The sequence below is a fragment of the Mariniphaga sediminis genome (assembly GCF_003573545.1).
In the GTDB taxonomy this organism is placed as follows: domain Bacteria; phylum Bacteroidota; class Bacteroidia; order Bacteroidales; family Prolixibacteraceae; genus Mariniphaga; species Mariniphaga sediminis.
Window position 1 is genome coordinate 57672 of record NZ_QWET01000012.1, and the last position, 103383, is coordinate 161054.

Annotated in this window: 81 protein-coding genes and 1 tRNA gene (1 of these 82 cut by a window edge); 45 read left to right on the top strand and 37 right to left on the bottom strand. The window is 43.8% G+C overall.

Annotated features, from left to right (window positions below; translation table 11 throughout):
• The 3 genes from D1164_RS15470 to D1164_RS15480 form a co-directional block, all read right to left on the bottom strand.
• Positions 1 to 1446: the 5' portion of a multiheme c-type cytochrome gene (locus tag D1164_RS15470; RefSeq protein WP_172594317.1), read on the bottom strand. Its footprint begins 753 nt before the window's first position; the window shows 1446 of its 2199 coding nt (coding positions 1-1446); the start codon lies at positions 1444 to 1446; the stop codon falls past the left edge of the window.
• Positions 1447 to 1538: 92 nt separating this feature from the next.
• Entirely contained in the window at positions 1539 to 2243 is a 705-nt protein-coding gene (locus D1164_RS15475) for an aspartate/glutamate racemase family protein (protein ID WP_119348379.1), read from the bottom strand.
• 179 nt (positions 2244 to 2422) lie between these two features.
• A complete protein-coding gene (locus D1164_RS15480) occupies positions 2423 to 3712 on the bottom strand; it encodes an MFS transporter (protein WP_119348693.1) in 1290 nt (429 codons plus the stop codon).
• Positions 3713 to 3863: 151 nt separating this feature from the next.
• Here D1164_RS15480 and D1164_RS15485 point away from each other — a divergent pair, with 151 nt between their 5' ends.
• Entirely contained in the window at positions 3864 to 4730 is an 867-nt protein-coding gene (locus tag D1164_RS15485; RefSeq protein WP_119348380.1) for an alpha/beta hydrolase, read from the top strand.
• Positions 4731 to 4801: 71 nt separating this feature from the next.
• Here D1164_RS15485 and D1164_RS15490 read toward each other — a convergent pair whose 3' ends face one another.
• Positions 4802 to 5332 (bottom strand): nitroreductase family protein, encoded by a 531-nt coding sequence (locus D1164_RS15490; protein ID WP_119348381.1) that lies wholly within the window; start codon positions 5330 to 5332, stop codon positions 4802 to 4804.
• Between the two features lie 142 nt (positions 5333 to 5474).
• On the opposite strand from D1164_RS15490, the gene D1164_RS15495 reads away from it, so the two are divergent.
• Positions 5475 to 5945 (top strand): hypothetical protein, encoded by a 471-nt coding sequence (locus D1164_RS15495; RefSeq protein WP_119348382.1) that lies wholly within the window; start codon positions 5475 to 5477, stop codon positions 5943 to 5945.
• Positions 5946 to 6149: 204 nt separating this feature from the next.
• Here the strand turns inward: D1164_RS15495 and D1164_RS15500 are convergent, their stop codons facing one another.
• On the bottom strand, positions 6150 to 6608 hold the full coding sequence (locus D1164_RS15500; RefSeq protein ID WP_119348383.1) for a DoxX family protein: 459 nt from the start codon (positions 6606 to 6608) through the stop codon (positions 6150 to 6152).
• Positions 6609 to 6620: 12 nt separating this feature from the next.
• Positions 6621 to 7397: a sulfite exporter TauE/SafE family protein gene (locus D1164_RS15505; protein WP_241558244.1), complete on the bottom strand. Its 777-nt coding sequence runs from the start codon at positions 7395 to 7397 to the stop codon at positions 6621 to 6623.
• A gap of 269 nt (positions 7398 to 7666) precedes the next feature.
• On the opposite strand from D1164_RS15505, the gene D1164_RS15510 reads away from it, so the two are divergent.
• The 10 genes from D1164_RS15510 to D1164_RS15555 all read left to right on the top strand — a co-directional run bounded on the left by D1164_RS15510 (position 7667) and on the right by D1164_RS15555 (position 23082).
• Entirely contained in the window at positions 7667 to 8314 is a 648-nt protein-coding gene (locus D1164_RS15510) for a carbohydrate-binding family 9-like protein (RefSeq protein WP_119348384.1), read from the top strand.
• A gap of 233 nt (positions 8315 to 8547) precedes the next feature.
• Positions 8548 to 8871: a DUF5320 domain-containing protein gene (locus tag D1164_RS15515; protein WP_147371995.1), complete on the top strand. Its 324-nt coding sequence runs from the start codon at positions 8548 to 8550 to the stop codon at positions 8869 to 8871.
• Positions 8872 to 9014: 143 nt separating this feature from the next.
• Positions 9015 to 9224: an SIR2 family NAD-dependent protein deacylase gene (locus tag D1164_RS15520; protein WP_119348695.1), complete on the top strand. Its 210-nt coding sequence runs from the start codon at positions 9015 to 9017 to the stop codon at positions 9222 to 9224.
• A gap of 122 nt (positions 9225 to 9346) precedes the next feature.
• Positions 9347 to 9934 carry an RNA polymerase sigma-70 factor gene (locus tag D1164_RS15525; RefSeq protein ID WP_119348386.1) on the top strand — a complete coding sequence of 196 codons (588 nt, stop codon included), beginning with the start codon at positions 9347 to 9349 and terminating at the stop codon, positions 9932 to 9934.
• Between the two features lie 65 nt (positions 9935 to 9999).
• Positions 10000 to 11121: a FecR family protein gene (locus D1164_RS15530; RefSeq protein ID WP_119348387.1), complete on the top strand. Its 1122-nt coding sequence runs from the start codon at positions 10000 to 10002 to the stop codon at positions 11119 to 11121.
• A gap of 177 nt (positions 11122 to 11298) precedes the next feature.
• Positions 11299 to 14544 (top strand): TonB-dependent receptor, encoded by a 3246-nt coding sequence (locus D1164_RS15535; RefSeq protein ID WP_172594318.1) that lies wholly within the window; start codon positions 11299 to 11301, stop codon positions 14542 to 14544.
• A gap of 12 nt (positions 14545 to 14556) precedes the next feature.
• The gene (locus tag D1164_RS15540) at positions 14557 to 16254 is read left to right on the top strand and encodes a RagB/SusD family nutrient uptake outer membrane protein (protein WP_119348389.1); all 1698 of its coding nucleotides are present in this window, start codon (positions 14557 to 14559) and stop codon (positions 16252 to 16254) included.
• A 272-nt stretch (positions 16255 to 16526) separates the two neighbouring features.
• Positions 16527 to 18233 carry an FAD-dependent oxidoreductase gene (locus tag D1164_RS15545; RefSeq protein WP_119348390.1) on the top strand — a complete coding sequence of 569 codons (1707 nt, stop codon included), beginning with the start codon at positions 16527 to 16529 and terminating at the stop codon, positions 18231 to 18233.
• A 38-nt stretch (positions 18234 to 18271) separates the two neighbouring features.
• Positions 18272 to 19966, top strand: coding sequence for an FAD-dependent oxidoreductase (locus D1164_RS15550; RefSeq protein WP_119348391.1), 1695 nt, complete (start codon positions 18272 to 18274; stop codon positions 19964 to 19966).
• 53 nt (positions 19967 to 20019) lie between these two features.
• Positions 20020 to 23082 carry an FAD-dependent oxidoreductase gene (locus D1164_RS15555; RefSeq protein WP_119348392.1) on the top strand — a complete coding sequence of 1021 codons (3063 nt, stop codon included), beginning with the start codon at positions 20020 to 20022 and terminating at the stop codon, positions 23080 to 23082.
• Positions 23083 to 23393: 311 nt separating this feature from the next.
• Here the strand turns inward: D1164_RS15555 and D1164_RS15560 are convergent, their stop codons facing one another.
• The 3 genes from D1164_RS15560 to D1164_RS15570 all read right to left on the bottom strand — a co-directional run bounded on the left by D1164_RS15560 (position 23394) and on the right by D1164_RS15570 (position 24861).
• Complete coding sequence (locus D1164_RS15560) at positions 23394 to 23807, bottom strand: threonyl-tRNA synthetase editing domain-containing protein (protein ID WP_119348393.1); 414 nt, start codon at positions 23805 to 23807, stop codon at positions 23394 to 23396.
• Positions 23808 to 24278 carry a heme-binding domain-containing protein gene (locus D1164_RS15565; RefSeq protein WP_119348394.1) on the bottom strand — a complete coding sequence of 157 codons (471 nt, stop codon included), beginning with the start codon at positions 24276 to 24278 and terminating at the stop codon, positions 23808 to 23810. It lies immediately after the preceding gene.
• A 193-nt stretch (positions 24279 to 24471) separates the two neighbouring features.
• Positions 24472 to 24861, bottom strand: a complete 390-nt coding sequence (locus D1164_RS15570; protein WP_119348395.1) for a heme-binding domain-containing protein — start codon at positions 24859 to 24861, stop codon at positions 24472 to 24474.
• A gap of 302 nt (positions 24862 to 25163) precedes the next feature.
• On the opposite strand from D1164_RS15570, the gene D1164_RS15575 reads away from it, so the two are divergent.
• From D1164_RS15575 to D1164_RS15605, 7 genes are all read left to right on the top strand, one after another.
• On the top strand, positions 25164 to 27218 hold the full coding sequence (locus D1164_RS15575; protein ID WP_172594319.1) for a T9SS type A sorting domain-containing protein: 2055 nt from the start codon (positions 25164 to 25166) through the stop codon (positions 27216 to 27218).
• A 10-nt stretch (positions 27219 to 27228) separates the two neighbouring features.
• A complete protein-coding gene (locus D1164_RS15580; protein ID WP_119348397.1) occupies positions 27229 to 28353 on the top strand; it encodes an ABC transporter substrate-binding protein in 1125 nt (374 codons plus the stop codon).
• A complete protein-coding gene (locus D1164_RS15585; protein WP_119348398.1) occupies positions 28350 to 29402 on the top strand; it encodes an iron ABC transporter permease in 1053 nt (350 codons plus the stop codon). The genes D1164_RS15580 and D1164_RS15585 overlap by 4 nt, the downstream gene beginning before the upstream one ends.
• The gene (locus D1164_RS15590; RefSeq protein ID WP_119348399.1) at positions 29402 to 30397 is read left to right on the top strand and encodes an ABC transporter ATP-binding protein; all 996 of its coding nucleotides are present in this window, start codon (positions 29402 to 29404) and stop codon (positions 30395 to 30397) included. The genes D1164_RS15585 and D1164_RS15590 overlap by 1 nt, the downstream gene beginning before the upstream one ends.
• A 170-nt stretch (positions 30398 to 30567) precedes the next feature.
• Positions 30568 to 32232 (top strand): nucleoside kinase, encoded by a 1665-nt coding sequence (locus D1164_RS15595; RefSeq protein ID WP_119348400.1) that lies wholly within the window; start codon positions 30568 to 30570, stop codon positions 32230 to 32232.
• A 56-nt stretch (positions 32233 to 32288) separates the two neighbouring features.
• Positions 32289 to 32870 carry a superoxide dismutase gene (locus D1164_RS15600; protein ID WP_119348401.1) on the top strand — a complete coding sequence of 194 codons (582 nt, stop codon included), beginning with the start codon at positions 32289 to 32291 and terminating at the stop codon, positions 32868 to 32870.
• A 47-nt stretch (positions 32871 to 32917) separates the two neighbouring features.
• Entirely contained in the window at positions 32918 to 33091 is a 174-nt protein-coding gene (locus D1164_RS15605; RefSeq protein ID WP_119348402.1) for a helix-turn-helix domain-containing protein, read from the top strand.
• An 86-nt stretch (positions 33092 to 33177) separates the two neighbouring features.
• On the opposite strand, the gene xylE is transcribed toward D1164_RS15605, so the two are convergent.
• From xylE to D1164_RS15635, 5 genes are all read right to left on the bottom strand, one after another.
• Positions 33178 to 34557 (bottom strand): D-xylose transporter XylE, encoded by a 1380-nt coding sequence (gene xylE / locus D1164_RS15610; RefSeq protein WP_119348403.1) that lies wholly within the window; start codon positions 34555 to 34557, stop codon positions 33178 to 33180.
• Positions 34558 to 34561: 4 nt separating this feature from the next.
• Positions 34562 to 35887 (bottom strand): xylose isomerase, encoded by a 1326-nt coding sequence (gene xylA, locus D1164_RS15615; protein ID WP_119348404.1) that lies wholly within the window; start codon positions 35885 to 35887, stop codon positions 34562 to 34564.
• 79 nt (positions 35888 to 35966) lie between these two features.
• A complete protein-coding gene (locus tag D1164_RS15620) occupies positions 35967 to 37448 on the bottom strand; it encodes a xylulokinase (RefSeq protein WP_119348405.1) in 1482 nt (493 codons plus the stop codon).
• Positions 37449 to 37689: 241 nt separating this feature from the next.
• Positions 37690 to 38130, bottom strand: a complete 441-nt coding sequence (locus tag D1164_RS15630; RefSeq protein WP_119348696.1) for a carboxymuconolactone decarboxylase family protein — start codon at positions 38128 to 38130, stop codon at positions 37690 to 37692.
• Positions 38131 to 38191: 61 nt separating this feature from the next.
• Entirely contained in the window at positions 38192 to 38776 is a 585-nt protein-coding gene (locus D1164_RS15635; RefSeq protein WP_119348407.1) for a Crp/Fnr family transcriptional regulator, read from the bottom strand.
• 439 nt (positions 38777 to 39215) lie between these two features.
• On the opposite strand from D1164_RS15635, the gene D1164_RS15640 reads away from it, so the two are divergent.
• Both D1164_RS15640 and D1164_RS15645 read left to right on the top strand, forming a co-directional pair.
• Positions 39216 to 39377 (top strand): transposase, encoded by a 162-nt coding sequence (locus tag D1164_RS15640; protein ID WP_206611029.1) that lies wholly within the window; start codon positions 39216 to 39218, stop codon positions 39375 to 39377.
• Positions 39378 to 39403: 26 nt separating this feature from the next.
• Positions 39404 to 39565: a transposase gene (locus D1164_RS15645; protein WP_119348408.1), complete on the top strand. Its 162-nt coding sequence runs from the start codon at positions 39404 to 39406 to the stop codon at positions 39563 to 39565.
• Between the two features lie 98 nt (positions 39566 to 39663).
• On the opposite strand, the gene D1164_RS15650 is transcribed toward D1164_RS15645, so the two are convergent.
• The 3 genes from D1164_RS15650 to D1164_RS15660 all read right to left on the bottom strand — a co-directional run bounded on the left by D1164_RS15650 (position 39664) and on the right by D1164_RS15660 (position 41742).
• A tRNA-Asp gene (locus D1164_RS15650) sits at positions 39664 to 39737 on the bottom strand.
• Positions 39738 to 39894: 157 nt separating this feature from the next.
• Positions 39895 to 40815, bottom strand: coding sequence for a metallophosphoesterase (locus D1164_RS15655; RefSeq protein WP_119348409.1), 921 nt, complete (start codon positions 40813 to 40815; stop codon positions 39895 to 39897).
• 246 nt (positions 40816 to 41061) lie between these two features.
• The gene (locus tag D1164_RS15660; RefSeq protein WP_119348697.1) at positions 41062 to 41742 is read right to left on the bottom strand and encodes an NUDIX hydrolase; all 681 of its coding nucleotides are present in this window, start codon (positions 41740 to 41742) and stop codon (positions 41062 to 41064) included.
• A 187-nt stretch (positions 41743 to 41929) separates the two neighbouring features.
• Between D1164_RS15660 and D1164_RS15665 the strand changes: the two genes are divergently transcribed.
• A complete protein-coding gene (locus tag D1164_RS15665; protein WP_119348410.1) occupies positions 41930 to 42928 on the top strand; it encodes a sugar phosphate isomerase/epimerase family protein in 999 nt (332 codons plus the stop codon).
• 90 nt (positions 42929 to 43018) lie between these two features.
• On the opposite strand, the gene D1164_RS15670 is transcribed toward D1164_RS15665, so the two are convergent.
• Both D1164_RS15670 and D1164_RS15675 read right to left on the bottom strand, forming a co-directional pair.
• Positions 43019 to 43906 carry a transglutaminase-like domain-containing protein gene (locus tag D1164_RS15670; protein ID WP_119348411.1) on the bottom strand — a complete coding sequence of 296 codons (888 nt, stop codon included), beginning with the start codon at positions 43904 to 43906 and terminating at the stop codon, positions 43019 to 43021.
• A gap of 6 nt (positions 43907 to 43912) precedes the next feature.
• Entirely contained in the window at positions 43913 to 44782 is an 870-nt protein-coding gene (locus D1164_RS15675; protein ID WP_119348412.1) for a nucleoside phosphorylase, read from the bottom strand.
• 213 nt (positions 44783 to 44995) lie between these two features.
• Between D1164_RS15675 and D1164_RS15680 the strand changes: the two genes are divergently transcribed.
• A complete protein-coding gene (locus D1164_RS15680; protein WP_119348413.1) occupies positions 44996 to 46822 on the top strand; it encodes a hypothetical protein in 1827 nt (608 codons plus the stop codon).
• A 599-nt stretch (positions 46823 to 47421) separates the two neighbouring features.
• Here the strand turns inward: D1164_RS15680 and D1164_RS15690 are convergent.
• The 10 genes from D1164_RS15690 to D1164_RS15745 form a co-directional block, all read right to left on the bottom strand.
• Positions 47422 to 48036, bottom strand: coding sequence for a YhcH/YjgK/YiaL family protein (locus tag D1164_RS15690; RefSeq protein ID WP_119348415.1), 615 nt, complete (start codon positions 48034 to 48036; stop codon positions 47422 to 47424).
• A 509-nt stretch (positions 48037 to 48545) separates the two neighbouring features.
• On the bottom strand, positions 48546 to 50162 hold the full coding sequence (locus D1164_RS15705; RefSeq protein ID WP_147371997.1) for a hypothetical protein: 1617 nt from the start codon (positions 50160 to 50162) through the stop codon (positions 48546 to 48548).
• A 238-nt stretch (positions 50163 to 50400) separates the two neighbouring features.
• Entirely contained in the window at positions 50401 to 51279 is an 879-nt protein-coding gene (locus D1164_RS15710) for a glycosyltransferase family 2 protein (protein ID WP_119348419.1), read from the bottom strand.
• On the bottom strand, positions 51276 to 51887 hold the full coding sequence (locus D1164_RS15715; RefSeq protein ID WP_119348420.1) for a hypothetical protein: 612 nt from the start codon (positions 51885 to 51887) through the stop codon (positions 51276 to 51278). The genes D1164_RS15710 and D1164_RS15715 overlap by 4 nt, the downstream gene beginning before the upstream one ends.
• Before the next feature lie 143 nt (positions 51888 to 52030).
• Positions 52031 to 54844 carry a M16 family metallopeptidase gene (locus tag D1164_RS15720; RefSeq protein WP_119348421.1) on the bottom strand — a complete coding sequence of 938 codons (2814 nt, stop codon included), beginning with the start codon at positions 54842 to 54844 and terminating at the stop codon, positions 52031 to 52033.
• Positions 54845 to 55023: 179 nt separating this feature from the next.
• On the bottom strand, positions 55024 to 55857 hold the full coding sequence (locus D1164_RS15725; protein WP_172594320.1) for an HAD family hydrolase: 834 nt from the start codon (positions 55855 to 55857) through the stop codon (positions 55024 to 55026).
• Between the two features lie 185 nt (positions 55858 to 56042).
• Positions 56043 to 57461 (bottom strand): Gfo/Idh/MocA family protein, encoded by a 1419-nt coding sequence (locus tag D1164_RS15730; protein ID WP_119348423.1) that lies wholly within the window; start codon positions 57459 to 57461, stop codon positions 56043 to 56045.
• Between the two features lie 11 nt (positions 57462 to 57472).
• Entirely contained in the window at positions 57473 to 58639 is a 1167-nt protein-coding gene (locus tag D1164_RS15735; RefSeq protein ID WP_119348424.1) for a uroporphyrinogen decarboxylase family protein, read from the bottom strand.
• 6 nt (positions 58640 to 58645) lie between these two features.
• Positions 58646 to 59920: an MFS transporter gene (locus tag D1164_RS15740; RefSeq protein ID WP_119348425.1), complete on the bottom strand. Its 1275-nt coding sequence runs from the start codon at positions 59918 to 59920 to the stop codon at positions 58646 to 58648.
• Positions 59921 to 59922: 2 nt separating this feature from the next.
• Positions 59923 to 60912, bottom strand: a complete 990-nt coding sequence (locus tag D1164_RS15745; RefSeq protein WP_119348426.1) for a GntR family transcriptional regulator — start codon at positions 60910 to 60912, stop codon at positions 59923 to 59925.
• 256 nt (positions 60913 to 61168) lie between these two features.
• On the opposite strand from D1164_RS15745, the gene D1164_RS15750 reads away from it, so the two are divergent.
• On the top strand, positions 61169 to 61864 hold the full coding sequence (locus D1164_RS15750) for a hypothetical protein (RefSeq protein WP_119348427.1): 696 nt from the start codon (positions 61169 to 61171) through the stop codon (positions 61862 to 61864).
• A gap of 33 nt (positions 61865 to 61897) precedes the next feature.
• Here the strand turns inward: D1164_RS15750 and D1164_RS15755 are convergent, their stop codons facing one another.
• On the bottom strand, positions 61898 to 66943 hold the full coding sequence (locus tag D1164_RS15755; protein ID WP_119348428.1) for a hypothetical protein: 5046 nt from the start codon (positions 66941 to 66943) through the stop codon (positions 61898 to 61900).
• Between the two features lie 310 nt (positions 66944 to 67253).
• On the opposite strand from D1164_RS15755, the gene nhaC reads away from it, so the two are divergent.
• Entirely contained in the window at positions 67254 to 68720 is a 1467-nt protein-coding gene (gene nhaC / locus D1164_RS15760) for a Na+/H+ antiporter NhaC (RefSeq protein ID WP_119348429.1), read from the top strand.
• Positions 68721 to 68792: 72 nt separating this feature from the next.
• Here the strand turns inward: nhaC and D1164_RS15765 are convergent, their stop codons facing one another.
• The 3 genes from D1164_RS15765 to D1164_RS15775 all read right to left on the bottom strand — a co-directional run bounded on the left by D1164_RS15765 (position 68793) and on the right by D1164_RS15775 (position 73540).
• Positions 68793 to 69674, bottom strand: coding sequence for a tetratricopeptide repeat protein (locus tag D1164_RS15765; protein WP_119348430.1), 882 nt, complete (start codon positions 69672 to 69674; stop codon positions 68793 to 68795).
• A 263-nt stretch (positions 69675 to 69937) separates the two neighbouring features.
• On the bottom strand, positions 69938 to 71248 hold the full coding sequence (locus tag D1164_RS15770) for an HlyD family secretion protein (protein ID WP_119348431.1): 1311 nt from the start codon (positions 71246 to 71248) through the stop codon (positions 69938 to 69940).
• A gap of 93 nt (positions 71249 to 71341) precedes the next feature.
• Positions 71342 to 73540, bottom strand: coding sequence for a peptidase domain-containing ABC transporter (locus tag D1164_RS15775; protein ID WP_119348432.1), 2199 nt, complete (start codon positions 73538 to 73540; stop codon positions 71342 to 71344).
• 301 nt (positions 73541 to 73841) lie between these two features.
• Here D1164_RS15775 and D1164_RS15780 point away from each other — a divergent pair, with 301 nt between their 5' ends.
• The 9 genes from D1164_RS15780 (at position 73842) to gnd (ending at position 83862) form a co-directional block, all read left to right on the top strand.
• Positions 73842 to 74879 (top strand): substrate-binding domain-containing protein, encoded by a 1038-nt coding sequence (locus tag D1164_RS15780; RefSeq protein WP_262707158.1) that lies wholly within the window; start codon positions 73842 to 73844, stop codon positions 74877 to 74879.
• A complete protein-coding gene (locus tag D1164_RS15785; RefSeq protein WP_241558245.1) occupies positions 74876 to 75733 on the top strand; it encodes an SDR family oxidoreductase in 858 nt (285 codons plus the stop codon). The genes D1164_RS15780 and D1164_RS15785 overlap by 4 nt, the downstream gene beginning before the upstream one ends.
• A gap of 57 nt (positions 75734 to 75790) precedes the next feature.
• Entirely contained in the window at positions 75791 to 77191 is a 1401-nt protein-coding gene (locus D1164_RS15790; RefSeq protein WP_119348435.1) for a Gfo/Idh/MocA family protein, read from the top strand.
• Between the two features lie 90 nt (positions 77192 to 77281).
• The gene (locus D1164_RS15795; RefSeq protein WP_119348436.1) at positions 77282 to 78364 is read left to right on the top strand and encodes a PfkB family carbohydrate kinase; all 1083 of its coding nucleotides are present in this window, start codon (positions 77282 to 77284) and stop codon (positions 78362 to 78364) included.
• Positions 78365 to 78501: 137 nt separating this feature from the next.
• The gene (locus D1164_RS15800) at positions 78502 to 79788 is read left to right on the top strand and encodes a lactate racemase domain-containing protein (protein ID WP_119348437.1); all 1287 of its coding nucleotides are present in this window, start codon (positions 78502 to 78504) and stop codon (positions 79786 to 79788) included.
• Between the two features lie 75 nt (positions 79789 to 79863).
• Positions 79864 to 80877: a Gfo/Idh/MocA family protein gene (locus tag D1164_RS15805; RefSeq protein ID WP_119348438.1), complete on the top strand. Its 1014-nt coding sequence runs from the start codon at positions 79864 to 79866 to the stop codon at positions 80875 to 80877.
• 5 nt (positions 80878 to 80882) lie between these two features.
• Positions 80883 to 82013 carry a 4-phosphoerythronate dehydrogenase PdxB gene (gene pdxB / locus D1164_RS15810; protein WP_119348439.1) on the top strand — a complete coding sequence of 377 codons (1131 nt, stop codon included), beginning with the start codon at positions 80883 to 80885 and terminating at the stop codon, positions 82011 to 82013.
• A 42-nt stretch (positions 82014 to 82055) separates the two neighbouring features.
• Entirely contained in the window at positions 82056 to 82199 is a 144-nt protein-coding gene (locus tag D1164_RS24245) for a GIY-YIG nuclease family protein (RefSeq protein WP_206610903.1), read from the top strand.
• 208 nt (positions 82200 to 82407) lie between these two features.
• A complete protein-coding gene (gnd, locus tag D1164_RS15820; RefSeq protein WP_119348698.1) occupies positions 82408 to 83862 on the top strand; it encodes a decarboxylating NADP(+)-dependent phosphogluconate dehydrogenase in 1455 nt (484 codons plus the stop codon).
• A gap of 155 nt (positions 83863 to 84017) precedes the next feature.
• Here the strand turns inward: gnd and D1164_RS15825 are convergent, their stop codons facing one another.
• The gene (locus tag D1164_RS15825) at positions 84018 to 84263 is read right to left on the bottom strand and encodes a hypothetical protein (protein ID WP_119348440.1); all 246 of its coding nucleotides are present in this window, start codon (positions 84261 to 84263) and stop codon (positions 84018 to 84020) included.
• 100 nt (positions 84264 to 84363) lie between these two features.
• Positions 84364 to 84567: an ISAon1 family transposase N-terminal region protein gene (locus tag D1164_RS15830; protein ID WP_119348441.1), complete on the bottom strand. Its 204-nt coding sequence runs from the start codon at positions 84565 to 84567 to the stop codon at positions 84364 to 84366.
• A 227-nt stretch (positions 84568 to 84794) separates the two neighbouring features.
• Here D1164_RS15830 and D1164_RS15835 point away from each other — a divergent pair, with 227 nt between their 5' ends.
• From D1164_RS15835 to D1164_RS15855, 5 genes are all read left to right on the top strand, one after another.
• The gene (locus tag D1164_RS15835; RefSeq protein ID WP_119348442.1) at positions 84795 to 85115 is read left to right on the top strand and encodes a NifB/NifX family molybdenum-iron cluster-binding protein; all 321 of its coding nucleotides are present in this window, start codon (positions 84795 to 84797) and stop codon (positions 85113 to 85115) included.
• Positions 85116 to 85366: 251 nt separating this feature from the next.
• The gene (locus D1164_RS15840) at positions 85367 to 85708 is read left to right on the top strand and encodes a NifB/NifX family molybdenum-iron cluster-binding protein (protein WP_119348443.1); all 342 of its coding nucleotides are present in this window, start codon (positions 85367 to 85369) and stop codon (positions 85706 to 85708) included.
• Positions 85709 to 86017: 309 nt separating this feature from the next.
• Positions 86018 to 86911, top strand: coding sequence for a nucleotide-binding protein (locus D1164_RS15845; RefSeq protein ID WP_241558246.1), 894 nt, complete (start codon positions 86018 to 86020; stop codon positions 86909 to 86911).
• Between the two features lie 189 nt (positions 86912 to 87100).
• Positions 87101 to 88009: a P-loop NTPase gene (locus D1164_RS15850; protein WP_119348445.1), complete on the top strand. Its 909-nt coding sequence runs from the start codon at positions 87101 to 87103 to the stop codon at positions 88007 to 88009.
• Between the two features lie 8 nt (positions 88010 to 88017).
• Positions 88018 to 88800 (top strand): MBL fold metallo-hydrolase, encoded by a 783-nt coding sequence (locus D1164_RS15855; protein WP_119348446.1) that lies wholly within the window; start codon positions 88018 to 88020, stop codon positions 88798 to 88800.
• A gap of 49 nt (positions 88801 to 88849) precedes the next feature.
• Here the strand turns inward: D1164_RS15855 and D1164_RS15860 are convergent, their stop codons facing one another.
• Together D1164_RS15860 and carB are read right to left on the bottom strand one after the other, a co-directional pair.
• Positions 88850 to 89641, bottom strand: coding sequence for an amidohydrolase (locus tag D1164_RS15860; RefSeq protein WP_119348447.1), 792 nt, complete (start codon positions 89639 to 89641; stop codon positions 88850 to 88852).
• 106 nt (positions 89642 to 89747) lie between these two features.
• Entirely contained in the window at positions 89748 to 92945 is a 3198-nt protein-coding gene (carB, locus tag D1164_RS15865; protein ID WP_119348448.1) for a carbamoyl-phosphate synthase large subunit, read from the bottom strand.
• Positions 92946 to 93227: 282 nt separating this feature from the next.
• On the opposite strand from carB, the gene D1164_RS15875 reads away from it, so the two are divergent.
• From D1164_RS15875 to D1164_RS15900, 6 genes are all read left to right on the top strand, one after another.
• The gene (locus tag D1164_RS15875; RefSeq protein ID WP_119348450.1) at positions 93228 to 94292 is read left to right on the top strand and encodes a FecR family protein; all 1065 of its coding nucleotides are present in this window, start codon (positions 93228 to 93230) and stop codon (positions 94290 to 94292) included.
• Between the two features lie 233 nt (positions 94293 to 94525).
• The gene (locus D1164_RS15880; protein WP_172594321.1) at positions 94526 to 97846 is read left to right on the top strand and encodes a TonB-dependent receptor; all 3321 of its coding nucleotides are present in this window, start codon (positions 94526 to 94528) and stop codon (positions 97844 to 97846) included.
• 24 nt (positions 97847 to 97870) lie between these two features.
• A complete protein-coding gene (locus tag D1164_RS15885; protein ID WP_119348452.1) occupies positions 97871 to 99613 on the top strand; it encodes a RagB/SusD family nutrient uptake outer membrane protein in 1743 nt (580 codons plus the stop codon).
• Positions 99614 to 99811: 198 nt separating this feature from the next.
• Positions 99812 to 101110, top strand: a complete 1299-nt coding sequence (locus tag D1164_RS15890; protein ID WP_206610904.1) for a hypothetical protein — start codon at positions 99812 to 99814, stop codon at positions 101108 to 101110.
• Between the two features lie 95 nt (positions 101111 to 101205).
• Entirely contained in the window at positions 101206 to 102585 is a 1380-nt protein-coding gene (locus D1164_RS15895) for a hypothetical protein (RefSeq protein ID WP_206610905.1), read from the top strand.
• An 80-nt stretch (positions 102586 to 102665) separates the two neighbouring features.
• Positions 102666 to 103383: DegT/DnrJ/EryC1/StrS family aminotransferase (locus D1164_RS15900; RefSeq protein ID WP_119350885.1), on the top strand; the 718-nt coding region annotated here is incomplete at its 3' end.

The window sequence follows — 103383 nt, forward strand, 5'->3', positions numbered from 1 at the left end:
TATTGCCGTGCGCCGAACTAAAAAAGACGGATGGTTGAGGGAGTTCAGCAGCACTTGTTGTGCCTGTGGTCCTCCGTAATTCTCCAGATAATACACTGCCGTGGCCTTGGCAATGTCCGGAACTGTATCAATGCTCACAAGGTGTGCAATTTCCTCCGGGGAGGATTCATGGTTGGCAGCCCGCAGCAGCACTTCCGAAAAATGAAATTCCCGCTCTTTACCATACCATTCATTTACCCAATCCGATGCCCATTGTGCCGACTGATCATCATGACACGTATTGCAGGCATTGGGCATGTCATATTTTACGCTCAAATCGGGGCGGGGAACACGAAAACTATGATCGGGCCGGTAATCGTTTACCATATAATGACGCCCCGGCATATGGCAACTTTCACACTGGGCGCCTTCACTCCCCGGTTCATGAAAATGATGGGACCGGTTATCATACACCCGGAAGTCGTGGCACTGGTAGCAAAGCTGGTTTCCGGGAAGTTTTCGTTCATATGTATGCGGATCATGACAATCGGTACACCGCACGCCTTCCCGGTGCATTTTACTTTGCACGAAGGAGCCCCAAACATATACCTCATCCAGTATCTGCCCATCGGCAAAATATAAGCCGGGCCGCAAAATATCAGGACTGTATTGATCCGTCCAATGCTCGTCGTGATGAAAACGGTTGGTCAGCTGCGACCTCCTCGAATGGCAACGGGCGCAAAACTGCATTTGCTCCTGCTGTTGTGAGTTTCGGCCTAAATAGACCGTTCCGAAAACCTCGCTGGAATCGGGATACAATTTGGAAAGTCTAACATGTTCACTGCCAGGGCCATGACACGATTCGCACGACACATTTATTTCATCCCAGGTAGTTTGATAACTTCCGGTTGCATCCGTATAATTTTTTTGCAGGTTGGTAGAATGACAATCGGCACACATGTTATTCCAGTTTTGTGCCCCGCCGGTCCAATGCAACCACTCGCTGTGGTGAATCTCCAGTTCCGGATATAAATCGAACCACTTATTATCGCGGCTGTCCCAGGCAACATGCGTACACTGGTACCGCCCATCCGGAAATTCAATGATATATTGCTGCAAGGGATAATGTCCGAAAGTATATTTCACCTCGAAGGTATCGGGCACTCCTTCCCGGTTTTCCATTACCATATAAAAAGTGCTGTCCTTTTTAAACATCCTGTTGGTGAAACCTTTGCTTTCGAACCGTACATTATTAAAGTCTCCCAGCACGGTTTCCTCGCCTGCAACCTGCATTGCCTTATAATGATCGGATTTTTTCCAGGCCTCATATTCCAGTTCATGGCATTCTTTACAAGCAGCGCTACCCACAAAACGGGACTCCCGCGTTTCCGCGACAGTGGCCGTTTCTTCCTTGCCTTTTCTGACTATTCCTGCGAGCAACCAAACAATAATGCCTAAAAATGACATAATAGACAGGACAGCGAATTTATTTCTGAAAATATTATTCATGAGCCTGTTACTTCCTTTGCGAATCCTTATTCCGTTCGTTGTAAAAGCAATCAGCTCGACATCGATTTTTTTACCATCTCGTCAACATGGATCCGGGTTGTATTGAGGAATGGAATTCCCAGGTATTTTTCTTCTGTAAACATAATGGGAAATTCGGTACAGCCCTGAATTAGCGAATCGATACCATGTTTGTCAATCATTTTCTGAACAATCCCTAGCAATTCAGTTTGGGTGCTCTCCTTAAAAATTCCTATTTCAAGTTCGGTAAAAAGCAATTCGTTAATCCGGTTAATATCATCTGAATCCGGCGAAATAACCTCAATATTGTCGCGGCCAAAAACATCGGAAAAGAAAGAGGCATTCATGGTAAACTTGGTACCAAACAATCCGCAGCGTTTTAGTCCGGTTTGCTTTGCCCTTGTTTTGCAGGCCTCTACAATACTGATAAGCGGAATAGTCACCTTTTCTCTGATTTCGTCAAAAAATAAATGGGGAGTATTGGCGCTAATGACCGCAAAATCAGCTCCTGCCAATTCCAACTTTGAAATACATTCGACAATATAACCCGCCGCTCCTGTGTAATCTTTTTTTTCCAGCCGACCGATAAAGGTGGCCATATTAACACTGTACACAATAATTTCCGGGTAGTTCAGACTTCCGTTCCCGTTTAACGTATTGATCTGACTAATAATCTCCTTATAATAATCGACGGTGGCTTCCGGCCCCAATCCTCCAATAATACCTATTGATTTCATTTAAAAACGATTTTATACCCCTACAAACAATATCCCTAAACATCCTGTTATGTCACCTTGTTTAGTATTTAGCAGAATCTTCGAAAGCAAATGTAGAAATTAAATCCCAAACACCATTAAGACCTTTTTATCCATTTAAAAAACTCATTCTGTTTAATTTGATTTATAAACAAGTAGACTCAGCGAATTTTTTCTACCAGCCTGCTATTTCTGGCCCTCAGCAAAAAAGCCAGGATGAGCACATTTATTAAGGCCAGGATAACAAAAACCAGAAAGCCCCGGGCATAACCAACTGCGCCAAATGCTCCTGCAATGGTTCCCATAACAGGAGGCAGGGCAAATCCGCCAAAAGCCCCCAGTCCGCCAATCCAGCCGGCAGCGCCGCCCACTGCATTCGGCACATAAACCGGTACCAGTTTAAATATTGCAGCGTTGGCAAATCCCATACCGGCAGCCAGCAATAGCACAGCAAAGACACTGCCCGGGACAGAATGTGAAATGGAAAGTGCTGCCGTGGAAATCAGAATGGCAGTTATTGCGAGCAGGGCCACCTTCTCTCCCCCAAACCTGTCGGCTACAGACCCGCCGGGAACACGCAACACCGAAGCGAGAATGGAAAAAACTGCTGTATATAATCCTGCCTTTACCGAATTGAAACCCTGGAATTCGGCCCAATAGGTCGGGAACCATGCCGTCAAAGCAATAAACCCGCCAAAAGTGGTAAAATACAAAGCCACAAGCGCCCAGGTATTTTTAACTTTTGCAGAAAGGAGAAGGCTGTCTTTTATACTGCCTGCAGGAAAAATCTCCTGCCCTTTTTCCCGGGCCTTTTCTATCGCTTTAGCCTCCGGAACCCCGGCTTTTCGATATTGAAAATAATAAGCATTTACACCGACAATCCCGTAAAGGATAGTCCCCACAAGCAAGAAGAGAAACCATGCAAAGTAAGCGGAAATAAATCCGTAGTATGTCAAAAATACGGGCAATACCAAAGAAAAAATTCCTGGGGCAAGGTTTCCGAGACCGCCAAAGATACCCAGCGCCATACCCTGCTTATTTCGGGGAAACCAGTAAGAAGTTTGCCCGATACCTACTGAAAAGGTGGCAATTCCGCAGCCACTTAAAAAGCCAAAAGTCAATACAAGGCCGTACATGCCTTTCATGCCATCGGGATAAGAAGTAAATAACAGCAGGGTAACGCCGCCCAGCCCTATAACACTGAGCAGCATAAGAATCAGAAATGATTTTTTCCCTCCGTTGGTATCTACCGAAGCGCCAAAAGGAATACGCAACAGAGAGCCCGAAAGTGCCGGAATTGCAATTAGCAGGCCTACCAATGCGGGTGTTAAATCCATCGCTTCCTTAAACTTGACAGCTGTTGGTCCGTATAAAGCAACCGCTGCAAATCCGAAAAAAAATCCAACTGTACTGCCAGTCAGGCCTCTTCTGCTGTTTCCCCTGATATTCATGGTGTAAGTTTCAATATTGGTTTCTTCCAAATCTAAATAAAGTAAAAACCAAATTTTGTAACAGATGCAACATTCCGGATAATTTGGAAAAATCGTCCATCGGTATAATTAATTTGAATAGTTTTGCTGTAAATCAAAATTATATGACAAAATGAAGAAGATAGTTTTACTTTTGGCCGCTTCTTTTGTGGCCGTTTCACTTTTTGCACAAACCGGAAAAGTTCTTGAATCCCTGGTATTTGAAAGCCAAAAGGTGAGTTATCCTGTAGAATACTCTGTTTACCTTCCACCCGACTACGATATTTCACAAAGGAGCTACCCTGTGCTCTATCTGTTACACGGGTATTCCGACGATGAAACAGGCTGGATTCAGTTTGGCGAAGCAAATTCCATTGCCGATCGGGGAATTGAAAACGGCGATTTTCCTCCCTGCATTATTGTAATGCCTGATGGGAAAGTTTCGTGGTACGTGAACAGCCACAACGGCGATGATCCGTGGGAAGACATGTTTACCGAAGAATTTATACCACATATTGAAAAAGAATACCGCATTCGCAGCAAAAAGGAATTCAGGGCCATTGCCGGACTTTCCATGGGAGGAAACGGCGCTCTCTTGCTTTCCATGCGACACCCTGACCTGTTTTCGTCATGCGTTGCTCTCAGCGCCGGCACATTTACCGATGAAGAAATACTAACCGGTAGTGCATACGAGCGTTATTTCGGAAATATTTTTGGTCCGAAACCGACTGACGGCAAAGTGACCGATTACTGGAAATCTTACAGTCCGCTGCACCTGCTGGAAACCGTGGATGCAGACAAACTAAAATCCATCCGGTTTTACATTGACTGTGGCGACGATGATTTTCTTTACAAAGGCAATTCGGCTCTTCATGTAAAAATGCGCAACCTGGGTATTCCTCATGAATACCGTGTACGCGACGGTGCTCACCGATGGGAATACTGGCGCACAGGGCTATACGACGGACTAAAATTTATCTCAGAAAAATTTCACCGGTAAAACCTGCCGGCAATTCTAAATTGAATGTGTAGAATTTTCCCAGCCTTTGGGACAACCTACATGGAAAAGCGCTACGAATAATGCTGCTTAAATTCTTCCCAATGAACGATTTCTTCCAACTGTTTACGTTTCTTGGGAGGAATTTTTTCTTCTTCCGGATAACCTAACGGTATCATAGCTACCGGCACAATATAACCCGGAAGTTTCAATGCCTCCGCACTGCGCTGCGTATCAAAATTGCACACCCAGCAGGTCCCCAATCCCAGTTCGGCTGCCTGAAGGGTCAGGTGGTCAATGGCAATGGCAACGTCAATTTCTGCTGAATCTTTCCCGTCAATACTCCTTTTCCACGATTGCGAATGATCGGCACAGGCCAAGATAACAACCGGCGCTGTTTTAAACCAGTCGCGTTGATAAGCATTATGTAATTTGACCAAATTCTCCGTTTTTTTTATCACAATAAAATGCCATGGTTGAAAATTTACAGCCGATGGCGCCAGTCTGGCTGCCTCCAGTATTTGCAGTATTTTTTTATCATCTACAGGCGTGTCTTTATAACTCCTGACGGAATAACGGCGGTTTATAAGCTCAGCAAACTTCATAATTTCTTCATTACAGATCAAAACCGGAAAAATATGCTTTTTTTAATAAAATCAAGATTTTTTTGTAACGATTTTCCAATCCGGTCGTCTCATTCTATGTTCAGAATAACAAAAACTATTTTTTTAATTAAAATTGGAAACCATGAAAAAATTAAATGTATTGAGTTTGTTCGTCCTTTGTTGCCTCTTTCTCCCGGCTCTTGCCAATGCCATTGATTTTAGCACTAAAATTATAAACTATGAGATAGAGGCCGTTGAAAATGTAACGCCTGATAAATCAGTTGAAAAAGTTTGGAACCTGACCTATGAGGGCTCTGACAAACCGGTTACTGTAGTAAAGCGTAGTACTGCCAAAGGAGTTGTTTACATAGCCACTACATCTTTTTTTGAAGTATGCTACGGCTGTTCACAAAAAGGATTTGGCGTCAGGCCCATAAAGAAAACATGGAGCACTGTTCCCACCGAAATTAACGACGCCGTCCTGAATGCTGACGAAGTAAAAAGACAGGAAGTTATTACTCCCCAAAAAATAGATGACGAAAAAGCATTGGGATTAATTGCCAATTACCTGCCCAATTTACTCAACGGCAACTATAAACACCTGTTAAACTAAAAATCCAGGTTATAATCTGAAAGTAACAGGGTAACCAGAAAAACGGGCCATAGCCAAAATCCTGCCTGAACAAGGGCAAAATTCATAGCAGGAAATGACGTAAAAAAACGGGGAAGTTAGCAGGCATAAAAGTAACCAGACTGAGTATCAGACACGAGTAAAGAACATAAAATACTTAGAAAAGAAAGATTCTTCCAGAGCATTTTATGTACCGGAAAAGGGAAAATGAAAAAATTTGTAATCTGCTGAAAACTTCCCCGGCCCGTTTACCAGCAGAAAAATAAGCAACATGGCCATGGCAAAATCCGTACGGGCAGCATGGGCCATAAACCAGAATCCTTCATTCAGCAGAATGGGGATTTTTGTTGTAATCAGGGCTGTTGCCATAATTGTTAACAACGGAATAGTTGCGAGCCTTGTCAGCAGTCCGGTTAGTATGAATACTCCGCAAACAACCTCGAAGCTTGCAACAAAATATGCCCAGAATTCCGGGTTTTCGAAACCGATATTTTCAAAGCGGCCTACTCCTACCATTTCAGGATAAAGAAACTTCTGAATGCCTTCGGAGAGGAAAACCAGCCCCACTATAATACGCGGAATCATCGATCGGTTGTCATTGTCCGAACTCCAAAGCCACGCTCCAATCTTTTTTATTGAATTCATAATACCCTCATTTTAAATGAGTCCTGCACCCAAACCAATGGAAATAAAAGTAAGCATTACAGCCACTAAAACCTGAACGAACCGGAAAGTTACTTTTTTGAGCAGCCTGCTCCCGGCAAAAGCGCCGGCAATGGCAGCAAGAGTTGCAGAAACAAGCAATGTCAAATTCTCAGACAAGCCGGAAGTCGTAAATCGCGAAGCATAAACCGACAACCTTGTAATGTCAACCAACGACGCAATAATTACCCCGGTGGCAATAAATGCTTCTTTGGAAAGCCCGCTTTTTATAAGAAAAGCACTCCGCAAAGCCCCCTGAACACCTGCCAGCCCCCCGAAAAAACCACTCAACAAACCGCCAAAAATCAACCTGTTACCTCCCATCTGGATCTTTTGCATCGCCGGCAAAATTTCAGACACGGAAAAGAACAACAAAAGAACGGCAATGATTAGCTTCACCGGTGTTATCTGAAACATTCTACCCCAAAGCTCATATTCATAAACAGAAGGTAAACCGGTTATTTTTAGTAACAGCCATGCTCCAATAAAAGATGCCATAACAGCCGGAATACCAAACCTGATTAGAACCGGCCTGCTGGCCATTTTCCCTACCAGGCCCATTTTGAAAATATTATTGGCAAAATGTACGACGCCGGTTAAGGCAATGGCAATCTCCACCGGAAAAAACAGGGCGAATACAGGCATTAAAATGGTTCCCAATCCAAACCCGGAAAAAAAGGTAAGTATGGCAGTAAAAAAGGCGGTAAAACATATGACTGTAATTTCCAGCATTTTTTCTCTTTTCTGTCCGCATGTAAAACATACGGGTTCAATAAATATACGAATAAAAATAAAAGACAAAATGATATTAAAATCAATTCGATTAATAAATTTTGCCTGGAAAGCCCGCCCTTCTTCTATAAATATTGTCAGCAAAAACAGGAAAAATTGCAGTGATGTCTCTCAATGGTTTTACTGCATTTATCCTGTTAGAGTGACGTTAAAGATGCAGGAGGTTCTTAAAAATTACTTACATTTACCGTTTACAAAACTTAATAAATATGAATCAGCTTTTCGTAAAAGAAATTAAAACTCAGAAGTCGGTTAGTTTCTCTGAAGCAGAACATTTACTGGAGAAGCATTGTGTTTCCAATCCTATTCAGATTTTAAACTGGAAAGATTTTAGTTATATGCCGAAAGTCAATTTTCGGATAGGGCACACAGGAGATGAAATCTGGCTAAAATACTATGTAAAAGAAAAACACATCAGGGCCAGGGAAACCCGCACTAACGGTGATGTTTACAAAGACAGTTGTGTGGAATTTTTCATTTCGCCCGGAGAGAAAAATTATTACAATTTCGAGTTTAGCTGTATTGGCACCATCCACCTTGGCTATGGCCCGGGAAGAGGCAACCGGAAATTTGTCGATCCAAAAATTATTGAAAAGATTGATATTAAATCGTCGCTGGGAAGCGCTCCGTTCAATGACAAATCAGGAAACTTTGAATGGGAAATGATGATTCGGATTCCGATTGAATCTTTTGCTTACAGCAACCTGAAAACCTTTAAAGGATTGAATGCAGAAGCCAATTTTTACAAATGCGGAGAAGAAACAGCTGTGATGCATTATGTTACGTGGAACCCCATCAAAACTGAAAATCCGGATTACCATCGCCCCGAGTTCTTTGGGAAGGTGCAATTCGAATAAAATACCCAATGGATTCACCCGCTGAGCCATAATCAACGGGTGAATTTTTTGTTTATCCAACGCACTCGCTGAAATTAACTTCCGTAACCGGTTCTTTTGACAAAAAAAAACGATACCGGAGATGGGAAACTTACGCCTTTTCCAAAAACATTTTCAAATTCAAGCAAAAAGCCTTTTGTTTCAAACATAAGTTCATTATATTTGTAGTGTATTAATTAAAAATGGAGGTTATTATGCCAGGATTAAACAGAACAGGACCAATGGGTGCAGGCCGGATGACAGGGAAGCAGCTTGGCAGATGCACCGGAAGTACCCATGACATTTCAGAGAGTAAATCCAGAAATTTCAGGCGTGGATTCCACAGTGGGTCCGGACGTGTTGGCAGACGAGGTTTTAGATTCAGATGGAGAAATCCTTATTGGAACTATCCCAAAAATCTTTGTCAGAACAGCTCAGACGAAACATTGCTCCAAAATGAAGTGTGGGTATTAAAAGACCAACTAATGAGAATTGAAAAGGAATTGAAAAAAATCCGCAAAGCCAAGAATGAAGATTGAACAAGTGGGTTTTGCTTCCTGAAATTATGGAAACTCATCACTTTTCAGGCCTCTCAATATTGAGAAGCCGAAAAGTTTTTTTAGTTAAAATTTGACATTTATTGCAGACAAATAGTCTAAAAAAACAAACAAAAACATTTAAAATGACACCGGGAAAAGGAATGGGAACTGGCGGCCACAGGGGCAGGAATAAGGGGGGAGCCTATGGCCCCGGCGGTTATTGTCTTTGCGTGAAATGCGGGCACAAAATCCCCCATAAACAGGGAATAAAATGTACCGAAATTAAATGCCCGGAATGTGGCCACACCATGGTGCGTGAGGAGCTTGTAAAAAACAAAAAACAGAAGAAGTAACCCACCCATCTAAAACTGAGACAAATAGCTACTATTCGAAAAAAAAATATCGAAATCATCATTGGATTTATTGGCGACTTACCCTAACTTCGTCATTCATTGTAGCAGGCTTAACTATACTTATGAATGTACTGGAGAAAACATTGGTCGACTCATTAAAGAAGGGAAACCACAAATCCTTTGAACTGGTATTTAAAACCTACTATCCCCGATTGTGTACTTACGCATTCGACTACACCAAACAACTGGAGACAGCCGAGGACATTGTAAAAGATTTTTTCCTCGATTTTTGGCAAAACCGGGAAAAAATTTCCATAAAAACTTCCATGTCGGGTTACCTTTTCAGGTCGGTACACAACGCCTGCATCAACTACCTGGAAAGGGAAAAAAGAAAAAACAAGACACTTTTGGTGGAGGATATAACGGTAGTCGAACTGAAAATCAGGCAGCCACTTTCTCCCGATTATCCCGTTGGAAATATTTTGGCCAAAGAACTGGAAGAACAGATAAACCTTCAAATCGAAAAACTTCCACCACAATGCAGGGAAATTTTTATACTGAGCCGTTTTGAAGGACTGTCGCACAAAAAAATTTCTGAAAAACTGAATATTTCTGAGAATACAGTTAAGGTTCAAATATTCAGAGCATTAAAAAACATCAAAGAAGCCCTTCCACACCTATTCATTCTTCTTTTCTCATTCTTCAAATAAAAAAAACACTCCCCCTTGTAATACCTCCAGGTAAAAATTGTGTCATCATAATTAGAAAACAAAAAATGAAAGAGAACTTAAACATAACAGAAAACGAGAAAAAAGCCCTCATCGATTATTTCTCAGGAAAACTCACATCGGAAGAATCCGGGCTACTGAACAACTGGCTTGAAAAGAGTGAAGGCAACAAGTTGCTGTTCGACCAGATGACAGATATATGGCAAGCCAGCCATTTTACCCGGATAAATGACAAAATAAATATGGAAGATGCCTGGAAGGAAATTCAGGATCAACTAAGTAAAGAAAACAAAAAACCTATTCAGAGCTGGGTTAGGTTACTCAAAGTAGCCGCCGTTTTGATACTGGTTTTCATTCTGGGAGGAATTGGTCATGCTTTGCTTCACAGCAAACCCAATATTGCAGATCCCTTTCTTGTTGAATATGTAGCCCCTCTTGGTTCACGCTCGTTTGTAAAAATGCCCGACGGTAGTAAAATCTGGCTCAATGCCGGAACAACGCTGTCATACAATAGCCATTTCGGCATTGAAAACCGTGCAATAAACCTTTCGGGCGAAGCTTTTTTCGAAGTAGAAAAAAACCCGGCGCTTCCGTTTACAGTTCAAACCAGTGAATTAAATATTACAGCGCTCGGCACAAAGTTCGATGTAAAAGCTTACAGCGAAGAAAAAACCATTGAAACCACGTTAATTGAAGGCTCTGTCAGATTGGAAGGAAATAATTTCAAACTAACAGAAGATGTGATACTCACGAGGAACGAAAAAGCCATTTTTACAAAACATAGTAAATCCGTTGATTTTATTGATACTAATCAATCCTTAAAAGAAAATGAAACGGTGCCGAAACAAGAATCCGGATTAAAAATTATCACCTCCATCGAACCGGATCCTATTATCTCCTGGAAAGATGAAAGGTGGATAATAAACAACGAAAAATTAGGTTCACTTTCCCAAAAACTGGAACGCCGGTATGCTGTGAACTTTATTTTCGACAACGAATTACTGAAAGAATATTCATTTGGAGGAACACTTGAAGACGAAACACTACAACAGGTGTTGGATGCTATTTGCTCAAGTTCCCCAATCAAATACGTCATTGAAGGAAAAACAGTTTACATAATGTCTGATAATCAAAAAATGGGAAAATTTAAACATTTGCTTATGAAATAAAATCCGTATTTAAAAAGGGAGATCAGTATGACCTCCCAAATCTTGTGTAAAGATAATGTTGCTTCATATTGGCACTATGAGGCAACACATTTTAAACCTTAACGATTCAAAAATATGAAAAATTTTTTTAAGGAACTGTCTCTTCCTTGTAAACGAGGCATTAAAAAGGTTTTACTTATGACGAAACTAACATTCTTTCTAAGCGTATTTCTGGTCTTGCAAATGTCCGCAAGCGTGTATTCGCAAACGCGCTTGTCCATCAAATCCAAAAACAAAACAGTAAAAGAGGTATTTTGGGACATTGAGAAACAGAGTGAGTTTCGTTTCTTTTACAACGAAGATTTTGTGGATATGAAACGCAAAGTCGACTTTAACATTGAAAACGAAACGATTACTGAAATCATGGCTCAACTTTTCGATTTTTCGAAAACCACCTATAAAATTGCAGAAAATAACCTCATTGTGATTATTCCGGCCGAAGGGCAACAGCCCCAAACGGTAAGAGGCAAAGTCACCACAGCCCAGGGAGAGCCAATTCCGGGTGTAACTGTTATGCTCAAAGGAACCAATTCCGGAACGGTTACAGATGTCAATGGAAGTTATTCCATTACAATTCAGCAACCAAACGATGTCCTCGCATTTTCTTTCGTAGGTCTTTTAACCCAGGAGCTTGAGATTGGAGAACAATCGACGATTAATGTAACGATGAAAGAAGATATAGTGGGAGTGGATGAAGTAGTTATAGTCGGCTACGGGAGTCAAAGAAAAGTAAATCTCACCGGAGCCATTGCGACAGTTGACGGGGAAGCTCTTGCCCGGCGCCAGGTAGCTCAGTCCTCCATGGTATTACAGGGTGTTGCTCCCGGTGTGGTAGTCACTCAGCGCAGTGGTCAGCCCGGACGCGATGGCGGAGCGATCAGCATCAGGGGAAAAACAACACTGGGCAACAGCAATCCTCTCATCCTTGTTGACGGGATAGAAATGGGAATTAACAACATCGATCCTACTTTAATTGAATCCGTCTCTATATTAAAAGATGCAGCATCTTCATCCATCTATGGTTCAAGGGCTGCCAATGGTGTTATCCTGGTAACAACAAAAAGGGGGCAGCAAGACAAACTGTCTGTTTCGTACAACGGATATGTGGGAACACAACAACCTACCTTCCTTCCGAATATGGTAGGAGCCATTGACCACATGCTGCTTACTAATGAAGCCTATGTAAACGTAGGTAAATCCCCTCTTTATTCAGAGGAATATATTGAGGAATACCGGCAGGGAATGGCAACCAATCCGGATAGGTATCCTGACACAGACTGGTACGACCAGGTCTTAACCGGTAATGGGTTAATGCAGAGTCACTTTTTAACGATGAACGGGGGAACTGAGAAAGTAAGGGTTTTGGCCTCACTCGGATACCTGGATCAAAACGGTATCATGTCAAATACCAATTTCGACCGATATACGTTACGCATCAATACCGACCTTAATTTAACCAAAAGCTTTTCAGCACAGGTTGATGCCCACATTAAACAATCTCATTTAGTTGAACCTTCAAGAGGAACAAACTCTGCAATCCACTGGTCGGGGCGCATACCCGCAAACCAGGGGGGTGTTCTTTCCAATGGGCAATGGGGCGAAGGTTGGAATGGAGATAACCCGATTGCTTTTACAAAAGACGGCGGGCTATATACCCAGGAGGCTCCTTCGTTTTCCCTGAACCTTGTTTTGAAATACCAACCCGTTGACTGGCTTTTTATGGATTTGGCCTACTCTCCAAACTACTGGCAATCCAATGTATCCGATTTTGTTAAAGCCATTCAAACCTACAGATGGGATGGCTCGGAAAGTTATAAAGCCCCCCAGAAAAGTACGCTCAACACAAGCCATAGCCGTAGTCTGCACAATAACCTGAGAAGTACGATGACATTCAGCAAAGAATTTAAGGATCACGCGGTGAAATTACTTTTGGGTTATCAGCAGGAAGATTACCGAAACGATGCGCTAAGAGGCTACCGGGAGGTTTTTCCATTCCCTGATTATCCGGTACTGAATTCCGGTGGTGAAGAAAACCAGAAAGCTTACGGTTCGGCCAGCGAATGGGCGTTGCAGTCATTCTTTGGGAGGGTAAATTACGATTTCAAAGGACGATACCTGTTTGAAGCCAATTTCCGGCAAGATGGTTCATCGCGCTTTGTCACCGGCCGGAAATGGGGATTTTTCCCCTCATTCTCAGCAGGCTGGAGATTATCAGAAGAAAATTTCTTTGAATCACTTAGTCCTATTATAAATAATCTAAAAATCCGAGCTTCATGGGGACAATTAGGAAACCAGGATATTGGACTTTACCCGTTTTCTTCCGATGTTAATCTTGGATTGAAATATGTTTTCGACAAGCAGGTAAACAGCGGTGCAGGGATTACCAGTTTGGCCAACACCGAAATTTCGTGGGAAACGACCACAGCTTCCAATCTCGGCGTGGATCTTACTTTATTCGATCGCTTAAATATTGTGGCCGAATACTATTATAAAGTAACTGATGATATTCTTCTGGATCTTGATATTCCCAGGATTATTGGAATGGATGCCCCGGAACAAAACGCGGGAAAAGTTGAAAACAGAGGGTGGGACCTTGGTTTGAACTACAGCAATTGGGACAACGAATTTAAATATGAAATTGGCATCAACATTTCGGATGTAAAAAATAAGGTATTAGACTTAAAAGGCGTGAACAAAACCGGACTAACAGTTAATCACGAAGGATATCCCATGCTTTCCATATATGGTTTGGAGGCTGATGGATTTATTGAAGAGGAAGACTTTAATGAAGATGGGACATATAAATATGCCAGACAATATGGTACCATTGCACCCGGCGACATTAAATATATCGACCAGAATAATGACTCAATTATTAATGCCAGTGATTATAAAATAATTGGTGCAACAATACCCCGCTATACGTTTGGTCTCACGTTTAACGGCCAATACAAGAATTTCGATATTGGTATTTTTCTTCAGGGAGTAGGAAAGGCTGATGGAATAATCCGCGATCAGGGTATTATGCCATTTCTTATGGGAGGTACTATCCAGGAACAACACAAAGACCGTTGGACCCCTGACAATAAGGATGCAACATTCCCTCGTTTTGCATTTAATGAAACCAATAATGAACAAACATCAAGTTTCTGGATGCGCAATGCGGCTTATATGCGGCTAAAAAACCTGCAGGTTGGCTATTCCTTGCCGGCAAGTGTAACCAACCGGATAAAAGCCGAAAAGCTTCGTATTTACCTGAGTGGACAAAACCTGCTTACCCTGGAAAACTTCTGGGATGGATACGATGTTGAGGCTCCTGTGGGTAATGGAGGTTACTATCCACAAGTAAAAACTTTCAGTATTGGTGTTGATGTCAAATTTTAATTGTAAAAAAATATGAAATCAAAAATAAAATATTCCATTTTAACCATTTTACTAACATTTGCGTTGGTATCATGCGAAGATTATCTGGAAAAATATCCGCTAAATAATCCATCTGACGCCACATTTTTATCTAACGAAACAGAGCTGAAGATGGCAGTGGCCGGTTGCTACAACATATTATGGTCGCGAGTACAATCAATGCCATTTGTTCCTGTTTTCGATCAAGTATCTGATATTGGCTGGGACAGGAATGGTTCTCCGCTTCAGGCAGCAGGGCGTGGTGACGCTGATTCAAGAAATGCCGATTTGTTAGGCCTTTGGACAAATTTATACCAAGGCATATCAAGATGCAATTATTTGATTACAAACATGGAAAGAGGACAAGAAAACATACCGGCTCAGGTTTTTGCACAGAGCAAAGCAGAAGCCCGATTTCTTAGAGCACTCTATTACCATTATCTAATAGAACTTTGGGGTGGAGTTCCATTGGTAACAACTCCTTTATCTCTGTCTGAGTCTAATGTTCCAAGAGCTACAAAATCGGACATCGCTGACTTTCTGATTACTGAATTGAACGAATGCGCCAATGATTTGCCGCAAGAAACCAATCCTTTATCGGGAAGAGCTTCAAAAGCAGCAGCGTGGGCACTCGTATCAAGAATAGCTTTGTATAATGAACGTTGGAGCGATGCTATTTCTGCTGCGCAAAAAGTAATGGCCATGGAAGGCACAGAAGTACTTTTACATGACAACTATATGGATCTTTTCCAATATGCCGGGCAGGATTCAAAAGAAATAATTTTTTCTGTTCAATTCCTGAAAGGAGAACAGATGCACTCTATGTTTCGCTTCTTTGGTACCCGAAATGCAAAAGGACATACCAATAAGAAGCCAAGTTACCAAACTGCTGACACGTGGGAATGTATTGACGGACTTCAGATTGATGAATCGCCATTGTATGATCCGCAAAATCCATTTGCAAACAGAGACCCCAGGTTAAATTTTACGCTTTCATTGCCTGGTTCTATCTTTTTGGGATTTCAGTATGAAACCCACGGCGACAGCCTTTATTGCTGGAATTACAATGTGGATCCGCCGCAAAGAATACCCAACCTGGAAGCCACTCACGCTTATGCCACATTTACCGGAATTGGCTGGCGAAAATATGCCGATAACCTGGATAAAGATGCTGTAAACGACAGTGAGCTGAATATGATTGTAATGCGCTATGCTGAAGTCTTGCTTAACTACGCTGAAGCAAAAATTGAAGCCGGTCAAATAGACCAGTCTGTTCTTGATGCCATCAACAAAGTGAGACAGCGTCCAACAGTTGAGATGCCTCCAATTACAACCACTGATCAAACAGAACTGAGGTATGCAGTAAGACGCGAAAGAAAATATGAATTGTCTTGTGAAGGACTCCGTCTTTTCGATATCCGCAGGTGGAAAATTGCAGAGAATGTTATGAATCTGCCTGTTCTGGGTCGTATGAAAAAAGCGTATCCAGCTATTGCCCCAAGAGTAGACGAACACGGAACATCGTATTACGACAATATTCCGATAGCTCAGCAGGGAGAATCAGCAGACTTTAAAATGCGCGTGGTGGAGATTCGCTCTTTTGATAAAAATCGCGACTATTTATGGCCGATTCCTTATGTTGAAATGGATACAAATTCAGAAATGACACAAAATCCCGGATACGGGGATTAGCTTAGTTTAGTTCATTGTGGTTCCCCGGCGAAACCCAGGGAACCACTTTTTTCTTTTTGTTCTCAAAAAAATAGGAAGAATAGTACTATACCCGTTATATTAGCGCCAAACATTAAGTAATGTTTAAACCGCTTAATTTTCTAACTGTTTTATTTATTAAAATTTCATTTATTTCGGATTTAATGAATGGGAGTTTGGATATAATACCCTTTTCCTAATTTATTCTAGAAATACTAAAAAATGTAATCATTATTAACCATTAAGATATTACTATGTTTGCTACAAAAAAATTTCTGACAATTATTCTTGCACTGATTGTGTCATCAATATTTCCATTCGATGCCCAAAGTCAAACAAAGGAGTACGACATTGTAATTTACGGGGGAACCTCTGCCGGGATTGCGGCAGCCATTCAAAGTTCGCGTATGGGGAAATCGGTAGTGGTAATTGAACCATCCACACGACTCGGAGGATTAACCACCGGCGGGCTGGGAGCCACTGACATTGGTAACAAACAGGCCGTTGGCGGAATTTCCCGTGAGTTTTACCAGAATATTAAAAGGTATTACGAAAAACCGGAAAACTGGAAATGGCAGAAACCGGAAGAATACCGACAAAGCAGAAACAAAAAAGGAGAAGATGCGATGTGGACTTTTGAACCGTCAGTTGCATTAAAAGTATATGAAAAAATGATGGCAGCCGAAAAAATCGATGTGGTCTATGAGCAACGGCTGAACCGAAAAAACGGTGTAAAGAAACAGGCAAAAAAGATTGTGGAAATTGAAATGGAAGGCGGACAGAAATACCGTGGAAAAATGTTTATCGACGCCACTTACGAGGGTGACTTAATGGCAACTGCCGGTGTTAGTTACACCTACGGCCGTGAATCAAACAAGGAATATGGCGAAACATTGAATGGGGTTCAGGCCAATGATATTGGCATAACCCTCAAAAGGGGCGTTTCACTCAACAGCATTCACCACAATTTTATTGATGGCGTTGATCCCTACGTTGTACAAGGCGATCCTTCGAGCGGATTATTGCCGTTTATTGTTGAAGGTGGCCCCGGTATTGACGGGCGTGGCGACAAAGGTATTCAGGCCTACTGTTTCCGTATGACCCTGACCGACCATCCGGACAACCGCATTCCTTTTAAAAAGCCTGTTGGGTACAACGAACTGGAATATGAACTCCTTTTCCGGAATTATGAAGCTGCCGAAGGGCCGATTGAAGAAATGTACCATTACGGCGATCCACTGGTTCCCTGGATAAATTCAGCGATGCCTAACCGGAAAACCGACACCAACAACCAGAAGGGTTTCTCTACCGATTTTATCGGGCAGAACTGGGATTATCCGGAAGGCAGCTATGAAGAACGTGAAAAAATTATCGAACGGCACCGGTCGTACCAGCAGGGATTAATGTGGACCCTGGCCTACCATCCGCGTATTCCGGAGAAAGTAAGAGACGCCGTTTCGAAATGGGGAACCTGCAAAGATGAGTACGAACGGGAAGACGGTTGGCAGCAGCAGTTGTATATCCGCGAAGCACGCCGGATGATTAGCGATTATGTAATGACCCAACGCCACTGCGAAGGATTGGATGTGGCTGAAGATCCGGTTAGCCTGGCAGCCTACGGAATGGATTCGCACCAGGTGCAACGCTATGTAGATGCCAATGGTTATGTCCAGAACGAAGGCAACGTGGAAGCACATGGATTTTCACCCTACCCTATCAGCTACCGTTCCATCATTCCCAAAAAAGAAGAATGCAACAACCTGCTGGTACCTGTTTGCGTAAGTTCGACCCACATTGCTTTCGGCTCCATTCGTATGGAACCTGTCTTTATGATTTTGGGCCAGTCGGCAGCCACTGCAGCGGCTTTGGCCATCGAAAACAAAACAGATGTACATGCACTGGACTACAACATTCTGAAAAGCCGTTTGCTGGAAGACAAACAAATTCTGGCACACGAATGAGATAAAGTTTCTTTCAATACTTACTAAAACGAAATAAAATGAAGTCGAATCATAAATACCTGTTTGGGGCAACAACATTCCTGGGACTCCTTTTTATACTATTCATATTCCAGGGATGTAAAAATCAGCCCGCCCATACTTTTGAGGCCGACGTAGTTATTTACGGAGGCACATCGGCTGCTGTTATCGCCGCAGTTGAGGTGGCTCAATCGGGCAAATCCGTCATTGTCGTTTCTCCCGACATTCATTTGGGAGGACTGACCGCAGGTGGACTGGGTTGGACTGACACCGGCAAAAAAGAGACCATTGGCGGGCTGGCCCGAAATTTTTACCACCGCGTGTACAACCATTACCAACAGGACGAGGCCTGGAAATGGATGCAAAAGGAAGAATACGGGAATACCGGCCAGGGAACTCCTGCCATTGACGGGGACATGCGTACTATGTGGATTTTTGAGCCGCACATTGCCGAACAGGTTTTTGAAGAGCTGATTCAGGAAAATAACATTGAATTGTATCGTGATGAATGGCTCGACCGGAAAAACGGAGTAAAAAAGACCGATGGAAAGATTACTTCTATCACCACACTTTCCGGCAAAACATTCCAGGGAAAAATGTTTATGGATGCCACTTACGAAGGCGATTTGCTGGCTTCGGCCGGGGTTAGTTACCACGTGGGCCGCGAAGGCACCAATGTTTACGGGGAAGAGTGGAACGGAGTACAAACAGGGGTTTACCACCACCGGCACCATTTTAAAGTACTTGCCCAGCCTATCGACCCCTATTGGGAGCCGGGGAATCCGGTAAGCGGACTGCTACCACGCATTAGCCCCGACCCACCGGGAGAAAAAGGCGAAGGCGATAACCGGATACAGGCATACTGTTTCAGGGTATGCATGACCAACCATCCTGAAAACCGCATCCCTTTTCCCAAACCTGAAGGCTACGATTCCACCCAGTATGAATTGTTGGTGCGTATTTTTGATGCCGGCTGGCGCGAATGGTTCGGGAAGTTCGACGCCATTCCCAACCGGAAAACCGACACCAACAACCACGGCCCTTTTAGCAGCGACAATATCGGAATGAATTACGATTACCCCGAAGCCAGCTACGAACGCCGCAGGGAAATCATCAAAGAACATGAAACTTACCAAAAGGGACTCCTTTGGTTTGTAGCTAACGACAAGCGGGTTCCCGAAGACATTCAGACAGAAATGAAAAAATGGGGCCTGCCAAAAGATGAGTTTACAGACAACGGGCATTGGCCTCATCAAATCTATGTACGTGAAGCCCGGCGAATGATTGGCAAATTTGTGATGACAGAAAACGAGTTGCTGAAGCGCACTCCCACTCCCCAATCGGTAGGGATGGGTTCCTACACCATTGATTCCCACAATGTGCAACGATATGTAGATGAAAACGGACACGTTCATAATGAAGGCGATATCGGTGTTTCACTACCCGGTCCCTACGAAATTGCCTATGGCGCCCTGGTCCCTAAAAAAGAAGAGTGCCAGAACCTGCTGGTTCCGGTCTGTGCATCTGCCAGCCACATTGCTTTTGGCTCCATTCGGATGGAACCGGTATTTATGATTCTTGGCCAGTCGGCGGCAGTAGCTGCCTGCATGGCTATCGACAAAAACAGTGCTGTTCAGGATGTGGAGTACGAAAAACTAAAAAAACGGCTGTTGCATAAAGGACAGGTATTAACCCTGGAAAATATCATTCAATAACGGGCAAATAAAATCAGACCCGGTTCTGATTTGCGAAAAAATATAAAACCATAATGATGAAACGACGAAACTTTGTAAAAACCGCGGCAGCCGGGTCAGCATTTTTGCTGACCCCGGGGGCATTTGCTTTTAACTACTCCTCGAATCCGGACGAAAAAAAATATTGCTACCAGTCGGAACGAAAAATACCGGTGGCTTACAACGTAGATGTAGTTGTTATCGGCGGATCGCTGGCAGCCGTGGCAGCAGCGACAGATGCCGCACAGAACGGGGCAAAAGTTTTCCTCGTCGCCCAGGAACCTTACCTCGGTGAAGATATTTGCGGAACATACCGTTTGTGGACGAGCGATCAAAGCATTTTAAATACCGAACTGGGCAAGAAAATTTTCGGAGAAGGCCTGCCCACCCCGATGCATGTAAAACGTACTCTCGACAATGAACTGATTAATAACAATGTCGACTTCCTTTATTCCAGTTATGTAACCGATATTCTGAACGATAAGAATGACCAACCTGCCGGAGTTGTCATCTCCAACCGTTCCGGAAGACAGGCCATCTTTGCAAAAACAATTATCGACGCTACCCCGCGGGCTTTGGTGGCCCGAATGGCTGGAGCGCAGTTCGGAAGTTATCCTTCGGGAAAGCAAACCTTCAAATTTACCGTTGTGGGAAACAAGTTGAAGCAAACGCCCGGACTCACCGGAAAAATTCACGACGAGCAGGTGCAGCTAAAATTTGTGTCAACAGGGAATACACAGGGGAGTGGTTTTTCCGATGCCGATATCCGTTACAATGCCATAGAGTATACCATTCAGATTGACATGAAAGACGGCAGTTGGGCTTCGTTTGCCGAAGCAGAGCAAATGGCCCGCGACCTAACCTGGGACTCAGATCAGGTAGAGTCGGCAGATCTCCTTTTCCAAAATCCACCGGACAAAATGGTGGGGCAAAAAAGGTGGAACAATGCCAGCGTAGATTTGGAAAACATCAACCTGAAAGTTTTTCAGCCACGAAAGCCAGAAAACATTTTTGTGTTGAGCGGAAGCGCTAATTTGAGCGATGCAGCAGCAGAAACCTTGCTCCAGCCGGGCAAACTTATCCGGATTGGAGAACGGATTGGGAAAGAGGCCGCAACGATTGCCAGCACGTTAACCAAAATACAATCGGCTAAAATAAAAGGCATCAACCAACAAAATATACTGCCTGGTGATGTGGGCGAGATTTTGGAAGGACTACGCCCGTCACTGAACCTGGACGAAGTGGTTGCCGAAGAGACAACCTTGCCTGTTTTGGGCACTTACGATGTAGTAGTAATGGGCGGCGGAACAGCCGGCGCTCCCGCGGCAGTTGGCGCATCTCAACAGGGAGCAAAAACATTGGTGCTCGACTACATGCACGGAATGGGGGGCATGGGAACCCTGGGCATGATCGGAAAATATTACCACGGGTACCGGAAAGGGTACACCAACATTGTAGATCTCGGTGTTAAAAATATAGACCCGGATAATCCCCGAAAAAAGAAGTCACTCGGCGAATGGGTTTTCGACTGGAAAACAGAATATTTCCGGAAAGAAATCCGTAATGCAGGTGGCGATATCTGGTTTGGGGTGCTGGGCAGTGGAGCCTATGTGGAAAACGGACAGGTGAAAGGTGTAGTGGTGGCAACCCCGGAAGGCAAAGGGGTGGTGCTTGCCCACACGGTGATCGATTCGACCGGAAGTGCGGATATTGCCATTGCGGCAGGAGCAGAATATAGCTATACCGACGGACTTTCAGTGGCAGTGCAGGGGGCAGGTTTACCCTTTAAAAATCCCGACGATTTTTATAATAACACCGACTGGACATTCATCAGCGACTCCGACATGCTGGATGTGTGGCGGGCATTTATTGTGGCCAAAGATAAATTCAAAGAACAATACGACATCGGAAAGATACCACAAACCCGCGAGCGCCGGCGAATGGTGGGCGATTTCACAGTGGGCGTGCTTGATGTTTACAACCACCGAACATATCCTGATACCATTTCGGCACATCTTAGCTCGTTCGACACGCATGGGTTTACCGAGGATCCGTTCTTCTCGTTAAAACCTCCGGCTCACAGCGGAGTGGATGTTCTGGCATTTGTCCCCTTCAGGGCACTTCTTCCCAAAGGACTGGAAGGGATTGCTGTTACGGGACTGGGGGCAAGCGCCCACCGGGATGCCATGCCGGTTATCCGCATGCAGCCCTGCTTGCAAAACCAGGGATATGCCGTAGGAATGGCTGCCGCATGGGCAAAATTTAACAACCAAAAAATCCGGTACGTTGATGTAAAAGCGCTGCAAAAAGAGCTGGTACAAATTGAAAGTTTGCCGGAGCATGTGCTTACTGACGTGGACAATTTTCCACCGCCCTACGAAAAAATTCAGCAGGCTGCCCAAACAGTGGTGAATGACCTGGAAGGGCTGGAAATTATTTTATGGGATAAAGAAAGAGGAATTACGGCATTAACGGATAAATTTCATTTGTCTCAAAACGAAGAACACAAACTTGTTTATGCGCGCATTCTCGGCATGCTGGGGGAACAGGACGGCTGGCAGGAACTGATTGCCGCCCTTGATAGCTACGACGATTGGGATGAAGGCTGGAATTTCACCGGCATGGGCCAGTTCGGAAAGAGTATCAGCTACCTCGACAGCCTGATTATCGCTACCGGAAGGACGGGAAGAACAGAGGCACTTCCATCCATCATTCGCCTGGCAGAAAAGCTAACACCCGAAAGCCACTTCTCACACTTCAGGGCTGTTGCCATTGCCCTGGAAACCATTGGCGATCCCAAAGGAGCTGAACCGCTTTTCAAAATACTGGAATTGCCCGGTGTACGGGGACATACAATGCCTGATATCAAAACAGCGAAAGAACGCACTCCCGCCCATAAAAACGATGTTTCAACCCGAAACAATTCATTGCGGGAACTAATATTGGGCCGTGCGCTATACAAATGTGGCGACTACAATGGTGTAGGGAACCAGATTCTGAACGATTACTCCAAAGACCTGCGCGGACATTATTTCCGCCATGCCAATGGAGTTCTTCAGCTATTTTCAGGACAAAAGGAAAAAGAAATAGAGTTATAAACTACTCGTTCAAAACAGCGTACTCAAAATAAAATTACAGGGATTTATTGTTCCGCTGGAAGAGACAATAATATATCTGGCGAATCAAGAGTTGATATTAGCTAATTATCAGTAATTCAACCCACTTTGGGGTTTCGTCTTTACCCCGCATTGCCTTCCCCGAGCTTCGCATGGGGCTATTTTAATTTATGTCCTTCGGACACTTCTTTATCCCGAAAGGGATTAAATAATAATAGCCATGGGTAAAACCCGTGGTAATAAAGTGGATATGATAAGAACCCCGAAGTGGGTTCAGCCCTTCGAATATATCATCAGAGCGTAGCCCAAATCCGGGCCAGTGAGTGGCCGGACGCCTTCAGTTGCAAATCAAGAAAATAACCGAAAGGTGTTTGTGCTGTAGTGTATCCGCCGTTTTGCAACCGCTTTTCTGCCAAATCGAAAACCTCCCTGGTAAATTCCACGGAGGCTTTGGAATCGGAAAGATGCGCAAACGAATGCAGAATTATTTTTGTGCAGTTGTTTTTGCGGGCGGTCCACTTCAGATGGTTTACCAGCTTTTTCTCCCGGCTTTTTACATCGTTATCTTCATCTGTCTTTTCTATCTGGATAAATGCCAGAACAGAATCTGTAAAGCTGGCCCCTTCTGTTATTTCTTCTGCCGAATCCAGGTTTTTCTGCGCAGGAGTGTAACTGAATTCATCCACATACATCACAAGAACCTTCATCTATTCCTCCATTTCTGTAAGCAATTCTTCACTCAGTTTTCCGGTCCATTCACACAACAAAGCCTTCTGTTCTTCCGACAATCTTGCACCGGGATACATTAGCTTGTATGACTTGAGAGGCATTTTCCCGTCCTCCACCTCTTCACACATTTTGTCCAGGGCAGATATCTTCTCCAACACATCCATATTGCCCCATTCCGATAAGTTTAATTCCTCCTTGCCGTTCACAACATGGCTGTTTACAAGCCATGAAGCCGGAGCAATGTGATTGTACCACCTGTACTTGGTTTGATTGGAATGGCAATCGAGACAGGAAGTTTTCAGCAGCGTTTTGATATCTTCCGGAACATCGGTTACTTCGAAAAGATGATCCCCTGTCATTTCTCCCTGGTTTTTCTCCGGTTGAAAAAACTGGATTACAACAAGAGCTGTGATAAACAGAATAATAACGATGCGCAGAATTTTTTTCATCTCATTTGGATTGTTATTTCTAAAAATATTTATCTCATTTTATCAGATATTTTAATGGGTATCCGATAAAGTGCACAAGCTCATTTCAATGGCCTCCCGGAAAATCATAACACTCCCCGCACACACAAAAAAGGCCAACGATAGTGGTTCCCCTAACGGGAAATGATTTTGTAACGCATTAAGAACTTAACAATTAGCTCCCAATAAGCTTTTTAGCTTCTTTTTCAGCCCACTCTGTTAAAATTTTAATCTGCTCTTCCGTAAGTTTTTTTTCCGGTCTTTTTTCCAGGAATTTTTTAGGCGGCATATCCCCTTCTTCCACCACCTTGGCAATATCTTTCAATTTTGTGATTTTACGAACTTTCTGTAAGTCATCAAGCGTTTTAAAATCAAGTTCTTCCCGGGCATCCTCGTTCTGCGAATCAGTATTGTGACATCCAAAGCACGACTGATCGATAATGGCATTCACCTCCTTGGGCATTGTCGTTTTACTCTTATCAGAAACTGTTCTAAAAGATGTATTCAGAATAAGAATGCCGGAAAAAACTGTTGCAATCAAAAAAACGGGGAATAATACTTTCATAATTCATTTCGTTTTAAGTGAAGATAATTTTTGTTTAATATACGGTATAATTTAAAAAAACACAATAGAGGCCGGAAAGTTGACTCCATTTTCCTTCATGGGGTGAATTTTAAAACCGATAAAAGTGCTCTCTGATTTTAAATATTAACTTTGGCGAAAAAGTATAAGAAAGGATGCGTTGGTTTTTTTTGACAGTGTTTTTCCTGTTTTCAACAACCTGTGTTGTAACAGGTCAGGTTTCAAGTGGGGGCACCCCCCTCAAAGTTCCGATACTAAAAAGCCGTGGAATCCCTGTAAAAACAATGCCAGAGTTGAACAACAAAGCGTTGCAGCAACAGGCAGCTGAACAGCGCCAGCAGGGAAACAGACTGAAAGCCTTTCAGTTTGCCCATACGTTTCAGGTACATCTTTCGCCCGAAACAGATGGTTTATGGACAAACAATATCGATGGATTTGACATTTGGCAATTGAAAATCCGTTCAAAAGATGCCTTTTCTATACAACTGATTTTTGATCGGTTTAAACTCCCGTACAATGCCCGGCTGTTCCTTTTCAGCGAAAAAGAAGGGAAACACCTTGGGGCATTTACTTCAATCAACAACAAGGCCTCGGGAAAATTTGCCGTGGCGCCCCTGGCTGGCGATGAACTGGTTGTTCAGTATGAAGTGCCGGCCGGCCACAACGGTAAAAATGATTTTGTCATTTCCAATGTAAACCACGATTTTATAGGAATTTTAAAATTTAGCGACCGGCGCCCATTGGGGACCGCAGCGGGTGAATGCAATATCGATATCCATTGTGAAGCAGGAAGCGACTGGGAAGATCCCAAAGATGCCGTTTGCCGGATAATAACCACAAAAAACAACAAAGCAGAGATTTGTACAGGTACGCTGATAAACAATACGGCCGAAGATCAAAAACCGTATGTTATTACAGCCGCCCATTGTATTGAGAAGGCCCAATTTGCCGAAACATCCGTTTTTACGTTTAATTACGAAAGTCCTTACTGTGCCCCGCTGGATGGCGATCCGGGGAATTCGGTATCGAACGCTGTGCTGCGGGCCATTTCCGACAGCCTCGATTTTGCCCTGGTAGAACTAAGCCTGGTTCCTCCTCCTGAATATCGGCCTTACTATGCCGGATGGGATAACCGTCAGGTTTTACCCGATTCTTCTACCAGTATCCACCATCCGCAGGGCGACATTAAAAAAATTGCTTACGACAGTGATTCGCCTGTTTATTCCAATTTTCTTTCTGACTACACACCCAAAGGGTTTATACGCATTTTACGATGGGATGGCGGTGTCACTGAACATGGCTCTTCAGGCGGGCCATTATTCAATCCCGACCAAAACCTGATCGGAACCCTTACCGGCGGGTCCGCCCTTTGCAGCGATCCCCGGAACGACTATTTCTCGCGTTTTGAAATGGCCTGGGAATTTCGGGCTGATATTTCCAAACAGTTAAAACACTGGCTCGACCCACTTAATTCCGGCGCTACTATTTTGCAAGGGAAGAGGTTTTATACCGACGAAGAACTGTGCATGGCTTTTACCAACCTGGAGGATTTTGATGAACATGAAAATATTGTCCTGCAAAACGAAAATCAGTTTGCCGGATACTGGGGTGGAACCAACAACATTGGAATTACCGGGTTTGCCGAACGGTTTTCCATCCCGGGAAATGAACAGTTCTACGGTGTATCCCTTGGAGTTGGAAAAGTAATACTCTCGGGCGGCACCGACAGTGAAATTACGGTAACTGTTTACAATGGAAATTCTCCTGGTACAGTTATCCATTCAGAAACAGTTAAAATAAACAGCCTTGTTTCCGATGCCATGAATTTTATCGGGTTCTCCGAAATGGTGGAGCCTGCCGATACCTTTTTTGTGGGATTTGAGTTAAGCAACCTGGCTCCTCAGGATACTTTTGTGGTGTATCAATCATTACGGCAACCCGAAAAGGAAAACTTTTTCTGGTTCAAACAAAATAACGAATGGTACAATTTCCAGACATCCAACAATGACAACTATTGCATCGCAAATGCATTTGAACTGATTGCCTGCAACGTGGATGCACTGGCCAACGATACGCCATTGGTAAATAACCCGACAGATGCGCTGATTTATCCCAACCCGGCCCACTCCGGTTTTACCTTTGAAGCCGGGCAGGAAATCGATCCCGAAAATATCCGCGTATTCAATCTTATTGGGCAGGAGGTTCAGGCGAAACTGGGAAACCACCGGAATAAAAAAATTCAAATTGATTTGTCGGGTAACATTCCGGGCGTTTACTTTGTCCGCTTAAAAACCGGGGAGGGAATGGTGTCGAAAAAGGTTACCTATATGCCCTGGTAAAAAAACAGATATGAACCGCTTGATATTTTTTATTCTATCGCTCTACATTTTCACAGGCTGCGCAAATCCGGAAAAAAAACCGGATAGAAGAGTCAGTTCCAATCAAAATGCACATGGTTTTCAGATAGAAAAGTCCGGAGAACTGACCCGGCTTACTGTTTTTAATCCATGGGAAAAGGCAGAAAATGTTTCATTCGAATATTTTTTAGTAAAAAAAACGGCAACAATACCTGATTCTCTCACAGGGAGAAGAGTCATTAAAACCCCGGTAGAACGTGTTATTTGTCTTTCTACCACTCACCTGGCATTTTTGGAAGCGCTTAACGAAACCATGGCGGTTTCAGGCATTTCAGGACGGCAATATGTTTCAAACCAAAAAATAAGGGCCCGGATGGATCAGGGCGAGGTTCCGGATGTGGGGTATGGCCAGAATCTCAACTACGAGCTGATTCTAAACCAGAAGCCCGAACTGATAATGGTTTACGGGATTGGAAGTGAAGTAACAAGCCACACCCAAAAGCTGGAAGAATTGGGAGTTCCTGTAATTATGGTAGCGGAATACCTGGAAGAAACGCCGCTTGGAAAAGCAGAGTGGATAAAGTTTATAGGAACACTTTTTCAAAAAGAAAAAGAAGCGGAAGAATATTTTCGTCAGGTAGCAGAAGAATACAATCGCCTGAAGAAGCTGGCCGCCGGGAAAACAGACAAACCCAAAGTACTGGTAGGGTCGCCGTATCGCGATACCTGGTGGGTGCCAGGGGGAAATAATTACCTGGCCAATTTGATTGCCGATGCCGGGGGTCTTTATCTCGGAAAGGAAAACCCTTCGCATGAAAGTTATGTCATTTCATTTGAAAATGCCCTGGCCTGGGGCAATGAGGCTGATGTTTGGATTAACATGAGCAACCTGGCTTCCAAAGAAGAGATCCTGTCAGTGGATCAGCGATTCAAAAGTTTCAGCGTGTTTAATGAAGGCAAAATATACAACAATATCAAGCGGCTTAGTAATCATGGCGGAAATGACTTCTGGGAAAGCGGCACGATAAATCCCCACATCGTGTTGCGCGATTTAATTACTATTTTTCATCCGGATTTGACGGAAAAAGAAACGACATATTATCAGGAAATTGAATGAAACCTTTAACCCAACATAAAAAACAACCATTGGGGCTGATGTTTTTTATACTCGCCATTCTATTTGTGTTGTTTTTCATTGCCGATTTATTGCTGGGTTCCATCATCATCCCGGTAAAGCAGGTACTCCTGGCTCTTTTTACTTCTCCGGCTGATTCCGGGGAAACGTTCCGCACGATTATTCTCGACTTCCGGTTGCCCAAAGCACTGACGGCCGTACTTACCGGCGCCGCGCTATCGCTGAGCGGCCTGCAAATGCAGACTGTCTTTCGCAACCCACTTGCCGGGCCTTATGTACTGGGGATTAGCGCCGGGGCCAGCCTGGGTGTTGCCTTATTTGTTCTGGCATTCTCATCGGTAATGGCATGGGGCATCTTCTCTTCTACCGGGGCATGGTCGCTGGCCCTCGTTGCCTGGGCTGGTTCGTTTCTGGTAATGTTGCTGGTGCTGTATGTTTCCGCCCGGGTAAACGATATTATGACGCTACTTATCCTTGGCATCCTGTTTTCGAGCGCAGTAGCTGCCATTGTCAGTATTTTACAATATTTTAGCAATGAGTCTATGCTAAAGGCATTCATTATCTGGACAATGGGAAGCCTTGGAAGCGTTACCAAATCGCAACTCATGGTATTGGCGCCGGCCATTGGCGCCGGTATTCTTTTGGCATTTATGAAAATCAAAGATTTAAATGCATTCCTTTTGGGAGAAGATTATGCGCGTTCGTTGGGGGTTTCCATTAAAACCAGCCGCATTATTATTTTCCTGAGCACCAGCTTACTGGCCGGAACCATCACGGCTTTCTGCGGCCCTATCGGTTTTATCGGGATTGCGGTTCCACACATTTGCCGTGTTATTTTTAAAACAGCCAACCACCTGGTGCTTGTCCCGGCCGTCATTTTAACAGGAAGTACTGTAATGCTTTTCAGCGACATTGTTTCGCAGCTTCCGGGTATGCAAACCACGCTGCCTGTCAATTCGGTGACAGCCCTTATTGGCATTCCCATTATTGTTTGGATGATCGTTAAAAACAGAAAATTTGTTTCAGTTTAATGAAAAAAGAGAAGATTAATATTGAACTGAAACAGCTTTCAGTAGGTTACAAGCAGCCCGGAGAAGCCCCGCTGGAGATACTGAAAAATGTAAACCTGACGGCAGCCCCCGGAGAAATGGTAGCGTTAATCGGCAGTAACGGAATTGGCAAAAGTACCCTGCTGCGCACCCTGGCCGGTTTTCAGCCCTGGTTTGCCGGAGGTATCCGAATCGGAGACAAAGGACTAAAAGCGCTTGGTCCTAAAGAAACAGCCCAAACCATAAGTTTTGTTTCTACCGAAAATATCCGTGTGCCCAATCTTTCGGTTTTCGATTTGGTGGCTTTTGGACGTTTCCCTTATACCAACTGGATCGGGATGCTTTCGGAGGAGGACACATCCATTGTTGAAGAAGCTATTGAGAAGGTGGGACTTTGTGGATTTGAACACCGGTCGGTTATGCAAATCAGCGACGGTGAAAGGCAGCGGGCCATGATTGCCCGGGCGCTGGCGCAGGATACGCCGGTGATTATACTGGATGAACCAACTGCTTATCTTGATGTAAGCAACAAGTACGAAATTTTCCATCTGCTCCAGCTGCTGGCAGGCGAAAAAGGAAAAACAGTTGTGCTCTCCACGCACGACCTGAATATTGCCCTGCGCGAAGTAGATAAGCTTTGGATTGTTACTGAATCCGGGAATTACCAGGGGGCGCCCGAAGATGCTGCACTGAAAGGATGGCTCAACCATCTTTTCAAAAATGAAAACATTGGCTTTGATGAGAAAGAAGGCGAGTTTTTCTTTAAAAAAGAATTTAGGGCCAAAGTAAGAGTAGAGGGCGAAGGACTGCCGCTCATCTGGACCCTGCGCGCCCTCAACCGGAAAGGATACCAGATTGTAATGCAGGCTGAACCCGATTTCCGGGTAGTGGTAAAAGAAAACTGCTGGCAACTGGAATCCGGCAATACAACAATAGAATTCCAGAGTATTTACCGGCTTCTGGCTTTTTTGGAATAAAAAATATTTTAACCGAAATTTCACGCCTGAACCAAACACAAAAAAGTTTTATAGCCGCAACAATGATTGTGTCTTTCACATTATTTTGAACCTGTACTACTCCCTTTCCTCTTTGTAGCCATAGCATATTCCAAACATTTAGTAATTTTACCTTTTTAGAAATCACAACAATGAAAGAAATAGAAATCTATTGCCACAACACACGCTCAAAACACACCTATCCGATGGGCGCCTCCCTTATGGACATAAGCCGTGATTTGAACATTCAATTAAAAAACGTTGTATGCGGAGCCATAGTAAACAACCAGGTACGCGAACTCTCCTTTTGCTTGGTAAAACCAAAGCACATTGAATTTTTCGACGTTTCGCACCCCGACGGGATACGCATGTATATCCGCAGTTTGATTTTTGTATTGTACGCTGCAGTAAAGGAATCATTTCCTCATGTTTTGCTGCGCATTCGCAAAGGTATATCAAACGGTTATTTTTGCGAACTCTCCGGTTTTGGCAGGGAAATTACCGAACCTGATATCCATGCTATAAAAAACGAGATGCACGAACTGATTGCCCAAAACATTCCTTTCATAAAAAAAGGACTGCTTACAGAAGATGTGGTAGATCATTTGGTTAAGGAAGGTCTGGAAGAAAAAGCCCAGCTTTTTGAACAGAAGGGACATTTATATTCCAGTCTTTATTTTCTGAACGATTTGGGAAATTATTTTTACGGTCACCTGCTGCCCTCAACAGGCTACATCAGCAATTTCGACCTGGTTAAATATTTCGACGGTTTGCTGTTGCGGGTTCCCAACCCCGATAATTTTAACGAGTTGCAGGAAGCGCCGGAACAAAAAAAACTATTTGAAATTTACCAGGAACACAAAGACTGGGCGCAAATTTTGGACGTGGCAACCGTTTCAAACCTCAATGAATTCACCCTGAAGAAAAAAGGCGGGTACATTATAAAAATTTCCGAAGCGCTGCATGAAAAGAAAATCGCCGAAATTGCCAACCAAATTCATGAACGCGACGGAGATATACGCATGGTGTTGGTGGCTGGTCCGTCAGCCTCCGGAAAAACAACCTTTAGCAAACGACTGGGCGTACAACTGGCGGTGAACGGACTTCGTCCTTTCCAGGTTTCACTCGACGATTATTTTGTTGACCGGGAACATACCCCTCGTGACGAACATGGAAATTTTGATTTTGAATCTCTGGATGCCATCGACATTGATTTCTTTAACGAACAGCTTCTTGATTTACTGAAGGGGAAAGAGGTGCAACTTCCCAAGTTTGATTTTCACAGGGGGCGGCGTTTTATGAATGGAGATCATCTGCGATTGCGTACCGGTGACATCCTGATTGTTGAGGGAATTCATGGCATGAACCCACGACTGCTTCCCAGGATCGAAGAAAAAAGCACCTTCAAAATTTTCATTTCAGCGCTTACCCAGATCTCCATGGACGAACATACCCACATTTCCACTTCCGACAACCGACTGATCCGCCGGATAATTCGCGACAGCAAATACCGCGGTTACGGGGCTGCCGAAACCATTAAACGCTGGCCTTCGGTAAGAAAAGGGGAAGAGCGGAATATTTTCCCTTATCAGGAGAATGCCGATGTGATGTTTAACTCAGCCACCCCGTATGAACTTGGCGTGCTGAAAAAATATGCAGATCCGTTGCTGAAACTGGTACTTGAAAACCAAACGGAATACATGGAAGCTATGCGGCTACTGAAATTTCTGTCATTTTTCAAACCCATCGACGATGAGGAAATACCCCCAACTTCTCTCATCAGAGAGTTTTTGGGAGGAAGTAGCTTTTTGTATTAATTTTCTTTACCTTTAAACAAAAATCAAAAAATATTTCACCTTTAAACTGATATATTATGGCATTTGAATTACCAAAATTACCGTACGGGAAAGGTTCGCTGGAACCTTTCATTAGCGAAAAAACCATTGATTTTCATTATGGCAAGCATCATCAGGCCTATGTAAACAATTTGAACAACCTGGTTCCCGGAACTGAATTTGAGAATGCTTCCCTCGAAGAAATCATCCAAAAAGCAGAAGGCGGAATTTTCAATAATGGAGCACAAGTTTGGAACCACACGTTTTATTTCTACCAGTTTAACCCGATTGGATGTCATGAGCCGAAAGATGAAATGAAAGCTGCCCTTGAGGCAAAATGGGGTACCGTGGAAGCATTTAAGGAAGAATTCTCCAAAGCAGCAGCTACCCTGTTTGGTTCGGGATGGGCCTGGCTCGTACAGAATGAAGCGGGAGAGCTTGAAATAGTACAAACAGGCAATGCCGGAAATCCTTTACGAGAGGGAAAAACTCCTCTGCTCACCTGCGATGTGTGGGAACATGCTTATTATCTGGATAAGCAGAATGCCCGTCCGAAGTACATTGAAGATTTCTGGAGAATCATCGACTGGAAAGTAATCTCAGAACGGCTTACAAAGTAGCAATACACTTTAAGACTCATTGAGACAGGTTACTAAAAATCAAAAACATGAGTACAGAAAAAGTATTTGAAACCATGAAAGCTACCGGCAAACCGATGAAAGCCGGTGAGATTGCAGAGGCTGCCGGCCTTGATAAAAAAGAGGTGGATAAAGCGATGAAAGTCCTTAAAAAAGAAGGAAGAATAGAATCGCCCAAAGTGTGCTACTGGCAACCTAAGTAAAAAACAAAAAAAGGCAGTTGGTAAATGAATGTACCAACTGCCTTTTCAACTTACAAAAGTGTTAGCCTGTTTCGTTTTGAACGAAATCATTTCTCCCACAATTGTTCCATTTCCTCCAATGTTTTTCCCTTGGTTTCCGGAACCATTTTCCACACGAAAAGAAGGGATAAAATGCTCATCAATCCGTAAAATCCATAAGTGAAGCCTCCGCTAAATTCCATCATGGCCGGGTAGGTAGATGATATAAAATAATTGGCCGCCCATTGTGCTGCAACGGCAACCGCAACAGCTTTTCCCCTTACCTTGTTGGGAAAAATTTCGGAAATAAGAACCCAGGTAATCGGCCCCCACGACATCATAAACGAAGCCGTATAAATAATGATAAATACCAATGTCCCTATGCCGATAACCTGCATAAAAGCCAGCGCTGAAATGGCAAACATCCCCAGCGCCATGCCAGCAGAACCAACGATAAGCAGCGGTTTTCTCCCCCATTTATCAACCGTAAAAATAGCTACAACGGTAAAAATCACATTTACGATGCCCATGATAACGGTTTGCATCAAAGAAGCATCTTTAGCGGCTCCCATGCTTTCAAAAATTCGCGGCGCATAATACAACGCAACGTTTATTCCCACAAACTGCTGAAAAACGGAAAGCAGAACACCTATAATGATAACTTTTCTTCCGAATGAAAATAACTTACGGGATGCATGATGTTTTAGGCTTCCTTTAATCTCTTCCAGAATATCACCTGCAATTTTCGGCCCGTTGATTCGGGTCAGGATTTTTAAAGCCTCCTCATTTCTGTTGGATAATGAAAGGTATCTTGGTGTTTCCGGAACAAAAAAAAGCAGGATTCCAAACAGGCCGGCCGGAATGGTTTCCGAAAGAAACATGCGTCGCCAGCCTATATTATTAATCCACTCCAGTGTTTGCCCGTTGGCGATGCCCCAGTTTACGAAATAAACGACCAGCATTCCAAAAATAATGGCAAACTGGTTCAGTGAAACAAGCTGCCCCCGTATTTTGGCCGGGGCAATTTCTCCAATATACATCGGGCATACCGCTGAAGCCAGTCCAACTCCCATTCCCCCAATGATTCTGTAGAAATTAAAAACCAGCAATAGCCCGATAGATGGTTCGCCCCGCTGAAAAAACAGAAACTCAGGGAACCCAGACCCCAGCGCCGAAAGAAAAAATAAAATGGCTGCCAACATAAGGGTCCTTTTCCTTCCAAATTTTGATGCGAATACCCCTGAAGCTAACCCGCCTATAATACAACCAATTAATGCGCTTGAAGTAGTCAATCCATGAATCAGCGTACTAAGCCCCTGACTTTCTATCAAGTAGGCTTGTATTGACTTTTCCGCACCTGAAATAACTGCCGTATCGTAGCCAAAAAGCAACCCTCCCAGTGTAGCTACAATAGTGAGGGCGACAACATACAATTTATTCTGGCTCATACCATTAGATGTACCAGTTTATCAACTGCTCCAGCAACTCCTGTTTTCCGCTAATCTGCATTGGTTCGCCTACTTTACCTGCCATTCGGTACAAATCTTCGAGGGTAAGTTTTCCTTTTTCGAAATCAGCGCCTTGTCCGCTATCAAACGAAGCATAACGGGTTTCCCGCATTTTCAGGTAATCGGATTCATTCAGGATTCTGTCAGCAATAATCAGCGCCCGCGCAAAAGTATCCATACCCGAAATATGCGCAATAAAAATATCCTCCAGGTCAGTAGAATTTCTTCGTGTTTTAGCATCGAAATTGATTCCTCCGGTATCAAATCCGCCGGCCTGGATAATTTCCAGCATAGCTTCTGTCACTTCATATACATTGGTTGGAAATTCGTCGGTATCCCATCCGTTCTGATAGTCGCCTTTATTGGCATCAATAGACCCCAGTAACCCAACATCAGCCGCCATACGCAGGTCGTGTGCAAATGTGTGCCCTGCCAGTGTGGCATGGTTCACTTCAATATTTATTTTGAAATCTTTATCGAGTCCGAAGTGGCGCAAAAATCCGATTACAGTTTGTGCATCGTAGTCGTATTGATGTTTGGTAGGTTCCATCGGCTTGGGCTCCACAAGGAATGTTCCTTTAAAACCCTGCTTACGGCCGTAATCGCGCGCCATTCCGAGGAATCGTCCCAGGTGTTCCATTTCACGCCTGGTATCTGTATTGTGCAGGGTCATGTAGCCTTCTCGGCCACCCCAAAAAACATAATTTGAGCCTCCCAAAACAACCGTGGCATCAATGGCATTCTTAACCTGAACAGCAGCATGGGAGACTACATTAAAATCGGGATTTGTTGCAGCGCCATTCATGTAGCGTGGATTGGAAAACACGTTGGCCGTACCCCAAAGTAATTTTACACCCGAGGCTTCCTGTTTTTGTCGGGCAACTTCTACCATCTTTTCCATCCGTTTTTCGATTTCGAAAACGGTTCCGTTGCCCACCATATCCACATCGTGAAAACAATAAAACGGGATGTTCATTTTTGTAATAAACTCAAATGCGGCATCCATCCGTTCTTTGGCTGCATCAAGCGGGTCGGAAGCTCCGTCCCACGAAAAAATTTGTGTACCGGGACCGAAGGGATCCTCGCCTGTCCCGCAGAACGTATGCCAGTAAGCCACTGCAAAGCGCAGGTGCTCCTTCATCGACTTTCCTGCCACCACCCGGTTTTCGTCGTACCACCTAAAAGCCAGCGGATTTCTTGATTCCGGGCCTTCATACTTTATCTGGCCAATGCCTTTAAAATACTCTTTGTTCCCTTTTAATACTTCCATCTTATCTGATTTTAATGAATATTCTTACACAAACGGTTCAACAAATGACTTCAGATCACTGGAGAACAAGCCGGAAAAATCAAATTACCTGCTTCAATACCTGTTTCCAGTTTTCGTATGCTTCCTGGTACTCTTCGGCTTTTGATTCATCAGGCTCCACTGTTTCCAGTTTGGTCAGACTCGCAAAGGCTTCTTTTGGTGAAGCGTAATAGCCGGAGCCAATGCCTGCTCCCCTTGCCGCCCCCACCGAACCATCGGTATTGTATAGTTCAATGGTGGCTCCGGTTATCCCGGCCAGTGTATCCCGGAAAACCGGACTGAGAAACATATTGGCTTTTCCTGCGCGGATAACAGATGCCTGGATACCTGTATTTTGCATAATGTCCATTCCGTATTTAAATGAAAATACAATTCCCTCCTGGGCAGCCCTCAGCAAATGTCCTTTTTGGTGTATGTTAAAATTAATACCGTTAAAAACCGACCCGATATTCCGGTTGTTCAACACCCGTTCGGCACCGTTGCCAAAAGGCAGAATCGTAAGGCCTTTCGAGCCGACAGGTATGGTTGCAGCCAACCGGTTCATTTCTTCGTAATCCAGGTTTTCTCCTGTCATCCGTTTCATCCAGGCATTTAAAATACCTGTGCCGTTAATGCAGAGAAGAACACCCAGTCTTGGATTTTCGGGTGAATGATTTACGTGGGTAAAGGTGTTTACCCGGGACTGCGGGTCGTACCTGATTTCGTCACTTACGCCATAAACCACGCCCGAAGTGCCGGCGGTAGCTGCAATTTCACCCGGATTCAGAACATTCAGAGACAGTGCATTGTTGGGCTGATCTCCGGCGCGGTAGCTCACTTTTGTTTCGGGCGAAAGTCCCAGTTCAGCCGCAACTTTCCGATCCAGTTTCCCCTGTACTGCAAAAGTTGGAACTATTTCCGGAATAATTTCCGAAGGAAACCCATAGGTTTCGAATAACATTCCGGCCACGCTGTTTTCCTTAAAATTCCACATTATGCCTTCTGAAAGGCCACTCACAGTGGTTTGTATTTCACCGGTTAATTTCATGGCAATGTAATCGCCCGGCAACATTATTTTATATATTTTCCCGAAAAGTTCAGGCTCATTGTCCTTCACCCACTTTAATTTCGATGCTGTAAAGTTACCCGGAGAATTCAGCAGGTTGGCCAGACAACGTTCAGCTCCCAAAGCTTCAAAAGCCTGATCTCCGATAGAAGCAGCGCGACTGTCGCACCATATAATGGAAGGGCGGATGACCTCTTGTTTATTGTCCACCATTACCAGACCATGCATTTGGTAAGAAATACCAATAGATCCGATTGCTTCCGGATCGACCTGCGATTCTTTCAAAACCTCGGCCAATGCACATTTCAGATTTTGCCACCACAACTGTGGTTCCTGCTCAGCCCAGCCTGCCCGATGCGCCGTTATCGGCATCTCTGTCTTTGGATAAAAGGAGGTAGCCACACAATCGCCGTTTTCCCCGTTAACCAGTGAAACTTTCACAGAGGAGCTTCCAATATCGAATCCAAGTAAATACATAATGTTTAATAGTTTATACCTTCATAAATTATCGAACTGTTCTGTTCTGGTATGATACCAAAAGTAATTTCAAAATACGGGGATTCAAAATTCAAAAAAATGTTATAGAACATGTTTCGAAAGAGGGAATCGCTCACATTACGTCCCCTCCCAGGCAATGTGGTCAAATGACAACCACCTGAATTCCTGTTCATCCTTTCTGCCACAACACAAGGCATATAAGTCGCAGCAGCAAATAATATTAACCATCAAAGTCCATCCCGGTACTGATTGCTACCCGGTTCCATGCATTGATGGCAACCACCGCCATAATTAACAAAGCCAGGTAGTTCGGACCAAACAGCGTTTCTGCTTTCTGGTAGGTTTCATCTGAAAGGCCCCCATTACTTATCAAGGTAACTTCTTCTGTCAATGCCAAAATTGTTTTTTCTTCTTCCGTAAATAATTTGGTTTCGCGCCAGGCATTGAGCATATAAATGCGCTGTTCACTTTCACCATTTTTTCTTGCATCTTCCGTGTGCATGTTAATACAAAAGGCACAACCATTGATTTGCGAAGCCCTGATTTTAATTAACTCAAAGTGCTCCCCCAGTAATGCGGAAGTTTGAAGATAATTTTCCAGTTTATACAAGCCTTCGTAGGCAGCAGATTCCAACTCTTTAATTCTGATTCGTGCTTTCATTGTTTTGCTTTTATGTTTGTGCAAAGGTTAAAGACACGCTTCAAAAAAATATTAAACTGGTTTAAGATCGTTTTTTGTTCCGTATTTCACTCAAATACTCGGGAGTAATGCCCAGGTAGGAAGCGAGCATATACTGAGGAACCCGCTGCACAAACTCCGGAAAATTATCGTAAAAATGATTAAAAAGCTCTTCCCGTGAAAAGTCTTGTAAGTACATTTCCTTCATTTGGGCAGCGGCATATGCCCTTTGGTAAATTATCCTAAAATACTTTTCCATTTCAGGATACCGGTCAAGCAATTCATTTTGCCGGCTATAATTGAGAAAAAGAACAATTGATTTTTCAACAGACTGAATGTAAAATCCGGTACGCGACTGGTTCAAAAAAGATAAATGATCGGTTATCCACCAATTTTCAATGGCAAACTGGGTAGTATGCTCCATGCCCTTTTCATCAATAAAATACATACGAAGGCATCCGCTTTCAACAAAAAAATGCTCCTGACAAACCTGTCCTGCAGTCATCAGACTCTCTTTTTTCCGGTAACTGGCCCTTTCAAAAAAGGAAAGAATGCCTGGAATATGCTGTGGTTCGATACGCCCATATTTCTTCAGGTGCTGAATAAAAATCTCAGAATTTTGTATCATCTCCGGTTTACTTAAAATCCATTGCAGGGATAGTTTCTTGTTTTTATACCAGATTTCTTAGAGCTCCCATGTAAATAACAACTGGTACTACGTGTTTACTGGCTGTTATTCTTCTCTGTTGAATTATAAACAAGATGTTTTGAAAAAAGTTATGCCTCTTTGAGACTTGTAACCGGAAAACCGAATGGGGTAACAATACATATACACCTTCCCGTTATGATAATGAAGACAAAAAAAATTGCTGGCCCGCTGCAAATATCTGTTATTCAAATCTGATGAAAAATGGAGCCAGTCAAAAAAGGAATACTTCTGCCGAATCATTCAAAGCCAAATTAAAAGCTTTCAGAGTTACACTAAGAGGTGTTTGCGATGTCAAGTTCTTCCTTTTTAGGGTAGCTAATATTATTGCCTGAAAAACTAAATCCACCGGATTTTCAAGATGAGCCCTCATTACAGGGAAATCTTAAACTTCTTTGAAAATAGAAGTACAAACGCATCTGCTGAATCTTTTAATGCGAAGTTGAAAGCTTTCAGAGCTACACTAAGAGGTGTTTGCGATGTCAAGTTCTTCCTTTTTAGGGTAGCTAATATTATTGCCTGAAAAACTAAATCCACCGGATTTTCAAGATGAGCCCTCATTACAGGGAAATCTTAAACTTCTTTGAAAATAGAAGTACAAACGCATCTGCTGAATCTTTTAATGCGAAGTTGAAAGCTTTCAGAGCTACACTAAGAGGTGTTTGCGATGTCAAGTTCTTCCTTTTTAGGGTAGCTAAAATTTTTGCTTAAAAAACTAAATCCACCGGATTTTTAAGGTGAGCCTTTATGAAGGTTATCAGTAAAAACAAAAAACCGTCCCAAAAACTTGTTTTGAAACGGCTCTTTTGCGGTGACGACGAGACTCGAACTCGCGACCTCCGGCGTGACAGGCCGGCATTCTAACCAACTGAACTACGCCACCTTTTTTTTACAATTCTTTTTAAGAACTCCCTTTTCTTTGGCTGTTACCATTTGATAAGGTGCTGCAAATATATACTTTCTTTTTTTTCCTGCAATACAAAAAAACAACATTTTTAAAATTAGTCAAAACCAACTGACACACAAAAACTTAACACAAATTATTTCACCATCCTGACAAGATTCCGGGGTAAAAGGGAAGCTTCCCCGTTCCATCTGTAAGCCAGTAACGACCTGCTCCCGGTAACACAACCGTCGATACAACAGATATTTGGCCGGATAATGTGCGGGCCGTTGCCCCGGCAGTAGTGCCCGAAAAATACAATCGGAGCTTCTTCGGTATAAGGAAGACCGGACGGAAGAATTTGAGGAGGCACCGAATAATCGGGAAGGTGAAATTTACTTTCAAATGAGAGTTCCTCAAACGTTTTTCCGGCGGGTTCTTCCCACCAACGCATCCTGAATGAACGGGGCGAAACCCCTTTATTGTTGATGATTTTTAAATCGCCCGGCATTTTAAACTGTGGCCCCTTTGTGAGAAGCCAAATATTCTGCGCCAGCTCTGAACCAGGATTTTTGTGTACCCGCCGGAAAGTCTCCTTTTTAATTCTACCCGCAGGGAGACTGTTTTTCAGGTATTCCACCGCTTCATCCGACCAGCAGGCATGTACCACCCTGATTTCATCCAGTTCAAGGAACAGCGGAAGAGAGCGAAGCCATTTCAAATGTCCTGTCCACTCTTCGGAATACCCTGCAAATTCATTCATGGTTTTCAGTACCGAAATGAAATTTTTAAACGGAGGTTTTATCATGGCAATGCCATTTTTATCTTTCAGGTGTGCAATAATCGCATTGATTTCATGATTTCCCAGAACGGCCAAGGCATTTCCGTTTTCCACCATGGTACGTATCATACGCATGGTTTTGCGAATTTGAGGGCCGCGGTTAATGAAATCGCCCACAAAAACTGCTTTTCTTCCCGGGTGCGAGTACCCGTCAGACGTCTTATTGTAGCCCAGTTTCAACAGCAGTTGTTTCAATAACTGCGCATGTCCGTGAACATCTCCAATAATATCATACATAGGCAAACAGTAAAATCCGAAAATAAAAAACAGTTATCAGAATCGATATCTGTTTTTGGTATTATTTTTTTCTCTTACCAAAAATAGGCATAGAAAACGAAAACAACAGCAATAATTGTCACCTGATTAATCACACACCAACGATTTCAAGAAGCGCATATTTTAGTTCATTGCTCCTTCGTCCACCATCCGGTCAGGTGCCGATACCGAAATGGTTATTTTTAACATACTCACCGGGAATATCCGTTAGTATTTGACAATTCTTTCCAGTTCCTCTTCTACCCTGTTGGGTTTCACTTTGTAGTAATAAGCTCCCTTTTTCGATTCGGTAGAGTTTTTCTGATCCAGCTTTTCCAGGACACCCAGCGATAACACTTTTTTACGGAAGTTTCCGGGATCGAATGTGCGCTGATAAATAGCTTCATACAATTTGCGTAACTGGAGCAAGGTAAACCGGGAAGGCAGCAATTCACTTCCCACAAGGCTTGATCCCGCTTTTTGCTCAAGTCTTCTGAGCGACTGTGCAACCACTTCATTGTGATCGAAAATAAGCGGAGGCAATTCGTTAATGGGCCACCACTTTGCACCAAATGAGTCGGTATTGTTTCTTTTGTAACGGTCAATTCGAATAAGCGCAAAATAAGTAATACTGATAACCCTTTCCACCGATTCCCGTGTCGGGTTTGAAAAGGTATAAACCTGCTCCAAAAAAATATTGTCGAGACCGGTTGTTTGGCAAAGTACCCTGTGTGCAGCCTCCTCCGCCGACTCATTTTCCCGGACAAAACCGCCCATCAACGACCATTCTCCTTTCACCGGTTCAAAAGCACGGGGGTAAAGTAATAGTTTTAATTCACCCGCTTCATAACCGAAAACCACACAGTCTACTGCTGTTAAAAACCGGGGATGTTGTTTGTAATATTCCATTTCGCTCCAAAAAAATGTAAAACTAAAAAAAGTGCCTTTTACCGTTTTACATTTTCTACTGTTTTTCAAAAAAAATTGCTGTCCGACAGAAAGTAGCCGCACTTTTTCAGCAAATCGTCAGTCTGTTCCATAAAATTCAGACAAATGCATTATTTTTACAGAGATTTAAATCAACAAAACAACTAATATGAGTAAAAAGACAAACACGAAGAGTGGATTATCACGTCGAAAATTTATTGGAACAACAGCCACTGCAGCAGCGGCTTTCTCAATGATACCGGCAGGTTTTGCCAGTGCGCTTGTTTCACCGCGAAAACCGAATTCCAGATTTGGGGGAGTCCAGATAGGAGCCATAACGTACAGCTGGCGTAGCATGCCGTCAACGGCACAGGATATTTTGGATTATTGCGTTGAAGCAGGTATCAGCTCCATTGAGTTAATGGGCAATGTAGTCGAAGAGTTTGCCGGTATTCCTCCCATGCCTCCCCGGCCGCCACGGGAAGCTCATGAAAACGAACAGGCCCTTTATCGACAAAAAGCAGAAGTGGCTCAAAGCAAACAGCGCAATTGGCGGCTTTCGGCGTCGATGAAAAAGTATGTGGAGCTAAGAAAAATGTTCAATGCGGCCGGTGTAAATATCCATATTGTAAAATTTTCACCTGCCAAATGGAGTGAAGGAGAAATAGATTACGCATTTAAAGCAGCCAAAACACTTGGAGCCAAAGGCATTTCAAATGAAATCGGGCACGAAGCCTGCGCCCGGTTGGGAAAATTTGCAGAAAGGCACAACATGTACGCCATTTTCCACAACCACTTGCAACCCGGAGAACCCGGATTCAGTTTCGATGAATTTCTTTCCTATTCGTCGAAAAACATGCTAAACTTCGATGTGGGACATTACTGGGGGGCTACCGGTAAACATCCGAATGAAGTGATTGAAAAGTTTCATAATCGTATTTTCAGTCTTCACTTAAAAGACAAAACCGGAAAAAATACCAATCCGGCGAACACCAACATGCCTTGGGGTGAGGGAGATACACCCATTGCAGATATTTTGCAACTGATTCAGAAAAACAAATGGCCCATTTACTGCGACATTGAATTGGAGTATCCGGTTCCGGAGGATTCAAATGCCCAGAAAGAGATAATCAATTGTGTAGAATATTGTAAAAATATTTTAGCCTAAATAAAACAGAAGCCGGTGGTTTAATCCTACCGGCTTCCATACTTTAGCCCACTTTTATCTTCCTCCTTTTATCTTTGGATTCGATATAAATTACTTTTCTCCCATTGTCCCTTTAAAAAGCGACAGCAGCTCTTCAATCCTTTCCTCTTTTTCAGCAAATCCGACCGACCGGAATGAATCACATAATGTTTCCAACAGCCGGTGAATAAACGATAAGTCGGACAATGGTTCGATAAATTTTTCCACCGGGGTATAATTATTTTTTTTCAGGTGATAGTTAACTTCTTTCCGGCTGGCAATGGATCCTTTATTGGATGCATTAATATAAAACAGCACATCGGAGGGAGTATCTTTTCCATGCACCCTTTTTGCCAAATCTCCATCTACAATGGCAATCAGCGGGTTTTTCGGAAAGTCGGTAAACCGAGCCGGCAGGCCCAGTTGGCGTGCAACAATGGTATAAAACAAGCTGAGGGAAAGCGGATTTCCTTTTTTTGTATCGAGCAACTGGTTCAGATAACAATTCTGAGGCGACTGAAGGTTATTATGGTTAATTGAAAAACCGTGAATATTAAAAAGAAAGTGGTTCAGAATAGTTGTCTTTTCCAGTAAGGTCAGTGAATCGTTCAATTCCAGCCAAACCTCGTTTTTTAGTTTCTCGATTTTATGCCGGACCCCGGCTTGATTAACGTCGGGATACTGAAACCTGTCGATGGTTAAAAAACCTTCCAGCAAGTCCTTCTCCCTCGAAAACATCCAGCTTTTCAGCAGGTTTTTAGTTTTCTTAAACTGCAAATCCTGTATCAGGTTTTCAATACGCTCCTGGCAGGTTTCATCGAAACTGTTTTCCCATTTCTCTTCCAGTGCAGGAATGATAGAATAGTTTTCTTTCAACAATTCTCTTTCAACCGATTCAAAAACCAGGTTGTCGGGGTCGTCCAGCAAATCGATCAATGCCTTCAGCCTGCTTTTTCTCATTAATATTTATTTGGTTAAACAGTCCAGTACCATTTTTATCAACTTCTTCATTTCCGGCCTGTAATTTTCATTTGCCTGTCCGGTAAACCGGTTGGCAATAATCAGGCAAATCGTAAGAGCCTGGTGTCCCAGCATTTTCGACAGCCCGTAAATAGCCGAGCTTTCCATTTCAAAATTGGTAATTTTCCAATCTTCGAACCGGAACTGTTCAATCAGCTTGTTCAGTTGGGGCATAGCCAGTGGCAGACGGAGTACCCGACCCTGCGGCCCGTAAAATCCGGGAGCGGAAATGGTCACTCCTTTTCTGAATTCAGCCCCGTTAAACCTGTCTGCTAACCGCTTTGAGGCATCCACAACATAAGCATCGGGCAATGTATCTTTCCAGCCGGTAAATTGTTTGAAGGCTTTTTCAAATGGCAAATCACAAAATGGTTCGCTATGGGCATAAAACTTCAGCATGCCGTCGAACCCAATTGACTTTTGCGAAACCACATACGCATTTACGGGAATATCTTCCTGCAATGCGCCCGAAGTACCAATACGAACAATTTTAAGCGAACGTTTCTCCTTTTTAATTTCCCGTTTTTCCAAATCGATATTCACCAAAGCATCCAGTTCGTTTAAAACAATATCAATATTATCTGTACCTATTCCGGTAGAAATTACTGAAAACCGTTGATTATTATATCTGCCTGTCACCGTATGGAACTCGCGGTTTTGAGCGGAGAAATCGATGGTATCGAAAAAATCAGCCACCGTCTTTACTCTTGCCTGATCACCCACCAAAATAACCTGGTCTGCTAAATTTTCAGGTTTCAGGTGTAAATGAAATATGGTACCATCGCTATTTAGTATTAGTTCCGATTGTTGTATCATATTATTATGATTAGACCGTCAAAACTATTCAAAACAAGATGAATAGACAATTTTTAACTGAAAAACATATAAACAACCAGGGAGGTAACATTATCTGAAATGCTTAATATTGTTAACAACTTGGAAGGATAATGTCGTGCAGAATTACATAATTATTAGATTATAATCGCTTAAATTTCTATTTTTGAACATGTAAAACCAAAAACTAGGCTCATGTCGTTTAAAATATTTTCCCTTCAGCTTACAGGTAAAATTAAGCCGGTGGAGAAGACGGAACAACAACGTCAAACATTGTACAACGATTACCTTGAATTTATAAAAACAGACAAATCGGAAGAGCTGACCTCTTTTCTGGAGCTGGAAAAGGAAATAAATTCTGCTGCATTTAAAAACAGGAAGAATGAAATTCAGTCGCTGCAGTTTAAAGACAGTGAGGAACATAACCTGCTGAAAGAATTTGAAAAACTAAAAAGCACCAAAAAAATAAAGAAATACCTTGCAACGGAAGGCTCGGAAGCCTTGAAACGTTTTGAGGCTTTAAAAGAATCTGAAAAAATCAAATCTTACTATCAGCTTTGGGAATATGTAAAAGAAGGCGATTTTGAAAAAGAAAAAAAGGAGATACAAAGCCAGGTTTATAAAGGCTCAACAGAAGAAAGGCATTTTCTCGATTACAATAAACTTTTAAAATCGCCTGGCATTAAAGCCTACATGGAATTGGCCGGTTCGCAGGCCCTTGCTGCCCACGAAAACTTTGCCGGTTCGGAAAAACTAAAAAAATATCTTGAGCTGAAAAATACCCCTGAAAGAGATAAACAAAAACGAAAGGAGTTTAAAATCCTGAAAAAGGAACCGGAAATAAAATCCTATTTCAAATTCGAACACTCAAAAAAATTAAAACTTTACCACGAAACAGCGGGTAGCTACAACCTGAAAAAGCTGGAGGAGTTAAAAGCTTACGTAGAGAACGATTCGTTCAAAGAAAGAGTGGCCCACCTGAAGGATAAACAGAAATTTGAAAAAAGCGAGGCTTTCAAAAAATGGCAAAATTTCAAACAACTGGCTGCTGACCAAGACGTAAAGTTCTATTTGAAATTTGAAAAATCAGCAGACAATTTGAATTACCTTGATGTAAAAAATTCATTCGAGCTTAAACGGTACTTTGAATTAAAAAATATTGTCTCTTCCGAAGATTTCCAGAAAAGGAAGGCATACCTTGAAGACAAGAAGAAATGGGAAAAATCGGAAGAATACGCCAGGGAACAGAAATACTTAGAGATGAAACAATGGCCGCATCTCTTAAACTATTTTAAATATAAAGGAACCAATACATTCGATTTTTTTGAAACGTGGGAAGTAAGTTTTGAAGACGATTTTGCCGGAAGCCATCTTAACGCTGAAAAGTGGTCAACCTCGTCGTTATGGGCGGAGAAAGCCCTGGGACGTAACTACTCCATGCCAGGCGATTTACACCTGTTCACCGAAGGTAAGAACATACAAACCGGCGGAAAACTGGTCATTGAAACGCGCAAAGCAAAAGCCGATGGAATGGTCTGGCAAATGCCCGCCGGATTTGTTCCTGCAACATTCGATTACACATCGGGAATTGCGTCTTCTGCCAAAAGCCTTAGCCAGGAAGACGGTATTTTCGAGGCAAAAATAAAGTTCGAACCGGAAAAGGAGGTGGTAAGTTCTTTCAGCTTACAGGGTGAAAAAAGTTTCCCGGCGATCTACCTGCCGGAAATGGGCGCCAAAAACCGGATAGGGGTTGCCACACTGGATGCAAACGGCAAACTGCAAATGAACGGTCTCGACATTTCGAACCTGAAAAAAGGGAAATGGTACATTTTCACCTTCGAAAAATCAGGAAAAAGTTTAAGCTGGAAAATCAACGACACCGAAGTGCTCAGAATGGACCAACAAAACATCGACTTTCCTTTACACATTCATTTACAGAGTATCGTATTAAGTCAAATTTCAGGCTCAAAACTGCCAGTCCGGTTCCAAACCGGATGGATAAAATGCTATAAGAAAAAATAGTTGGAATTTAGGTCCCACTCCAACTTGAACCTAAGACATAGAATCCGGAAGATATTTTCGAGCTAAGGCTGACTTTTATCTTCGTCCAAATTTTTTTCAAAACTAACTTTGAAGGAGTGATTATATTTCACGAAACAACATGAGTTCGATGTAAGAAACTTTACTTACAAAACCTTATTCATAACAACAGACTGGTTATCCACGTGTTTGAGGCTTTGCCCCAAACCCCACTTCATTTTTCTCCTAGATGAGAAAAACGAAACACGAGGAAGGCATTTCCGAGCATCATGTCAAAATTAACCTTTGCGTTTTTTCAATCTGGCGAACTGGCCCGACTGACGGAATTTTGACACAGCCCGCATCAGGTACAGCTAAAGCCAGGAATTGATAGAATAAGCTGGTCCACAAATGAACATTTATGGCTAAATAAAGCATATCGCCGTGATGGTCTCGGTCGGTAAGCCATTTTCCTTCGCCGGGAAGTTTCCCTAGCGTATTATACCTAGCCTGCAGCAAGCAGGACAGGCTGCATAATAACTAAAAGTCCGAAAGGATTAATTATACAGGAACAAAATGTTGCTTTTACCCAAAAATCAAATTCAGTTAATTCTGACTTTTACAACCACCTTTCTCACTTTTCCATTTTCACCTGACTTCAGGCAGGGACGGTGGGCATCGTCCGGAAAAAAGACAAAAAACTTTTCAGAATTTGCAAGCCGGTAGTTGTTTTGCTCTGCCTCAAAAAAAGCAACATCTTTTTCTCCGTCATAAGGTTCAGTTACCGAAGTATTCTCCAGAGGGGTCACCCCTATTTTTTCCTCTCCTGTAACCAAATACTGAATATCGGCATACTTCTGATGGGCTTCAAAACGGGTATCTTCCTCGTTTCTGGTGACGTACTCATCCACATTAATAAACAAGTCTGCTCCTTCCAGTTCATAGCGTCCCGGAGACAGAGCTGCCAAATCTTCATTTTTCAAAAAGGTAAAAGCCTTTTGCCAGCGCTGGGAATTTTTAAAATACTGCACTGCCATTTCTTTCCGGTCTACAGTTTCATCGGGTTGAACCTCCCATTCTTCTCTCCACTCCCCTTTTGCATACCATTCATTCAACTCCTTTTCGTCCCAGTTTTCAGGGTTCACCTTTTTCGACTGATTACATGCTGCGATCATAATAACTAAAATTATCAAGACATTAATTGATTGTTTTTTCATTTTATTTTCATTTTGTTAAAACAGTTTGTTTAATGCGATTCCAGTAAATTCCAACAGTAAAAATTGCCGCGGCACCAAAATACTTTTAACAAATAATTATGAAAAGAATCCTTTTCGTAAAAAAACAAAAGCCTTTTTCGGTAATCCTTACCTGATTTGGAAACATGTAACATTGAACAGAAACGTACGCTGTTCCAAAATCCTGTAAATATAGTAAAACAAGCCATAAATACGTACCATCCAAAATATGAAACCGGCTCATTCGGCACCAAAATTTTTCACACCGATTTTTTGATTTTAACGACAACCTGACTAAATGCACCTCTCCTTTTGTTTCAAAAGGGAACTTTCGCCCTCCATTCAGGTACGCACTTTTTGTTCAGTAACCTTTTCTCCAGCAGGCTGAAAAATACTTTTTCCTTTCTAAAAAAAAACCGGGCCTGTATTAAACCGGACTATATTTCACAGAGCATCCTTCTATCAGAAAAAACGATGCAAAATCCAATCTGTTAACTTAAAAGAATAACTTCTGCGTTTAATCCTTCTACATCAACGTTAAACCGTTTATCCCCGTAAACAATTGTCAATTTTTCCGGGGTTTCCGACAGGTTCCACAACAACATTGAATTTATCGACGGATACCATGCACAAGCTATGGGTAAATCTTCCTCCACATAAGGGACATTAGTCAGGCTGGATATAATTTCGCGCTTAAATGAAAATATATCATCCATGGTTTCGGGAACATATTTCATGGCAGTCACATCCTTATACTCCGCTTTATTATGAATGAGTTTTGTTCCCCGGTTTTTTAGCTTTCCCTCCATTACCGACCGTGCGTCAAATTCTGAAAGGAACGTCCAGCCATCTTCGCTTAAAACATCAGTAACCTCAAACGGCACGCCTGATGCAAGGAATAAACTGTTTGGCTTATCTGTACTTATAAAGCGGCTCGCTTCTCCCCAATAATGTTTAAAAGGTCCGCTGGGCTTTTGCCCGGCAATTTTTGCATGAAGATCTGCACTTTTCTTCATCGCCGGCGAAAGCGTTGACCAGTACTCCGGAGGGAAAGTAGTCAACCCGCTCATAAACATTGTATTTCGCACATCGCTCAACAGCGAAACATTTAACTTGGCAGCCAGATTTTTTGCCGACAGGTTTTCTGGCGGGTAAGCTGTTGTTTCGCTAAATGCAAGTTCAGGAGCCACGTAACGCCTGTGAAAAAGAGAACTGAAAAGTTCATCGGTTTTACCTTTAACTCTTCCAAATGAATCATCACCGAACATCATTTCGCCCACACGCATAAGAGAGCCTTTATAATCGGCTAGCCGGATCCCTGATTTTTCAGCCCCCATGTACATGACCATTATCCCCAGTTGAATATCAGGCACAGCCGATTGCATCTGTTTATATGCCGCAGAAAGCCGGTCGCAGGTATAGTTTACCCAGGAATATAAGGTATCGGTAATTTCACGTTGTTTTATATTATCAAGCAGGTCATTCCATGCATTTTCGTTGTACCCGTATTTAGCAAGGAACTCCTGTTTATGTTCCGGACAAAAACATCCCCCGACCATACCGGGATAAATTCCAAGTCTGTAATCGTCATCCAGAAATACCTTTTTAAAACCAATCCCTTTGGCTCTTTTCATCGCTTCAATATTCTCTTCAACAATTGGAGGATGAATGGAAACGCCGGAATATAAAGTTCCGTTACTTGTTGTTTTTTTCTTCCAGTGCTTTGGCGTAATATTGGGAATTTCACCTTCTATCCCCAATGCACTGCCTGCTTTAGATGCCGACAAATCAGCAGGATGCCCCAATGGTACGTTTAAAATATGAGCAGCGATCCCTTTTTCAAGAAAACGTTTTCTCCAAAACTCAATTCTTTCAACCGGATAATACCAGTATCCATTAAGCCATCCGGCCAACCAGGCATCTGTTATCCCGCTTTCAGCAATAACATCAAAGAGATCCGGATTTTGATCTAATACTCCCGTGCTTACGCACAAACTGTATCTTCGAATACTTTGGGATTTGTTTTGAGAACAGCCCGTAAGAAAACTGCTTAAATATGCTCCTGCTCCAATACTGGCACACGAACTTAGGAACCTTCTTCTTTTCATTGTTTTATTGGAATTAATTGTTTGCAATTTTACAAAAAATAGATATCCGTAAAACAGAATTCGTATGAGTTCGTAACCAAATTTTTGAAATCCCTGAATGTGTATTGAATCCGAATATTTGTTTCTACGCTGTTTTGACTTTCTGCTATTTTCAACAAGACCCCATGGAATAAAAAAATGGGCTGTTACCACTCTCGTGTTTTGTACTATGTTATAGCATTCGATAGAATTTGCCCGTTCATTTCAGCACCTTGTAATTCCTGTACTCGAACAACCTGACACCGAATGTTTTCTCAATGAAGTAAAGCACCCGGTATTTCAGTTTCATTTTTACCTTTTTCACATCAACATAAACCTGCCAGTTCATCCGGTCAATTCTATCCTGCATCACACGGGGATGGCTGCCGTCAAATTTGGCCAGCGCATCGTATTTTCCACTGTAGTTGAATTCTTTTTCGCCCGCAATTTTTTTGGCTTCAGCAGTAGAAATTCCATCGTAAAACCTGCGTACCTCGTTAATTTTATCCTGCATAAATTTTGGGGGACGTACCCAGCCGTAGTGGTAAATCTCTGCGCCAGTAGGTACCACATTCAGTTTGCGTCCCTTTTTACGAAAGCCTTGGGCATCACGGTAGGAACGAATGGTTTTATCGTTTCGGATTATCCGGATTTCGTTCCGGTACCATTTACGCGAATTGCCCACATAATCATACGTGCCGTAAAAATGTTTGTATCCGAAGAGCAATCCCTCCACTTGCTTCTGGCGCAAATTATCGCGCATGGCCCGTTCAATGGGGAAAAGGTATTTTTCATGCACCACTTCGTCTCCCTGAATGTAAAAACACCAGTCAAACTCCGGAGGAATGGCATCAAAAGCTTTATCGGTTTCGGCAGCGTAAACCGCGCCGCCTTTTTGCAGTGTTTGATCCCAAACCGTATCAACAATGGTAATTTTGTCCGGATCAATCTTTTCAATCATTTGGCGGGTCTTATCCTCTGAATTTCCTACCGCCACTACAAAATGGTCACAAAGGGGCATAATGGAAGTGATGGCTTCCACCACCGGAAAATCAAACTTTTCCGCATTCCGAATAAATGTAAATCCACAGACCTTCATACTGCTTCTTTTTTTCGCAGGTTCCAAAAAACAAGGGCAAATTCAATGGCCGAAATCAGCATTAAGCCATTCCCTAACAGTTCAATTCCTTCTTCGGCTGCAGCCTTTGCCAGACGGTAGTTATCTGCATCGTACATGAGTAACCAAAACCCGGAACGCCCCATAAGCCGGCTAAAAATATAGGTGACCAGAAATCCGGCAAAGAACCAGGCAGAAGCTGGTTGTGCAAAAAACGTCTGCGTAGGTTTTCCCATTTTTTTATAATCACGAACTACCAGCCATATAATAATGAAAAGCACCAGCAAAGAAGGGTAAAACCACCAATCAATTAAAAAATTGAATTCGCGAATAAAGGAAATGAGGAAAAAAAGTGACACGATATTGGTCACCGGCTGAACAGGACGATGTCTGTATCCCAGCAATAAGTAAAAACCAAACAAGATAAACAGGATAATTTCCTGGGAGATTTCAGTAAAACTGATTTCCCCGAAATAGCCCTCTTCCATCGGATATTTTGCATCGAGCCTGACAATTTCTGCCAACCCGACAACCAGTAACGAATAAAAAATGACCTTAACGGCAACAGCCAGCGTGGTATGGTTTTTCATGCTCCCTTTTTGATTGGGCTAAATTAAACTTTTTAGCACGCATAAAAAATACAGGATACTTTTAAAATGACACAAATTCCGATTCACTGCGCATAAATTATCAGCGAACCGGTATTCTCACACCCTCAAGGCTAAATATTCCTTTAGTTCTCGCTCGCTTCTGCCGGTTCCAGCGCAACACTTATATAATTTTCAAAATCGAAATACTTTTTAAATGCTTTTTGCATGGATTCTATCGTAAGACTGTTGACCAAATCATTGTACGTTCCAAACCCGGAGAAATCACCTTCCTTCAGGTAATAGGTGTTACTCAGGACAGACAGCCAGAAACCGTTTTCACGCAAAGCAATTTCACGTTCACGCAACATCTTTTCTTTGGCTTTTGCCAACTCTTCCTCACTGGGACCATGCTGAATAAAATCTTTAATCTCGTCAAAAACAGCTTCCTCCAGCTCTTCCAGTTTTTGAGGATCGGTTCCATAGCGAATAGAAACGGTGTATTCTTCATCGGGATATTTCGAAGAAGAGGGCCTTGCACTAATACTGTACACGCTACTTTTATCTTCACGGATAACTTCCAGCAGGCGGGTCGAAAGAATCCGGCCCAAAGCATCCAATTCAATGGCATTTGCGGATGAATACTCAAAATCTCCATGAAACACAATGTATTGAATACTTTTATCTTCCTGCCCTCTTTTAACTGTCTTTTTCACAACACCCTGAGGCGCTTCAATCCCAAGATCTTTCCAATTCTCCTTTTCATCGAAATAGGGAATCCCTCCAATATATTTTTCTACCAGCGGCCTCAACGTAGCTGTGTCAATATTTCCTACAAAAAAGAAATTAAAATCGGCAGCATTACGAAAACGCTCCTGCCCAATTGCTTTCATACGTTGCAGGTCGGCCTCATCAAGCAGGTCAACAGACATTGGCCGGGCACGCTTATGATAATTGGCCATTACCGATTTTAAGGTATCCTGAAATACTGCTTCGGGCGAGGCAGCTTTATTTTGTAATACACCATTCAGACGGGTCATGTAAGCCTGGTAGCTCGTTTCGTCAAAGCGTGGTTCGGTAAAGTACAGGTAAACTACCTGCAAAAGCGTCTCCAAATCCTTCACGGAAGAATTCCCGCTGAAACCTTCACGCAGTTGAGAAATATAGGGCGACAGATTAAAAACTTTATCGGACAACATTTTATTGAGTGTAATTTTATCGAAACCGGCAATTCCGCTCATTGCCATAATGGTGGCAGCAAAATCGGCTGACACATCGTCTTTTTGTCCGTAAAGGGAAGTTCCTCCCGGGCTCCAGGCGCTAAACAAAATTTCGTCTTCTTTAAAATCAGTGGTTTTGATGATAACTTTTGCCCCGTTTTGCAACGTCCATTCTACTGCCTCTACCTTTTCCAGGTTCTTTTTTTCAACCACAGAACTTGGCCAGGGTTCCTCTGCTACCAGCGGAACATCGGAAACAACATCTTCATACAGTTCTATTTCGGACTGCTCCACTTCCTGAAGCAAGGCAAGCACCTCCTCTTTGGAAGGTACCTTTACCCCTTCAATCTCAGGGGCGGTAATCACAACAACCCGGTTTTCTCCGATCACCCATTTCTCCGCCAGTTGGTTCACTTCATCCAGCGAAATGCCGGGTAAAAAAGTTTTAAAATATTCAAACTCTCTTTCAATTCCCGGAATGGGCTCTTCCGTCATCAAAAAATTGCGCTTATACTCTCCCGCATAACCAATAGATTTTTGCTTATCGCGCTCATTGTATGCTTTCTCAATATAGTTTAACAAGGCTGTTTTCTGCCGTTCAAGTTCAGTTTGGGTAAAACCAAATTTTTTCACCCGCTCATTTTCCAGCAAAACGGCCTCCAGGCCTTCTTCAATTTTTCCGTTATTGCAAACCGCCACCGATTGATAGACACTTACCGGCCCAAACAGTTCGGAGAAAGACGACTGGCCGATGATAAACGGTGGCTCAGCTTCCTGTGTTTTTTCCGACAGGCGACTATTAATCATCGAATTATACAGACTGTGCAAAATGGATTTCCGGTAATCTCCGATCGTTTTCGCTTTTTCCAGCGGATGTTTGTAAAAAACATACGCTACCGGGTACTGCGCTTCCTTGTCAGTAGCAATGCTTACCAACGTTTCTTTATGTGGCGGAATTCCAAAAAACTCTTTTTCGCGCAGATTATCGGCTACCGGTATTTGTGAAAACTTCGCTTTTACCTTTTCTACCATCACATCCTGATCGAAATCGCCCACAACAATAACTGCCTGCAAACCGGGACGGTACCAATCATTCCGGAAACGACGCAAGGCTTTGGGAGGTGCATTTTCAATGATATCCACTTCGCCAATCGGAAGCCTGTTGGCATATTTCGAATTGTGCAGGAATACAGGAAGCCACTCCTGTTGCATACGAAAGTTGGCATTTCGTCCGCCGCGTAACTCTTCACGAATCACTCCGCGTTCCTTCTCAATTTCCTCATCGGAATCGGTTACCTGGCAGGCCCAGTCGTACAGTACCTGTAACCCTTTTTCCATGTAAAGTGCCGAATCGAGCGGAACTTTCAGCATGTAAACGGTTTCGTCAAAGCTGGTGTAGGCATTAATTTCCGGACCGAATTCCATCCCAATCGACTCAAAATATTTTATCAGTTCATTTTTGGGAAAATTCTCGGTACCATTAAATGCCATGTGCTCGGCAAAATGCGCCAGTCCTTTCTGGTCATCATCCTCATCGATGGAGCCGGCCCGCACCACCAGCATCAATTCGGCCCTGTTCCGGGGTTCACTGTTGGCCCGCACATAATATGTCAGTCCATTCTCCAAAACACCTTTTGAAATTCTTGAATCAATGGGGATCGGGTCATTCAAATCAAAATCCTGTTGTGCACCCGAGAGCAAAGAAAACGCTAAGAAAGTTACAACTAATATATTCTTCATGCTTTTATAATTGTTGATTTACAATAATAAAACATGCCTGTTTGGCTTGTACATGCAGCATAGGAACCTGACATTCTTAAAATAATACTGCATGAAAAAACTTCACTCACGGCACGTTTCATAACATAAATACTACATTTCAAAATAGGTAGTCAAATTCCGGTAAATATTACAACAAATTATTCCAGTAAGGGTTGAACAGCGTGGGCAAAGGCATCGTCTTCGTTGGAAGGGACAGCATGAAACCGGCTTTTAATTTGTTCTGGTGCATTCTCTGTAAGGAACGAATGTGCTGTAAAATCCAGCAAATCGAGATCATTATAATCGTTTCCAATACCGAATGTTTCGCCGGGATGGATATGAAGCAAATTGCAAACATGTTTCACCCCATTTCCTTTTGAAACCTCCCGGTGAAAAACTTCCACCCAAATGTACCCTTTGGTAACAGGCGAAGAAGAACGGATTACCCTGATTTCATTGTGTTGTCCCTCAATTTCATTTTTTACTTGTTCAAAAATGGAATCGTCTTCCGGAATAATCAGCATAAACTGGCAAAGCCCGCTTTCCCACTTTCCATTTTCAGGCAGTGGTTCCGAAAATGAATTATGAAATGAAAAATAGCGGTTGAATTCTTCGCAATCCTGCGTGCCTTTGTGATACCACAACCGATGATTTTCGGGGGCGGGAGCAAAAGCATAAAAGTTGTAATCCTTTTGCCTGAAATATTCGACGAGGTGGCTGGCGGTTTCCTGTCCGATATTTTGATGGAAAATGTGCTCCTGTTTTTTCCAGTCGAAAATACCGGCTCCCGAAGAGTAAACAATATAGTCGAACGGCACATCGCGGGCAATCACCTCGGTAACTTTCCGCAAGTTTCTGCCGGTGGCCACCACCCTAACAATCTGCTTTTTCCCCAGCAGGTGCAGCGCCCTCAAATTTTCCTGACTCACTGAACGGTCGTCTTTCAAAAAAGTACCGTCGAGATCGGTTGCTACCAATTTTATATTTTTCATGTCCATAAGCCCAAAAATAATGCTTTTTATTGAATACTTTTTTTCTCCGAACTGCCCCCAGGTCATAAAATACCTTGTTCAGTCAGAACAAAAAATAAATATTCCACCGCATTACCTGTATTCAAATCTTCTGCAACTTCGCAGAAAAGATTCCGGGTACTGGCAGGACATTACACTATTTTCTCTTACAGCATATAAGGTTTCCTGTACTCTTTCGAAAACATCCGGTTGGCCTCCTCGTCATTTATAACACTGAAAGTTACCGGATCGATATTCAAGGTACGCCCCAGCCGGTGAGAAATGTTAGCAAGGTGAATTAACGCACAGGAGTAAAAGCCCTCTTCAATAGGCGCTGTCAGCAACCCCGGATCGTCTGCCCTGATGGCATCCACAAAATTCTGATAGTGGTTCCCCTCGCCCGCACCGGAAGCACCGGGCTCTCTCTCTTTTCCCATAAAAGTTTGCCAGCCTGATACATCCTTCAGCATGTAACCTTCCGAGCCATAAAAAATATTGCCTATCACGTTGGAAGAACTGGTCATATAGGTGTTTTTCAAACTCTCGCCCGACCCCAGATTATTTCCTTCCGGGTTGGTCATCCAGTGCCTCACTTCAAACTGCATCACTTTCTTTTTATCTCCTCCACCTTCCGGATTGGGAAATTCAAATACCGCCATCAATACATTTGGGGTCTCCTGGGCATCGTCAAAAAGAAGGTGTCCTCCCATGGCACTCACCCTTGTAGGAATTTTCACCCCCAATCCCCAACGGGCAATATCCATCTCGTGAACACCCTGGTTTCCCAGGTCTCCGTTTCCATAGTCCCAGTTCCAGTGCCAGTTATAATGAAAACGGTTACGGTTAAAAGGCCGTTTGGGCGCCGGTCCCAGCCACATATCGTAATTCACTTTCTCCATGTACTCTTTTGTAAACGGCTCAATCCAGGAGGTACTATTCACTGTGCTGGCATATTTCTCGCCCTCTGCCATATAACCATCCGGGTACCTGCCAATTGAATCGCGCCATTTGTAGCACACTCCTTTCGCCAGGTAAACCTCTCCCAGCTTGCCATCGCGCATAAACTGAACCGCTGATTGGGCGCCCGGATTACTGCGCTGCTCCGCTCCGTCCTGAACAACGAGGTTATATCTTTTTGCTGCTTCCACCAGCTTTTGCCCTTCTTCAATGGTATGGCACGATGGCTTTTCGATACTGGCATGTTTCCCGGCCTGAAGAGCCCAGATTCCGGCCAGGGCATGCCAGTGGTTCGGTGTGACTACCGAGACCGCATCGATTGATTTATCTTCAAAAAGCCTGCGCATGTCGTTATAAAGCGTTGGCTTTCGCAAACCTTTATCGGTATAATATTCTTTTACACGCCCGGCAAAAAGATTTTCATCTACATCGCACAAAGCGGCCACTTCAACATTCTTTAAATTTTGGTATTCCCGGATGTGTGACTGCCCCATTCCCCGGATACCGATAACTGCCACGTTCACCCGGTCGTTGGCACCCTTCCAGTTTGAATTCGAAAAAATAAGTGGTGCGGCGCCCAAAGCCATTGCACCCTTTGCCGTTTTTTGAATAAATTTTCTTCGTTCCATAATTAATCAATTTAAGCATACGAATATTTTCCAAACTCCTGCAACGCTTCCCACATTGCCATAATGTTTTCGGGGGGCACCTCGGCCTGAATGTTATGTACCGTATTAAATACAAAACCTCCGCCAGGCGCCAGCACTTCAATATTTCGTTTTACGTCATCCTTCACATTTTGTGGCGTACCATTTGGCAAAACGTTTTGCGTATCTACTCCCCCGCCCCAAAAAACAAGGTCTTTGCCAAAATCTTTTTTTAGTTGTACCGGTTCCATTCCATTGGCTCTAACGTGAACGGGATTCAATATATCCACACCCATTTCAATTAAGTCGGGAAGAATGGGGCGCACATTTCCGCAGGAATGAAACATGATTTTCAGATGAGGACTTTTCTTCTTAATAAAGTCCAGCACCCGCATAAAATGAGGTTTGTAATACGCTCTGAAATGCTCCGGATCGATCAATTGCGATTGCTGTGTACCGTAATCGTCGCCTTCGCCAATAATATCAACCACATCCCCGGCCTCGTCTAACAACGCATCCCAAAACTCAATCTTCAAATCAGCCAGTTTTCCGATCAGTTTATCCGAATTCTCCGGAAACATAAACGCATCGAGCATGGCATTCTCCATTCCCCTCACGCGCTGATGCATTTCAAACAACCCGGCACACAGCCCTTTCGTAAAAACCACTTTATCGCTATTCCGGTACTCAATTGCTTTTTTGCGCAGCCCGGCAAAACGTTGCTTATCTCCGGCATTAGGCCAGGGGTATTTTCCGACAATATCACTTTCTGAAAAATCACTTTCGTCCATCGGACTTTTTACCAGGGAAAACCAAAAGCCGTTTTTGGGGAACCGGTGGGTAAATCCCCATTCATCAAAATATTCCCAAAAATCGCCCTTGTCTTTCAATTTTGCCCAGACGTCCCAGTTGTGGCTTGTCAACGGGAAAACCCCGCGCACATCCACATTCAACCGGTCTAATATTTCTTCGGAAGGAATCACAATCTGCTGAATCACATCGGACCAAACCGGCTCTTCGGGCTCCATTCCCAAAAATTTCCGCAGATTCTGATATGCTGTGTTGGTAATTCCTGTCCAGGTTGAACTTGCCAAATCATAGGGAACCCGATCCGGTTCCTCATGATTCAGCGCTTTAAAAATCCGTTCTCTTGAATTCATAATTAATTATTTGTTGATTGAAACAGGTTTCATTCCAGGCGATAACAAATGGATAACCAGTATTCCGACGAGATAGCCAAATGCAGCAATTACAAACGGAAACACATAGCCGTCGACACCCGATTCATTTAAAGCATAACCGATAAGCAAAGCCGTTCCCATGGCCGCAATGGAGCTCACCGTGGTAGAAAACCCGATAACCGAACCGACAATTTTTTTTGGGAACAGGTCGGAAGCGATGGTAAAAATATTGGCCGACCATGAGTTGTGGGCAGCGGCAGCAAGGGCAATCAGCCCCACACAAACCGGAAGCGAATCGACAAAAGGAACTATCATTACCGGCAAAACCAGTAAGGCCGTCCCGACCATCGTTATTTTCCGGGCGAAATTGGGAGATTTCCCCTTTTTCAGCAGAAACGAGGACACAGCGCCACCTGCCATCCCGCCCCCCCAAGCCAAAACATAAATGACTATTAATGGCAAAGCCAAACCTTTTAATTCCACACCGAACCGGGCATTTAAAAACTTCGCTCCCCAAAAAAGGTAAAAATACCACACGGGGTCAGCAAACAGTTTGCCCAATGCAACCACCCAGGTTTGGCGGTATTTCACCAGCTTCTTCCACGGTACTTTCACTTTTTCCAGATCGCCGCTGTCACTTCGGATATATTCCCGCTCTGCGTCATTGACAAACCGGCTTTCCCGGGGCGATTTAAAAAATATCAGCCATAACACCAGCCAGACAGCGCTTAATACCAATGACAACACAAATACATACCTCCACGAAGTAAAAAAATAAAGCACAACAGGAATAAGTAGCGGTGCCGCCACCTGTCCAATATTGGATCCTCCGTTAAAAACACCTGTGGCATATGCTCTTTCCTTTTGCGGGAACCATTCTGCAACGGTTTTAATACTTGCCGGGAAATTCGCCGACTGCCCGATTCCCAGTCCCAAACGTGCGATGGCAAACCCCAGCCAACTGCGCGCAGCAGCGTGTGACAAACTGAAAAATGCCCACACTATCACCGCCAGCGAAAATCCCCAACGGGTTCCTAAGCGGTCAATGACGTAGCCAATAAACAGGGGCCCGATCGCATACGTTAACTGAAAAGCAAAAACCACATACCCATATTCCTGTTCGCTCCATCCGATTTCTTCCGTAATGAAAGGAGCCAGGATTCCCAGGATAACCCGGTCGAAATAAACGATAGTAGTGGAGTAAAATAAAAGGGTGACAATTACCCAGCGAAAGTTGGTTTTTTTGTTTGATGTCTGCATTTCTAAAAAGAATTTCGTTTTATCAATTTTATCGGTATTATTTTTTGAACGGAGATCCGGTTCTTTATAAAAGCTGCCATCTCAGCCGCCATTTCCCCAAAGTTGCAGGAGATAACAGTAATTCCGTTTCTGATGACTTCTTTCAGAGGGGTTTCGTTATACGAAAGAACCCCCACATCGCGGCCTGGTTCCCAACCTCTTATTTTACAAACCTTGAGTAGTTTCACCAGGTCGGAATCGTCGATGACCAAAAAAGCATCTCCTTTCCCGATTTCCTTGTTCTCCAGTGAATTCACTATTTTATGCGGAACGGAAAAATCATTGCAAAACTGCAAAAACGCATTTTTTAGAGTTTCCGGATGTCCCCCTTTTTCCGGAAAACTTAATTGCACATTTCTGTATTTTGCAATCTGTTCTTTTGCTGAGCATAACGACTGATAAGTGCCCTCAAAAAAATCCTGGACAATCGTATTGTATTTATTCCCTAACCGGTCGTTTCGGGAAATAATCAAAACTTTACCTGCCGGTATCCGGCCAATTATATTCGAAACTTTAGGATGATTAAAAGAAGAAATAATATACATATCATAGTCCGAAATATTTCGGCTGATAATCAATTCAAGAATTTTCGGATTATAGTGATGAAAATAAATTTCGATCTCACACAACCCTTCTACCTGTTTCCGGAATTCATTGTAGAGTATTTCAAAATGAGCTTCAAAACTATGCAAAAGCAATAACACTTTGAGCTTTGCATTCGGTTGTCGGTCAACCACAAAGAAGCCTCTTCGGTGATGCGATTCAATAAACCCCTGATCGGCAAGCTTTTGGTAGGCCCGGACAACCGTTTTCCGTGCAACATTGTATCTTTCAGAGGCAGCATTAATGCTTGGTATTGCCTGTCCTTTTGCCAGACTACCTTCCCGAATTTGATCAATGATTTCAGCTACTATCCTGTCTGATTTCGACGGTGTCCCAAATTGTCGGTTCATATAGTTATCAGGTTGATAAAGGGAAGCCAAATCTATACTACAAAAAATAAACTGTGCTACCCTGTTATACTTTTCAAGTATATGAATTTAATAGATTTAAAAAAACATATACTTATAATTTAGAATGATTTTAAACTAAAAAAAGAAGGCTCAATGACCTTTTCTAAAACATGCTTTTCTGTTGCCATTTATCGTAACTTTTTGTGCATAAAACAGGTAAAATCGATAAACTTCTGTTCAATAAATAAAAAAAGCCATGAAACCGGGAAAAACATTAAAAGTTTGCGGGTCGATCACAAAAAAGGAATCCCTGGCAAAATTCACGGGCAGTGTACTGGATCATACCACGGTAGCCGAGGCCGACCACCCCTACTCCGGTTACTATGGACGGATTCCTGACAAGCCAAAGCCCAACTCTCTCTTCCTGTTTACCGAGAGGTATTACACCCTTGAGGAAGCGCTCAGATTAACTCAAAACATTGACATCTGTGCTAAAAACAAGGTGAATGTAGCCAGTGCAATATTTCTTTTAAAAAATCACCGGGTACCTGCTATTCGCATTCGCAATTTTCCTGATTACCAACACGTGGGAATGTTGCAGCAATGTTATATCAATCAGGGAGTCAGGTTCTCACGAAAGGTAGACCTTGAAAACGAGGCTGTGGTCACAGTAAACAAATGCTTCTTACTGAAAAGTACAGACGATGGGCTCTACTCCGATAAGAATGAAAAAAACGAAGGGTACATCAAGGTACCCAAACGCCTTGAATTACTAAAATTTGAGGAATTGTTCCAAAACGTTCGAAACAACAGCAACTGCCTGCTTTTTGACGCTGCCATGGGAGGATTTATTATTGACGGGTTTGTGGAGGATATTATCCGGATTTATTCCGACCACCTCAATACAGACCTGTTAAAATGTATCAAAACCCAGATTCTTAAATGGATGTAGAAAAATGAACCTCGCAGGAACTTCTTCTGTATCTTACTTAAGTTCATTTTCAATCTTCAGAAGCCCCTCTTTTGCGGTCTCATCATCGGGCCGTAATTCCAAAGCCTTTTTGTACCAAAAGCGGGCAACGTTGTAATTTCCATTCTCAAAAGCTGCTGTTGCTTTCTGTATATGACTGTTGAACTGTTCTCCTGAACGACCGGCCATTCGTTCGGCAATCAGGTTGGCAATGGCCTGTAGCTGTTCTTTCGGATAACCTTCATTGGGTTTAACTGAAAGCGCACGGTTATACCAGCCGCGGGAAACCGCCAATTGATTTGCTCGGAACGTAGAGTCTGCCAGATCCACAAAACTTTGGTAATCGCGGTCGCGCTGACTTAGCAGTAATCCGCCCACCAGTTTGTTAATTTCGGCTATCCTTTGAGGAGGATATGCTTCTTCCGGTTTTACATCCCAGGCCTTGTAATACCAGGCACGGGAAACATTGTAACGCTTGTTATCAAAAAATCCGTCTGCCAGGGAAATGTATTCATTATACAACTGATCCAATCCTGCATCGCTCATTTCCTGCCGTTCACTCATTTGCTGACGGCGCTGCTCAATTTCAGCTTGCCGCCGTTCCATATCTTCTGCCGCGCGTTGCTCTGCCAGCGCACGTTCCTGCTGCTGCATCAAAAGATTATCAATTTTCTCAATTTGACTTCGTGGATAGCTTTCATTCGGTTTTAAACCCAGCGCCTTTTCGTATTCCGATTTTGCTTCACTCCACGCCTCCGTGCGGAAATGCCCGTCGGCTGCCAAAACAATAGTCCGGTATTCTTCATCCAGCTTTTGCTGTTCCAGGATACGATCTATTTCAGCAATCTTCTCTCGCGGATAATCTTCTTCTTTCATTTCCAATGCTTTCGAATAATTTATCCGCGACTCGCTGTAATTTCGTGCATTGAACTGTTGATCAGCCAAACGAATAGCATTTTGATATTCCCTGTTTATTCGATCCTGCTCCTGTTGGGCCAACTCCATTTGCTGCAAAATATCTCTAATCTCATCTATCCGTTGCTGCGGGTAGGCCTCTTCCTGTTTCACCTGTAAGGCCGACTGGTAAGCATTTCGTGAAGGTTCGTATTCTTTCAGGGAGAACAGGCTGTCGCCACGGGAAACAGCCACACTGTACTGCCGGTCTTTTTCTGCCTGTAAAGCAGCCAGGCGGGCCTGCTCTGCGGCCTCGGCTTCGGCCGTCAGACGGGCACGGGTTTCCACAATGCTGTCGATTTTAGCCAGCTGTTCCGACGGGTAAGTTTCTGACGGTTTGGCCTGCTGTGCGGCGGTGTATCCGGCTTTTGCCTCATCAAATGCTTCACGTTGGAATTCCCGATCTGCACGAGTGATGGCCGCATCATAAGCTTCCTGCGCGCTAGCCAATTGGGCCACTATCTGGTCAATCTCATCAATCCGTTGTTGTGGGTAGGTCTCTTCCGGCTTTACCTGCAATGCCGACTGGTAAGCTGTCCGTGAAGGTTCGTATTCGTTCAGGGAGAACAGGCTGTCGCCACGGGAAACGGCCACTGTGTACTGCCGGTCTTTTTCTGCCTGCAACGCAGCAAGGCGGGCCTGCTCTGCGGCCTCGGCTTCGGCAGCCAGACGGGCGCGGGTTTCCACAATGCTGTCGATTTTGGCCAGTTGTTCCGACGGGTAAGTTTCTGATGGCTTGGCCTGCTGTGCGGCGGTGTATCCGGCTTTTGCCTCATCAAATGCTTCACGCTGGAAATCCCGGTCTGCACGAGTGATGGCTGCATCATAAGCTTCCTGTGCGCTAGCCAATTGGGCCACTATCTGGTCAATCTCATCAATCCGTTGTTGTGGGTAGGTTTCTTCCGGCTTTACCTGCAATGCCGACTGGTAAGCTGTCCGTGAAGGTTCGTATTCTTTCAGGGTGAACAGGCTGTCGCCACGGGAAACGGCCACTCTGTACTGCCGGTCTTTTTCTGCCTGTAAAGCAGCCAGGCGGGCCTGCTCTGCGGCCTCGGCTTCGGCTGCCAGACGGGCACGGGTTTCCACAATGCTGTCGATTTTAGCCAGCTGCTCCGACGGGTAAGTTTCTGACGGTTTGGCCTGCTGTGCGGTGGTGTATCCGGCTTTTGCCTCATCAAATGCTTCGCGCTGGAAGTCCCGGTCGGCGCGGGCGATGGCAGCATCATAAGCTTCCTGCGCACCAGCCAGTTGGGCCACTATCTGGTCAATCTCATCAACACGTTGTTGTGGATAAGTTTCTTCCGGTTTCACCTGCAATGCCGACTGGTAAGCAGTTCGTGAAGGTTCGTATTCTTTCAGGGTGAACAGGCTGTCACCACGGGAAACGGCAACAGTGTACTGCCGGTCTTTTTCTGCCTGCAACGCAGCCAGGCGAGCCTGCTCTGCGGCTTCGGCTTCGGCAGTCAGACGGGCACGGGTTTCCACAATGCTGTCGATTTTAGCCAGCTGTTCCGATGGGTAGGTTTCTGACGGCTTGGCCTGCTGTGCGGTGGTGTAACCGGCTTTTGCCTCATCAAATGCTTCGCGCTGGAAGTCCCGGTCTGCACGGGCGATAGCTGCATCATAAGCTGCCTGCGCGCTAGCCAATTGGACCACTATCTGGTCAATCTCATCAATACGTTGCTGCGGGTAGGTCTCTTCCGGTTTTACCTGCAATGCCGACTGGTAAGCTGTCCGTGAAGGTTCGTATTCTTTCAGGGTGAACAGGCTGTCGCCACGGGAAACGGCAACAGTGTACTGCCGGTCTTTTTCTGCCTGCAATGCGGCAAGTTTAGCTTGTTCTGCAGCTGCTGCTTCCGCAGCCAGACGGGCGCGGGTTTCCACAATGCTGTCGATTTTAGCCAGCTGTTCCGATGGGTAGGTTTCTAACGGCTTGGCCTGCTGTGCGGCGGTGTAACCGGCTTTCGCCTCATCAAATGCTTCACGCTGGAAATCCCGGTCTGCGCGGGCGATAGCTGCATCATAAGATTCCTGTGCGGCTTGCCTGCTGCTGATCATTCCCCTGATTTCCTCAATCCGCGTAATGGGATATTGCTCCTGAGGTTTTACATCGAGCGCCTCCCTGAATTTCCCGACTGCTGCCACCAACTCATCGTTTTCAGCAAGGCGATCTGCTTCATCAATGGTTTGCTTATACTTTTCTTCGAGTGCCAGTTTTTCAGCTTCGAGACGTGCGAGTTCTGCGGCTTCGGCTTCGGCAGCCAGACGGGCGCGGGTTTCCACAATGCTGTCGATTTTAGCCAGCTGTTCCGACGGGTAGGTTTCTGACGGTTTGGCCTGCTGTGCGGTGGTGTAACCGGCTTTCGCCTCATCAAATGCTTCACGCTGGAAATCCCGGTCTGCGCGGGCGATAGCTGCATCATAAGTTTCCTGTGCGGCTTGCCTGCTGCTGATCATTCCCCTGATTTCCTCAATCCGCGTAATGGGATATTGCTCCTGAGGTTTTACATCGAGCGCCTCCCTGAATTTCCCGACTGCAGCCACCAACTCATCGTTTTCAGCAAGGCGATCCGCTTCATCAATGGTTTGCTTATACTTTTCTTCGAGTGCCAATTTTTCAGCTTCGAGACGAGCGAGTTCTGCAGCCTCTGCTTCAGCCTTCAACCGGGCTTCTTCAGCAAAAATTTCATTTATTCTCTCTATTTGTTTCTGTGGATATTCTTCAGAAGGTAACAATTCAGTTGCGTGTTCATATTCGGCCAGCGCCTCCGGATATTGTTTCCGTTGAAATGCCCGGTCGGCTGTTTTTATCCGCCGATCATACAACGTACGGTTAGCCAGCTCGTTCATCAAGTCCTTAATCTCCTGAATCCTTTGCGTGGCAACATTGTCACCCGGTTTGTATGTCAGTGCATTTTCATAAAAGGAAATGGCCCGTTCGTAGAACTGCTTTTCGAAATTCACCTCCGCCTGAAAAATGGATTCCTCATAACTTTTCAGTTTTTCGGCATTTTCTGACTGCTTTGCCAGAATATCATTTATCTCACTGATTTTTTGTCTTGGGTACGCTTCATTTTCTCTCAGTTGCAATGCCTGTTCATACGCATTCTTTGCATCAACATAGAGCAACTCTTTAAACGAATTGTCGGCCTGTGCAATCAAATTTTGATATTCCTGTTCTGCCTGTTGCTGTTTGATAATGGCATTGATCTCTTCTACTCTTTGTTGCGCATGGCGGTTTGCAGGATCCACAGACAAAGCTCTCCGGTAGGCATTGCGGGCTTCGGAATATTTTTTTTCAGCATATAATGCATCGGCCCGGCCTATTAATTTCTCCAACCTTTCAGCCAGCGCCGTTTGCATCTCTTCGGCCACCATTAGCAAACCAAGTAAATCGTTGATTTCGGCAATGCGATCTTTCGGATATTGTTCTTTGGGAAAAATCTTACTGGCTGCCTTGTAACCGTCCAACGCTGAAAGAAATTCCTCTTTTTGATATTCAACTTCTGCCTCTTTTATCAATTGATCGTACTCTTTTCTGAGTTCTGCCAACTCTGCCTTGGTAAGGTTCGCCAGGAAATCGGCTTCCTTTCCAATCCGCTGAGATTGCAGAATGGCCTGATCGATCAGGTGTTTAATCTGCGCTTCATTGTAATACAGATCAGAAATAAAATTATCCACCTGTTTACTGTAGTAAATTTTCATCACTGTGTTTTCGGAGAAAGTGCGATCGATGCCGGGGATTTCCGTAAACAATTTGATATTTACCGGAAACGGCGGGAAAAGCGGATCTGAGAGTAATACCTCACGCGGAACATTCGTATTGACCACGATCTTTTGCGGGAAATTTCCATCCCTGGAAAAAACAAGGGTAAATTCATGACTGTAATTCAATTCCACCCGGTAGTTTCCGTTGGGGCCGATTCCATAATTATCAAGACGGCGTCCGTCCCGGTACATTTGAATCACTGCTCCCTCCACCGAACCTTCCTCCACACTTACCGTTCCTTCTACGGTAAGACCGTTGCTTCTCTGTGCAATCAAGGAAAGTTCAAAACAAGTCAGGAAATAAATGAAAAATATGATTTTCAGATACATTCGTTTCATACATACAAACCTTCAATAAAACCAAAACGAAAATAGAAACAATTAATTATTTTTTTGTTTTAATTTGGGTAAATGATTTTTTCCTAATGTTGTATTTACTTCAGAAAAATAAAATCCAGGCCTGTAACTATCTCATTTTTTGTCGGTATAACGAGACCTCAAAACCCTGTCAATATTCTCCAAAAGAAATTTCTCTTTAGTCCGGATAGTTGAAATATTACCTTACTTAACTGACTTTATAAAGATTGTATAATCAGATATTGCAGAGAATCCATTACATTGCAACAATTAACTGAACAACTGTTTTTGAATGAAGCGTGAAGCAAGCCTGTTTACAGCGATTTTTCCTATCCTGATACTGATTGTCCTGTTAACTTCCAATGTAATCCTGTTTGACGATACATTGTCAGGCTCCAACCAGATTGCCCTGTTGCTGGCTGCTTCCCTGGCAGGAATTATTTCTATCCGGCTGGGAGTTTCGTGGAATAAAATCAGGGAAAAAATTGTAAGCACCATTGGTTCGGCAATGCCTTCCATTTTAATTCTATTGCTGATTGGTTCACTTGCCGGAACATGGATGATTAGTGGCGTGGTTCCCGCCATGATATATTACGGGCTGGACATCATTAGCCCTAAAATGTTCCTGTTCACGGCTGTGGTGGTGAGCTCCATTGTAAGTGTGGGCACCGGCAGTTCGTGGTCTACCATTGCCACCATTGGTGTGGCATTACTGGGAATTGGCAAAGCACTGGGAATAAACGAAGCAGTGGTGGCAGGGGCTATCATTAGCGGAGCATATTTTGGCGATAAAATTTCTCCCCTGAGCGACACAACCAACCTGGCTCCTGCCATGGCCGGAACCGATTTGTTCACCCACATAAAATACATGTTTTACACGACCGTTCCTTCGATGACCCTGACCCTGATTATTTTCCTTGCCATCGGGCTCAGTAGTGACTACACCAGCGCCCTGGGAAATATTGAAACGGTAAAGGCAACTATCGACGGTACTTTTAACACCAACCCCCTGCTGTTTCTTGTGCCGGTTATTTTGATTACTATCATCATTCTGAAAGTTCCACCCCTGCCGTCATTGCTGGCAGGAACACTTCTCGGAGGCATTTTTGCCATTCTATTTCAACCCGAAATAATCAGGGAAGTTTCCGGCGTTGCTGAAGATTACCTCAAGGCATCCTACATTTCTGTAATGCAGGCCATGTTTGGCAATATATCAGTCACTACCTCCAACCAGGATGTGAACGAACTGCTGAGCACTTCGGGCATGCGGGGAATGCTTGATACCGTCTGGCTTATTCTGTCGGCTATGGTATTCGGGGGTGTGATGGAATCTGCAGGCCTGCTGCGTCGTATTACACAGCCAATTGTAAAATATGCAAAAAGTACCGGAAGCCTGGTGGCATCTACTGTGGGGACCTGCATCTTTTTTAATATCACAGCTTCCGACCAGTATATTTCCATTGTAGTGCCCGGCCGGATGTACCGTAAAACATTCGAAGAAAAAGGATTAAAACCCGAAGTACTGAGCCGGACGCTCGAAGACAGCGGAACAATGACCTCTGTACTGATCCCCTGGAACACATGCGGGGCTACCCAGTCAAGGGTTTTGGGAGTGGATACCTTCGCTTATGCGCCTTATGCTTTTTTTAACCTGATTAGCCCCATCATGACTATTTTGTTTGCTTTCCTGAATGTAAAAATCAGAAGGATTATAAAGGGGGAAACAACCTCTGCAGTGCCGGATGTAAAAGTAGACTAAACCGCACATTGCGTTTCAAATCATATCCATTTCTCTCCGAAAAGAACAGCTGAACAAATCTTCAAAAACCCGTCATTCTGCAAAACGCCGGTAATACACTGCTTTCTGTTCCTCGTTGAACCTGACATAAATATTGGCCATATAACTGGCGTATTCGCGCCGGGAGCCTGAATCCAGTTCCCAAAGTTTTTCAAAATATTCCAGCGCTTTTTTAAAATCGGCAGTTACCTTGTCCAACTCATCTAAAAGAAGCCTGTACTGACGCCGGGTCTTATTCTTTTCATATTTTGCCATCTCCCGCTGATAGTGTTCTTCCGTCTGGTTGTAAATCTTTTTGGCATTCCAGTCAAGGGCTTCTATATTATCCGGATTTTGTCCCAACAAAACGAGACTTACCGAATCGCATACTTCTTCATTGTTCAGCTTTTTATTTAACAGAAACCACTTTTCAAGATTTTCCTCAGTGCTTCTCGTCTCTGTCGGCATTTTCTCCCATACATCCAATGCCTTCATTCCCATGTCCGTTTCATAATAAATTGAAAACAGGCGGCTGCTCACCTCCGGATTTTTTGTATCGTAATTATCCGCCAAAAACTCCAATGCCGAAAGTTCTTTTGAAAGATTATTCTGTTCCCTGAAAATTTCGGCCAGTATCGAATACATTTCAGCATCGGCATAATTGCGATACCGGGCCTGGTCAAACCAACTGACAGCCAATTCTGTCTCACTGGCTTTATAAGCAGTTTTGGCAGCCAGAGCATACACATCGCCTTCCAAACCTTGTTCCGGCGAAGACTGACTGAAATAGTTTTTCCATGCTACAACAGCCTCTGCATAATTACCTGCGGCCTCTGCATTTTGTGCATTTTCCCTGTAAGATGTCAGGTTTTTCGATGTTCCGCAACCAATTGTAATCTGAATAAAAAGTATCAGCAAAAAATTACCCGTCTTCATGTTTTCTGATGTTTAGGGCGGCAAAGCTAAAATAATTTGCCGTTTTATCTTCCCCAAAATAAATTCACATAAAAAGTCATGGGTGCCAAGTGAAATATCTCCAACCCTGAATGGATCTCAAAAAAAGCAATGGCTTGTGTGAAACGCAGTAAACCGGAAGAGCCAACAGCGCATCATAAACACAACACAATACTTCCCCAGGCAACTTTAATAAAAGACAGATTTTAATAAGTAACAGAATACAAAGCAGCATCTTTACACAATCACAACCGCTCCTTCACTATAGAAATTAGTGGATCAATCAACCGTTCGATAAGCCGGCGGTCCTTCGTAACAATCTCAGCTACCCCCTGCATTTCCTGGCTAAACGGAAGCTCACGGTCGTAGTTTGTTGTCAGGTCGTTGACCAGTGAAATCTCCGCAGTATAAAAAGCTCCTTCCTCCGTGGTTACAGGCACTTTCGAAATATTTACTACTTGTCCGGAAACAATACCATATTCAATATGCGGATAATTATCGAGTTTGATATTTACACGTTGCCCCGTTTCAATTTTACCGGCGCCGGCAATGGGCACAATCGCCCTCCCGATGATAGTCTGTTCCTGATTGGGCACAACAGTAAACACTACATTCCCTAAAGAAATATACTGGTTGGGACTCCAGAAATTGGTAAAAGTGACCTGTCCTGCAATGGGTGTTTTCAGGATAAAAGTTTGTTCCCACGCAGCAAGTTCATTGACAAGGTTGTCGTACTTTTCTTTCAATGCAGCCAGCAACTGACTTTCTGTTTCGGCTCTCAAAACCTCTTGTTCCTGGATCTGCTGGGTCAAGTTGTTCATTGTAATCTGCGTATTGGCAAGAGCCGCCTGGGCATTCTGCCAGGCATATTTTTGTTTCAACATGGCAGCCTTTGATCTTTCATAGTCAACCTCCGACATTATCTGTTGCCTGTAAAGTGTTGAATCGCGATAAAACTGATTAAATGCCAGCTCATAATCCTGCCGGAGTACCACAATCTGATCCCGTGATTTTTCGAAAAAGTTCCGGTAATCCCGCACCTGCTTTTGCAACGATTCAATACGCTGGTTGAAAGGATTAAATATAAGGGAAGTCTGGTAGCTTCGTAACTGGCTCACAAACGAAGAAAAATAAGAGTGATACTGTCCGAGGCTGTAATTCTCAGAAAAAGAAATTTCATTAAATTTTTTTGGAGTGTGGAACCACGTTTCAATAGTGTCAAGCTTTTCCAGTAACCGGTAAGCATCACTGTAATTGGCTGTATTTTCAATAACGCCCAGTATTTCCCCGCTAACTACCTGCTGATTGTTTTCTACAAAAAGCTGGTCAAGTTTGCCATTGGCTTTTGCCACAATCTGCACCGGCGGATTTTCAGAAAGGATGGTCACGCGGGCGGGAATCAGATCAGGATACTTGTAAAAGTAGCTTCCTGCAAGTAAAACGATCACCACCAGTAATATGATGGTAATTCCCCAACGGATAATCCATCGTGGCGGAGTTCCCAGTATTTCCTGCACCTCGTCGGAACGGAGTTCTATTTCATTATTAATCGGCAAATTTTCACACTGTTAAATAGTTAAAACCACGACTCTGTTAATATTTTATTTTTTCAATTGCCAGGCAATTCTTTTCCATAATAATTCAATTTCTCAATTCCCCAATTCCAGCTGGTTTTTTACCAGTTCGTAATACGCACCTTTTTTGGCAGCCAGCTCGCTGTGAGTACCTGTTTCCACAATCTCCCCTTTATCGATCACTACGATGCGATCGGCATTTTTCACAGTACTCAGCCGGTGTGCAACGGTAATGACAGTACGGCCTTCAAAAAAACCGGCCAGATTTTCCATAATCACTTTTTCGTTATTGGCATCGAGAGAATTGGTTGCTTCGTCGAAAAAGAGGTAGCGCGGATCTTTGTACACAGCGCGGGCAATTAAAATCCGCTGTTTCTGCCCCTGACTCAAACCGGTACCCTCCTGCCCTATTTTAGTATTGTACCGCAGAGGAAGGCTTTCGATATACTCGCCAATATTGGCAACTTCCACGGCACGGCGTAATTTCTCCCGGTCGGGAAAGTCGTCGGCCACAGCAATATTATTGGCAATGGTATCGGAAAAAATAAAGCCGTCCTGCATAACCACCCCGCAGTTGCTGCGCCACATTTCCATATTGAACTGCTGCAGTCCGATGCCTCCGATTTCAATTTTACCTTCGTAAGGAGGATAAAATCCAAGCATCAGTTTGATGAGAGTCGTTTTTCCGCTACCGCTGGCGCCCACAATGGCCGTTACTTTATTTTCCGGAATAACCAGATTAATATCATTCAGCACTCTCGGTGATTTGGGGCCTTCGTAATGAAAAGCTACTCCCGTAACGGAAAGGTCTTTTCGTACAGGCAACTCATAATTTTTCGGCACATCCTTGTCTTCTTCGTCTTCACGCTGATGAATCTCACCCAGCCGTTCCAGACTAATTTTAGCATCCTGCCCAGCCTGGATAAAACTGATAAATTCATTGAGAGGAGCATTCAGTTGACCAATAATATATTGTATGGCCATCATCATCCCCAGGGTCATATTCCCTTCAACCACCCCCTTGGCAGCGATGAATGAAATAAGAATGTTTTTTACCTGATTGATAAAAATGGACCCTGCCTGCTGGTTTTGGTTCAGCATCAGCCCACGTACGCTAACCCGGAAAAGGCTGGCCTGTATACGTTCCCACTCCCACCGTTTTTGTTTTTCGCAGTTGTTCAGTTTAATCTCCTGCATTCCGGTAATCAACTGGTAAACATTACTTTGATTGGCCGATGCCACATTAAACCGTTTATAATCTATTTCCTTTCGTTTTTTCAGAAACATGAGAATCCACAGCACATAAAAACCACTACCAACATAGAAAATCAACAGAATAATCCAGTCGTAGTAAGCCATTACAAAACTGTAAATAACAAAAATAAAGATGCCGAACGACATGCTGATAAGGTTTCCGGTAAGAAAGTTCTGAATACGCTGATTATCTTCGATGCGCTGGCGAAGGTCGCCGATAAGTTTGGTATCGAAAAAGCGGATGGGCAGTTTCATCAGCTTAATAAGAAAATCGGAAATAAGCGAAATACTCACCCGGGCGCTTGTGTGGAGCATAATCCAACTTCGGATGAACCCCACCGCTGTCTGACTTACGGTTAAAACCAACTGCGCAATAAGTACCAACACAATAAAATTAAGGTTGTTGGTAGAGATACCCACATCCACAATGGCCTGTGTAAGAAATGGAAAGATAAGGCTCAGAATACTACCTGTAAGAAATCCGAGCAACAACTGGGTAATGAGCTTTTTATAGGGTTTGAGGTATGAAAAAAGATAACCAAAACCGGTTTTATTTACCTTTTCTCCCTCTTCCACGTAAAAATCAGAAGTGGGTTCCATCAAAAGGACAATACCTGCAGGTTCATTGTTTTGCTGCGTAGAACCCCACAATTTTAAAAACTCTTCCTGTGTATATTTTAATAATCCGTGTGCAGGATCCGAAATATAAATTTCAAACTTGCTCCCCCTCTTCTTAATCTTATATAAAACCACAAAATGATTCTGCTTCCAGTGGATTATAGCAGGAAGCGGGATTTCAATCAGCCGGTCGAACGTGATGCGCACCCCTTGGGTACGAAATCCGATTTTTTCAGCAGCATCACTGATCGTGAGCAGCGACACCCCTTCACGTGTTTTCCAGGTAAGTTCCCGCAGTGTTTCCAGATTATAATGCTTCCCAAAATATTTTGCTACGATCCGAAGGCACGTCGGGCCGCAGTCCATAGCATCGGGTTGCAGGTAATGCGGGAATTTTGGCATAGCTACGTTTTGAAGGCGAAAGATAGAAAAAATTTAGAAAGAACGAATGATTCATTTCCGGATTTCGTTTAAAAGCCAGCCTCTTGTAGGTTTCGGGATTATTGTAAAATGCAAGACCAAAACTACGTTTATAAAAACATAAAGCAATGTTCCAAAACATTTTGTTTTTATTTTTTCCGTGTACGAACACGAAAAATTTGAAATTTTCTTTAGATTTGTATCCCGGTACGTTAATGAAATTCATTAATACATTTAAAATTAAGTAATTATAGAAACGAATAAACAAATAAGGATAAAAGACATTGCCGAAAAAGCGAAGGTTTCCATCGGTACGGTTGATCGGGTGTTGCACAACCGGGGTGAAGTGGCTGAAGAAACTAAAAATAAAATTTTACAAATTGTAAAAGAACTGGACTACAAGCCCAATATATTAGCCAGCACCCTGGCATCGAAAAAATCGGCGTTGTTTGCCACCCTGTTTCCTGAGCCGCCTTCTCCGGAAGGTTACTGGACAAAACCGGTGGTGGGGGTTAAAAAGCGCATCGCCGAACTTCGGCAGTACGGAATTCAGGTTCAACCTTTTACTTTTAGTCAAACCGAATCAAAAAATTTTGTTGAAAGTGCACAAAAGGTTATCGACCTAAATCCCGACGGGATTATTTTCGCCCCGTTTTTCAAAAAAGAGTCGGGGATATTTATTAACAAACTGAAGGAGTTGAACATCCCGTTCGTATTTATTGACTCGGAAATAAAAAATGCCGGTCAGGTGGGATACATCGGTCAAAACTCTTACCAAAGCGGACTGGTATCCGGGAAATTACTCGACCTCATCCTTCCTGAAGGCAATGTGCTGGTTATTCATTTTGCCAAAGAGATGGACAACCAAAACCACCTGGTGCAGCGGGAAAAGGGTTTTTACGACTGGTATTCCAAAAACAAAAGGGACATGCATCAGCTGTTTACAACCGAGGTGCCCGACACGAATAATGAAAACTGGATGGACCCGGTAGTCAAAACCATTCAGAAAAAAAATATCAGAGGGATATTTGTTACCAACTCAAAAGTTTTTTATGTGGGGCAATTAATTGAAAAATATGGAATGCATGATTTGAAGGTAATTGGACACGACCTTCTGAAAGAAAATGTCGGATATCTGAAAAAAGATATCGTTCAGTTTTTAATCTGCCAGCGCCCTGAAGAGCAAGGATACAATGCCATCAACAAACTATTCCGACATGTAGTGCAAAAAAGGATTACTTCCGATAAAAACTACACCTCCATCGACATCGTAACCAAAGAGAACGTAGATTATTACAAAGAATTTAAAAAAGAAATATGATGATGAAGCCAATGTCATTTGACGATCTGAAAGGGAAAGTATGCGTAATTACCGGCGGAGCCGGAGTGTTAGGAAGTGCCATGGTAAAAGCCATGGCCTCGGTGGGAATAAAAATTGCCATTGCCGATATTAACAAAGAAGTAGCGGATAAAGTAGCTGGGGAAATAGCAGCTGAAACCGGCACACAGGTGATTGGTGTTGCTGCCAATGTGCTCGACAAGGAATCACTGGAACAGGCCAAAGCTATCATTAACGAGCAACTGGGAGAAATCGACATCCTGGTTAACGGCGCAGGTGGAAACAGCCCGCAGGCCACTACCAAAGTGGAACAAATGCAGGAAAAGGACATCGACAACCTCGCAGATACTTTTTACGGACTGCAAATGGAAGGATTCGACAAAGTTTTTGCACTCAACTTTAAAGGAACCGTTCTTCCAACCATGGTTTTCACCCAGGATATGTTAAAACTTAAAAAAGGGGTGGTGCTAAACATTTCTTCCATGAATTCGTACAAGCCGCTCACAAAAATTCCGGCCTATTCGGCAGCCAAATCCTCTGTCAATAATTTTACTGAATGGCTGGCTGTTCACCTTGCCAAAGTGGGCATTAGGGTAAATGCCATTGCTCCTGGCTTTTTTATCACCCATCAAAACCGCTTCCTTGTAATGGACGAGAAAACCGGCAACTATTCTCCGCGCGGACAAAAGATTGTGGACAATACGCCTATGGGCAAATTTGGAGAACCGGAAGATCTGCAAGGGGCTACGTTATTCCTGCTTTCAGATATTTCAAGTTTTATTACCGGTATTGTGATCCCTGTTGACGGCGGTTACAGCGCATTTGGAGGAGTATAATCATTACCTGTAAACCTTTGCTTTAAACTTCGAACTCGAAACTTAAAAAATTATACTATGAAACGAAGAGATTTTCTAACCACAACCGCCGGTGCAACTGCCGGTGTTTCTATGCTTTCGAGCCCGGTAGGAGCTGCTGTTTCCGCCGGTTCTAAAAAAAGAGTAGTCCTTGTAGGTACAGGCATCCGCGGTGTCGGTTTCTGGGGCAAACGAATTGTTGATAACTACAGTGACATTGTTGAATTTGTAGGATTGTGTGACATCAATCCCGGAAGGCTTGAATTTGCAAAAAAATACATGGGAGTTAAATGCCCTGTTTATTCTGACTTCGACAAAATGGTGTTGGAAACCAAACCGGATTTGGTGATTGTTACGACAGTAGATGCAACCCACCACGAATACATTGTCAGGGCCATGGAACTGGGCGTAGATGTACTGACAGAAAAACCAATGACCACGGACGAAAATAAATGTCAGGTCATCATCGATGCAGAAAAACGGACCGGCAGAAAGTGTACCGTAGGATTCAATTACCGTTACGGAACCCTTTTTACTGCCATTAAGGAACAACTTGCCAAAAAGCCGGTAGGTGAAATCACTTCGGTCGATTTCAACTGGTACCTGAATATTTATCATGGAGCATCTTACTTCAGACGCTGGCATGGTGAACGCGACAAAGGCGGGAGTTTGTTCGTACACAAGTCCACCCACCACTTCGATTTGCTAAACTGGCTTATCGATTCCGACCCGGTGGAGGTAACCGCTTATGGTGCTCTGGAACATTACGGAAAAAACCATCCCTTCAGGGGAGCCAATTGCCGGAACTGTGCCTACACCGATAAATGCGATTACTACTGGGACATTACCAAGGACAAACATTCCATGGATCTTTATGTGAAGAACGAAAAATACGACGGATACATTCGCGACAATTGTTTGTGGCGCGAAGACATTGACATCTTCGATAAAATGTCGGCTCAAATCAAATACGCCAACAATGTTGTCGTAAATTACTCACTTACAACTTACTCTCCCTACGAAGGGTGGCGCATTTCATTCAACGGAAAAGACGGTCGTATTGAGTCGTGGGAAGACATTCCATGGCGCAGGCAGGATAAAATCAACCAGTCGCAGCTCCATGCTGCCGAAATGAACCAAAGCGGGAAAGGCGAAGTACGATACGATGAGATCTTTGTTATGAAAAACTTCGACCCCGACTATCAAATGGTTAAGGTTGAAGCTTCCAAGGGCGGCCATGGAGGAGGTGACCAGCGTTTGCAAGACAAAATCTTCCGTGATCCCAATATGGCTGATCCGTATAAACATTCGGCCGGAACACGTGACGGCGCCATGTCGTGCCTGATTGGAATCGCAGCACGCAAGTCCATCGACCAACAGCGTCCGGTAAAAATTGAAGAGCTGACAGATATCAAACCTCACCCAACAAGGGGAGCATAAACAGTGAGGGGTCATTTTTGTGCCCCTTCTTTTCAGTCTGAAACCGTGAACGCAAACGAACCTTTAACAATGATTTAAAAAGTAAATAAAATGAGCTTAGAATTAAAAAATGATGCCAAATACTCCATACTGGTGCCAACAAGCATGGGGGTGCGAATAACGCCTGTAAACGGGCAGCCGGTGCATAGCAGCAATATGTATATGATGCAGGCTACCAGCGCCGAAACAAACGTAGCCAGTGTTTCATCTTTCCTCGGGTTGCCGGTGAAAGTGTTAACCACTTTTGTAAAAGGAAGCCCGGTAGCACAGTTTATCAAAAGCAACCTGAAATCGCGCCACATGGATTACGAAGGCCCGGAGGTAGAACAGGGAGATCCCTGGGGATACCGGCATCAGTTCAACATTGCTGACAGTGGATTTGGCTCCCGCGGACCGCGTGTACAAAACGACCGTGCAGGTGAAGTGGGGCGTACATTGAATGTAAAAGACTTTGATCTCGAACGGATTTTTGGGGAAGAAGGCGTTAAAATTGTTCACATTTCAGGTTTGATTGCGGCACTTTCTCCCGAAACCAGCCAGTTCTGCCTTGAATTGGCCCGGGCGGCAAAAAAACACGGAACAAAAATTTCATTCGACCTGAACCACCGCGCCTCATTCTGGAAAGGCCGTGAAAAGGAGCTCCGCGAAAACTTCACTGAAATTGCTTCGGTTACTGATATCCTTATCGGAAATGAAGAAGACTTTCAGCTTTGTTTTGGTATTGAAGGACCTCCAGCTGGAGGCGAAGGCATTAAAGCTAAAATCGAAGGGTTCAAAGGTTTGATTAACCGCGTAAAAGAAACATTCCCTAATGCATCGGTTTTTACCACTACCTTGCGGGAGGTGGTAAGCGTAAACGAGCATTTGTGGGGAGCGATTATGCTGGAAGGTGAAAATAACTGGCAGGTGATTGAACCACGTACAATCAATGTACTCGACCGCATTGGCGGTGGAGATGGTTTCGTAGGCGGATTGCTTTACGGAATATTAAAAGGCTGGGAACCGGAAAAATGGCCGCAGTTTGGATGGGCCTCCGGAGCCATGGCCGCTACTTTCCTTACAGATTATGCCCAGCCAGCCGACGAGGAAATGGTTTGGAGTATCTGGAAAGGAAATGCACGGGTAAAGAGGTAAACAGACAGTAGTTATCAGTTAGTTGTAGTAGCAGGCAGTCTTCATTCAGTAGAATGAAACTGTGTTTTTACTCAGTATAACTGCCTGCTATTTTCTGTTGCTCTCTCCTTTTATTTCGATACATAAAAATACAGATAATGATACTTTACGAAAAAGGCTCAATAAACACTGCTCTAACAGCAGAAGATCTGAAACAAGGATTGTTTGAAGCCTTAGATAAAATTGAAAAAAAGAATAAGGTACTGGCCATTCCGCCAGATTATACCCGGTTGCCATCACGTTCCGGTGAACTGACCGAATTTGCCTGGCAATATTTGGGGGATAAACTGACGGATATTTTGCCGGCGCTTGGCACGCATACGCCAATGACTGATCCTCAAATCAGTCACATGTTTGGCAGTACCCCCCGGAATCTTTTCCGGGACCACGACTGGCGCAACGATGTGCTTACCCTGGGAATGGTTCCTGCCGAATATGTAAAAAAAGTTTCTGAGGGTGCCGTGGATTATGAATGGCCGGTACAGGTAAACAAACTGTTGGAAGAAGGGGGTTTCGACCTTATTCTTTCTATCGGGCAGGTGGTACCCCACGAAGTGGTTGGAATGGCCAACTACAACAAAAATATTTTTGTGGGAACCGGTGGTTCCGAGGGCATCAACAAAAGCCACTTCATTGGGGCGGCATACGGCATGGAAAAAATGATGGGCCGCGCTGATACGCCCGTACGAAAAATTTTCAACTATGCGTCAGAACATTTTGCATCGCACCTTCCCATTGTCTATGTTCAAACTGTTGTGGGACTGAACGAAGAAGGCAAACTGCAAACCTACGGGCTTTTTATCGGCGACGATTTCAATGTGTTTGACAAGGCCGCGAAGCTCTCTCTTCAGGTTAACTTTAAGATGGTGGAAGAACCATTAAAAAAAGTGATTGTCTGGCTGGACCCCACCGAATTTAAAAGTACCTGGCTGGGAAATAAAAGTGTGTACCGCACCCGGATGGCTTTGGCCAATGGCGGTGAACTGATTGTTTTGGCGCCGGCGCTTATGGAATTTGGAGAAGACAAGGAGATTGACAGGCTCATCCGAAAATATGGATATTTGGGAACGCCACACACCCTGAAAATGGTGGAAGAAAATGAAGATCTCCGTGGCAACCTCAGTGCTGCAGCTCACTTAATTCACGGTTCTTCCGAAGGACGGTTCAGCATTACTTACTGTCCGGGAAAAGGAAAGGAAAATCTGACCCGTCAGGAAATCGAAGGTGTTGGTTTTAACTATGCCGATATCGACGAAGTAATGAAAAAATACAATCCGGAGAAAATGAAAGATGGCTTTAACACAATGCCGGACGGAGAGGAAATTTTCTACATTTCTAATCCTGCGATTGGCTTGTGGGCCTTCAAAGACAGGTTCGAATATTAGTAAGGATTGAACGTAGATTGAATAACGATTCGGGAGATTGACAACACGGAAAAACGGTTACAGAGACCTCTCAATATGAAACAACTCAATACAATCCGCTGGGGCATTATCGGCGTTGGGGATGTGACAGAAAAGAAAAGCGGACCCGCTTTTTATAAAATCGAACATTCCCGGCTGGTGGCCGTTATGCGACGAAATGCAGAAAAAGCAGCAGACTACGCACACCGGCACAACGTGCAAAAGTGGTTTTCCGATGCCTCGGAACTTATCAACGATCCGGAAGTGGATGCGGTGTACATTGCTACCCCACCCGACTCCCACGCCCGGTATGCCATTGAAACTATGCGCGCCGGGAAACCGGTGTATGTGGAAAAACCGATGGCACGGAATTACAGCGAATGCCTCGAAATGCTGAAGGTGTCAGAAGAAACCGGAATGCCCATCTGGACCGCATACTACCGCAGAACTTTACCCGCCTTTCTGAAGGTAAAGGAACTGATTGAGTCGGATGCGATTGGGAAACCGTTGCTGGTAAATATTAAACTGCATAAGCCGGCGACGGAAAAAAGCTCGAAGCCTGAAGAGATGAATTGGCATGTTTTTCCGGAAATCAGCGGAGGTGGCCATTTTTTCGACCTGGCATCTCACCAGTTCGATTACCTCGATTTTTTGTTGGGCCCGGTAAAGGAGGTGTCCGGAATAGCATCAAATATGGCTGGCCTCTACCCTGCAGAAGATACTGTTGTTGGAACCTGGAAACATGAATCGGGAGTCACCGGCAGCGGAAGCTGGTGTTTTGTGTGCGATGAGTCTTCGGAAAAGGATGAAATCACCATTACAGGAGAAAAAGGAACCATTGTCTTTCCCTGTTTCACGCATGGCAACGTCAAAATCAACTCAAATGACGGGATAGTAGAAATGGGGTTCAGCAACCCGGAGCATATCTCCCAAAACCTGGTACAACAAGTGGTAGATGAGCTGCGCGGGACAGGAAAATGCGTAAGCACAGGCGTATCTGGCGCCCGCACAAGCCGCGTACTGGATGAAATGGTAAAAAACTATTATGAACCGCACAGGTCCAATAGCTAAAAGAAATGAAAATTATAATCGACGATAAAATACCATATATCCGCGGGGCGTTCGAGCCATTTGCTGAGGTGGTTTACCTTCCCGGAAGCAAAACTACCCCCGAAGTGGTAAAGGATGCGGATGCACTGGTAACCCGTACCCGCACCAAATGCAACCAGGAATTGCTGGAAGGGTCGAACGTAAAATTTATTGCAACCGCCACCATTGGGTATGATCATATCGATACGGAATACTGTAAACAGGCAGGCATTGAATGGACCAACGCGCCGGGCTGCAATGCGGAAAGTGTAAACCAGTACATTGCCTCGGCATTGTTTTCTTACTCCATGAAAAAGCGGTTTGATCTGAAAGATAAAACCATCGGAATTGTAGGAGTAGGCCATGTGGGCTCCAAAGTGGCAAGGCTCTGCGAAACCATTGGCATGAAAGTGCTGCTGAACGACCCGCCACGTGAGCGGATTGAAGGTGGGGAACAATTTGTTTCCATAAAAAAAATTCAAAAAGAAGCAGACATTATTACATTCCATGTACCGCTGAATATGAAGGGGGCAGATGCCACCTTCCACCTCGTTACTGATGATTTTATTCAATCCCTTGAAAAAAAGCCGCTGCTCATCAATTCCTGCCGGGGAGAGGTTTTCGATACTGAAGCAATCAAAAGTGCAATAAAATCGGAAAAGGTTTCCGGTTGTATTGTTGACTGCTGGGAAAACGAACCCGACATTGATCTGGAGTTATTACAGAAACTGGCCGATTACGGAACGCCCCACATTGCAGGCTATTCCAAAGACGGGAAAGCCAACGGGACCCAAATGAGTGTTCAGGCTATCAGTCGTTTTTTTAATTTGGGAATTGACGACTGGGAACCGAAAAACGTAGAGCTTCCCGAAAAAACAGTTATACATATTGACGGCAATCAGCGGCGTGAGTATTCCATCCTGGCAGAAGCTATACTTTCTACCTATGACATTGAGACGGACGATGAAGCTCTCCGTGAAGACCCGCAACAGTTTGAAAAACTAAGGGGAGATTACCCGGTGCGAAGGGAGTTTGCCACGTACACTATAAAAGTCAAAAATGTGGAAGAAACAATAAAGTTAAAATTGCTAAAATTAGGATTTCATATTTCAGAATAGTTGTCATTCCCGCGAAAGCAGGAAACTCATCAAACTGGCGCCATGAAAAATTTTAACTTTTACGTTTACATTGTAACTAATAAACGGAATAAAGTTCTTTACATTGGAGTGACCAATAATTTAAAAAGACGGCTGGAAGAACATAAAGACAGTAAAAAAAGGATTTTCAACGAAATACAATGCTGAAAAACTGGTATATCTTGAACACTTCAGATATATTAACGATGCAATTAAAAGAGAAAAAAGACTAAAAAAGTGGAAACGGGAATGAAAAAATGAGTTAATAAATAAGGTGAATCCTGAATGGCGGGATTTGGCTGCAGATTTAGATAAGATTCCTGCTTTCGCAGGAATGACAATTTGCAATTCAAAAATTATAATCAAAATGAATAACATGAAAAAATTAGCTGACATTGGATTAATCGGGTTGGCCGTTATGGGCGAAAACCTGGTATTGAACATGGAAAGTAAAGGTTACACGGTAGCAGTGTTTAACCGGACAGTGGAAAAGGTGGACAAATTTATGGATGGTCGCGGAGCCGGGAAGAAATTCATTGGCGCACGCTCTATCGAAGAGTTTGTGGCTTCGCTCGAAAGGCCCCGCAAAGTAATGTTGCTGGTGAAAGCTGGTAAACCAGTTGACGATTTTATTGAAATGGTGATGCCCCACCTGGAGCCTGGTGATATTATTATCGATGGTGGAAACTCGCACTTTCCTGACACCATTCGCCGCACAGAATATGTGGAAAGCAAAGGTTTTCTGTATATCGGGACAGGCGTTTCCGGCGGAGAAGAAGGCGCTTTGCTCGGGCCTTCAATGATGCCCGGCGGATCACCTGATGCATGGCCTCATGTGAAAGAAATTTTCCAGGCAGTAGCTGCCAAAGTAGAAGACGGCTCTCCCTGCTGTGACTGGGTAGGAGAAAACGGTGCCGGCCACTTCGTAAAGATGGTTCATAATGGAATCGAATACGGTGACATGCAGATTATCACCGAAGCATACCAGTTGATGAAAGACTTACTGGGAATGAGCAACGCTGAAATGCACGAAGCATTCAAAAAATGGAATGAGGAAGAACTCGACAGCTACCTTATTGAGATTACCCGCGACATCCTGGGTTACAAAGATGAAAATGGCGAAGAAACCGTAAATTATATCCTTGATACAGCCGGACAGAAAGGAACAGGAAAATGGACTGGTATCTCAGCCCTTGATCTTGGTATTCCGCTGACGCTCATTGGCGAATCAGTATTTGCCCGTTGCCTGTCGGCACAAAAAGACCTGCGTGTACAGGCTTCAAAAGTAATTAATGGTCCGAAATCAAAATTTGAAGGTGACCGTGAACAGTTCCTCAATGATATAAAAATGGCCCTTTACGGAGCAAAAATCATCTCCTATGCACAGGGTTACAACCTGATGATGGAAGCCGCAAAAGAATACAACTGGAATCTGAACTACGGTGGCATTGCCCTTATGTGGCGCGGAGGCTGTATCATTCGTTCGGCATTCCTGGCCGACATCAAAAAGGCGTTCGACAAAAATCCTGAACTGCCTAACCTTCTGCTTGATCCATTCTTCAAAGAAAAAGTGGAAGCAGCTCAGGAAGGCTGGCGCAGGGTTAGCGCAACCGCATTGTCAAATGGAATTCCCGTTCCGGCAATCACTTCGGCACTTTGCTATTTCGACGGATTCCGTACCGAAAGACTGCCCGCCAACCTGCTGCAGGCACAACGCGACTATTTCGGTGCCCACACTTACGAACGTACCGATAAACCACGCGGTGAATTCTTCCATACCAACTGGACAGGCCGCGGTGGAGACACAGCGTCATCAACTTACAACGTTTAAAATACGCTTAACGGTTGGAAACGTTTTGCGCGTAATTCATATAGGAAACCGGTCTTTTAAGAGGCCGGTTTTTTTGTTTACACTTAGCGGTTGAAAACGCTTAGCGAATACTTTGAAACCACTTAGTGCGCATTGGTTTTTTATGCGCTAATTAGTTAAGCTGCTAAGCGAATTAAAAAAATTATCCTTAAGTTCTGGAACTTGCCGGCTATGTGGCCTGCATTGGGAAAGGCTGTACGGCAGAACCAGTCGTAACTGTGCGACAGGTCGCGGGTTATGGTTTTAACTTCAAATCCGTTCCCTTCAAAATGAGTAGTCAGCATACTGAGTTCCTTTGCTTTTAATCTTCTGGTCAGAAGAGCAATCTTACCGGTTTCACGGTTGGACAATACAGTGTGCATTTCTTCTCCTATTTATTTTTCATCAATGGCCATGTCAGTACCAATATTTTCAGGTTTTAGTATCGGGGTTGTATTGGTCTGGAGTTTGTCCAAAAGCTGCTTAAAAAAAAGACGCAAACTCTTTGGTTGCTTTTACTCCCTGTGGATTAAAATCATAGGTGTTGATGTAATGCTTATTTTCACCTTTGTATTTCCAACGCCGGCGGTAAAGCTTTAAATATACCGGTTTGCCTTTTAGCGGAAAACTCTGTAACTCTATTGGATTGCCGACCCCATCCAACACGACCTCTTTGGTGTTTTCCATCCCCGAAAGGTACAAATGATCACACAGCACCTCAAATTAATATTTAGCCATTGATCTTGTTAACACAGATAGAATAAGGAATTTTATGTTCTTTATTTCAATTCATTTTGAATTCTCCCAACATTAAAATTTCAAACATTAGTTCAATAAAAAATTTTAATTCCCAACATTATTCCTAAATTTGCACAAAGGAAATCTCACGAGTCAATTCTAAAAATATTATTGCTATGAAGTTAGTAATCACGTCTGCCGGTAATAGTCTGAAGTCAAAATTCGATATAAGGTTTGGTCGTACTGCCTGGCTTTGCCTTTACGATACGGAAACAAAAAATGTTGAATTTACGGAAAATGCGAACATAAATATCAACGGAGGGGCTGGTACCAGAATGGCTGAGAAAGTAGCTGAGCTGGGAGCCGAACGGGTAATATCGGGCGACTTCGGGCCAAAGGCAAAAACGTTGCTCGAAAAACTAAAAATACAGATGGTCATCATGGACGAAGGCACCTGCACAGTGGGTGGTATTATTGAAAAGCTCAATCTAAAATGAAGAAAACAAGGAAAAAAAATACACCCCCAATTTTTTGTCCCGACAAATTCCGGGATTATGTGTTTCCGGGTTGGATGTACAAGCAAGGCAGGCGTGCTTTTCCTTTAAACACTAACGTAAAAAACATGGAGGCAACAGTTAAACTACCTGATTAATACTGTTTGAAAGCACGGGGCAGTCTCTATTGCCCTGTGCCTTACTACAGGATGTTATAACAATTATCAGATTCAAAATTTTAATACAGATTACACATGACAAAAAAAATTGCAGTTCCTATTGACAATAACGGAGTGCTGGATTCACACTTTGGCCATTGTTCCTATTTTGCGTTGCACGAAGTGCAGGGAGAAGAAATTGTTTCAGAGGAGATTATCCAGCCGCCACCTCATGAACCAGGGGTATTACCGGGCTGGCTCGCAGAATTGGGAGTAACCGATGTACTGGCAGGTGGAATGGGAAACCGCGCCATTCAACTTTTTAACCAGAAGGGAGTAAATGTTTTTGTAGGTGCCCCAAAAGTACAGGCAAAAGAACTGGTTAACGGCTACCTGACAAGTTCCATCGAATTTTCGGCCAACTATTGCGACCACTAATCCCTTTTTGGGTGACCCGATTTGCAATCGGGTCTTACCTTTTACCTGAGTCCACTGTCCGAAAAAAAAGTCGGGCAATGTTCAGGAAATAAAAATTTATGCGATTTAGGGGAAAATGGTACCATTCGAATTGGTTTGACGTTGCCTGTTCCGAAAACATTAACCAAAAGATATGGAACTATACAAAGTGGAATGCCACAAAATCAAAACATCAGGAAACGCAATAAAATACTTTTTTCCAACCGGATAAAGATTTGTAAAATCTTGTATGTTTTTTAATAACATTTTGCGGCAGGCTCAAAATTTAAAGTGGAGGACAATTTCATGCAAATTGCGGTGGCAAGCGGAAAAGGTGGAACCGGAAAGACAACCGTCGCGGTGCATCTTTATCACTTTATAGGGAAACACACAGATAAAAAGGTCGTGTTGGCTGATTGTGATGTGGAAGAACCTAACGATATGCTGTTTTTCCCATTGTTGAAGCCAACCGGAAAGAAAACGGTTTATCAATTGATTCCTGAAATTGACACAGAAGCTTGTACTTTCTGCAAAGAATGTGTGGAATGGTGCGAATTCAACGCCATTACAGTGGTCCCCAATCAAAAATTTGCCGAGGTAGATGCCAGCCTGTGCCATTCCTGTGGCGCCTGCCTGATGGCTTGTAAACACAAGGCTATCACAGAAAAACCGTTTCCTGTCGGGACAATCACAAGGCATAAAACGGGAGCAGACAAAAACTTGCTGGAAGGCCGGCTGAAAGTGGGTTCGGCCATGCAAACTACGTTAATAAAAAAGCTAAAAAACGAAATAGAACAAAACGGCGCTGTGGTTATTCTCGATGCACCGCCCGGTACCAGTTGCCCGGTGGTGGAAACCGTTTCTGACGCCGATTATATTATTCTGGTCGCAGAGCCTACTCCATTTGGGCTACACGATTTAAAAATCACCGTGGAATTATTGGGCAAGCTAAAAAAACCTTTTGGGATAATTATAAACAAAGCCGGCCTGGGCTCCGATGATATCTATTCATTTCTAAAAGAAAAAAAGATTGAATTATTGGGAGAAATACCGTTTTCGAAAGAATTTGCAACGTGCTATGCTTCCGGGGAAATGTTGAAAAATATTCCGGAAGAAACGGAGCAAATTTACCGGGAAATCATCGGAAAAGTTATACGCCCGGCACCGGGGAGAACAGGACTGTAAAGAAGAGTAACTAAGGTCATGTCAACTTCAAAATGTCATTTCGACCGCAGGGAGAAATCTGCCAAAATGTTGAGATTTCTCATCTTCGTACCTCAGATTCGAAATGACAGCACGAGACAATTTATGTTTGACTTTACACTAGTTGAAAGTTGAGTATCAAATATTGACTATTCAAAAGTACAGACAGATATGCGTGAAATAACCATACTGAGCGGGAAAGGAGGAGCCGGAAAAACCAGCGTGGCGGCGGCTATTGCATCAATGGCCGGGAATGCCGTATTTTGCGATAACGATGTGGATGCTGCTGATCTGCATCTGATTTTCGAACCCGAAATCAGGGAAAAGTATGATTTTGACAGCGGAAGTAAAGCGGAAATTGACCCTTCAAAATGTTCCATCTGCGGATTGTGCATGGAATATTGCCGGTTTGATTCTATCCACCTGAATGCATCGGGGGTACCAGAAGTAAACCCATTTCAATGCGAAGGCTGCCGGTTGTGCGAACGCATTTGTCCGGAAGAGGCAGTCACATTGTTACAGTTCAACAACAACAAATGGTTTGTTTCCCAAACGCGATTCGGTCCGTTGGTACATGCACAAATGGGAGCTGGTGAAGAAAACTCGGGAAGACTGGTTACTGAAATCAGAAAAAGGGCCAAAGCCATTGCCGTACAAACCCATGCAGACTTTATCATCAACGATGGTCCTCCGGGAATCGGCTGCCCGGCGATTGCTTCCGTTACTGGTACCGGCACCGTGCTGCTTGTGATTGAACCTTCGCTTTCCGGCCTGCACGATGCCACCCGTTTGTTTGAACTGGTGCAGTCATTCCGCATCCGGGTTTTCGCCCTCATCAATAAATTTGACATCAACGCCGAAATAACAGCCCGTATTGAACGTTTTCTGTCTGAAAACGACATTCCGCTTCTTGGCAAAATACCTTTCGATACGCGACTGGTTGACGCAATGGTCGGCGGCCAAACAATTACTGAGTACGCGCCGGATTGTGAAGTAAGCAAAGAGATGGAATCAATCTGGCAAAAAATAGTATCTTTTACCGCCCCTGACAGAGTTCCAAACCCTGCCGGGGCCAAATAGTATTCACAATGAAAATAACTGTTCTAACAGAAAATACCGCCGGAGGAAAATTCCTCGCCGAACACGGCCTTTCATACCTCATCGAAATCGACGACCAAAAAATATTATTCGACACCGGGCACTCGGATGTATTTCTGAAAAATGCTTCGCAAATGGGAATCAATATTCAAACGGAAGTAGAAACGGTTGTGCTTAGTCACGGCCACTGGGATCATGGCGACGGGCTGCAATTCCTTCAAAATAAAAAATTGGTCAGCCACCCGGGAGCATTTATCCGGCGCTTCAGAAAACGCGATTTCTCTCCGGTAGGGTTGTCTCTTTCAAGAGCAGAACTCAAAAAAAAATTCGAATTAGCTGAAACTGAAATTCCGTTAAAACTGACGGAAAACTTATACTTTCTTGGTCAGGTTCCACGCAAAAATACGTTTGAAGCCCAAACTACTTCTTTTGCAGATGATTCCCAAAACGACGACTTTGTGCCTGACGATTCGGCCCTGGCGGCAATATCCAACAACCAGTTAATTGTTATTACAGGCTGCTCTCACTCCGGTATTTGCAACATTACGGAACATGCAAAAAAAACAACCGGCATTTCACAGGTAAAAGCAGTATTGGGAGGGTTCCACCTGAACGAACAGAATCAGCAAACCCAGCTGACTATCGATTATTTCAAACAAAACAAAATTGAAAAGGTATTTCCTTCTCACTGCACGGAATTACCCGCTCTGGCAGCTTTCTACAATAAATTTCACACCCGGCAACTGAAAACGGGAATGATACTGGAATTGTAAAAGGGGTAGCAACCGGAATAAAATCTTCTGTTCCGGGAGACCCGATGATTCAGTCCGGCGCAGGGGAATTCGGTGTATCCAACGTAAAACTGTCTCCGTCCTCCAAAACCGGAAATTTTTTCCGGAATTGCTGCAAACCGGAGTACGAAAGTTCAAATGTTTTTACCTGCTCCTTTTCGCCCAAAAAAGAGGCAAATCCTTTGGGATCCACCAACGCTGAATCTCCCTGGTAGTCCAGACCATTTCCATCTTTTCCTATCCTGTTTATCCCCACACAGTACGCCTGATTTTCAATGGCACGAGCTACCAGCAGGCTTTTCCAGGCATGATGACGGGGTGCGGGCCAGTTGGCGACATACAAAAGCACATCATAATTTACGGTGTTGCGGCTCCACACCGGAAAACGCAAATCATAACAAACCAACGGACAAAACCGCCAGCCTTTGTATTCAACAACCAACCTTTTGCTTCCTGCCGCATACTGCAAATGTTCGCCACTCATGGTAAACAGATGACGCTTATCGTAATACTCCGTTTTCCCTTCCGGAAAAACCCACAAACAACGGTTGTAAACTTCGTCATTTGCGTCAATAATGAGGCTGCCTGTAACTACTGCATTTTTCTCCCGGGCCAGGTTTTTCATCCACTCAACCGATGGTCCGGCCATGCTTTCCTTCAGCTTTTCCGGGTACATTGAAAAACCGGTGGTAAACATTTCAGGCAAAACGATGACATCTGTTTCATCTACATCGGCAAGCATTTCAGAATAATGCTCCAGATTTGCCGTCGCACGCTCCCAAATAATATCGGGCTGTACCAATGTGACTTTTAACGTTTCCATTCAGGCAAATTTATCAAACTTATTGACAAACCACCTGAAAAACATACTTATCGAAAAAGTTTCAGTGCTATCCTTCAAACGATAATGATCATTTGGAAAAGGAATATCACTCTATTTCACGATGATACTGCTGTAATGATTTCACCTTATACGCTCCGTTGCGGCGTTCTTTAATCCCCTGCGTAGCGGCAAAAGCTGCTGCAGTGGTGGTAATATAAGGAACATTGCACTTAATGGCTGTTTTTCGGATATACGAATCGTCGTATTCGCTCATTTTCCCGGCGGGAGTATTGACAACAAGGTCGATTTCACCATTCACCAGGGCATCCACAATGTTGGGCCGCTTTTCGTAAATTTTATTAATGAAACGCGCTTCGATTCCATGTTTTTCCAGGAATGTTTTTGTTCCTCCGGTTGCTACAATATTGAATCCCATTTCCTGAAAGTTCCGGACAAACGGCACGATCTTATCTTTGTCACGGTCGCCAATAGTAACGAGTACCGTTCCCTCTAACGGAAGCGGGGTTTTGGTAGCCTCCTGAGATTTAAAAAATGCCAGGCCGAATGAGTCAGCAATTCCCAGTACTTCTCCTGTCGAACGCATTTCAGGGCCCAGTACCGGATCCACATCAGGGAACATGTTGAACGGGAAGACAGCCTCCTTCACCCCAAAATGCTTCAACGGTTTTCTTTTCAGGTTGAAATCGGACAATTTTTTTCCCAGCATAATTTCCGTGGCAATTTTTGCCATCGGTATACGGCAGATTTTTGAAACCAGCGGTACGGTACGCGATGCCCGCGGATTGGCTTCCAAAATATAAACCTTGTCATTATAAATAGCATACTGAATATTCATCAGGCCGACCACCTTCATCTCAATGGCAATACGACGTGTATAATCTTCGATGACCTCCATCTGCTCTTCTGTGATAATCACTGGCGGAATAACACAGGCTGAATCACCGGAATGAATACCGGCATATTCGATGTGCTGCATCACAGCCGGAACAAATGCATCGTGCCCGTCGGCAATAGCGTCCGCTTCGGCTTCGATAGCATCTTCCAGAAACTTATCAATAAGCAGCGGACGGTCAGGAGTAACATCCACAGCCGCCTTAACATACTCAAGAAGCATCTCTTCATCGAGCACAATTTTCATTCCCCTGCCTCCCAAAACATAGGAAGGACGGACCATTAACGGGTAACCAACGCGGGCTGCAATTTCCAGCGCTTCCTCCAGATTGCTGGCCATCCCCGATTCCGGTTGCGGAATACCCAGCTTTTCCATGATCTTCCGGAAACGATCGCGGTCTTCAGCCAAATCAATGGTTTCAGGACTGGTTCCAATTATTTTCACGCCGTTGGCTTCCAGTTCCCCGGCAATGTTCAGCGGCGTTTGCCCTCCAAACTGAACCACTACTCCGTCCGGTTTTTCTTTTTCATAAATACTCAAGACATCTTCCACTGTCAGTGGCTCAAAATAAAGTTTGTGAGAAGTATCGTAATCGGTTGACACGGTCTCCGGGTTACAGTTCACCATGATGGATTCATAACCGGTGTCGCGGATGGCAAAGGCAGCATGAACGCAACAATAGTCAAATTCAATCCCCTGACCAATGCGGTTGGGACCACCGCCAAGAACCATAATTTTTTTATTGTCGTCGACAGACACTTTGTCCGGTGCGTTATACGTTGAAAAATAATACGCTGCATCAGCACCACTTACCGGTACCGGTTCCCACGATTCTGCGAGGCCAAGAGCCAGGCGGCGGTCGCGTATCTCTTTTTCAGGAATGTCAAGCAGTTTGGCCAGATACTTATCGGCAAAACCATCTTTTTTAGCCTCGATAAAAAGCTCATCAGGCAACACACTGTTTTTGAAGCCCAGCATTTTTTCTTCCAGTTCAACCAGCTCCTTCATCTGTTCGATAAACCAGGCTTTTATAAACGTTTTTTCATGCAACGCTTCCACGGTTGCCCCTTTCCGCAGGGCCTCATACATGATATACTGGCGCTCACTGGAAGGATCTTTCAGCAGCAGCATCAGTTCTTCCAGCGACTTTTTATGGAAATCTTTGGCAAATCCAAGGCCGTATCGCCCGGTTTCCAGGGAGCGGATGGCCTTTTGCAAAGCCTCTTTATAATTTTTCCCGATACTCATTACTTCACCAACGGCCTGCATTTGAGTACCGAGTTTATCTTTCAACCCGTCGAATTTTTCAAAAGCCCATTTGGCAAATTTTACCACCACGTATTCACCCCAGGGAGTATATTTTTCAAGGGTTCCTTCGCGCCAGTAAGGAATTTCGTCGAGGGTCAGTCCGCCTGCCAGCAAAGCCGAAATTAATGCAATCGGGAAACCGGTAGCTTTTGAGGCCAGAGCCGAAGAACGCGAAGTACGCGGATTAATTTCAATCACCACTACCCGACCGGTTTTTGGGTCATGGGCAAACTGAACGTTGGTGCCGCCAATCACCCCAATATCCTTTACAATACGGTAAGAGTATTCCTGCAACCGTTTTTGCAGTTCCTCAGAAATAGTCAGCATGGGCGCAGTACAAAACGAATCGCCGGTATGTACGCCAATGGCATCCACATTTTCAATAAAACAAACAGTAATCATTTGGTTTTTGGCGTCGCGCACCACTTCCAGCTCCAGCTCTTCCCAGCCCAGTACTGATTCTTCCACCAGAATTTGATTAACCATACTTGCGGCAATTCCGCGGGAAGCCACAGTGCGAAGTTCTTCCACGTTGTATACCAATCCGCCGCCAGTTCCACCCATTGTATATGCCGGTCGGATAACCACCGGATACCCCAGTTCATCCGCAACTTTTTCAGCTGCATCAATCGTCGTAACAGCCTTGCTTCGGGGCATCTCAATTCCTAACCTGGTCATGGAGTTTTTAAACTCCGTGCGGTCTTCCCCTTTTTCTATGGCTTCGAGATTTACGCCAATCACTTCTACCTCGTATTCATCCAGAACTCCTTTTTTTGCCAGTTGCAGGGCAAGGTTCAATGCCGTTTGGCCCCCCAGGTTGGGCAACAACGCATCGGGACGTTCTTTTTTGATGATTTCCGTTAGGGCATATTCGTTGAGCGGCTCAATATAGGTGTGATCCGCCATTTCAGGGTCGGTCATAATGGTTGCCGGATTGGAGTTTACCAATACAATGTGGTAACCGAGAGAGCGCAGTGCTTTGCAGGCTTGTGTTCCTGAATAGTCGAATTCACAGGCCTGACCGATAATGATAGGGCCCGAGCCGATAATAAGAATCTTATGAATATCTTCCCTTTTTGGCATAAAACAAAAATTTTTGAATGGTTCCTATTTTTTTAATTTTCACAAAAATGCCCTTAAATTTTTAAAAACGGCGATTGTAGGGACAAAAAAATGACGATTTCAGATAAATTTGATCCTTCTGAATATTTTTTTTAAAAAAATCACATTTTATATAGTCCTGTTTCTTCCGTTGCGCGTATAGCTTGTCAAATCTATTACAAAATGCTGTCCTACGCAAAGCAGGATTAGTTAGACCGGGAATACCTCCCGGAAATTTCCGGGAGGTTTTTTTTAAATAAAAAAATGACAAAGGAATTACTCATAAAATTTTTGAACGACCATTGTACAGATGAAGAGTTGAAACAGGTGGTACAATGGATAAAAGAAGACTCACTCAGCTCTGGCAGTAAAGAATGGGGTTACGGGGAATGGGAAAGTATTGAATACCAGGAAAACGAGAACCTGCCGGATGATGAAACGTTCCAATCTCTGCTTGACAGGGTCCACCACAAAATTAATATTGCGAACTATAATAAACCGTATAAGCCGGCTGTCTTGTTTACGACCTGGCTGACAAGAGCCGCTGCCATTTTGCTGGTACCGGTTCTGGCATTTCTTATTTACACCCTTTCTCAGGTTCCGGCGAATAACTCCCAATACTCAGACTTGACTATTGATTCTCTGGAGATAGTTGCTCCTACCGGCTCCAAAACATTCATACAATTTTCAGATGGATCGGAAGTTTTCCTGAACCACGGCAGTAAATTGAAATACCCGCAAAAATTTACAGGTAACACAAGAGAGGTTATACTAACCGGAGAGGGATACTTTAAGATATCCCATAATCCCGAAAAACCGTTTATTGTTAAAACCAAAAACCTGGATATAAAAGCACTGGGAACAACTTTTAACGTGCATGCTTACCCTGACGAAAATATTGTTGCCACTACCCTGATTGAAGGAAAGGTGATGCTTGAGCGAAAAACATATTCCCAAAGGAAACAAACCATTGGGGCTATGGTGCCCGGACAGCATGTGAGTTATAAACCCGGTACAGGGGAGGTTTTCAGTTCGAAAGGAGACATCGAAAAATACATTTCGTGGAAAGACGGTAAGCTCATATTCAAACGGGACAGCCTTGTTCAGATTGCAGACAGGCTAAGCCGGTGGTATAGTGTCGATATTGAAATAACCGATGAAGCAGCCAAAGAATTTACCTATACCGCTACCTTTGTGGATGAACCCTTATTCCATATTCTCGCATTGCTGAAAGATGCCGCCCCCATTGACTACAGACAAATACCCCGTAAACAGCTACCCGACGGAACATTTTCAAAACAAAAAATTATTATTGAAAAAAGGAATTAACCAATAAAATATTGAGTATCTAATCAAAAAAATTAAACGCCTATGAAAGTAAACTTCTAACAAAAAACAACAGGGAAATGCGCTAACATTTCCCCGGTATTCGTAAAAAAACACCCCTGTATGATGGAACAGGGTATTTTCTAACTAAAAACATTTACAAAAGTATGAAAAATTTTAATGAGAAGATCATGGGGAATTTTCATGTCTCCCATGCTTTAAAACTATTGATGGTTATGAAGCTGACACTTGTACTTATATTGGTATCTACCCTCAGTATTTATGCCAACTTATCGTATGCACAAACTAAAAAGCTCACTTTAAAAATGGAAGATGTAAAAGTAGAAGACGTACTTTCCAACATCGAAAAGCAAAGTGAGTTTTACTTTTTTGTTTACAGTGAAAAAGTTATTGATGTGGAGCGAAAGGTTTCAGTTGATCTGGAAGGGCAAAATATTGAAAAGGTACTCAAAACTGTTTTTGCCGGCACCGATGTGACGTATTCCATAAGGGACAGGTTAATCGTGCTATCCACACCTAACGTATTTGAAAATACTTCCCGTACCGCGTGGCAGCAGGTCACCGTTTCCGGAAAAGTTACAGATAACAGTAACCAACCCTTACCCGGTGTAACGGTGATAATAAAAGGAACAACCCAGGGAACGGTTACCAATGCCGATGGAGAATATACTATAACGAATATCCCGGAGAATGCCATACTGCAATTCTCTTTTGTGGGAATGCGGGCACAGGAAATAACGGTTGGAAACCAAAAGACTATAGATGTAAAAATGGAGGAGGAAACAATTGGGTTGGGAGAAGTAGTTGCCATTGGATATGGGACGATGAAAAAAAGTGACCTGACGGGCTCTGTTGTAAGAGTTGAAATGGAACAAAAAGAAAACCAGGCAAACGTTAACCTTCTTCAATCTTTGGCCGGAACCTCGGCAGGGGTGAACATTGAGGGAAGAGGCGGCGCAGGGAGCGAACCTGCCTTTTCTGTCAGGGGACAAACATCATTATCGGCAAGCAACCGTCCGCTTATTGTTATTGACGGAATTATTTATAATGGATCCATCGCTGACATCAACATCAATGATGTGGAATCTATAGATATTCTTAAGGATGCCAGCGCTGCGTCCGTTTATGGGTCCAGATCGGCCAATGGTGTAATGATTATTACCACTAAAAAAGGAACCTCTGAAAGTCCCGTGGTCTCATTCAACATGTATTATGGATTTCAGGACATGACCAACAACCCAATGCGGGTTATGAATGCGGATGAATTTGCAGTCAGGCTGGTTGACTGGAGCCACCAAAACCTGGTTTACCAGTGGTACACCACAAATCCAACAAGCGCAGCAGGAAGGCCTGTCCGCCCGGATGTTACAAACCGCGAGCTCGTAGCTACCTACTTAAAAACACAGGAGGAAAAAGACAATTACCTGGCAGGAAATGAAATTGACTGGGTAGATGAAGTGCTGCAGATAGCTCCCATGCAAAATTATAACCTAAGCCTCTCGGGAAAAAGCGGTGAAAAGGTTAATTATTTTGTATCAGGATCCTATACAGATGTGGAGGGAATTCAACTAAATGATAAATATGAAAGATTTACCCTGCGCAGTAACCTGGTGAGTGAAGTGAATGACTGGCTCTCCTTGTCTATCAACACCTCCTATTCTTATATGGATAATTCGCGTGACAATAATTCAAGTATAAATATCGACAATGTTGCGTCCCTTGGCAATGCAAGAGTTGCAAGTCCCCTTGTAAATAATTTTATCGGAGAACCTTCGTACGATATTTACCTTGGCGGGGAATTATTTCAACCCTACCCACTGGTTTATACATACATCGACAATTCAATCACCAGGAATCAACTGCATCTTATTGGCAACGCCAAAATAAAAATTCCATGGATTGAAGGATTGACAAATGAGGTTAACTATTCCAACATGTACACTCAGGTAGATAACAATGCTTATCATAATTACAATACGCCTTCAGGAGTTTCAAACAGGGGGCTTGCAGAAAAACATCCTTCCAGGAGCAGAGACTGGATTCTCAATAATATTGTAACATATGCCAGGACTTTTGGCGACCATCAACTGAATTCAACGTTGCTTTTCAGCAGGGAAGGCAGAACAGGAGATGCTTCATCGCTTAATGCAGAGGGATTTGACAACCAGGCCCTGGGATATAACAATATGGGGTTGGGAGAGGTTTCAACCGTTTCTTCTTCTGCATGGGAAGAAAACAGCCTTTCGTATATGGCCCGGTTAAATTATAGTTACAAATCCAGGTACATGGTTACAGGGACTATTCGAAAAGATGGTTTCTCCGGATTTGGAGCAGAAAAAAAATGGGCAACCTTTCCTTCTCTTTCACTGGCCTGGGTATTCTCTGATGAATCATTTTTCAGCGACATGAATTTTTACTCCAAGCTGAGAGTTTCATACGGGAAGAACGGAAACCAGGGAATCGGACGTTATTCCAGCTTATCGAGAATGGGAACCCGATACTATGTTTTTGGCCAGGCTACAGCTATCGGCCTTTATCCTTCCACTTTGGGAAATGCTGATTTGGGTTGGGAAACAACTGAATCGTATAATCTTGGGGTAGATTTCGGATTTCTGAACAATAAAATAACAGGGTCAGTTGACGTGTATACTGCGGAAACGAAAGATGTGCTGGTTGAAAGGCAACTTCCCCGGGCAGCGGGATACAGCAGTGTTTGGGCCAATATCGGAGGCCTTAATAACAAAGGGATTGAGCTTGAGGTAAGGTCGGTTAATGTAGATAACGGCAATTTTAAATGGGAAAGTAGTTTTATATTTTCGCTTAACAGAGACAAAATCACCAAGCTTTACGGAGAAAATGATGATGCGGATATAGGAAACCAATGGTTTGTCGGAGAACCCATAAGCGCCATTTATGATTATAAAATGGCAGGGGGAGTATGGACAGAAGAAGAATTCTTTGCCGGAAAGATTCCATTAAAAGGCTGGTATCCGGGGCAGTTCAGATATGTCGACCAAAACCGCGACAGCCTGATCACTCCGGACTATGACAGGACAATTATTGGATACGCTGCACCAAGTTACAGGTTTAGCATAAACAATACCTTGTCATATAAAAACTTCGGTTTAACTTTTCTTATTAATTCTATACAGGGAGGCGACAAATATTATTTAGCGGATAATGCGACGAATGTAAGTCCACGCTTTTACATGCAACACCGGATGAATAATTCAGCGATCAACCCCTATTGGAGGCCCGATGCCCCCACTACCAATACCACAGGAATTTATAACAATCCTCCCCAGGAGAGTGGAATTTACCAGAGCAGAAGTTTTGTCAGGCTTCAGGATATTACACTTTCCTATAACCTTGGACAGAATCTACTGGATGCCCTAAAACTCCAGAAATGCCAGTTTTATATATCCAGTAAAAATCCGTACGTCTGGACGAAGTGGCAGGGCTGGGATCCTGAGACAGGAGCAAGCGATACGCCACTCATGAGAAACATTATCGCTGGTATAAGGCTTAGTCTGTAATTTTCTATCCAAAATCAAGGAATTATGAAATCAAAAAATAATAAAGTGATGAAAGAATATTTTTATTCGTTTACCAAAAAGTGTTTATTGACTGCAGTCATCCTGCTGTTAATGTTGCCTTCTTGTAACGAAGATATACTTCAGGAAAAACCGCTTGACTTTTTCTCTCCTGACAATGCTTTTCTGACAGAACAGGGAGTAGTGCAGGGGATTGTTGCGCTCCACGACCGTGTGCGTTCAGCCTATTATTCATTTGGTGAGTTTGGTACGATGAGCTGGAGGGTTCATGGAAGTGATTTGGGTTATATGGGAGAAGCCCCTCAGCACAATACGTATTATATCAACAGCTACCAGGATGTAAACCCGATCAGAAGGTACGTTGTAGACACCTGGAATACAGGCTTTCAAATTATTCAATGGGCCAATGTACTTATTGAAAAAATTGGGGAACTGGACGCAGGGATATTTCAGGACGGAGAAGCCGGAAAGAATCTGTATTTAGGCGAGGCAAGATTCTTCAGGGCTTTTGCATACCGGTACCTTGTTTCAACTTATGGTGATATTCCACTTCTGAAAGAGCCGGTTAAAACGGCCAAGGCTGATTTTGTCAGGGACCCGGTATCGGAAATCCATAAACTGATGGAAGAAGACTTCAAATTTGCATCAGAACATTTACCCAATCCCGGAGATGAGGCTGCGCCCGGCAGAATCACAAAAGGACCGGCATTGCATTATCTTGGCGAAACATACCTGGAAAAAGGGGAACCTCAGTTAGCTGTTGATGCACTTACTAAAGCAGTTGATAATTTTAGTTACGACCTGATGACCGAACGTTTCGGTAACCACCTCGATAAAGACATATTTGGCTCAGGAGATGCTTACTATGATCTTTTTGGATACGAGAATCACAATCGGACTGAAAACAAAGAAGCCATGTGGGTTATTCAGGTTGAGCCTTTCATACAGGGCGGAGGATTTGTTCAGGGTGCTTATATTTTCGGTCCCCGTTATTTTGATATCGGACTTACTCCTGACGGGTACCAGGCTATTCTGGGTACAATTTACGATGGCAGGCACACCGGATATTCGGATACATTGAGTAGGGGAACAGCTAATGTGCGCGGTTCCAGCCTTGTTTATTATACCATTTGGCAAAGCGACTGGGACAACGACACCCGTAATGCGGAGCACAATCTAAAAAGAAACATTTATTTCGATAATCCGGCCTCGGCGTATCATGGACAAAAAATCGATTTTAGCCTGTATGATCCGCCCCGCCCGAATCCGTTGGAAGACACAACAAAATGTCTCTTCCCTGTACATACCAAATTCCTGGATCCTTTAAATTATTTCGAACAGCCCAACAGAGCGGGTGGAGGAAGGACTCACAAAGACTGGTACGCCCTGCGTTTTGCAGAAACACTGTTGCTCCGTGCAGAAGCCTATCTCGGAATAAGCAAACCGGATTTGGCCGCTGCTGATGTAAACAGGGTAAGAGCCAGGGCAAATGCAAGCCCGGTATCTTCAGCTGCAATAGACATAGATTATATTCTGGATGAAAGGGCCAGGGAACTTTATGGAGAAGAATGGAGGCTCATTATTTTGCGGCGCACAAACAAACTCGTAGAAAGGGTTAGAAAGTACAATGACAACCCTGTCCTTCCGGGAGCTGATATAGAACCACATAATGTATTGTGGCCTATTCCGCAAAATCAAATCGACCTGAATGTGGATGCTGAATTTCCACAAAACCCTGGTTACGAATAGAACGTAAGATGTAGAAACAATTGGCCAAACCAGATAAACCTGGGCCGATTGTTTTAAGAGGGTATCAACTGTTTGGATGCATCCTGAATCAGGATAAATCCAAACAGTTGATTCTAACCCGGGAACAGATGGGCAGGTACCGAAAAACGAATGGGAGTTTGTTTTTCTTAACACAAAGAAAAATTTAAATTATCGGTTATGAATAAATACGACAACATGCACATTAAATTCTCTGCTGGTTTTCTTTATGTATTTCTTTTGACGTTGGCAGGACTGACTTTGGGTTTTCCCGTGTCCGGAAGTGCCCAAACCGCTCCGTTAAAACTCTCCACATTCGACATTGATGTCACCCCGCCAGTTGGTCATGACCTGGCCTACGATCCAATGATCCAATCGTGGGACATGGGGTTGCGTGCCAAAGGCGTTGTGTTGTCCGGAGCAGGGCAACCCATTGTATTGGTAGCAATTGACTGGATTGGCATTGATGATGCATGTTACGACGAATTTAAACGTGCCCTTGCCTCGGCTGCCGGCACAGTGCCCGAGCGGGTGGCAGTGCACACCATTCATCAGCACGACGCACCAAGAGGCGATATACAAGATGATTTTGTTCTTGCAGCAATTCACCGCCTGGAAATGGCTGTGGTTCATTCGCTGGAAAACACCCGAACGGTCACACACATCGGGCTGGGCGAAGCAGAAGTATATAAAGTGGCTTCCAACAGGCGTATCCTGGACGTGAAAACCGATACGGTGCGGGCTCCCCGCTTCACCACCTGTCGTGATTCCGCTTTACGGGCAGAACCCGAGGGAGTAATTGACCCGATGGTGTCGGCTATAAGTTTCTGGGAAGATGAAGAGCCGATAGCCGTTATGAGCTTTTATGCGACACATCCGCAAAGCTATTACCGCACCGGGATACCCAATCCTGATTTTCCCGGCATTGCCCGGTTTTTTCGTCAGCTCGCTGTACCCAATGCGTTACACATTCATTTTACCGGTGCCGGCGGTAATATTGGTGCGGGCAAATACAATGACGGCGCTAAAGAAAACAGGCTCATTCTGGCTGAACGGTTGGCTGATGGCATAAAACGGGCCTGGGAGTCCACTGAATTGCAGCCAGTTTCAGCAAATGCTATCCACTGGGGAGTAAGGCCGGTTGTTTTACCTGCCGATACTACCAAAAACAATATCTATGTGGAACGATACAAATCCGGAAAGGCAAAGATTGATATCCAGTGTCTTTCGCTGAATAACAATGCATCTGTCCTGTTTATGCCGGGAGAGCTGTTTGTGGAATACCAGTTGGCAGCCAAAAAAATGCGGCCAGACCTTTTTGTTACAATGGCCGCTTACGGTGATTACACCCCGGGATATATTCCAACTGTTGCCGCTTTTCCGCAACGGGGGTATGAAGTTGTTGTTTCCAAAGTAACACCCGAATCCGAAAACATATTGATGGAGGCAATGCACCAACTTTTAAACACCGGGCCCTGACAATCAAAATTTAAAACTTAAAAAAACGAACAAACCCTTTCTGAATTTCAGCCTGAAATAAACAAATTACTTATCTGCTAACGAATAAATAAATTATGAGACCTATATCTTTATTTGCCCTTTCCATTATAATGTTTGGGGCAGGATGTGTTGATTCAAACAAAAAAGAAACAAACGGCTCCGCTGTTACGGAAAAAAAACAATTAACCGCCCAACATTACTACTCAGGTTTTCCACTGGCCCACGACACCTACAACACCATTACCACTGCCAGCGACGGACGGGTTTACTACTGCCTCTCCTCCCAGTCGATTGATATCGGCGGACAATACTACGTGTACGATCCCAAAACTGATAAAATAGAACACCTGGGCGACATCACAGAAATATGTGGAGAAGCAGGTGCCAAAGCCATTCCGCAGGGAAAGTCTCACTCCAATTTTTATGAAAGTAAAGGAAAACTCTATGTATCTACCCATGCCGGGTACTATGAAATGATTGACGGCATGGAGATGATGGTTCAAAACGCGCCCGAAGGTTATAAACTATATCCCGGGGGACATATCGTTTCCTATGATTTAGCCACCGGCAAGTTTGAAGACCTGGCCATCCTGCCACAAGGGGAAGCCATTGTAACCATGACAATGGACACCCTGCGCCAGCATATTTATTCCATTTCATGGCCTTACGGATACCTGTTCCATTACGATGTAAAAAAAGATGAATTAAAAAACCTCGGAAAAGTATCTGCCAACGGAGAAGCCGGGAAGCCGGGAGAAGACTACCGCGTGTTGTGCCGTTCCATGGTGGTTGACCCACGTGACGGGATCGTTTACTTCTCTACCTCCGAAGGGGACATTTTATCTTACCATCCCGATTGGGATTCTATTAAAAAAGTTGAGGGCGTAGATTTGAAGCTCGACTATTTTGGGAAATACGACCCCACCCGTCCCGGCAGTATGCAGTACAACTGGAGGCGTATTGTCTGGTACCCCGAAGAAAATGTGGCTTACGGAGTCCATGGGAATTCCGGGTATTTATTCCGGTTCGACCCCAAAGAAGCAACCGTCGAAATTGTGCAACGCATAACTTCCGAACCATCTCAAAAAAGCGGGATGTTCGATTATTTTAGTTACGGCTACCTGGGATTTGACCTTGGCCCTGACGGGGAAACAATTTATTACCTGACCGGCGGTCCCATATACATCGACGGGAAAAGGGTGAAAGGTGTTGAGGAAATAGCCATGGGGGCAGCGCGCGGACTTGAAAACCTTCACCTGGTTACCTTCCACATCCCTACCAATACTTACACCGACCACGGGCCCATATTTTATGAAGATGGTAGCAGGCCAATCTATGTAAATTCAATTGCTGTCGGAAAAGACGGAACGGTTTATACGCTGGCCAGGTTTAAACACGAAGGTAAAGAAATTGAAGATTTTGTAAAAATTCAAAATCCCTTTGGAAACCAATAACCGGAGAACAGCCATCGTAAAAAATGTTTGTTTGACATTTATAACAATGACTAAAAAATAACTATCTTAAAAATAAAAAAATGAAAGCAAAAAATTTCACCAGAAGAAAATTTGTAGGGACTGTCTCTGCCAGTACCCTTGGGGCAGTAGCAATAGGTAGTATCCCTGCATTTGGGGCAACAAAAACAAGTAATAAGCTGGCCATCCTGGGCGGCAACCCGGTGCGTCAAAATAAAAGCTGGCCCGATTGGCCCTATGTCGATAAAAATGTAATGGATTCCATTGAAAAAACAACACAAAGCGGTATTTGGTGCCGTATCCAGTCAAAAGACGGAACGGTACCTACTTTTGAAAAAGAGTATGCCCGGATGATGGGTGTCACCCGCTGTGTGGCAGTGGGCTCAGGAACCCAGGCTCTCCACACGGCTGTGGAAGCCCTCGGACTGGGGCCCGGCGACGAGGTAATCACCTCTCCCTATACCGACCCCGGTACCATTGCCGCCATCCTTTCGGCCAGGGCACTGCCCGTGCTTGCTGACATTGACCGTTATTCATTCCAGGTAGACCCCGACGATGTGGAACGCAGGATTACAAAAAATACCAAAGCCATTATGCCGGTGCACATGATGGGGCAACCTGCCGATTTGGACCGCTTCCTGCAAATTGCCCGCAAGTACAACCTCTTTCTCATTGAAGATGCCTGCCAGGCACACTTTGCAAAGTTCCGCGGTAAAATGCTTGGCTCAATTGGCGACATCGGATGTTTCAGCCACCAGTCCTCCAAAGTAATCTCATGTG

What these genes read in the sequence shown, in the direction of transcription:
- D1164_RS15680 (WP_119348413.1), top strand. Translation starts at nt 44,996, where the DNA reads ATGTCGTTTAAAATATTTTCCCTTCAGCTTACAGGTAAAATTAAGCCG.
- D1164_RS15755 (WP_119348428.1), bottom strand. Translation starts at nt 66,943, where the DNA reads ATGAAACGAATGTATCTGAAAATCATATTTTTCATTTATTTCCTGACT.
- D1164_RS15805 (WP_119348438.1), top strand. Translation starts at nt 79,864, where the DNA reads ATGAAACAACTCAATACAATCCGCTGGGGCATTATCGGCGTTGGGGAT.
- D1164_RS15550 (WP_119348391.1), top strand. Translation starts at nt 18,272, where the DNA reads ATGAAGTCGAATCATAAATACCTGTTTGGGGCAACAACATTCCTGGGA.
- D1164_RS15545 (WP_119348390.1), top strand. Translation starts at nt 16,527, where the DNA reads ATGTTTGCTACAAAAAAATTTCTGACAATTATTCTTGCACTGATTGTG.
- D1164_RS15875 (WP_119348450.1), top strand. Translation starts at nt 93,228, where the DNA reads ATGACAAAGGAATTACTCATAAAATTTTTGAACGACCATTGTACAGAT.
- D1164_RS15735 (WP_119348424.1), bottom strand. Translation starts at nt 58,639, where the DNA reads ATGAATTCAAGAGAACGGATTTTTAAAGCGCTGAATCATGAGGAACCG.
- D1164_RS15750 (WP_119348427.1), top strand. Translation starts at nt 61,169, where the DNA reads ATGAAACCGGGAAAAACATTAAAAGTTTGCGGGTCGATCACAAAAAAG.
- D1164_RS15775 (WP_119348432.1), bottom strand. Translation starts at nt 73,540, where the DNA reads ATGCCAAAATTCCCGCATTACCTGCAACCCGATGCTATGGACTGCGGC.
- D1164_RS15790 (WP_119348435.1), top strand. Translation starts at nt 75,791, where the DNA reads ATGAAACGAAGAGATTTTCTAACCACAACCGCCGGTGCAACTGCCGGT.
- D1164_RS15480 (WP_119348693.1), bottom strand. Translation starts at nt 3,712, where the DNA reads ATGAATATCAGGGGAAACAGCAGAAGAGGCCTGACTGGCAGTACAGTT.
- D1164_RS15595 (WP_119348400.1), top strand. Translation starts at nt 30,568, where the DNA reads ATGAAAGAAATAGAAATCTATTGCCACAACACACGCTCAAAACACACC.
- D1164_RS15890 (WP_206610904.1), top strand. Translation starts at nt 99,812, where the DNA reads ATGAATAAATACGACAACATGCACATTAAATTCTCTGCTGGTTTTCTT.
- D1164_RS15590 (WP_119348399.1), top strand. Translation starts at nt 29,402, where the DNA reads ATGAAAAAAGAGAAGATTAATATTGAACTGAAACAGCTTTCAGTAGGT.
- D1164_RS15765 (WP_119348430.1), bottom strand. Translation starts at nt 69,674, where the DNA reads ATGAAGACGGGTAATTTTTTGCTGATACTTTTTATTCAGATTACAATT.
- D1164_RS15825 (WP_119348440.1), bottom strand. Translation starts at nt 84,263, where the DNA reads ATGCACACTGTATTGTCCAACCGTGAAACCGGTAAGATTGCTCTTCTG.
- D1164_RS15655 (WP_119348409.1), bottom strand. Translation starts at nt 40,815, where the DNA reads ATGTATGATATTATTGGAGATGTTCACGGACATGCGCAGTTATTGAAA.
- D1164_RS15670 (WP_119348411.1), bottom strand. Translation starts at nt 43,906, where the DNA reads ATGAGAAAAAGCAGGCTGAAGGCATTGATCGATTTGCTGGACGACCCC.
- D1164_RS15620 (WP_119348405.1), bottom strand. Translation starts at nt 37,448, where the DNA reads ATGTATTTACTTGGATTCGATATTGGAAGCTCCTCTGTGAAAGTTTCA.
- D1164_RS15535 (WP_172594318.1), top strand. Translation starts at nt 11,299, where the DNA reads ATGACGAAACTAACATTCTTTCTAAGCGTATTTCTGGTCTTGCAAATG.
- D1164_RS15485 (WP_119348380.1), top strand. Translation starts at nt 3,864, where the DNA reads ATGAAGAAGATAGTTTTACTTTTGGCCGCTTCTTTTGTGGCCGTTTCA.
- D1164_RS15835 (WP_119348442.1), top strand. Translation starts at nt 84,795, where the DNA reads ATGAAGTTAGTAATCACGTCTGCCGGTAATAGTCTGAAGTCAAAATTC.
- D1164_RS15565 (WP_119348394.1), bottom strand. Translation starts at nt 24,278, where the DNA reads ATGAAAAAAATTCTGCGCATCGTTATTATTCTGTTTATCACAGCTCTT.
- D1164_RS15570 (WP_119348395.1), bottom strand. Translation starts at nt 24,861, where the DNA reads ATGAAAGTATTATTCCCCGTTTTTTTGATTGCAACAGTTTTTTCCGGC.
- xylA (WP_119348404.1), bottom strand. Translation starts at nt 35,887, where the DNA reads ATGGAAGTATTAAAAGGGAACAAAGAGTATTTTAAAGGCATTGGCCAG.
- D1164_RS15540 (WP_119348389.1), top strand. Translation starts at nt 14,557, where the DNA reads ATGAAATCAAAAATAAAATATTCCATTTTAACCATTTTACTAACATTT.
- D1164_RS15585 (WP_119348398.1), top strand. Translation starts at nt 28,350, where the DNA reads ATGAAACCTTTAACCCAACATAAAAAACAACCATTGGGGCTGATGTTT.
- D1164_RS15490 (WP_119348381.1), bottom strand. Translation starts at nt 5,332, where the DNA reads ATGAAGTTTGCTGAGCTTATAAACCGCCGTTATTCCGTCAGGAGTTAT.
- D1164_RS15745 (WP_119348426.1), bottom strand. Translation starts at nt 60,912, where the DNA reads ATGAACCGACAATTTGGGACACCGTCGAAATCAGACAGGATAGTAGCT.
- D1164_RS15895 (WP_206610905.1), top strand. Translation starts at nt 101,206, where the DNA reads ATGAGACCTATATCTTTATTTGCCCTTTCCATTATAATGTTTGGGGCA.
- D1164_RS15795 (WP_119348436.1), top strand. Translation starts at nt 77,282, where the DNA reads ATGAGCTTAGAATTAAAAAATGATGCCAAATACTCCATACTGGTGCCA.
- D1164_RS15660 (WP_119348697.1), bottom strand. Translation starts at nt 41,742, where the DNA reads ATGGAATATTACAAACAACATCCCCGGTTTTTAACAGCAGTAGACTGT.
- D1164_RS15715 (WP_119348420.1), bottom strand. Translation starts at nt 51,887, where the DNA reads ATGAAAAACCATACCACGCTGGCTGTTGCCGTTAAGGTCATTTTTTAT.
- D1164_RS15885 (WP_119348452.1), top strand. Translation starts at nt 97,871, where the DNA reads ATGAAATCAAAAAATAATAAAGTGATGAAAGAATATTTTTATTCGTTT.
- D1164_RS15720 (WP_119348421.1), bottom strand. Translation starts at nt 54,844, where the DNA reads ATGAAGAATATATTAGTTGTAACTTTCTTAGCGTTTTCTTTGCTCTCG.
- D1164_RS15635 (WP_119348407.1), bottom strand. Translation starts at nt 38,776, where the DNA reads ATGATACAAAATTCTGAGATTTTTATTCAGCACCTGAAGAAATATGGG.
- D1164_RS15830 (WP_119348441.1), bottom strand. Translation starts at nt 84,567, where the DNA reads ATGGAAAACACCAAAGAGGTCGTGTTGGATGGGGTCGGCAATCCAATA.
- D1164_RS15880 (WP_172594321.1), top strand. Translation starts at nt 94,526, where the DNA reads ATGAAGCTGACACTTGTACTTATATTGGTATCTACCCTCAGTATTTAT.
- gnd (WP_119348698.1), top strand. Translation starts at nt 82,408, where the DNA reads ATGAAAAAATTAGCTGACATTGGATTAATCGGGTTGGCCGTTATGGGC.
- D1164_RS15575 (WP_172594319.1), top strand. Translation starts at nt 25,164, where the DNA reads ATGCCAGAGTTGAACAACAAAGCGTTGCAGCAACAGGCAGCTGAACAG.
- D1164_RS15520 (WP_119348695.1), top strand. Translation starts at nt 9,015, where the DNA reads ATGACACCGGGAAAAGGAATGGGAACTGGCGGCCACAGGGGCAGGAAT.
- D1164_RS15475 (WP_119348379.1), bottom strand. Translation starts at nt 2,243, where the DNA reads ATGAAATCAATAGGTATTATTGGAGGATTGGGGCCGGAAGCCACCGTC.
- D1164_RS15785 (WP_241558245.1), top strand. Translation starts at nt 74,876, where the DNA reads ATGATGATGAAGCCAATGTCATTTGACGATCTGAAAGGGAAAGTATGC.
- D1164_RS15515 (WP_147371995.1), top strand. Translation starts at nt 8,548, where the DNA reads ATGCCAGGATTAAACAGAACAGGACCAATGGGTGCAGGCCGGATGACA.
- D1164_RS15665 (WP_119348410.1), top strand. Translation starts at nt 41,930, where the DNA reads ATGAGTAAAAAGACAAACACGAAGAGTGGATTATCACGTCGAAAATTT.
- D1164_RS15705 (WP_147371997.1), bottom strand. Translation starts at nt 50,162, where the DNA reads ATGAAAAGAAGAAGGTTCCTAAGTTCGTGTGCCAGTATTGGAGCAGGA.
- D1164_RS15500 (WP_119348383.1), bottom strand. Translation starts at nt 6,608, where the DNA reads ATGAATTCAATAAAAAAGATTGGAGCGTGGCTTTGGAGTTCGGACAAT.
- D1164_RS15740 (WP_119348425.1), bottom strand. Translation starts at nt 59,920, where the DNA reads ATGCAGACATCAAACAAAAAAACCAACTTTCGCTGGGTAATTGTCACC.
- D1164_RS15675 (WP_119348412.1), bottom strand. Translation starts at nt 44,782, where the DNA reads ATGATACAACAATCGGAACTAATACTAAATAGCGATGGTACCATATTT.
- D1164_RS15600 (WP_119348401.1), top strand. Translation starts at nt 32,289, where the DNA reads ATGGCATTTGAATTACCAAAATTACCGTACGGGAAAGGTTCGCTGGAA.
- D1164_RS15860 (WP_119348447.1), bottom strand. Translation starts at nt 89,641, where the DNA reads ATGGAAACGTTAAAAGTCACATTGGTACAGCCCGATATTATTTGGGAG.
- D1164_RS15725 (WP_172594320.1), bottom strand. Translation starts at nt 55,857, where the DNA reads ATGAAAAATATAAAATTGGTAGCAACCGATCTCGACGGTACTTTTTTG.
- pdxB (WP_119348439.1), top strand. Translation starts at nt 80,883, where the DNA reads ATGAAAATTATAATCGACGATAAAATACCATATATCCGCGGGGCGTTC.
- D1164_RS15510 (WP_119348384.1), top strand. Translation starts at nt 7,667, where the DNA reads ATGAATCAGCTTTTCGTAAAAGAAATTAAAACTCAGAAGTCGGTTAGT.
- xylE (WP_119348403.1), bottom strand. Translation starts at nt 34,557, where the DNA reads ATGAGCCAGAATAAATTGTATGTTGTCGCCCTCACTATTGTAGCTACA.
- D1164_RS15730 (WP_119348423.1), bottom strand. Translation starts at nt 57,461, where the DNA reads ATGGAACGAAGAAAATTTATTCAAAAAACGGCAAAGGGTGCAATGGCT.
- D1164_RS15710 (WP_119348419.1), bottom strand. Translation starts at nt 51,279, where the DNA reads ATGAAGGTCTGTGGATTTACATTTATTCGGAATGCGGAAAAGTTTGAT.
- D1164_RS24245 (WP_206610903.1), top strand. Translation starts at nt 82,056, where the DNA reads ATGAAAAATTTTAACTTTTACGTTTACATTGTAACTAATAAACGGAAT.
- D1164_RS15690 (WP_119348415.1), bottom strand. Translation starts at nt 48,036, where the DNA reads ATGAAAAAACAATCAATTAATGTCTTGATAATTTTAGTTATTATGATC.
- D1164_RS15495 (WP_119348382.1), top strand. Translation starts at nt 5,475, where the DNA reads ATGAAAAAATTAAATGTATTGAGTTTGTTCGTCCTTTGTTGCCTCTTT.
- D1164_RS15560 (WP_119348393.1), bottom strand. Translation starts at nt 23,807, where the DNA reads ATGAAGGTTCTTGTGATGTATGTGGATGAATTCAGTTACACTCCTGCG.
- D1164_RS15800 (WP_119348437.1), top strand. Translation starts at nt 78,502, where the DNA reads ATGATACTTTACGAAAAAGGCTCAATAAACACTGCTCTAACAGCAGAA.
- D1164_RS15555 (WP_119348392.1), top strand. Translation starts at nt 20,020, where the DNA reads ATGATGAAACGACGAAACTTTGTAAAAACCGCGGCAGCCGGGTCAGCA.
- D1164_RS15855 (WP_119348446.1), top strand. Translation starts at nt 88,018, where the DNA reads ATGAAAATAACTGTTCTAACAGAAAATACCGCCGGAGGAAAATTCCTC.
- D1164_RS15605 (WP_119348402.1), top strand. Translation starts at nt 32,918, where the DNA reads ATGAGTACAGAAAAAGTATTTGAAACCATGAAAGCTACCGGCAAACCG.
- D1164_RS15640 (WP_206611029.1), top strand. Translation starts at nt 39,216, where the DNA reads ATGAGCCCTCATTACAGGGAAATCTTAAACTTCTTTGAAAATAGAAGT.
- D1164_RS15645 (WP_119348408.1), top strand. Translation starts at nt 39,404, where the DNA reads ATGAGCCCTCATTACAGGGAAATCTTAAACTTCTTTGAAAATAGAAGT.
- carB (WP_119348448.1), bottom strand. Translation starts at nt 92,945, where the DNA reads ATGCCAAAAAGGGAAGATATTCATAAGATTCTTATTATCGGCTCGGGC.
- D1164_RS15530 (WP_119348387.1), top strand. Translation starts at nt 10,000, where the DNA reads ATGAAAGAGAACTTAAACATAACAGAAAACGAGAAAAAAGCCCTCATC.
- D1164_RS15525 (WP_119348386.1), top strand. Translation starts at nt 9,347, where the DNA reads ATGAATGTACTGGAGAAAACATTGGTCGACTCATTAAAGAAGGGAAAC.
- D1164_RS15840 (WP_119348443.1), top strand. Translation starts at nt 85,367, where the DNA reads ATGACAAAAAAAATTGCAGTTCCTATTGACAATAACGGAGTGCTGGAT.
- nhaC (WP_119348429.1), top strand. Translation starts at nt 67,254, where the DNA reads ATGAAGCGTGAAGCAAGCCTGTTTACAGCGATTTTTCCTATCCTGATA.
- D1164_RS15580 (WP_119348397.1), top strand. Translation starts at nt 27,229, where the DNA reads ATGAACCGCTTGATATTTTTTATTCTATCGCTCTACATTTTCACAGGC.
- D1164_RS15505 (WP_241558244.1), bottom strand. Translation starts at nt 7,397, where the DNA reads ATGCTGGAAATTACAGTCATATGTTTTACCGCCTTTTTTACTGCCATA.
- D1164_RS15630 (WP_119348696.1), bottom strand. Translation starts at nt 38,130, where the DNA reads ATGAAAGCACGAATCAGAATTAAAGAGTTGGAATCTGCTGCCTACGAA.
- D1164_RS15850 (WP_119348445.1), top strand. Translation starts at nt 87,101, where the DNA reads ATGCGTGAAATAACCATACTGAGCGGGAAAGGAGGAGCCGGAAAAACC.